Source organism: Serratia symbiotica, from assembly GCF_000821185.2.
Taxonomy (GTDB): Bacteria; Pseudomonadota; Gammaproteobacteria; order Enterobacterales; family Enterobacteriaceae; genus Serratia; species Serratia symbiotica.
Genome location: NZ_CP050855.1, coordinates 3099913 through 3215255, shown reverse-complemented (window position 1 = coordinate 3215255; position 115343 = coordinate 3099913). Strand labels below are relative to the sequence as shown.

General features: G+C 51.2%; 93 protein-coding genes, 2 tRNA genes, 4 rRNA genes, 15 pseudogenes and 1 riboswitch (2 of these 115 only partly in view). Of the genes and pseudogenes, 56 read left to right on the top strand and 58 right to left on the bottom strand.

The genetic code is table 11. From position 1 onward, the window contains the following. A pseudogene (locus SYMBAF_RS15905) lies at positions 1-231 on the top strand (IS3 family transposase); its annotated part reaches 746 nt to the left of the window's first position; the annotation flags it as partial. 38 nt (positions 232-269) lie between these two features. Beyond that, positions 270-467: pseudogene (locus SYMBAF_RS15900) on the top strand (IS481 family transposase); the annotation flags it as partial. 10 nt (positions 468-477) lie between these two features. Here the strand turns inward: SYMBAF_RS15900 and SYMBAF_RS15895 are convergent. From SYMBAF_RS15895 to SYMBAF_RS15810, 19 genes and pseudogenes are all read right to left on the bottom strand, one after another. Next, complete coding sequence (locus tag SYMBAF_RS15895; protein ID WP_040264030.1) at positions 478-1449, bottom strand: YopJ family acetyltransferase; 972 nt, start codon at positions 1447-1449, stop codon at positions 478-480. Between the two features lie 203 nt (positions 1450-1652). Then, positions 1653-1861 (bottom strand): annotated as a pseudogene (locus tag SYMBAF_RS15890) (integrase core domain-containing protein); the annotation flags it as partial. Between the two features lie 51 nt (positions 1862-1912). Next, positions 1913-2050, bottom strand: a pseudogene (gene tnpA / locus SYMBAF_RS18565) (IS66 family insertion sequence element accessory protein TnpA); the annotation flags it as partial. A 205-nt stretch (positions 2051-2255) separates the two neighbouring features. Further along, positions 2256-4085 (bottom strand): glutamine--fructose-6-phosphate transaminase (isomerizing), encoded by a 1830-nt coding sequence (gene glmS, locus SYMBAF_RS15885; protein WP_040264032.1) that lies wholly within the window; start codon positions 4083-4085, stop codon positions 2256-2258. Between the two features lie 336 nt (positions 4086-4421). Continuing rightward, positions 4422-5801 (bottom strand): bifunctional UDP-N-acetylglucosamine diphosphorylase/glucosamine-1-phosphate N-acetyltransferase GlmU, encoded by a 1380-nt coding sequence (gene glmU, locus SYMBAF_RS15880; protein WP_052447649.1) that lies wholly within the window; start codon positions 5799-5801, stop codon positions 4422-4424. Between the two features lie 286 nt (positions 5802-6087). Then, positions 6088-6507: a F0F1 ATP synthase subunit epsilon gene (locus SYMBAF_RS15875; protein ID WP_040264036.1), complete on the bottom strand. Its 420-nt coding sequence runs from the start codon at positions 6505-6507 to the stop codon at positions 6088-6090. A gap of 20 nt (positions 6508-6527) precedes the next feature. Then, positions 6528-7910 (bottom strand): F0F1 ATP synthase subunit beta, encoded by a 1383-nt coding sequence (atpD, locus tag SYMBAF_RS15870; protein WP_040264038.1) that lies wholly within the window; start codon positions 7908-7910, stop codon positions 6528-6530. A gap of 98 nt (positions 7911-8008) precedes the next feature. Then, a complete protein-coding gene (gene atpG / locus SYMBAF_RS15865) occupies positions 8009-8872 on the bottom strand; it encodes a F0F1 ATP synthase subunit gamma (protein WP_040264040.1) in 864 nt (287 codons plus the stop codon). 59 nt (positions 8873-8931) lie between these two features. Then, positions 8932-10473, bottom strand: a complete 1542-nt coding sequence (gene atpA / locus SYMBAF_RS15860; RefSeq protein WP_040264042.1) for a F0F1 ATP synthase subunit alpha — start codon at positions 10471-10473, stop codon at positions 8932-8934. A gap of 12 nt (positions 10474-10485) precedes the next feature. Next, on the bottom strand, positions 10486-11019 hold the full coding sequence (gene atpH / locus SYMBAF_RS15855; RefSeq protein WP_040264044.1) for a F0F1 ATP synthase subunit delta: 534 nt from the start codon (positions 11017-11019) through the stop codon (positions 10486-10488). Positions 11020-11033: 14 nt separating this feature from the next. Beyond that, entirely contained in the window at positions 11034-11504 is a 471-nt protein-coding gene (atpF, locus tag SYMBAF_RS15850) for a F0F1 ATP synthase subunit B (RefSeq protein WP_040264046.1), read from the bottom strand. 53 nt (positions 11505-11557) lie between these two features. Next, complete coding sequence (gene atpE, locus SYMBAF_RS15845) at positions 11558-11800, bottom strand: F0F1 ATP synthase subunit C (RefSeq protein WP_006708948.1); 243 nt, start codon at positions 11798-11800, stop codon at positions 11558-11560. Between the two features lie 49 nt (positions 11801-11849). After that, positions 11850-12629, bottom strand: coding sequence for a F0F1 ATP synthase subunit A (gene atpB / locus SYMBAF_RS15840; RefSeq protein ID WP_040264048.1), 780 nt, complete (start codon positions 12627-12629; stop codon positions 11850-11852). A gap of 22 nt (positions 12630-12651) precedes the next feature. Further along, positions 12652-13035: a F0F1 ATP synthase subunit I gene (gene atpI, locus SYMBAF_RS15835; RefSeq protein WP_040264050.1), complete on the bottom strand. Its 384-nt coding sequence runs from the start codon at positions 13033-13035 to the stop codon at positions 12652-12654. A gap of 620 nt (positions 13036-13655) precedes the next feature. After that, positions 13656-14276, bottom strand: coding sequence for a 16S rRNA (guanine(527)-N(7))-methyltransferase RsmG (gene rsmG / locus SYMBAF_RS15830; RefSeq protein ID WP_040264052.1), 621 nt, complete (start codon positions 14274-14276; stop codon positions 13656-13658). 146 nt (positions 14277-14422) lie between these two features. Continuing rightward, positions 14423-16312, bottom strand: coding sequence for a tRNA uridine-5-carboxymethylaminomethyl(34) synthesis enzyme MnmG (gene mnmG, locus SYMBAF_RS15825; protein WP_040264054.1), 1890 nt, complete (start codon positions 16310-16312; stop codon positions 14423-14425). A gap of 378 nt (positions 16313-16690) precedes the next feature. Continuing rightward, complete coding sequence (mioC, locus tag SYMBAF_RS15820; RefSeq protein ID WP_006708944.1) at positions 16691-17131, bottom strand: FMN-binding protein MioC; 441 nt, start codon at positions 17129-17131, stop codon at positions 16691-16693. 93 nt (positions 17132-17224) lie between these two features. Next, on the bottom strand, positions 17225-17686 hold the full coding sequence (gene asnC, locus SYMBAF_RS15815; RefSeq protein WP_040264056.1) for a transcriptional regulator AsnC: 462 nt from the start codon (positions 17684-17686) through the stop codon (positions 17225-17227). 330 nt (positions 17687-18016) lie between these two features. Next, positions 18017-18184, bottom strand: a complete 168-nt coding sequence (locus SYMBAF_RS15810) for a hypothetical protein (RefSeq protein ID WP_226020395.1) — start codon at positions 18182-18184, stop codon at positions 18017-18019. A gap of 290 nt (positions 18185-18474) precedes the next feature. On the opposite strand from SYMBAF_RS15810, the pseudogene rbsD reads away from it, so the two are divergent. From rbsD to rbsR, 6 genes and pseudogenes are all read left to right on the top strand, one after another. Next, positions 18475-18845, top strand: a pseudogene (gene rbsD / locus SYMBAF_RS15805) (D-ribose pyranase). 7 nt (positions 18846-18852) lie between these two features. Next, positions 18853-20358 carry a ribose ABC transporter ATP-binding protein RbsA gene (gene rbsA / locus SYMBAF_RS15800; RefSeq protein WP_040264058.1) on the top strand — a complete coding sequence of 502 codons (1506 nt, stop codon included), beginning with the start codon at positions 18853-18855 and terminating at the stop codon, positions 20356-20358. A gap of 6 nt (positions 20359-20364) precedes the next feature. Then, positions 20365-21330 carry a ribose ABC transporter permease gene (gene rbsC / locus SYMBAF_RS15795; RefSeq protein ID WP_040264060.1) on the top strand — a complete coding sequence of 322 codons (966 nt, stop codon included), beginning with the start codon at positions 20365-20367 and terminating at the stop codon, positions 21328-21330. Positions 21331-21354: 24 nt separating this feature from the next. After that, positions 21355-22242 carry a ribose ABC transporter substrate-binding protein RbsB gene (gene rbsB, locus SYMBAF_RS15790; RefSeq protein ID WP_040264072.1) on the top strand — a complete coding sequence of 296 codons (888 nt, stop codon included), beginning with the start codon at positions 21355-21357 and terminating at the stop codon, positions 22240-22242. A gap of 73 nt (positions 22243-22315) precedes the next feature. After that, entirely contained in the window at positions 22316-23242 is a 927-nt protein-coding gene (rbsK, locus tag SYMBAF_RS15785; protein ID WP_040264063.1) for a ribokinase, read from the top strand. Positions 23243-23247: 5 nt separating this feature from the next. Further along, positions 23248-24249: a ribose operon transcriptional repressor RbsR gene (gene rbsR, locus SYMBAF_RS15780; protein WP_040264065.1), complete on the top strand. Its 1002-nt coding sequence runs from the start codon at positions 23248-23250 to the stop codon at positions 24247-24249. Here the strand turns inward: rbsR and mdtD are convergent. From mdtD to SYMBAF_RS18555, 3 genes and pseudogenes are all read right to left on the bottom strand, one after another. Further along, positions 24246-25652 (bottom strand): multidrug transporter subunit MdtD, encoded by a 1407-nt coding sequence (gene mdtD / locus SYMBAF_RS15775; protein WP_040264067.1) that lies wholly within the window; start codon positions 25650-25652, stop codon positions 24246-24248. The genes rbsR and mdtD overlap by 4 nt on opposite strands. Further along, positions 25537-25974 (bottom strand): FCD domain-containing protein, encoded by a 438-nt coding sequence (locus SYMBAF_RS18560; RefSeq protein ID WP_404829931.1) that lies wholly within the window; start codon positions 25972-25974, stop codon positions 25537-25539. The genes mdtD and SYMBAF_RS18560 overlap by 116 nt, the downstream gene beginning before the upstream one ends. 136 nt (positions 25975-26110) lie before the next feature. Beyond that, a pseudogene (locus tag SYMBAF_RS18555) lies at positions 26111-26208 on the bottom strand (FadR/GntR family transcriptional regulator); the annotation flags it as partial. 442 nt (positions 26209-26650) lie between these two features. Here SYMBAF_RS18555 and SYMBAF_RS15760 point away from each other — a divergent pair. From SYMBAF_RS15760 to rrf, 4 genes are all read left to right on the top strand, one after another. Then, positions 26651-28192: ribosomal RNA gene (locus SYMBAF_RS15760) — 16S ribosomal RNA — on the top strand. 189 nt (positions 28193-28381) lie between these two features. Continuing rightward, positions 28382-28457 (top strand) — tRNA-Glu (locus tag SYMBAF_RS15755). Positions 28458-28672: 215 nt separating this feature from the next. Further along, a 23S ribosomal RNA gene (locus SYMBAF_RS15750) occupies positions 28673-31584 on the top strand. Between the two features lie 106 nt (positions 31585-31690). Beyond that, positions 31691-31806, top strand: a 5S ribosomal RNA gene (gene rrf / locus SYMBAF_RS15745). Together the 16S, 23S and 5S rRNA genes with 1 tRNA gene alongside form the textbook arrangement of a ribosomal RNA operon. A gap of 74 nt (positions 31807-31880) precedes the next feature. Here the strand turns inward: rrf and mobB are convergent. Together mobB and mobA are read right to left on the bottom strand one after the other, a co-directional pair. Next, a complete protein-coding gene (gene mobB, locus SYMBAF_RS15740; protein ID WP_040263902.1) occupies positions 31881-32399 on the bottom strand; it encodes a molybdopterin-guanine dinucleotide biosynthesis protein MobB in 519 nt (172 codons plus the stop codon). Next, on the bottom strand, positions 32392-32985 hold the full coding sequence (mobA, locus tag SYMBAF_RS15735; RefSeq protein ID WP_040263900.1) for a molybdenum cofactor guanylyltransferase MobA: 594 nt from the start codon (positions 32983-32985) through the stop codon (positions 32392-32394). The genes mobB and mobA overlap by 8 nt, the downstream gene beginning before the upstream one ends. Positions 32986-33134: 149 nt before the next feature. On the opposite strand from mobA, the pseudogene SYMBAF_RS15730 reads away from it, so the two are divergent. The 4 genes and pseudogenes from SYMBAF_RS15730 (at position 33135) to polA (ending at position 38346) form a co-directional block, all read left to right on the top strand. Further along, positions 33135-33375, top strand: a pseudogene (locus tag SYMBAF_RS15730) (DUF1040 family protein). A gap of 39 nt (positions 33376-33414) precedes the next feature. Next, positions 33415-34401: a serine/threonine protein kinase gene (locus tag SYMBAF_RS15725; RefSeq protein WP_040263898.1), complete on the top strand. Its 987-nt coding sequence runs from the start codon at positions 33415-33417 to the stop codon at positions 34399-34401. A 29-nt stretch (positions 34402-34430) separates the two neighbouring features. After that, entirely contained in the window at positions 34431-35054 is a 624-nt protein-coding gene (gene dsbA, locus SYMBAF_RS15720) for a thiol:disulfide interchange protein DsbA (RefSeq protein ID WP_040263896.1), read from the top strand. A 490-nt stretch (positions 35055-35544) separates the two neighbouring features. Continuing rightward, on the top strand, positions 35545-38346 hold the full coding sequence (gene polA / locus SYMBAF_RS15715) for a DNA polymerase I (RefSeq protein ID WP_040263894.1): 2802 nt from the start codon (positions 35545-35547) through the stop codon (positions 38344-38346). A 261-nt stretch (positions 38347-38607) separates the two neighbouring features. Here the strand turns inward: polA and yihA are convergent, their stop codons facing one another. Further along, positions 38608-39276, bottom strand: coding sequence for a ribosome biogenesis GTP-binding protein YihA/YsxC (gene yihA, locus SYMBAF_RS15710; RefSeq protein ID WP_040263893.1), 669 nt, complete (start codon positions 39274-39276; stop codon positions 38608-38610). A 250-nt stretch (positions 39277-39526) separates the two neighbouring features. On the opposite strand from yihA, the gene yihI reads away from it, so the two are divergent. Together yihI and hemN are read left to right on the top strand one after the other, a co-directional pair. After that, positions 39527-40054: a Der GTPase-activating protein YihI gene (yihI, locus tag SYMBAF_RS15705; protein ID WP_040263891.1), complete on the top strand. Its 528-nt coding sequence runs from the start codon at positions 39527-39529 to the stop codon at positions 40052-40054. A gap of 185 nt (positions 40055-40239) precedes the next feature. Further along, complete coding sequence (gene hemN / locus SYMBAF_RS15700) at positions 40240-41613, top strand: oxygen-independent coproporphyrinogen III oxidase (protein ID WP_040263888.1); 1374 nt, start codon at positions 40240-40242, stop codon at positions 41611-41613. 31 nt (positions 41614-41644) lie between these two features. On the opposite strand, the pseudogene SYMBAF_RS15695 reads toward hemN, so the two are convergent. Further along, positions 41645-41764: pseudogene (locus SYMBAF_RS15695) on the bottom strand (IS1 family transposase); the annotation flags it as partial. Positions 41765-41814: 50 nt separating this feature from the next. Between SYMBAF_RS15695 and SYMBAF_RS15690 the strand changes: the two are divergent. Together SYMBAF_RS15690 and SYMBAF_RS15685 are read left to right on the top strand one after the other, a co-directional pair. Continuing rightward, positions 41815-42150 (top strand): annotated as a pseudogene (locus SYMBAF_RS15690) (group II intron reverse transcriptase/maturase); the annotation flags it as partial. An 80-nt stretch (positions 42151-42230) separates the two neighbouring features. Continuing rightward, positions 42231-42688: pseudogene (locus SYMBAF_RS15685) on the top strand (IS3 family transposase); the annotation flags it as partial. Positions 42689-42742: 54 nt separating this feature from the next. On the opposite strand, the gene SYMBAF_RS15680 reads toward SYMBAF_RS15685, so the two are convergent. The 4 genes from SYMBAF_RS15680 to glnA form a co-directional block, all read right to left on the bottom strand. Beyond that, on the bottom strand, positions 42743-42865 hold the full coding sequence (locus tag SYMBAF_RS15680) for a YshB family small membrane protein (RefSeq protein ID WP_152609042.1): 123 nt from the start codon (positions 42863-42865) through the stop codon (positions 42743-42745). Between the two features lie 114 nt (positions 42866-42979). Further along, positions 42980-44392 carry a nitrogen regulation protein NR(I) gene (glnG, locus tag SYMBAF_RS15675; RefSeq protein ID WP_040263886.1) on the bottom strand — a complete coding sequence of 471 codons (1413 nt, stop codon included), beginning with the start codon at positions 44390-44392 and terminating at the stop codon, positions 42980-42982. Between the two features lie 2 nt (positions 44393-44394). Continuing rightward, on the bottom strand, positions 44395-45450 hold the full coding sequence (glnL, locus tag SYMBAF_RS15670) for a nitrogen regulation protein NR(II) (protein WP_040263885.1): 1056 nt from the start codon (positions 45448-45450) through the stop codon (positions 44395-44397). A 171-nt stretch (positions 45451-45621) separates the two neighbouring features. Further along, on the bottom strand, positions 45622-47031 hold the full coding sequence (gene glnA, locus SYMBAF_RS15665; RefSeq protein ID WP_040263883.1) for a glutamate--ammonia ligase: 1410 nt from the start codon (positions 47029-47031) through the stop codon (positions 45622-45624). 366 nt (positions 47032-47397) lie between these two features. On the opposite strand from glnA, the gene typA reads away from it, so the two are divergent. The 7 genes from typA to fabY all read left to right on the top strand — a co-directional run bounded on the left by typA (position 47398) and on the right by fabY (position 56497). Next, positions 47398-49221, top strand: a complete 1824-nt coding sequence (typA, locus tag SYMBAF_RS15660; protein WP_040263881.1) for a ribosome-dependent GTPase TypA — start codon at positions 47398-47400, stop codon at positions 49219-49221. A gap of 869 nt (positions 49222-50090) precedes the next feature. Then, positions 50091-51050: a glycosyltransferase family 2 protein gene (locus tag SYMBAF_RS15655; protein ID WP_040263879.1), complete on the top strand. Its 960-nt coding sequence runs from the start codon at positions 50091-50093 to the stop codon at positions 51048-51050. A 40-nt stretch (positions 51051-51090) separates the two neighbouring features. Then, positions 51091-51729: a class I SAM-dependent methyltransferase gene (locus SYMBAF_RS15650; protein ID WP_082026848.1), complete on the top strand. Its 639-nt coding sequence runs from the start codon at positions 51091-51093 to the stop codon at positions 51727-51729. Then, positions 51693-52613, top strand: coding sequence for a hypothetical protein (locus tag SYMBAF_RS15645; protein ID WP_052447646.1), 921 nt, complete (start codon positions 51693-51695; stop codon positions 52611-52613). The genes SYMBAF_RS15650 and SYMBAF_RS15645 overlap by 37 nt, the downstream gene beginning before the upstream one ends. After that, positions 52606-54900 carry a TBC domain-containing protein gene (locus SYMBAF_RS15640; RefSeq protein WP_040263877.1) on the top strand — a complete coding sequence of 765 codons (2295 nt, stop codon included), beginning with the start codon at positions 52606-52608 and terminating at the stop codon, positions 54898-54900. The genes SYMBAF_RS15645 and SYMBAF_RS15640 overlap by 8 nt, the downstream gene beginning before the upstream one ends. A gap of 203 nt (positions 54901-55103) precedes the next feature. Next, entirely contained in the window at positions 55104-55541 is a 438-nt protein-coding gene (gene dtd, locus SYMBAF_RS15635; RefSeq protein WP_037388436.1) for a D-aminoacyl-tRNA deacylase, read from the top strand. 23 nt (positions 55542-55564) lie between these two features. After that, positions 55565-56497, top strand: a complete 933-nt coding sequence (fabY, locus tag SYMBAF_RS15630) for a fatty acid biosynthesis protein FabY (RefSeq protein ID WP_040263875.1) — start codon at positions 55565-55567, stop codon at positions 56495-56497. On the opposite strand, the gene SYMBAF_RS15625 is transcribed toward fabY, so the two are convergent. The 8 genes from SYMBAF_RS15625 to SYMBAF_RS15590 form a co-directional block, all read right to left on the bottom strand. Further along, positions 56478-58136 carry an AsmA family protein gene (locus SYMBAF_RS15625; protein ID WP_040263873.1) on the bottom strand — a complete coding sequence of 553 codons (1659 nt, stop codon included), beginning with the start codon at positions 58134-58136 and terminating at the stop codon, positions 56478-56480. The two genes, fabY and SYMBAF_RS15625, sit on opposite strands and share 20 nt — an antisense overlap. Before the next feature lie 109 nt (positions 58137-58245). Beyond that, complete coding sequence (locus SYMBAF_RS15620) at positions 58246-59655, bottom strand: nucleobase:cation symporter-2 family protein (protein ID WP_040263870.1); 1410 nt, start codon at positions 59653-59655, stop codon at positions 58246-58248. A gap of 295 nt (positions 59656-59950) precedes the next feature. Next, positions 59951-62032 carry an ATP-dependent DNA helicase RecG gene (gene recG / locus SYMBAF_RS15615; RefSeq protein WP_040263868.1) on the bottom strand — a complete coding sequence of 694 codons (2082 nt, stop codon included), beginning with the start codon at positions 62030-62032 and terminating at the stop codon, positions 59951-59953. Further along, complete coding sequence (trmH, locus tag SYMBAF_RS15610) at positions 62029-62724, bottom strand: tRNA (guanosine(18)-2'-O)-methyltransferase TrmH (protein WP_040263866.1); 696 nt, start codon at positions 62722-62724, stop codon at positions 62029-62031. Before trmH ends, recG begins: the two co-directional genes overlap by 4 nt. Before the next feature lie 5 nt (positions 62725-62729). Then, positions 62730-64844, bottom strand: a complete 2115-nt coding sequence (spoT, locus tag SYMBAF_RS15605) for a bifunctional GTP diphosphokinase/guanosine-3',5'-bis pyrophosphate 3'-pyrophosphohydrolase (protein WP_006708499.1) — start codon at positions 64842-64844, stop codon at positions 62730-62732. A gap of 18 nt (positions 64845-64862) precedes the next feature. Further along, positions 64863-65138 carry a DNA-directed RNA polymerase subunit omega gene (gene rpoZ, locus SYMBAF_RS15600; protein ID WP_004931221.1) on the bottom strand — a complete coding sequence of 92 codons (276 nt, stop codon included), beginning with the start codon at positions 65136-65138 and terminating at the stop codon, positions 64863-64865. Positions 65139-65192: 54 nt separating this feature from the next. After that, on the bottom strand, positions 65193-65816 hold the full coding sequence (gene gmk / locus SYMBAF_RS15595) for a guanylate kinase (protein ID WP_006708498.1): 624 nt from the start codon (positions 65814-65816) through the stop codon (positions 65193-65195). 218 nt (positions 65817-66034) lie between these two features. Beyond that, positions 66035-66652 carry a trimeric intracellular cation channel family protein gene (locus tag SYMBAF_RS15590; RefSeq protein ID WP_040263862.1) on the bottom strand — a complete coding sequence of 206 codons (618 nt, stop codon included), beginning with the start codon at positions 66650-66652 and terminating at the stop codon, positions 66035-66037. Between the two features lie 843 nt (positions 66653-67495). Between SYMBAF_RS15590 and pstS the strand changes: the two genes are divergently transcribed. The 6 genes and pseudogenes from pstS (at position 67496) to SYMBAF_RS15555 (ending at position 73805) form a co-directional block, all read left to right on the top strand. Beyond that, entirely contained in the window at positions 67496-68536 is a 1041-nt protein-coding gene (pstS, locus tag SYMBAF_RS15580) for a phosphate ABC transporter substrate-binding protein PstS (RefSeq protein WP_040263861.1), read from the top strand. A 298-nt stretch (positions 68537-68834) separates the two neighbouring features. Beyond that, positions 68835-69791, top strand: coding sequence for a phosphate ABC transporter permease PstC (gene pstC / locus SYMBAF_RS15575; RefSeq protein ID WP_040263860.1), 957 nt, complete (start codon positions 68835-68837; stop codon positions 69789-69791). A gap of 1 nt (position 69792) precedes the next feature. Further along, the gene (gene pstA, locus SYMBAF_RS15570) at positions 69793-70683 is read left to right on the top strand and encodes a phosphate ABC transporter permease PstA (RefSeq protein WP_040263858.1); all 891 of its coding nucleotides are present in this window, start codon (positions 69793-69795) and stop codon (positions 70681-70683) included. A gap of 57 nt (positions 70684-70740) precedes the next feature. Continuing rightward, entirely contained in the window at positions 70741-71511 is a 771-nt protein-coding gene (gene pstB / locus SYMBAF_RS15565; RefSeq protein ID WP_404829943.1) for a phosphate ABC transporter ATP-binding protein PstB, read from the top strand. 11 nt (positions 71512-71522) lie between these two features. Then, complete coding sequence (phoU, locus tag SYMBAF_RS15560) at positions 71523-72257, top strand: phosphate signaling complex protein PhoU (RefSeq protein ID WP_040263854.1); 735 nt, start codon at positions 71523-71525, stop codon at positions 72255-72257. A 229-nt stretch (positions 72258-72486) separates the two neighbouring features. Beyond that, a pseudogene (locus SYMBAF_RS15555) lies at positions 72487-73805 on the top strand (NCS2 family permease). Positions 73806-73844: 39 nt separating this feature from the next. On the opposite strand, the gene SYMBAF_RS15550 reads toward SYMBAF_RS15555, so the two are convergent. Both SYMBAF_RS15550 and SYMBAF_RS15545 read right to left on the bottom strand, forming a co-directional pair. After that, complete coding sequence (locus tag SYMBAF_RS15550; RefSeq protein WP_006708493.1) at positions 73845-74897, bottom strand: alpha/beta hydrolase; 1053 nt, start codon at positions 74895-74897, stop codon at positions 73845-73847. Positions 74898-74901: 4 nt separating this feature from the next. After that, entirely contained in the window at positions 74902-75057 is a 156-nt protein-coding gene (locus tag SYMBAF_RS15545) for a hypothetical protein (protein WP_160289775.1), read from the bottom strand. An 87-nt stretch (positions 75058-75144) separates the two neighbouring features. Between SYMBAF_RS15545 and SYMBAF_RS15540 the strand changes: the two genes are divergently transcribed. The 3 genes from SYMBAF_RS15540 to cpxA all read left to right on the top strand — a co-directional run bounded on the left by SYMBAF_RS15540 (position 75145) and on the right by cpxA (position 77933). Continuing rightward, positions 75145-75405, top strand: coding sequence for a hypothetical protein (locus SYMBAF_RS15540; RefSeq protein ID WP_152609040.1), 261 nt, complete (start codon positions 75145-75147; stop codon positions 75403-75405). A 468-nt stretch (positions 75406-75873) separates the two neighbouring features. Then, on the top strand, positions 75874-76572 hold the full coding sequence (gene cpxR / locus SYMBAF_RS15535) for an envelope stress response regulator transcription factor CpxR (protein WP_040263937.1): 699 nt from the start codon (positions 75874-75876) through the stop codon (positions 76570-76572). Then, positions 76569-77933 carry an envelope stress sensor histidine kinase CpxA gene (gene cpxA / locus SYMBAF_RS15530; RefSeq protein WP_040263851.1) on the top strand — a complete coding sequence of 455 codons (1365 nt, stop codon included), beginning with the start codon at positions 76569-76571 and terminating at the stop codon, positions 77931-77933. The genes cpxR and cpxA overlap by 4 nt, the downstream gene beginning before the upstream one ends. A gap of 22 nt (positions 77934-77955) precedes the next feature. Here cpxA and SYMBAF_RS15525 read toward each other — a convergent pair whose 3' ends face one another. The 3 genes from SYMBAF_RS15525 to pepA form a co-directional block, all read right to left on the bottom strand. Further along, positions 77956-80847 carry a valine--tRNA ligase gene (locus SYMBAF_RS15525; protein WP_040263849.1) on the bottom strand — a complete coding sequence of 964 codons (2892 nt, stop codon included), beginning with the start codon at positions 80845-80847 and terminating at the stop codon, positions 77956-77958. A 13-nt stretch (positions 80848-80860) separates the two neighbouring features. Next, complete coding sequence (locus SYMBAF_RS15520) at positions 80861-81310, bottom strand: DNA polymerase III subunit chi (RefSeq protein ID WP_037388430.1); 450 nt, start codon at positions 81308-81310, stop codon at positions 80861-80863. A 198-nt stretch (positions 81311-81508) separates the two neighbouring features. Then, positions 81509-83020: a leucyl aminopeptidase gene (gene pepA, locus SYMBAF_RS15515; RefSeq protein WP_040263847.1), complete on the bottom strand. Its 1512-nt coding sequence runs from the start codon at positions 83018-83020 to the stop codon at positions 81509-81511. A 287-nt stretch (positions 83021-83307) separates the two neighbouring features. Here pepA and lptF point away from each other — a divergent pair, with 287 nt between their 5' ends. From lptF to SYMBAF_RS15485, 6 genes are all read left to right on the top strand, one after another. After that, positions 83308-84402: an LPS export ABC transporter permease LptF gene (gene lptF, locus SYMBAF_RS15510; RefSeq protein ID WP_040263845.1), complete on the top strand. Its 1095-nt coding sequence runs from the start codon at positions 83308-83310 to the stop codon at positions 84400-84402. Further along, entirely contained in the window at positions 84402-85472 is a 1071-nt protein-coding gene (lptG, locus tag SYMBAF_RS15505; RefSeq protein WP_040263844.1) for an LPS export ABC transporter permease LptG, read from the top strand. Before lptF ends, lptG begins: the two co-directional genes overlap by 1 nt. 576 nt (positions 85473-86048) lie before the next feature. Beyond that, a tRNA-Leu gene (locus tag SYMBAF_RS15500) sits at positions 86049-86133 on the top strand. 164 nt (positions 86134-86297) lie between these two features. Continuing rightward, positions 86298-87560 carry a tyrosine-type recombinase/integrase gene (locus tag SYMBAF_RS15495; protein WP_040263933.1) on the top strand — a complete coding sequence of 421 codons (1263 nt, stop codon included), beginning with the start codon at positions 86298-86300 and terminating at the stop codon, positions 87558-87560. A 30-nt stretch (positions 87561-87590) separates the two neighbouring features. After that, positions 87591-88229, top strand: coding sequence for a hypothetical protein (locus tag SYMBAF_RS15490; protein WP_040263842.1), 639 nt, complete (start codon positions 87591-87593; stop codon positions 88227-88229). A 369-nt stretch (positions 88230-88598) separates the two neighbouring features. Continuing rightward, on the top strand, positions 88599-88829 hold the full coding sequence (locus SYMBAF_RS15485) for a helix-turn-helix transcriptional regulator (RefSeq protein WP_001670042.1): 231 nt from the start codon (positions 88599-88601) through the stop codon (positions 88827-88829). A 96-nt stretch (positions 88830-88925) separates the two neighbouring features. Here SYMBAF_RS15485 and SYMBAF_RS17970 read toward each other — a convergent pair whose 3' ends face one another. Further along, the gene (locus SYMBAF_RS17970; RefSeq protein ID WP_000190569.1) at positions 88926-89111 is read right to left on the bottom strand and encodes a YlcI/YnfO family protein; all 186 of its coding nucleotides are present in this window, start codon (positions 89109-89111) and stop codon (positions 88926-88928) included. 190 nt (positions 89112-89301) lie between these two features. On the opposite strand from SYMBAF_RS17970, the gene SYMBAF_RS18225 reads away from it, so the two are divergent. From SYMBAF_RS18225 to SYMBAF_RS15455, 7 genes and pseudogenes are all read left to right on the top strand, one after another. After that, positions 89302-89478, top strand: a complete 177-nt coding sequence (locus SYMBAF_RS18225; protein WP_023226410.1) for a host cell division inhibitor Icd-like protein — start codon at positions 89302-89304, stop codon at positions 89476-89478. Further along, entirely contained in the window at positions 89471-89824 is a 354-nt protein-coding gene (locus SYMBAF_RS15475; protein WP_001247001.1) for a hypothetical protein, read from the top strand. The genes SYMBAF_RS18225 and SYMBAF_RS15475 overlap by 8 nt, the downstream gene beginning before the upstream one ends. A gap of 31 nt (positions 89825-89855) precedes the next feature. After that, positions 89856-90140 carry a hypothetical protein gene (locus SYMBAF_RS15470; protein WP_001011721.1) on the top strand — a complete coding sequence of 95 codons (285 nt, stop codon included), beginning with the start codon at positions 89856-89858 and terminating at the stop codon, positions 90138-90140. Then, positions 90137-90250, top strand: a pseudogene (locus tag SYMBAF_RS18125) (DUF5375 family protein); the annotation flags it as partial. The gene SYMBAF_RS15470 and the pseudogene SYMBAF_RS18125, both read left to right, overlap by 4 nt. 74 nt (positions 90251-90324) lie before the next feature. Next, positions 90325-91493 (top strand): IS3 family transposase gene (locus SYMBAF_RS15465; RefSeq protein WP_152609001.1). Its coding sequence is split into 2 segments (ribosomal slippage): positions 90325-90574 and positions 90574-91493, totalling 1170 coding nucleotides; the frame shifts between segments, so codons are not numbered across the junction. Positions 91494-91713: 220 nt separating this feature from the next. After that, positions 91714-92073, top strand: coding sequence for a type II toxin-antitoxin system RelE/ParE family toxin (locus SYMBAF_RS15460; protein ID WP_040263835.1), 360 nt, complete (start codon positions 91714-91716; stop codon positions 92071-92073). After that, a complete protein-coding gene (locus SYMBAF_RS15455) occupies positions 92057-92380 on the top strand; it encodes a helix-turn-helix domain-containing protein (RefSeq protein ID WP_040263833.1) in 324 nt (107 codons plus the stop codon). The genes SYMBAF_RS15460 and SYMBAF_RS15455 overlap by 17 nt, the downstream gene beginning before the upstream one ends. Positions 92381-92581: 201 nt before the next feature. Here SYMBAF_RS15455 and SYMBAF_RS17960 read toward each other — a convergent pair whose 3' ends face one another. The 5 genes and pseudogenes from SYMBAF_RS17960 to SYMBAF_RS15435 form a co-directional block, all read right to left on the bottom strand. Next, complete coding sequence (locus tag SYMBAF_RS17960) at positions 92582-92824, bottom strand: hypothetical protein (protein WP_237162893.1); 243 nt, start codon at positions 92822-92824, stop codon at positions 92582-92584. 22 nt (positions 92825-92846) lie between these two features. Further along, on the bottom strand, positions 92847-93470 hold the full coding sequence (locus SYMBAF_RS15450) for a DUF7281 domain-containing protein (protein ID WP_237162891.1): 624 nt from the start codon (positions 93468-93470) through the stop codon (positions 92847-92849). Then, positions 93467-94705, bottom strand: coding sequence for a hypothetical protein (locus SYMBAF_RS15445; RefSeq protein WP_040263831.1), 1239 nt, complete (start codon positions 94703-94705; stop codon positions 93467-93469). Before SYMBAF_RS15445 ends, SYMBAF_RS15450 begins: the two co-directional genes overlap by 4 nt. Next, complete coding sequence (locus tag SYMBAF_RS15440) at positions 94705-95328, bottom strand: condensin complex protein MksE (protein WP_040263829.1); 624 nt, start codon at positions 95326-95328, stop codon at positions 94705-94707. The genes SYMBAF_RS15445 and SYMBAF_RS15440 overlap by 1 nt, the downstream gene beginning before the upstream one ends. Then, positions 95328-98992: pseudogene (locus SYMBAF_RS15435) on the bottom strand (ATP-binding protein). The gene SYMBAF_RS15440 and the pseudogene SYMBAF_RS15435 overlap by 1 nt, the downstream one beginning before the upstream one ends. Positions 98993-99852: 860 nt before the next feature. On the opposite strand from SYMBAF_RS15435, the pseudogene SYMBAF_RS15430 reads away from it, so the two are divergent. Further along, positions 99853-100589 (top strand): annotated as a pseudogene (locus SYMBAF_RS15430) (helix-turn-helix transcriptional regulator). Here the strand turns inward: SYMBAF_RS15430 and SYMBAF_RS15425 are convergent. The 7 genes and pseudogenes from SYMBAF_RS15425 to thiC all read right to left on the bottom strand — a co-directional run bounded on the left by SYMBAF_RS15425 (position 100561) and on the right by thiC (position 106774). Further along, positions 100561-101134 (bottom strand): annotated as a pseudogene (locus SYMBAF_RS15425) (acyl-homoserine-lactone synthase). The pseudogenes SYMBAF_RS15430 and SYMBAF_RS15425 sit on opposite strands and share 29 nt — an antisense overlap. A gap of 200 nt (positions 101135-101334) precedes the next feature. Next, the gene (gene thiH / locus SYMBAF_RS15420) at positions 101335-102468 is read right to left on the bottom strand and encodes a 2-iminoacetate synthase ThiH (RefSeq protein WP_040263823.1); all 1134 of its coding nucleotides are present in this window, start codon (positions 102466-102468) and stop codon (positions 101335-101337) included. Then, entirely contained in the window at positions 102468-103247 is a 780-nt protein-coding gene (locus SYMBAF_RS15415) for a thiazole synthase (RefSeq protein WP_040263821.1), read from the bottom strand. Before SYMBAF_RS15415 ends, thiH begins: the two co-directional genes overlap by 1 nt. 1 nt (position 103248) lies before the next feature. Next, positions 103249-103449 carry a sulfur carrier protein ThiS gene (thiS, locus tag SYMBAF_RS15410; RefSeq protein ID WP_006708923.1) on the bottom strand — a complete coding sequence of 67 codons (201 nt, stop codon included), beginning with the start codon at positions 103447-103449 and terminating at the stop codon, positions 103249-103251. Then, positions 103446-104195, bottom strand: a complete 750-nt coding sequence (locus SYMBAF_RS15405; protein WP_040263819.1) for a HesA/MoeB/ThiF family protein — start codon at positions 104193-104195, stop codon at positions 103446-103448. The genes thiS and SYMBAF_RS15405 overlap by 4 nt, the downstream gene beginning before the upstream one ends. Beyond that, entirely contained in the window at positions 104188-104838 is a 651-nt protein-coding gene (gene thiE / locus SYMBAF_RS15400) for a thiamine phosphate synthase (RefSeq protein ID WP_040263818.1), read from the bottom strand. The genes SYMBAF_RS15405 and thiE overlap by 8 nt, the downstream gene beginning before the upstream one ends. Then, entirely contained in the window at positions 104831-106774 is a 1944-nt protein-coding gene (gene thiC / locus SYMBAF_RS15395) for a phosphomethylpyrimidine synthase ThiC (protein WP_040263816.1), read from the bottom strand. The genes thiE and thiC overlap by 8 nt, the downstream gene beginning before the upstream one ends. Before the next feature lie 117 nt (positions 106775-106891). Further along, a riboswitch (TPP riboswitch) is annotated at positions 106892-107016 on the bottom strand. A gap of 143 nt (positions 107017-107159) precedes the next feature. On the opposite strand from thiC, the gene hemE reads away from it, so the two are divergent. From hemE to SYMBAF_RS15370, 5 genes are all read left to right on the top strand, one after another. Continuing rightward, a complete protein-coding gene (hemE, locus tag SYMBAF_RS15390) occupies positions 107160-108224 on the top strand; it encodes a uroporphyrinogen decarboxylase (protein WP_040263814.1) in 1065 nt (354 codons plus the stop codon). Positions 108225-108233: 9 nt separating this feature from the next. Continuing rightward, positions 108234-108920 (top strand): deoxyribonuclease V, encoded by a 687-nt coding sequence (gene nfi, locus SYMBAF_RS15385; protein ID WP_040263812.1) that lies wholly within the window; start codon positions 108234-108236, stop codon positions 108918-108920. Between the two features lie 48 nt (positions 108921-108968). Beyond that, a complete protein-coding gene (locus tag SYMBAF_RS15380) occupies positions 108969-109556 on the top strand; it encodes a YjaG family protein (protein WP_040263810.1) in 588 nt (195 codons plus the stop codon). Between the two features lie 195 nt (positions 109557-109751). Beyond that, positions 109752-110024: a nucleoid-associated protein HU-alpha gene (gene hupA / locus SYMBAF_RS15375; protein ID WP_006708930.1), complete on the top strand. Its 273-nt coding sequence runs from the start codon at positions 109752-109754 to the stop codon at positions 110022-110024. A gap of 28 nt (positions 110025-110052) precedes the next feature. Next, entirely contained in the window at positions 110053-110724 is a 672-nt protein-coding gene (locus SYMBAF_RS15370; RefSeq protein WP_040263807.1) for a DUF1481 domain-containing protein, read from the top strand. Between the two features lie 44 nt (positions 110725-110768). Here the strand turns inward: SYMBAF_RS15370 and purD are convergent, their stop codons facing one another. Beyond that, the gene (gene purD / locus SYMBAF_RS15365; RefSeq protein WP_040263805.1) at positions 110769-112052 is read right to left on the bottom strand and encodes a phosphoribosylamine--glycine ligase; all 1284 of its coding nucleotides are present in this window, start codon (positions 112050-112052) and stop codon (positions 110769-110771) included. A gap of 48 nt (positions 112053-112100) precedes the next feature. After that, positions 112101-113690 carry a bifunctional phosphoribosylaminoimidazolecarboxamide formyltransferase/IMP cyclohydrolase gene (gene purH / locus SYMBAF_RS15360; protein ID WP_040263803.1) on the bottom strand — a complete coding sequence of 530 codons (1590 nt, stop codon included), beginning with the start codon at positions 113688-113690 and terminating at the stop codon, positions 112101-112103. Between the two features lie 600 nt (positions 113691-114290). Between purH and SYMBAF_RS15355 the strand changes: the two genes are divergently transcribed. After that, a 16S ribosomal RNA gene (locus tag SYMBAF_RS15355) occupies positions 114291-115343 on the top strand (it continues 489 nt past the right edge of the window).

The following is a 115343-nucleotide window of genomic DNA, read 5'->3' as shown; positions in this document are numbered from 1 at the left end:
GCGTTCGTCATTGATGTATTCGCCGGTTGTATCGTGGGCGGGCGGGTATCGTCCATGATGGAAACGGCGTTCGTGCTGGATGCGTTGGAGCAGGCGTTGTGGGCCAGACGCCCCAGCGGCACAATCCATCACAGCGATAAAGGCTCGCAATATGTGTCGCTGGCGTACACACAGCGGCTAAAGGATGCAAAACTGCTGCCCTCGACTGGCAGCACGGGCGACTCATACGACAGATTTACACTACCCTAGACCTCTCAGCCAACGAGTAATGGCAGCATGACTACCATTGGGAACGTCCTCATAGCGCTCACAACGGTAAAACGTCGATGAAGCGCTACTTCGAACTTGCGGAACAAACGCCATACTCTGATATCGTTCAAGCGAACTATCAGCCCAGTGAAGATCATATACCAGAGCAGAATTATAAGCTTAAACTTGAGCTGAGAAAATTGAAACGATGTCTATGAATTACACACATCATGAATTTCTTTCATTAATCCTATGTAAATAAATTTCACGTTTAACTTCGATGGAATTTGAATATATCAAACCATCTCTCAACTGATAATTCCCTACAATCCTTTGCTGTAAGGTTTCTCCTTTTTTATTAATTTTTTTATCTTTAGCGTTAGTTAGCATAATTCCTGATTTGGATGTGGCATGTTTAAGAAATAATGGATGTAAATCAATACATTGCTTCACACTTTTGGGGTCGATAATGGTATTTTTTGCAGATGAATTATAAAATAGAGTGAACTTTTCCCCTCGATTATTCAATTTAGAGAACATCAACTCTGAAGTTTCAGTATTTTTATACAAATTTTTTGCTGTAGAAACAGAGAAAATAGCACAGTCACTAGGGCTATTTTGAATCCCCATTTCAATTACACCAACTCGTATGTTTTCAGGTTTTATCTTTCCTTTGGTAAATTGATCTTTTAATACGTTTCTGAGGTACTTAACCCCATAATCGGGGCCTGCAGATGCAATACCTTGTAAACAGGCTGACTCATAAACAACTAAATCTATTTTACTGCCTTTTTTAAATACGTCTATGCATGTATAATGCATTCTATTAATGCTATCATTTTTTGCCATTTTTGTAATAGCTTTGAAATTTCCATCACGACTTTTATTTACATATGTAAAAAGAGAATTCAAGCAACTAAAATTAACAATTCTATTACCAATGTTATTGCTTTCTGATTTGCAAATAACAGGCAAGGTTAGAGTATCAAAAATGTTAGAAACTATGTTAGATTGAGTGTTTTCCTTTAATAGCTTTGTGGTATGTAAGAGGGCATATTCCACAGAATGCTCTCCGAGTACCTTACTAATTTTTTCATAGACAGTATGATTTTTTATTTTTTGTAGAGCTGTGCATACCTCATTCATGCCAAAAGCATAATCATATGGCGTAATAGTATTTTTTCCTAATCTTTTTTCCATCGGTTCTACTGAGTTTTTTATACAGGTTATTTTTTTCCTATTTTATCAAGTGTTTTATCAGATATATTTTTATTATTTGCTTTTAGCAAGATAGCTTGGCTTAATGTATGAGAATTACTAATCCGTCTGAACATTATATTACCTCAAAAAATTTATTTTATAACAGTCATTATCCTATTTCTTATAAAAAACGATACGGTGTTCTATTTTAGAATGTAGCACGCCTGCATCGTTAGATTGTTCAAGGATTCATGCGGACGTTCACAGTTATATTCGCTCAGCCATTTCTCTGCAATTTCTCGCACCTCATGCAGCGTTCTGAACAGGTAAAATCCAGTATCTCTGTCCGGTCTGTCCGGTCTGTCCGGTTGAAGCGTTCAATAAACACATTCTGCGTTGGCTTTCCGGGCTTGACCCAGCGTATAGGAATAAAGGCTGCGGGAATAGCCACGGTAGCGTCATCGTGATGATGGTTAAGCCAGTAATAAAAGGCGGCCGGGTACAAATCATGCTGCCGACAATAGTGCTGTTTAGTTAATCCGCTGTGTTGCCAGGCGTCGAGAGGCTGTTGCCGTTCATTGTAAGAATACCGTTTCACCATGCTTCAACTCAGGGTCATTGTATTGAATGAAGGCAGCATGTGGCAGCAGAATTTTGTTAACAATGTGCGTTCGCCGGACGCTTACAGTGATTGCTTTGACTTAGCCATAAAAAATCCGGTATGCTTTTTTAAACAACATAACCGGACTTTTCTAGTTAACGACTATTTTGTCCACCCACAATTATCGCTAATCTGCCTGCTTCAGTTATTCAACCGTCACTGACTTCGCCAAATTACGCGGCTGATCAACATCGGTGCCTTTAATCAGTGCTACATGATAAGACAACAATTGCAACGGCACGGTATAGAAGATTGGTGCTACGATTTCTTCAACGTGCGGCAATGGAATGATGGTCATTCCTTCACTGCTGACAAAGCCAGCATCCTGATCAGCGAATACATACAACCGCCCACCGCGCGTGCGCACTTCTTCAATATTGGATTTCAACTTTTCCAATAGCTCGTTATTCGGTGCCACCACGATCACCGGCATATCAGCATCAATCAAGGCCAACGGCCCATGCTTTAATTCACCTGCTGCATAGGCTTCGGCATGGATATAGGAGATCTCTTTCAGCTTCAATGCCCCCTCCATAGCGATCGGGTACTGATCGCCACGTCCGAGGAATAACGCGTGATGCTTGTCGGAGAAATCTTCCGCCAGCGCTTCGATAATGTTGTCCATCGACAACATTTTCTCGATACGTGCCGGCAGCGCCTGCAAAGCGTGCACGATGTCATGTTCCACGCTTTCCTCCATGCCCTTCAGGCGACCCAAACGCACCACCAGCATCAACAACACCGCAAGCTGAGTGGTGAAAGCCTTGGTGGAGGCTACGCCGATTTCAGTGCCAGCCTTGGTCATCAACGCCAGATCGGATTCACGCACCAAAGAAGAACCAGCCACGTTGCACACCGCCAACGAACCGAGGTAGCCCAGCTCTTTGGACAGGCGCAACGCCGCCAGAGTATCGGCGGTTTCGCCAGACTGTGACAGCGTGATAATCAAGCTACCTGGTCGCACTGCCGATTTGCGGTAGCGGAATTCGGAGGCGATCTCGACATCGCAAGGTACAGTTGCCAGCGCTTCAAACCAGTAACGCGCCACCATGCCAGAGTGATAGGAGGTGCCGCAAGCGATAATCTGCACATGCTGTACCTTTGCCAACAGTTCATCAGCGCGTGAGCCAAGCTCGCTCAGGTTAATTTGGCCTTGGCTGAAACGCCCTTCCAGGGTGTTTTTCAACGCCAGCGGCTGTTCGTAGATCTCTTTCTGCATGTAGTGGCGGTGCGCACCCTTGTCACCGGCGTCATACTGCACCTGGGATTCTATTTCAGGACGTTCAACCGGGTTGCCTTGCTTGTCGAAAATGTTGACGGTGCGGCGAGTCATCTCAACCAGATCGCCTTCTTCCAGAAAGATAAAGCGGCGGGTTACCGGTAATAGCGCCAGTTGATCGGAAGCGATAAAGTTTTCACCGACACCAAGCCCAATCACCAACGGGCTGCCGGAGCGTGCACCCACCAGTACGTTTGGATCGCGGTTATCCATCACGACGGTGCCATAGGCACCGCACAGTTGAGGGATCACTCGCTGAACCACTTCCAGCAGTGTGCCGCCCTGCTTGTGCTCCCAATGCACCAGATGAGCAATCACTTCAGTATCAGTTTCTGAACTGAAGCAGTAGCCACGTTCGATCAGCAACTCACGCAGCGGTTCGTGGTTTTCGATGATACCGTTATGCACCACAGTAATGTAATCAGAAACATGTGGGTGCGCATTCGCTTCAGTCGGTTCACCGTGCGTCGCCCAACGGGTGTGGGCAATACCGGTGCCGCCGTGCAGTTCATGTTGTTCTGCGACTTCAGCCAGTTTTTGCACTTTGCCTACGCGGCGCAGGCGGCTGATGTTGCCTTCAGTATCTACCACCACCAAACCAGCGGAGTCATAACCACGGTACTCAAGACGGCGTAAACCTTCCAACAGGATTTCTGCAATATCTCGTTGCGCTACTGCACCTACAATTCCACACATCAGCTATATTCCTAATTTAAACGCCCTCAGGGACGTACTTTCATGATATCAAACTGATTTCACCATGCATCCCCGCTGCCTTAGACATTGGGGATTTAGTATGTTTTTTATTGGGTTCATTACCGGAACCCAACGCAAAACATGCTACTTATACCCGTCATACTTCAAGTTGCCTGTGCGTGAGCTTTTCTCGCTCACCCCAGTCACTGACGGGTGTCAGCGCCTGGGGATTAATCAACCTCATCCCTGAAGTTCAGCCTGCAACCCAACGCAAGCGCGGTTCAAATCGGTTCCCGACCGATTTTTCGCTGCGTTGCCGCCTTCCTGCAACTCAAATTATTTAGGGCATACTTTTTTAACCGGGCGCGGCCAACCCTGGATATGTTTCTGCTTAATGCGACTCAGCACCAGTTCGTTTTCGTCAATATCACGGGTGACCGTGGTGCCAGCGGCAATAGTGGAACCTTTGCCGACAGAAACCGGTGCCACCAGTTGGCTATCAGAACCGATAAATACGTCGTCACCGATAATGGTTTTATGTTTATTAGCACCATCGTAATTGCAGGTGATGGTGCCTGCACCAATATTTACACCATCGCCAATCTCGGCATCACCTAGATAACTCAGATGACCCGCTTTGGAACCTTTACCCAAGTGCGCCTTTTTCATTTCCACGAAATTGCCAACGTGAGCACCAGCAGCCAGTTTAGTGCCGGGGCGCAGGCGAGCGAAAGGCCCCACGGTGCAATTAGCTTCCAGCACCGTATCTTCCAGTACGCTGTATGGGCTGATCTCGCAATCGTTACCAATCTCGCAGTTTTTTAATACGCAGCCGATACCGATTTTTACCCGATCGCCCAGCTTGACAGTGCCTTCAATAATCACATTAGCATCAATAGATATATCGCGACCATAGACGAGTTCACCGCGTAGATCAAAACGTGCCGGATCCAGCAGCATAACGCCAGCTAGCAGCAGCTTTTCAGATTGTTTTGACTGGAATACCCGCTCTAGTGCCGCTAGCTGCAAGCAGTTGTTAACACCTTCGACTTCGCTTGGGTTCGTTGGATGTACCGCCTCTATTTTTTTGCCGTCCGCATGGGCCAATGCGATGATATCTGTGATGTAATATTCACCCTGCGCATTATCGTTGTTGAGCATATCCAGCCAGCACTTAAGATCGCGCCCATTGGCCACTAGAATGCCGGTATTTATTTCGTTGATCTGGCGTTGCATCTCGCTGGCGTCTTTATGCTCAACAATGCCCACCACCTCGCCATTTTCGCGCACAATACGCCCGTAGCCGCTTGGGTCGTCCAGTCTCACTGTCAGCAGACCTATGCCGCCCTGCGGCTTTGCCGCCAGCAGCCGGGTGAGAGTCTCGACAGAGATCAACGGCACGTCACCGTACAGCATCAGCACGTCTTCATTATCGGAAAAATATGGCGCGGCCTGTTGCATCGCGTGCCCAGTACCTAACTGTTCAACCTGTAGTACCCAGTTCAGCGCGCCATCAGACAAGGTGCTTTTCAACTGATCGCCACCATGGCCGTACACTAGATGGACATTTTGTGCACCCAACTTCATCGCGGCATCAATGACGTGTTGCACCATTGGCTTGCCCGCCAACGGGTGTAACACCTTGGGAAGATCGGAATACATGCGTGTTCCTTTGCCTGCGGCGAGGATCACTACACTCATTGCACTGTTCGACATAAGTAACCTGATAAATCTATTTTGATAGGCAAAAGTAAAACCGTTTAGTGACGAGATTACTACATATTTCTTTACACGAATCGGACACAGGCATTGGCTTATCACAAGCGCTACCCATTTTGCGCGGCGGTGAAATTACTGCCGATCATCGATCATATTCTTACCGATATAAAGGGTCATACACCACAATAATAGCCGGTCTGAAATGGTTATTTTAAAGCAAAAAAAAGCGACCCGAATAGGTCGCTTGCTTTCTTAAGTTTGGGTGCATATTACGCCCCGAAAATTACATTGCTTTTCTGGTTAACTCGATAACACGCAGTTTTGCGATCGCTTTCGCCAGTTCAGCGGATGCCTGAGCATAGTCTACGTCACCGTGAGAGTTGCGAATGTGCTCTTCAGCTTTATACTTAGCCTCTAGCGATCTCGCTTCGTCTAGGTCAGTTCCACGGATAGCCGTGTCAGCTAACACGGTAACCACACGCGGCTGTACCTCAAGTATACCACCTGATAGGTAAATAAACTCTTCTTCACCGTGTTGGTTAACAATATGCACCATGCCAGGTTTGATGGCAGTCAGCAGCGGCGCATGGCCAGGGAAAATACCTAGTTCACCTTCACTGCCTGTCACCTGAATCTTTTGCACCAAGCCGGAAAACATCTGTTTTTCCGCGCTGACGACATCCAGATGGTAAGTCATAGCCATATCACCCTCCTCTCAAGGCGTTACAGTTTCTTGGCTTTTTCCACTGCTTCTTCAATGGTGCCAACCATGTAGAACGCCTGTTCTGGCAGGTGGTCATAATCGCCATCCATAATGCCTTTGAAACCACGGATGGTGTCTTTCAGCGATACGAATTTTCCCGGAGAACCGGTGAAAACCTCTGCCACGAAGAACGGCTGAGACAGGAAACGCTGGATTTTACGTGCACGGGATACCACCAGCTTATCTTCTTCAGACAACTCGTCCATACCCAAGATGGCAATGATATCTTTCAGTTCCTGATAACGTTGCAAAATGGACTGCACGCCACGCGCCACATCGTAGTGCTCCTGACCAACAACCAGCGGATCTAACTGACGGCTGGTGGAGTCCAGTGGGTCAACAGCCGGGTAAATCCCCAGAGAAGCAATGTCACGACTCAGAACCACGGTTGCATCCAAGTGCGCAAAAGTGGTGGCTGGTGATGGGTCAGTTAAATCATCCGCTGGAACGTAAACAGCCTGTACGGAGGTGATAGAACCGGTCTTGGTAGAGGTGATACGCTCTTGCAGAACCCCCATTTCTTCCGCCAACGTTGGCTGATAACCTACCGCAGATGGCATACGGCCCAAAAGTGCGGAAACTTCGGTACCGGCCAGGGTGTAACGGTAAATATTGTCGACGAACAACAGAACGTCGCGGCCTTCGTCACGGAATTTCTCTGCCATGGTCAAACCGGTCAGTGCCACGCGCAGGCGGTTACCCGGAGGCTCATTCATCTGACCGTAAACCAGCGATACTTTGTCCAGTACGTTGGAATCCTTCATTTCGTGGTAGAAGTCGTTGCCCTCACGCGTACGCTCGCCCACGCCCGCGAACACGGAATAACCGGAGTGTTCAATCGCGATGTTACGGATCAGTTCCATCATGTTTACGGTTTTACCCACACCCGCACCGCCGAATAGACCGACTTTACCGCCCTTAGCAAACGGACAAATCAGATCCATGACTTTTATACCGGTTTCCAGTAGCTCCTGAGAGCTGGACAACTCTTCGTAGCTTGGCGCAGGACGGTGAATCGCCCAACGCTCTCCTTCGCCAATCTCGCCTTTCATGTCGATAGGCTCGCCCAATACGTTCATGATACGGCCCAAGGTAGCTTTACCCACCGGCACTTCAATCGGGTGTTCCAGGTTGTTCACTTTCAAGCCGCGACGCAGGCCATCAGAAGTCCCCATTGCGATACAGCGAACCACACCACCACCTAGCTGCTGCTGAACTTCCAGCACCAGTTTGTCGGTATCGTTCTCAACCTCAAGGGCATCGTACACTTTGGGTACGGCATCCTGAGGGAACTCGACGTCCACTACGGCGCCGATTACCTGGATAATCTTTCCAGTAGCCATCTTGAATCCTCTACGTAATTCGTTTACCTGCCATAGTTCAAATTGTCGGCGTGCTGGCTGCTTTCCCGCAATCTGAGCTATCTAGGGTAATAACCTGGTTAAACCGCGGAGGCTCCCGAAACGATCTCGGTGAGTTCCTGAGTGATGCTGGCCTGACGAGCCTTGTTGTATACCAACTGCAGCTCTTTGATCAGGCTGCCGCCGTTATCAGTGGCAGCTTTCATTGCGACCATTCGTGCAGCCTGCTCGCTAGCCAGGTTTTCCACGACGCCCTGATAAACCTGCGATTCCACATAACGGCGCAGCAAGGTGTCAAGCAGCACTTTTGGATCAGGTTCATACAGGTAATCCCAAGGTGTTTTTTTCAGTTCTTCATCATCGGCAGGCGGTAACGGTAACAACTGAACGACTTGCGGCTCTTGGGACATCGTATTAACAAATTTGTTGCTGACAATATACAGCTTGTCCAAACGACCTGCGTCATAGGCTTGTAGCATCACTTTTACCGGCCCAATAAGATCCAACAGGGAAGGTTTATCCCCCATACCGGTGACTTGGGCAACGGTGTTGCCGCCCACGGAACCAAAAAAAGAGGCCGCTTTAGAGCCAATCAGCGCCAAATCGGTTTCAACGCCTTTTTCAGACCAGCCTTTCATCTCCATCAGCAGCTTTTTGAACAGGTTGATGTTCAAGCCGCCACAGAGACCTCGGTCAGTAGACACCACCAAATATCCGACGCGCTTAACGTCACGCTCATTCAGGTATGGGTGCTGGTACTCCAGATTCCCTAATGCAAGGTGACCAATCACTTTGCGTATGGTCTCTGCATAAGGACGGCTGGCCGCCATGCGTTCCTGCGATTTACGCATTTTGGAGGCGGCGACCATTTCCATCGCTTTAGTGATCTTTTGCGTGTTTTTCACGCTCCCGATCTTACTACGTATCTCTTTTGCGCTGGCCATATCTGCTTCTCCTCACTACCAGACGGCCTGCTGTCTTTCAACAGCAAGACCGTTCGACGTTACCAGAACTGGGTTTTCTTGAAGGTATCGAGGATGCCTTTCAGCTTGCCCTCGATCTCATCATTAAAGTTGCCAGTTTGGTTGATGTGCTCCAGCAGTTCAGCGTACTCGCAGTCAGCATAAGCAACCAACGCGGCTTCAAAGCTCACAACCTTCGCGACTTCAACGTCGTTTAGGTAGCCACGTTCTGCGGCAAACAGCACCAGAGACTGTTGTGCAACCGACATCGGCGCATACTGTTTCTGTTTGAGCAGTTCGGTCACTTTCTGGCCGTGGCTCAGTTGTTTGCGAGTTGCATCATCCAGATCGGAAGCAAACTGTGAGAACGCTGCCAATTCACGATACTGTGCCAAAGCAGTACGGATACCCCCGGACAGCTTTTTCATTATCTTGGTCTGTGCTGCGCCACCCACACGGGATACCGATATACCTGGGTTGACTGCTGGACGAATGCCGGAGTTAAATAGGTTGGATTCTAGGAATATCTGACCATCGGTGATCGAAATTACGTTGGTTGGAACAAATGCGGAAACGTCACCCGCCTGAGTTTCGATGATCGGTAAAGCGGTCAGTGAACCGGTTTTGCCTTTGACTGCACCTTTCGTGAAGGCTTCAACATATTCGGCGTTAACGCGTGCAGCACGCTCCAGCAAACGGGAGTGGAGATAGAATACATCGCCTGGGTAAGCTTCACGACCTGGTGGGCGACGAAGCAACAGGGATATCTGACGGTAAGCAACGGCCTGTTTGGACAAATCATCGTATACGATCAGCGCATCTTCACCACGATCACGGAAATATTCACCCATCGCGCAACCAGCATAGGGTGCCAGATATTGCAGTGCAGCAGATTCAGACGCGGTAGCAACCACAACGATAGTGTTGGCCAGTGCGCCGTGATCTTCCAGTTTGCGCACCACGTTAGCGATGGTGGACGCTTTCTGACCGATAGCCACGTAAACACATTTGATACCGGAGTCACGTTGATTGATGATCGTATCGACCACCAATGCAGTTTTACCGGTCTGGCGGTCACCGATCACCAGTTCACGCTGGCCACGGCCAACGGGGATCATGGCATCGACAGATTTGTAGCCAGTCTGAACCGGCTGATCAACGGATTGACGCTCAATAACGCCAGGGGCGATGGCTTCAACCGGTGAAAAGCCGTCGTTTTCAACCGGTCCTTTACCGTCAATAGGTACGCCCAAGGTGTTAACAACGCGGCCCAGCAGGCCACGGCCAACCGGAACCTCCAAAATACGGCCAGTGCATTTTACCTTCATACCTTCGGCCAGATCCGCATACGGTCCCATAACCACGGCACCGACGGAGTCACGCTCCAGGTTCAATGCTATTGCGTAACGGTTACCTGGCAGTGCGATCATTTCGCCCTGCATAACTTCGGCCAGACCCTGTACGCGGATGATCCCGTCGCTGACGGAAACGATAGTACCTTCATTGTGAGCTTCGCTCACTACATTGAACTGAGCAATGCGTTGCTTGATCAGTTCGCTGATTTCGGTGGAATTCAGTTGCATGCTCCAGTCCCCTTAAGACTGCAAGACGTCTGTCAGGCGTTCAAGACGGCCGCGTACGCTACCATCAATCACCATATCTCCAGCACGGACAATAATGCCAGCCAGTACAGACTTATCAATTTTGCAATTCAGCTTAACTTTGCGTGATAGACGTTTTTCCATCGCAGCGACAATTTTAGCCTGCTGTTCGTTGCTCAGTGCACTCGCAGAGAGCACATCCACTTCGACAGTAGATTCTAGCGAGGCGCGCAGTTCGATGAACTGCTGCAACACTGCAGGAAGAACCAGTAAACGTCCATTTTCGGCCATTATATGGATAAAGTTCTGGCCATATTCGTCGAGTTGGTCACCACAAATAGCAATGAACATCTTGGACAGTGTTTCCGGTGCAACCGCGCCAGACAGCAGTTCAGAAATCTGTTCATTACGAGTGACAACCGCCGCAAATGCCAGCATTTCCTGCCAGCGCTCTACGCTTTGGTGCTCAACGGCAAAGTCGAAAGCTGCTTTGGCGTAGGGGCGAGCTACAGTGACAAATTCAGACATCAGCCCCTCCCTCCTTACAGTTCAGCGACCAGTTTATCAACGATGTCGCTATTAGCAGCTTCATCCACGGAACGTTCGATGATCTTCTCGGCACCAGCGATTGCCAGCATTGCGACTTGCTTACGCAACTCTTCACGAGCGCGCTTACATTCGGCTTCAATTTCAGCCTGAGCTTGCGCCACAATTTTGTTACGTTCCTGCTCAGCTTCGGCTTTTGCTTCATCCATGATCTGAGCTTTGCGTTTGTTTGCTTGCTCAATAAGCGCCTGAGCTTCTGCTTTAGCAGTTTTCAGATGATCAGCCGCATTGGCTTGCGCTAAGTCCAGATCTTTTTTCGCACGCTCTGCTGAAGCGAGACCATCAGCAATTTCTTTCTGACGCTTCTCAATGGCGGCCATAATCGGCGGCCACACATACTTCATACAGAACCAAACAAACAGAACAAACGCAATGGCCTGGCCGAGGATTGTTGCGTTAAGATTCACAGCACAATGCCTCTTTAAAAGTTAATAGTGTGGTTTCAGTGTAGATAACGCCTCTACTTCGCGACGGCAAACATCACGTACAGACCCAGACCAACAGCAATCATTGGGATAGCGTCAACCAGACCCATAACGATAAAGAACTGTGTACGCAGTAGAGGTATCAAATCAGGCTGACGAGCCGCACCTTCCAAGAATTTCCCCCCCAGGATGCCGATACCGATCGCAGCACCGATTGCCGCTAACCCCATCATCACAGCGGCAGCCATGTACAGCAGATCCATACTCAGGTTTTCCATGACATTCTCCAGTTTGTTTCAGTTAAAAAAGTGCAAGTGTTTTAAAAAATCAGTGTTCTTCGGATGCCATAGACAGATAGACGATCGTCAGAACCATGAAAATAAAAGCTTGAAGCGTAATGATCAGGATGTGGAATATAGCCCAAGGCAAGCTCAAAGCCCACTGTGACCACCACGGCAACAGACCAGCAATCAGGATGAAGATCAACTCACCCGCATACATGTTGCCGAAGAGTCGCAGCCCCAGTGAAACAGGCTTGGACAGTAGGCTGACACCTTCAAGAATCAAGTTGATCGGAATGAATATAGGGTGGTTGAACGGCTGCATGGTCAACTCTTTAACAAATTTACCAACGCCTTTTATGTTGATGCTATAAAACAGAATTAGGATAAACACGCCCAATGCCATCGATAGAGTCACGTTCACATCAGCAGTAGGCACTACGCGCAGCGCAGGCAAACCGAGATAACGCTCACCAATGGTTGGCAACAGATCGATCGGCAGCAAGTCCATTAGATTCATCAGGAACACCCAGACAAACACGGTCAACGCCAACGGCGCAATAACCTTGCTTTTTCCATGGTACATATCGCGAACGCTGCTATCGACAAATCCGACTACCAATTCCACAGCTGTTTGCAGTTTACCCGGTATACCGCTAGTAGCATTTTTTGCCACTTTGCGGAATATCACCAAGAAGAGAACCCCGAGGACAACGGAGAAAAACATCGAATCGATGTTAATCGACCAGAACCCTGTACCGACCCGAAGTTGCGTCAGGTGGTGACCGATATACTCCTGTGGAGTCAAGACTTCTCCTACAGACATGATGCCTCTTACCCTTGTTTAGTTAAGTTCGGTAACTGTTAATCATGGCAGGTGCCACTATCTGCACCACTAACACCGCTAAATAGGCCAAGCCAAGCGGTATAAACGCCACCTTGAACACCCCAAGCGTCACGATCAAAAAAATGATAGTGCTTGCGACCTTTAGCCCCTCACCGATGGCGAATGACCAAGCAACCCGACCAGACAGCGGCATCTGCACCTGATGGCACAAGGCAAACAGCATAAACATTACGCTCGGTAACCAGGCAGCAAGGCCACCAACCAGTGCCGAAACGCTCCATTCCAGGCTTTTCAGCAAGAAAACAGTACTGATCAGAACAAACGTCATCAACTGAAAAAACAGCAGTTTGAGTGCGATTTTCCCGCTGTAAACGGACACAGACATGAGGTTTGTTCTCTCCGTAGCTAAGTGACGTATACAACTTTTTTTATTGTTCTGAGTCAAGCAGCAAAAAACGTGCAAATTATACGGCGGACACACACGAATTCAATAGATATGTAGAGAAAAAGCGAACAATTATTTACCCTACTGCTATTTCAGGCTATTTTCACAAAAAAATGGGCGGAATAATAGGGTTCATTTGTTTATCTGACCATTCCTACATTGAACTATGAAATGAGAAACCGATCACAATAATGCCATTTTCTGACTTTATATCTGGTGGTTAATTAAACAGATTTTAACGATTTAATCGGTAAAAATAATATAAATCAAAACATTGTAAATTAGCCATTTTAAAAAAACCCTATACTCAATAAAAACATTTTTATTGACAACCAGCAAAATAATATCCCTACAGAAAATTGCCATAATAGCAAGGCGGAATATTTCTCATACAATTACTAGCATGACTATTATCATAGAAATGAGTTTATTATAGCTAATTATTCCCTTTTTAGTGTTAAGAAAAAGTAAAATAACTAAAAAAAGCCTATTATCTGACCTATTTCAGGCTTATTTTGGCCTTTAGATTCTTAATTCCGCTGGTTTGATCAAAAGAAACATCAGTTTGCCTTAAGAATAACTAAATGGCGAACGCCAACCAGTTCAGGTACCTGCAACCGCACTACGGATTCAAGGTTGATGCCGTCCAGCAACTGCGCCAGTTCTGCATCTGGATACACACCTTTCAGTGCGTAGAAACGCCCTCGCCCTTTGACCGGAAGGTGATGGCACCAAGACAGCATGTCTTGAAGCGAGGCGAAAGCACGGCTGATGACGCCGTCGAACGGCGGTTCAGCCATGAATTCCTCAACGCGGCTGTGCACCGGCTCAATATTGTGCAGCCCTAGCTCATGCTGTACCTGACGCAGGAAGCGCACACGCTTACCCAGACTGTCCAGTAACGTGAAATGCGCGTCCGGGCGAACAATCGCCAATGGAATACCCGGAAGGCCAGGGCCAGTGCCTACATCGATAAAGCGTGAACCTTGCAGATGCGCGTTGACAACGATGCTGTCGAGGATATGGCGCACCAGCATTTGCTGCGCATCGCGCACCGAAGTGAGGTTATAGGCTTTGTTCCATTTTTCCAGCATGACAATGTAGCCCAATAACTGCTGTTTTTGCTGTTCGGGCAGTTCAATGCCTGCTGCTGAAAGCAACGAGTCTAACTTTTTTTGCACGACGTTTACCTCTGATTGTCGTTGAACTGCCAGCGACTCTGAGTTTGGCATGACGAAACGACAATGATAATTCTGGCTAGGAATTAGGAATAATGTCAGTGGTCGCTTGCTCGTCTAATAAACAAACGGCCATTCAAATACGAATTTTATGCGCTTCGACGCAGTAACCCTTGTTTCTTTAACCAAATCAGCAAAATTGATATCGCCGCTGGGGTGATCCCAGAGATACGCGAAGCTTGGCCAATGGAGTTCGGTTTGTGATCATTTAGCTTGGCGATCACTTCGTTTGACAGGCCGATCACTTGACAGTAATCGAGATCTAATGGCAGAACAGTATTTTCATTGCGCTGTTGTTTCTCGATCTCTTCCTGCTGACGAGCGATATAGCCTTGGTATTTGACCTGGATCTCAACTTGCTCGGCAGCCTGGGTATCCTCCAGCGCTGGCGAAAAAGCAGCCACACTAGTCAGCAACGAGTAATCCATTTCAGGACGACGCAACAGTTCTTCGCCGTTAGCTTCACGTGATAAGGGTGTCTTCAGCAACAGGTTGACCTGCTCAACATTCTCGGCATGCGGATGCATCCAGATGTCACGCAGACGCTGACGTTCCTGTTCAATGTGTTCCAGCTTCTCGCAGTAGCGTGCCCAGCGCACATCATCCACTAGGCCCAAGTCGCGGCCTTTCTCGGTTAGGCGCAAATCGGCGTTATCTTCGCGCAGCATAAGGCGATATTCGGCGCGTGATGTGAACATGCGGTAGGGTTCTTTGGTACCCAGAGTGCTGAGATCGTCCACCAGTACACCAAGGTAGGACTGATCGCGGCGCGGTGCCCAACCTTCATCTTGATTGGCGTAGCGTCCAGCGTTGAGACCGGCCAACAACCCTTGAGCTGCGGCTTCTTCATAACCAGTAGTGCCGTTGATCTGGCCTGCGAAAAACAGCCCCTGGATAAATTTGCTCTCCAATGTTGGTTTTAGATCACGGGGATCAAAGAAATCGTACTCGATAGCATAGCCTGGGCGAACGATGCGGGCATTCTGCATCCCTTCCATCGAACGGACTATCTGCATCTGCACGTCAAATGGCAGGCTGGTGGAAATACCGTTTGGATAAATCTCATTGCTGGTTAAACCTTCCGGCTCAAGGAAAATCTGGTGTGTGTTACGATCGGCGAAGCGCATCACTTTGTCTTCAATCGACGGGCAGTAACGTGGGCCAATCCCTTCGATAATCCCGGAGTACATCGGGCTGCGATCGAGATTGTTGCGGATCACCTCATGGGTTTTTTCATTGGTATGAGTGATGTAGCACGTCCTCTGCTCTGGATGCTGGCTGGCGTTACCCATAAACGAGAATACCGGCACCGGCGTATCACCCTGCTGTGGCATTAAGACGCTGAAGTTGATAGTACGTGCATCAATACGCGGCGGTGTGCCAGTTTTTAGCCGATTGACACGTAGTGGCAGTTCCCGCAGGCGTTGTGACAACGAGATCGCCGGAGGATCTCCAGCGCGCCCGCCTCTATAATTCTTCAAGCCGATATGGATCTTACCGTCAAGGAAGGTGCCTACAGTCAGCACTACCGCTTTGGCACGGAATTTCAACCCCATCTGGGTCACTGCACCCACAGCATGATCGTTTTCCACGATAAGATCGTCGACCGGTTGTTGGAAGATCATTAAGTTAGGCTGGTTCTCTAACGCAGTGCGTATGGCCTGACGGTACAACACACGATCAGCCTGAGCGCGGGTAGCTCGTACTGCTGGACCTTTACTCGCGTTTAGTATCCTAAACTGAATACCAGCATGATCGATCGCAGTAGCCATCAATCCGCCGAGTGCGTCAATTTCCTTCACCAAATGCCCTTTACCAATACCGCCAATCGCAGGGTTACAGGACATTTGCCCCAGCGTATCGATGTTGTGTGTCAGTAATAGAGTTTGACGTCCCATGCGTGCCGCAGCCATGGCGGCTTCGGTACCTGCATGACCACCACCGATGATGATGACGTCAAATTGATCGGGATAAAACATGTAACTGCACCTCGGTGTATTGCGAAAGATCGTGTTTGCCCTGAGGTGGGAGATTCTACTCAAGTTTAGACGATTGACCAAGTGCCCAGGATCGTCGGTAATTAAAAGAAGATCTTTTTATTTAAAGATCTTTTATTATATTTCTTATTAGGATCGTGATCTTCTGTGGGTAAGTGATTATTCCTTTTTTATATCAGTAAATTAAAAGGGATCATTAACTGTGGATGATCAGTGATCCTGTCAAAGATAAGCTGGGATCTAAATAGCATGTTATGCACAGCCAATTAAGAAATATACGGTTGTTATTGGGATAACTACTGCTTTTACCCTGCTTTTAAGCTTATTTATCCACAATTATTTGCATGCTATTTGAGCAGATTAGAGTAAATTAATCCAGTTTTTTACCCATTCCTCTGCTGGATCTTCTGGGATTTCGTGTTCAGTCACGTCGATCTCAAATCGGCTGCCGATCCTTGTTGCCCCTCTGGCGATCAGAATATTGTCGATCTGTTTGATCGCCCCACAAAAGATATCGTATTCAGAGCTGCCTAAGCCGACTGCGCCAAACTGCATGTTAGAAAGATCCGGCTGCTGGTTAGCGATCTGTTCTAATAGTGGCTGTAAGTTATTCGGCAGTTCCCCGGCACCGTGGGTGGAAGAAACCACCAGCCAGCGGCCAAACAGGGGCAATTCATCTAGCTCTGGGCCGTGCAAGGTCTCAGTAGAAAAACCCGCTTTTTCCAACTTCTCGGCCAAATGTTCAGCAACGTATTCGGCACTGCCAAGCGTACTACCACTGATTAGAGTAATGTCTGCCATGAATGATCCCCCCCTTTTTAAAAGTGGCCGCATTGTACGTTGTGAAATGACTGGGATCTACCTGTGGATAATACGGGTATAATAATTGAGCACTTAGGGTGTAATGGTACGTGTGATGGGGTTCTGCAACGAGATCAGCGTTTCAGTAGACTGGATCTCATCAATGGTCTGGATCTTGTTGATAAGTACCTGTTGAAGTGTGTCTATCGATCGGCACATGACTTTGATGAATACGCTGTAGTGGCCGGTGGTGTAATATGCTTCCACCACTTCCTCCAGGCTTTCGAGCTTTTTCAGTGCCGAAGGATAGTCCTTAGCGCTCTTCAATATAATGCCGATAAAGCAGCAAACGTCGTAACCCAGCCGTTTGGGGTTCACGTCCACTCGTGTGCCGGTGATGATCCCGGCCTGTTTCATCTTCTCCACCCGCACATGAATGGTGCCGGGGCTAACGGCAAAGTTCTTAGCCAGTTCGGCATAGGGCGTGCGCGCATTGTCCATCAGGGCGTTGAGGATACCGCGATCAAGATCATCTATCTGATAAATTTCCGCCATTTGTTTCCCCATTAATTAATGACTACTAAACCATCAACCGACAAAAATGAACGATTGAAAGTGAAATGGCAATATAGATTGATGGATATTGAATTGTGGTGCCGTTCTGTTGCTTAGATCCTATCTCATTTTTGCACCTGGGCTGTGCTCGCCATCCTCACGGATTTCCTGTACGCTCAGGTTGTTGCGTGTTGTCTGTGTCCAAACTACGCCTACTGGGATAGACTCTTAATCGCTGCAACAGAGACAGAATTGTAAGATATACGGCAGTAAAAAAAGTTTATCCAAAAACAACACGCTGGACAATGCCTCCATTTCATCCAGTATCGCCTATGGTCTGGCGGTGGTTTGCTTGCTTGGCAGTGCCAGTAGCGAAGGTTTGTGGCTAACGTCCAACACCGTCAGATGCAGCGGTTCGTCCACCTCCAGATCGATTGCTGGGCAATGCTGATGCCGTTCAGTTTGGTGCGCATGTCGCCGCCTAGTTATCCAGTGCACGGCTTTCGATGCTCAGATGATTGACTTGAATATCATGCAACTGCGGCAGCAGTTCCAGAGTTAACAATGAAGCGTCGTATACGGAACTGTACGTCCGGTGCTGTGAGAGGACGGCGAGAGCGTTCCCGCCTCTTGCTCTATTACATTACGCTTTCCATAGTGCGAGCGAAACGTTTCGATAACGTTCACACTTCTTTATTTTCCCGGTTGCCTTCCCCTGACGTTTTTTTAAACTCTCCGAATAGCGAAACGTTTTGCTGCCGGATTGAGAACATGAAAAAGGCGTATTACTGAATTCTGAAGTGTCTGCCGTGATCGCGCGGCTAGGACATACCGATACCGGCGGTAATGCAGCGTATCGATCTGGCGCTGAGCCAGGGAGTGCCGACGTTTTTGCAGGTACTCGGGGTGGTGATGCAGGAGATGCAGGTAGAGAGAGCCATCTTGGCGGAAGAACTCGTTGAGCAAAATTCGTCGCTCTATCAGGCGTTGCTGGTCCATCTGACACAGCTTGGCCAATTCCAGGGAAATACCATCAGCCTACGCTATATCAGCCATGAGGCGTTTAAAGCGCAGACTGAGCACAGCCGGGCGGTGATCCGTAGCGGGGAATTGTTCACCTCATGCGAACGTGATCCTATACGTCGGCGTAACTTTCTGAGGTATTTATGCAACCTTTACTGCAACTTAAAGGGATTGATAAAGCCTTTCCCGGCGTGAAAGCGCTTTCCGGTGCCGCCCTCAGCGTCTATCCGGGCAAGGTGATGGCGCTGGTGGGGGAAAACGGTGCCGGAAAATCCACCATGATGAAAGTGCTAACCGGTATCTATGAAAAAGACGCCGGCAGCCAGTATTTTCTCGGTAAAGAGGTGGTTTTCAAGGGACTCAAAGATTCTCAGGACGCGGGTATTGGCATTATCCACCAGGAGTTGAACCTGATCCCGCAATTGACTATTGCGGAAAACATCTTCCTCGGCCGCGAGTTCGTCAACGGTTTCGGCTGCATCGATTGGAAACGCATGTACGCAGAGACCGATCGGCTGCTGGACCGTCTCAATTTACGCTACAGCAGCCACCGGTTGGTGGGTGAGCTATCGATCGGCGATCAGCAAATGGTGGAGATCGCCAAGGTGCTGAGTTTCGAATCAAAAGTCATCATTATGGATGAACCGACAGATGCGTTGACCGATACCGAAACCGCTTCCTTGTTTAAGGTGATTGACGAACTGAAGACGGAAGGCTGCGGGATTGTCTATATATCGCACCGCTTGAAAGAGATCTTTGAAATTTGCGATGACGTCACCGTGTTCCGCGACGGTCGGTTTATCGTCGAGTGCCCGGTAAGCGAGTTGCATGAAGATCGGCTTGTCGAAATGATGGTCGGCCGTAAGCTGGAGGCGCAGTATCCGCGCCTTAAGCTGCCGCGCGGTGAAAAATGCCTACAGGTCAAACACCTTTCCGGTCCCGGTGTCAACGATGCCAGCTTTACGTTGTACCGTGGGGAGATCCTCGGCGTAGCCGGGCTTATGGGTGCCGGGCGCCCCGAACTGATGAAAATTATCTATGGCGCGGTGCCGCGTAAAGCCGGCAGCGTGACTCTCGACGGCCATGAGGTGATCGCCCATTCGCCGCAGGATGGCCTGGAGAACGGCATCGTTTATATATCCGAAGACCGCAAGCGCGATGGCCTGGTATTGGGCATGTCGGTGAAGGAAAACATGTCGCTGACCGCACTGCGTTATTTTAGCCGCGCCGGCGGCAGCCTGAAACAAGCTGATGAGCAGCAGGCGGTGAACGATTTCATCCGCCTGTTCAATATCAAGACTCCGTCGATGGAGCAGTCGATAGGCCTGCTCTCCGGCGGTAATCAGCAGAAAGTGGCGATTGCCCGCGGCTTGATGACCCGGCCAAAGGTGCTGATCCTTGATGAACCGACGCGCGGTGTCGACGTCGGCGCTAAAAAAGAGATCTATATGTTAATCAACCAGTTCAAGCAGGAAGGGCTGAGCATCATTTTGGTATCTTCGGAAATGCCGGAGGTGATGGGTATGAGCGATCGCATCCTGGTGATGCACGAAGGTCATCTCAACGGTGAGTTCCCGATTGAACAGGTCACCCAGGAAGCATTGATGGCTGCGGCCATCAGCAAGCGATACGGCGTAAAGCAGGAGTAATCAGATATGAGTTCCCAGACTGTCGTAAAGCGCTGGTTCAGTAAGGAGTGGCTGTTAGAGCAAAAATCCCTGATTGCTCTACTGGTGCTTATTGCCGTGGTCTCTTCCATGAGTCCGAGTTTCTTCACCCTGAACAACTTGTTCAATATTTTGCAGCAAACCTCGGTGAACGTCATTATGGCGGTGGGGATGACGTTGGTGATCCTCACTTCCGGCATCGATTTGTCGGTTGGATCGTTGCTGGCGCTGACCGGTGCGGTGGCAGCCTCGATCGTCGGTTTTGAGGTAAATGCAGTAGTGGCCGTTGCGGCTGCGCTGGCGCTGGGGGCGGTGATTGGTGCCTGCACCGGGGTGATCGTCGCCAAAGGCAAGGTTCAGGCATTTATCGCCACTTTGGTGATGATGCTGTTGCTGCGTGGTGCCACTATGGTTTACACCAACGGCAGCCCAGTGAATACCGGCTTTACCGACGAGGCTGACTCCTTCGGCTGGTTCGGCATTGGCCGGCAACTGGGCGTGCCCACTCCGATCTGGATTATGGCTGTCGTGTTTATCGCCGCCTGGTATATGCTGCACCACACCCGCCTGGGCCGCTATATTTATGCGCTGGGCGGCAATGAAGCGGCGACCCGCCTGTCCGGCATCAGCGTCGATAAAGTGAAAATTATTGTTTATTCGCTGTGCGGCCTGTTGGCGGCGTTGGCCGGGGTGATCGAAGTGGCACGTCTATCTTCGGCGCAGCCAACCGCCGGTACTGGCTACGAACTAGACGCCATTGCTGCCGTGGTGCTAGGCGGCACTAGCCTGGCGGGTGGCAAGGGCCACATCGTCGGTACCTTGATCGGTGCGCTGATACTTGGCTTCCTGAACAACGGCCTGAATTTACTGGGTGTTTCTTCTTACTACCAAATGATCGTGAAAGCAGTGGTGATACTGTTGGCGGTTCTGGTAGATAACAAAAGCAACAAGTAACCTCCCTCTACTGGAATCACGATGATGAAAATGAAAAAACTGGCAATTTTAGCCTCCGCCTTCGCCCTTAGCTCCATGCTGAGCGTTAACGCGCTGGCTAAAGACACCATCGCGCTGGTGGTTTCTACCCTCAACAACCCATTCTTCGTTTCGATGAAGGAAGGCGCGCAGCAGGAAGCCAACAAGCTGGGTTACAACCTGGTGGTGCTGGATTCGCAAAACAACCCGGCGAAAGAACTGGCCAACGTGCAGGATCTGATGGTGCAGGCCCCTAAGCTACTGCTGATCAACCCGACAGACTCCGATGCGGTCGGCAACGCCATCAATATGGCTAACCAGGCCAAGATCCAGGTCATCACCCTGGATCGCGTGGCGAGCAAGGGCAAGGTGGTCAGTCATATCGCCTCAGATAACCGCGTGGGCGGTAAAATGGCTGGCGATTTCATCGCCAAGAAAGTGGGCGCAGATGCGAAAGTGATCCAGATAGAAGGCATCGCTGGCACCTCTGCCGCACGTGAGCGCGGCGAAGGCTTCAAACAGTCGCTGGATCAGAACAAGTTCAAGCTGCTGGCTAGCCAGCCAGCCGACTTTGATCGTACCAAAGGCCTGAATGTGATGCAGAACCTGCTGACCGCTCACCCGGACGTGCAGGCAGTGTTTGCTCAGAACGATGAAATGGCGTTGGGCGCGTTGCGTGCGCTGCAAACCGCCGGAAAATCCGATGTGGTCGTGGTAGGCTTCGACGGCACCGCTGATGGTGTGAAGGCCGTGGAAGGCGGCAAGCTGGCGGCAACCATAGCGCAGCGCCCAGATCGGATCGGCGTAATGGGTGTGGAAACCGCCGATAAAGTGTTAAAAGGCGAGAAAGTGCCGGCCACTATTCCAGTAGATTTGAAACTGATCACCCAATAAAAAGCCTAATGGGATAGATCCTAAATTATACCAGTGCCATTTTATGATGGCGCGTAATTCAGGAATTAATGCGATGGAAACAGGTAAGCTAGTGGTTATAGGCAGCATCAATACCGACCATATCCTCAATATTGAACAGTTCCCTCACCCGGGTGAAACGGTGATCGGGAAACAGTATAAGGTGGCGTTTGGTGGCAAGGGCGCGAATCAGGCGGTAGCGGCCGGGCGCAGCGGGGCGGATATTGCCTTTATCGCCTGCGTTGGCACCGACGATATCGGTGAACGCATCCGCCAACAACTGGTGACCGATCGCATTGATACCCAACCGATTGAGGCCATCGCCGATAGCATCACCGGCGTGGCACTGATCTTTGTTAATGCCGAAGGCGAAAACGTCATTGGCATTGATGATGGTGCCAACGCCGCAGTCACGCCGGATTATCTGGCGCGTTACCAACAGCAGGTGATCGACGCCGATGCCCTGTTGCTGCAGTTGGAATCGCCGCTGGAGACGGTTATCGCCGCCGCCCGCTTGGCGAAGCAGCATCAAACGCAGGTGATCCTCAACCCGGCACCGGCACGTGAGCTGCCGGACGAACTGCTGGCGATGATCGATATTATCACCCCCAACGAAACCGAGGCCCAACGCCTGACCGGCATTGCGGTAGATAGCGACGAAGACGTGGCGCGCGCGGCTCAGGCCCTGCATGGCAAGGGCATCTGCACGGTGATTATCACCCTCGGCAGCCGTGGCGTATGGCTGAGTGAAAACGGCAACGGCAAGCTGATACCGGGCTTCAAGGTGAAAGTGGTGGACACCATCGCCGCCGGTGATATCTTCAACGGCGCGCTGGTCACGGCGTTGCTGGAAGGGAAAACCATGACGGATGCGGTGCGCTTCGCCCATGCGGCGGCGGCGATCGCCGTGACTCTTCCCGGCGCGCAGCCTTCCGTACCCTGGCGCGAAGAGATCGACGCCTTCTTGCAGCAGCAGGAGTAAGCCCTTTGGCCACCATGAAAGATGTTGCCCGAATGGCGGGCGTTTCAACCTCCACCGTTTCGCATGTGATCAACAATAATCGCTTCGTCAGTGACAGCGTGCGCGACAAAGTCATGGCGGCCGTTGAACAGTTGAACTACGCGCCCTCCGCTCTGGCGCGCAGCCTGAAGCTCAACCAGACGCGCACTATCGGCATGCTGGTTACCTCCAGCAATAACCCGTTTTATGCTGAAGTGGTGCACGGCGTTGAACGCAGCTGCTACAAACGCGGCTACAGCCTGATCCTGTGCAATACTGAAGAAGACGCCGCGCGCATGAACCGCAGCATTGAAATATTACTGCAAAAACGCGTCGACGGCTTGTTGCTGATGTGCACCGAGGATCACCGACCATCGCAGGATGTGCTGAGCCGCTACCCTTTTTTACCTGTAGTGATGATGGACTGGGCGCCGTTTGAAGGCACCAACGACATTATTCAGGACAATTCGCTGCTGGGCGGCGAGATGGCGACCAATCATCTGATCGCCTGCGGCTACCGCAAAATAGCCTGCATTGCCGGCCCGCAGAATAAAACCACCGCTCGTCATCGTCTGGAGGGCTATCGCAATGCGATGCGGCGCGCCGGTCTGCCTGTCCCGGTGGGCTATGAAGTGCACTGCGACTTTGAATTTGAAGGCGGGGTTAACGCTATGCGGCAACTGCTGACGCTGGATGAGCCGCCGCATGCGGTGTTTGCCGGTAACGATGCGGTAGCGGTAGGCGTCTATCAGGCGCTGTATCAAGTCGGACTGTCGGTGCCGCAGGACATGGCGGTGATGGGCTACGATGATATTGAGTTGGCCAAATATTTGGCACCTCCGCTGAGTACTATTCACCAGCCGAAGGACTCGCTGGGTGAATTGGCGATCGACGCGCTGATCAATCGCCTGCAAAACCGTGAGCGCGGGACTCAGGTGCTGGTATTGACCCCTAAACTGGTGGAGCGTGCCTCAGTGAGCCAGCTTTAGCTCGCTTCCTTCTTGGATTCCTGGCCGCTGATAAGATTGTGGCCATCCTTTCTTCTCAACAACATAAATACCAGCGACGAAGCCACGGTGACCACCCCCATGGTGATAAAGGTGTAATGGAAGTGTTCGATCATGGTACCGAGTGACAGGGATTGGTAAAAGCGTAGCACTGCCGCGCTGATCGCCACCCCGAAGCTAATGGACAACTGTTGGGTCACTGCCAATACGCTGTTGCCAGAGCTGGTGTTGGCGTCGTTTAAGTCCGCCAAGCTGATGGTGTTCATGGCAGTGAATTGGGTGGACATTGCCATTCCCAGCACGAACAGTGGTAGGATCATCATCCACAGTGGCATGCTAGGGCTTTGCAGGGCGAACTGGGCGATCAGCCCGCCGATGATGACGGTGATGCTGACCAGTGTCTTGCGATAGCCGAACCAGCGTAACACCTGAGTGACGGTAGATTTTGCCATAAGTGAGCCGATCGCTGTTGGTGCCATCATGCAGCCAGCGATAATCGCCGAGTAGCCAAAGCCAACCTGTAGCATTAGTGGCATCAAGAAAGGCACACAACCGGTACCCAATCGCGAAGCAACGTTGCCGGCAATACCTATTGAAAATGTGCGTGTTTTGAATAGATCTAAACCAATTAACGGTTGGGTATGGTGGCGCGCATGGGTGATATAACCGAACAGAACCACAAAGCCGCTAAGCAGAATACCCAGCGAGAGGTAGCTTGCCAGCACCTGTTCACCAAACAGCTCAAGGCCGGTGGAGATCAGCATCAAGCTTAGGCCGAACAGCATAAAGCCAATAAAGTCGAAACGGCGTTTGGGCGTGGTGAAGTCTGGCATATATTTGCGTGCGTAGAAAATGCCAAGCAGGCCAATCGGAATGTTGATCAGGAAAATCCAGTGCCAGGTAGCGTAGGTCACCAGCCAACCACCTAGCAAAGGACCCAGAATTGGCCCGACCAGGCCGGGCATAGTGACGAAGTTCAGTACTGGCAGCAGTTCGCTGCGTGGATAGGCGCGTAGCAGAGCCAACCGCGCCACTGGCATCATCATAGCTCCGCCGATGCCCTGAATAACGCGTGAGGTCACCAGTATGCTCAATGTTGGTGACAACGCGCATAGCAGTGAACCGAGAGTAAATAATGACACCGCAAAGATAAATATGCGGCGGGTGCCGAAACGATCCGCCAACCAGCCGCTGACCGGGATCAACATCGCCACTGTCAACGTATAGCTGATGACAACTGATTGCATCGCCAGTGGTGAACGTTCCAGACTATGAGCGATTGCTGGCAGCGCGGTATTGAGGATGGTAGCGTCCAGTGCCTGCATAAAGAACGCCATTGCGGCGATCCACGGTAGTCCTGCTATACTGCGCGCGGATTTGGTCATGGTTGTATTGTTCCCTCTGATCTTTTTCCATCATATTAAGCAAGGGATGTCTCAAGTATTTTTCTTTAAGCAACACTTGGCAAGTGGCCTGATTATCTGCACTGTCATCGGCGAGTATAGCACTGACGATCGTCTGGTTATGCCGGAGTTTGATCAATTCATTGCCGATAATGGCGCGAAAGTCGCTTTGATACACCGAACTGAACAAATTGGCGAAAGAGGTCAGGAACAGGTTACCGCTGGCCTTATAGATAAGCCGGTGGATTTGGATATCTACCTCGATCCAGCGTTCACACTCAAACTGAGTATGCAGCGCGCGCATTTCCACCATTATCCTGGTTTGCTTGCACTGGCGTAGCTTATCACCAACGCACAGGCATGAGGCTCCAGTGAAATAGGTAATATTAGGAAATGCTGTATCACGCGGGCATTGATGTATGGCTATGCCTTTGGCTGCTAGCATGATAGTCGCCTTGCAGAATGTATTGGCCGAGCTTTCCGCAAGTAGGTAAGAAAGGTCAAGTTGAGCGGCCTGTTGTTGCGCATTGAATTGCATGGCTGTGGCTCCTCATTGACATCGTTACTCTTATTTTACTTTAGGGAATGCCAGCTTTTATCCCTTTTGCTTAAAAAAAACGTGTTTGAAAAGTTTTTTGCGTTTAGGGGTTGCGGGCTGCCGAGAACGCCCTATAATGCGCCCCCACTGGCCCGGTATTTCGGCAGATACGCCGCCGGATCAGCAAGGGAAAAGCCAAAATAATGGCTTGACTCTTCAGAGGGAAAGCGTAGTATACGCCACCTCAAGTTTGCCGCCGTGCTGCGGCTGACTTACCGCTCTTTAACAATTTATCAGACAATCTGTGTGGGCACTCCACAAGACGATATCCCGTCCCTGTTGGGACGAAAAAATATCAAGTCTTGAAGAGTGACTACCTGAAGTAACATTCATGCAGTAAATCTTTGAGCAGCGCTTCACAAGTTGAAGCATATCAAGCTTTGAATTGAAGAGTTTGATCATGGCTCAGATTGAACGCTGGCGGCAGGCCTAACACATGCAAGTCGAGCGGTAGCACAAGAGAGCTTGCTCTCTGGGTGACGAGCGGCGGACGGGTGAGTAATGTCTGGGAAACTGCCTGATGGCGGGGGATAACTAGTGGAAACGGTAGCTAATACCGCATAACGTCGCAAGACCAAAGTGGGGGACCTTCGGGCCTCACGCCATCAGATGTGCCCAGGTGGGATTAGCTGGTAGGTGGGGTAACGGCTCACCTAGGCGACGATCCCTAGCTGGTCTGAGAGGATGACCAGCCACACTGGAACTGAGACACGGTCCAGACTCCTACGGGAGGCAGCAGTGGGGAATATTGCACAATGGGCGCAAGCCTGATGCAGCCATGCCGCGTGTGTGAAGAAGGCCTTCGGGTTGTAAAGCACTTTCAGCGAGGAGGAAGGGTAATGTGTTAATAAGACATTGCATTGACGTTACTCGCAGAAGAAGCACCGGCTAACTCCGTGCCAGCAGCCGCGGTAATACGGAGGGTGCAAGCGTTAATCGGAATTACTGGGCGTAAAGCGCACGCAGGCGGTTTGTTAAGTCAGATGTGAAATCCCCGCGCTCAACGTGGGAACGGCATTTGAGACTGGCAAGCTAGAGTCTTGTAGAGGGGGGTAGAATTCCAGGTGTAGCGGTGAAATGCGTAGAGATCTGGAGGAATACCGGTGGCGAAGGCGGCCCCCTGGACAAAGACTGACGCTCAGGTGCGAAAGCGTGGGGAGCAAACAGGATTAGATACCCTGGTAGTCCACGCTGTAAACGATGTCGATTTGGAGGTTGCGCCCTTGAGGGGTGGCTTCCGTAGCTAACGCGTTAAATCGACCGCCTGGGGAGTACGGCCGCAAGGTTAAAACTCAAATGAATTGACGGGGGCCCGCACAAGCGGTGGAGCATGTGGTTTAATTCGATGCAACGCGAAGAACCTTACCTACTCTTGACATCCAGAGAACTTTCCAGAGATGGAGGGGTGCCTTCGGGAGCTCTGAGACAGGTGCTGCATGGCTGTCGTCAGCTCGTGTTGTGAAATGTTGGGTTAAGTCCCGCAACGAGCGCAACCCTTATCCTTTGTTGCCAGCGATAAAGTCGGGAACTCAAAGGAGACTGCCGGTGATAAACCGGAGGAAGGTGGGGATGACGTCAAGTCATCATGGCCCTTACGAGTAGGGCTACACACGTGCTACAATGGCGTATACAAAGAGAAGCGACCTCGCGAGAGCAAGCGGACCTCACAAAGTACGTCGTAGTCCGGATTGGAGTCTGCAACTCGACTCCATGAAGTCGGAATCGCTAGTAATCGTAGATCAGAATGCTGCGGTGAATACGTTCCCGGGCCTTGTACACACCGCCCGTCACACCATGGGAGTGGGTTGCAAAAGAAGTAGGTAGCTTAACCTTCGGGAGGGCGCTTACCACTTTGTGATTCATGACTGGGGTGAAGTCGTAACAAGGTAACCGTAGGGGAACCTGCGGTTGGATCACCTCCTTACCGAAAGATATTGATTTGTGTGGCGTGCTCACACAGATTGTCTGATGAATGTCGATGAGCAAGAAAACCCTTTCGTTGAAAGGCGCTAGAGGCGACTGAGTGGTTAACACCGTGGTTGCTTGACTTTGCCAGCAGAGTTGCGCCTTTACACGGAAATAGCCAATCAGCGATTTGCCAGGCAATTTCTGTGTCCCCATCGTCTAGAGGCCTAGGACACTGCCCTTTCACGGCTGTAACAGGGGTTCGAATCCCCTTGGGGACGCCATTGTGATAATGAGTGGAAGACATTATCACCGACTATCTCAAAGCTGACTTGCGAGTCGGGTTTGAGATAGTGCTCTTTAACAATCTGGAACAAGCTGAAAATTGAAAAATGGCGGCTGAAGCTTATCCCTGCGTAGAGGTATTGGGGTAAGGGTCAAGCTGTCATGGTGACACTCACCTGTTTGCAATGCGAAGTGAGACACCTTCGGGTTGTAAGGTTAAGTGACTAAGCGTACACGGTGGATGCCTAGGCAGTCAGAGGCGATGAAGGGCGTACTAATCTGCGAAAAGCGCCGGTAAGGTGATATGAACCGTTATAGCCGGCGATACCCGAATGGGGAAACCCAGTGTGATACGTCACACTATCGTTAAGTGAATACATAGCTTGACGAAGCGAACCGGGGGAACTGAAACATCTAAGTACCCCGAGGAAAAGAAATCAACCGAGATCCCCCCAGTAGCGGCGAGCGAACGGGGGCCAGCCCAGAACCTGAATCAGCGGGTGTGTTAGTGGAAGCGTCTGGAAAGTCGCGCAGTAAAGGGTGATAGCCCCGTACACAAAAATGCACTGGCTGTGAGTTCGATGAGTAGGGCGGGACACGTGACATCCTGTCTGAATATGGGGGGACCATCCTCCAAGGCTAAATACTCCTGACTGACCGATAGTGAACCAGTACCGTGAGGGAAAGGCGAAAAGAACCCCGGCGAGGGGAGTGAAAAAGAACCTGAAACCGTGTACGTACAAGCAGTGGGAGCACCGTTGAGGTGTGACTGCGTACCTTTTGTATAATGGGTCAGCGACTTATATTTTGTAGCAAGGTTAACCGCATAGGGGAGCCGTAGGGAAACCGAGTCTTAACTGGGCGAAGAGTTGCAAGGTATAGACCCGAAACCCGGTGATCTAGCCATGGGCAGGTTGAAGGTTGGGTAACACCACCTGGAGGACCGAACCGACTAATGTTGAAAAATTAGCGGATGACCTGTGGCTGGGGGTGAAAGGCCAATCAAACCGGGAGATAGCTGGTTCTCCCCGAAAGCTATTTAGGTAGCGCCTCGTGAATTCATCTTCGGGGGTAGAGCACTGTTTCGGCTAGGGGGCCATCCCGGCTTACCAACCCGATGCAAACTGCGAATACCGAAGCATGTTATCACGGGAGACACACGGCGGGTGCTAACGTCCGTCGTGAAGAGGGAAACAACCCAGACCGCCAGCTAAGGTCCCAAAGTCATGGTTAAGTGGGAAACGATGTGGGAAGGCCCAGACAGCCAGGATGTTGGCTTAGAAGCAGCCATCATTGAAAGAAAGCGTAATAGCTCACTGGTCGAGTCGGCCTGCGCGGAAGATGTAACGGGGCTAAACCATGCACCGAAGCTGCGGCAGCGGCGCTGATGCGTTGTTGGGTAGGGGAGCGTTCTGTAAGCCGTTGAAGGTGTCCTGTGAGGGGTGCTGGAGGTATCAGAAGTGCGAATGCTGACATAAGTAACGATAAAGCGGGTGAAAAACCCGCTCGCCGGAAGACCAAGGGTTCCTGTCCAACGTTAATCGGGGCAGGGTGAGTCGACCCCTAAGGCGAGGCTGAAAAGCGTAGTCGATGGGCAACAGGTTAATATTCCTGTACTGGGTGTGACTGCGAAGGGGGGACGGAGAAGGCTAGGCAGGCCGGGCGACGGTTGTCCCGGTTTAAGCGTGTAGGGGGGCGTTTTGGGTAAATCCGGAACGCCATACAGAAACCCTGAGGCGTGATGACGATGCACCAAGGTGCAGAAGCTGTTGATGCCCTGCTTCCAGGAAAAGCCTCTAAGCATCAGGTCACCTTTAATCGTACCCCAAACCGACACAGGTGGTCAGGTAGAGAATACCGAGGCGCTTGAGAGAACTCGGGTGAAGGAACTAGGCAAAATGGTGCCGTAACTTCGGGAGAAGGCACGCTGGCATGTAGGTGAACTCCGTATCGGAGGGAGCTGAAGCCAGTCGCAGAGACCAGCTGGCTGCAACTGTTTAATAAAAACACAGCACTGTGCCAACACGAAAGTGGACGTATACGGTGTGACGCCTGCCCGGTGCTGGAAGGTTAATTGATGGGGTTAGCCGCAAGGCGAAGCTCTTGATCGAAGCCCCAGTAAACGGCGGCCGTAACTATAACGGTCCTAAGGTAGCGAAATTCCTTGTCGGGTAAGTTCCGACCTGCACGAATGGCGTAATGATGGCCAGGCTGTCTCCACCCGAGACTCAGTGAAATTGAACTCGCTGTGAAGATGCAGTGTACCCGCGGCAAGACGGAAAGACCCCGTGAACCTTTACTATAGCTTGACACTGAACATGGAGCCTTGATGTGTAGGATAGGTGGGAGGCAGTGAATCGTGGACGCCAGTCTGCGAGGAGCCACCCTTGAAATACCACCCTTTAATGTTTGATGTTCTAACTTTGCCCCGTGACCCGGGGTGAGGACAGTGTCTGGTGGGTAGTTTGACTGGGGCGGTCTCCTCCCAAAGAGTAACGGAGGAGCACGAAGGTCAGCTAATCACGGTCGGACATCGTGAGTTTAGTGCAAAGGCATAAGCTGGCTTGACTGCGAGAGTGACGGCTCGAGCAGGTACGAAAGTAGGTCTTAGTGATCCGGTGGTTCTGAATGGAAGGGCCATCGCTCAACGGATAAAAGGTACTCCGGGGATAACAGGCTGATACCGCCCAAGAGTTCATATCGACGGCGGTGTTTGGCACCTCGATGTCGGCTCATCACATCCTGGGGCTGAAGTAGGTCCCAAGGGTATGGCTGTTCGCCATTTAAAGTGGTACGCGAGCTGGGTTTAGAACGTCGTGAGACAGTTCGGTCCCTATCTGCCGTGGGCGTAGGAAGATTGAGAGGGATTGCTCCTAGTACGAGAGGACCGGAGTGAACGCACCGCTGGTGTTCGGGTTGTCATGCCAATGGCATTGCCCGGTAGCTAAGTGCGGAACAGATAAGCGCTGAAAGCATCTAAGCGCGAAACTGGCCTCGAGATGAGTCTTCCCTGGGTCTGAGAGGTCCCTGAAGGCACGTTTAAGACGAAGACGTGGATAGGCTGGGTGTGTAAGAGCAGCGATGCTTTGAGCTAACCAGTACTAATGAGCCGTGAGGCTTAACCTTACAACACCGAAGGTGTGTTATAGGCAGGGGTGGAGTTATTTTCAGCGAGTTCCGAGATTGGTTCTGGTGGTTACGTGAGTAACGGCCGAGAATGAAACAGACTTTGCCTGGCGGCGATAGCGCGGTGGTCCCACCTGATTCCATGCCGAACTCAGCAGTGAAACGCCGTAGCGCCGATGGTAGTGTGGGGTCTCCCCATGTGAGAGTAGGACACTGCCAGGCATCAAATAAAGTAGAAAGCCTCATGCGAAAGCATGGGGCTTTTTCCATCGAATGGAAAAGAAAAAACAGCACAGCTACGTTGTGCCTTTCAGCCATTCCACAATAAAGTTGGCAATACTTTCCGACTGATTGATATCCAATGATCTGATATTTAAAGCGACCTGTTGATCGCTGGCGACGGCGATGACAAATTCATCTAACATTTCCTCAAGCGGCCTGCCTATTTCTTCCCGGTAGAGAATGATTTTACTGACTGGTTCATGTTTAAACCCCTCCACCAGAATCAGATCTACCTTGCTGATATCAAAGCGACTGGCTAGATAGCGCAGATCCAACGGCTGCTGAGCCGGCGTTTCGGTCATCAATGCCCAGCGGCGAACGCTGGCTACCAACGTCTGGTCGGCACCCGCTTTGCGTAATTCGTAGCTGTCTTTGCCCGGAATATCGACATCCACATTGTGATGGGTATGCTTGATTAACCCGACTCTCACCTGTCGCTGCTTAAGCAATGGAATTAATTGTTTAAGTAGAGTTGTTTTCCCTGCTCCACTATAGGCACCAATGGCCAGTATAGGAGGGAGTGAATTATTCATTGTGCAGACCTCGCTCCATCTGCCAGTGCTGGAAATCTTCCGGGGTATTGAGGTTGTGGAAGGCCGACTGTTGTCCTTTGAAAATGACTTGTTGTGCGCCGATGCTTTCCAGGAACAGCATCAGCTTGCACTTACCCTGAGCTAAATAATCGGCCAACTTTGGTGCCAGACTGATATGTAGTAGTGCCAGTGTGGGGTGGTCACGTTCTCCGTCGCTGGCGTAGGTGGCCAAAGAGGTACTTTTTTGCAGCCAGAACTGTTCGATCAGCGTAGTTGGAAAATCGGGTACATCACAGGGTACAAATGCCACCCACTCGCTGGTAGCCTGTTCCAGCCCGGCGAGCATACCGGCTAGCGGGCCGGAGAAATCGGGCGTCAAATCGCCAATCACCGGCAGGCCACTTGTCTGATAGCGTGCCTGGTTGCGGTTAGCGCTGATGGCGATTGAACTCACCTGTGGTCGCAATCGGGCCAGTACATATTGATAAAGGGTGATGCCTCCTATCGGCATTAAGCCTTTATCTTCACCACCCATACGCATGCCCCTACCACCAGCCAGAATTACTCCGCTAATTCCTTGATGCATATTTATCATCCTATTTTGTTAATGTTCTGATTGTAACGCTAAAGTTGATGTAACATCAGTTTTTACCTTTATTGACAAGCTGCTTCTTTCACTGCATTGATAATGCCTGTTACTTTGTGTTTTTATTCAAACCACTGGACGATACTGATATGAAAACGCATGGTGCAAACGAGCTGATCGGGCTATTGCACCCCGCCCGGCAGGATGATTACGATCTCAATCTGATTCAACTTTTGCAAAAGTTGTCCAAGTTGAGTGATGATACCCTTATCTATCATCTTGAAAATGCGTGGTAGTGCTGGCACGGAATAAATTCCTGGCCTGAGAAAAGATTACGAAGAAGATTTTAAAACGACGCTGTTACGTGCTCGTGGGGTTATCAAAGATTAGTTTTTATGCGATGCGAAGAAGCATTACTTGTGGAACGTTATGAATAACTCTACTTTTAATTTTCAAACCCTATCGCCCGATCTGATTATGGATGCGCTCGAAGAGGTTGGGTTGCGTGTTGATTCCGGACTGACGGCGCTGAACAGCTATGAGAACCGCGTCTACCAGTTTATGGGCGAAGACCGTAAACGCTATGTGGTGAAGTTTTATCGCCCGGAGCGCTGGAGTGCTCAGCAAATTGGTGAAGAACATCAATTTGCCCTGGATCTGGTTCAGACGGAGATCCCGGCGGTAGCGCCACGGGTACTACAGGGCAATACGCTGCATAGCTATGGCGGTTTCTTCTTTACCGTATTCCCCAGCGTGGGCGGGCGGCAGTATGAGATCGACAATCTGGATCAATTGGAATGGGTAGGCCGCTTTCTAGGACGCATTCATCAGGTGGGTGGTGAGCGTCTGTTTGCCGAGCGCCTGACGATGGGCATTGAAGAGTATCTCACCGCGCCGCGTCAGGTTTTGGCAAGCTGCGAGCTGTTGCCAAATGTGCAACGCGATGCTTTTTTGCAGGCGTTGGACAGTCTGATCGAGGCGGTCAAGCCTCATTGGCAGTTGGGCTGGCAACCGCGCCGTTTGCACGGTGATTGCCATCCAGGCAATATCTTGTGGCGTGATGGCCCGCTGTTTGTCGATCTTGATGATGCCCGTAACGGCCCGGCGATACAGGATCTGTGGATGCTATTGCACGGCGAGCGCGGTGATCGTTTGATGCAGTTGGATATTTTGCTGGAAGCTTACGCCGAGTTTGCCGAGTTCGATCATCGTGAGCTAGCATTGATCGAACCGTTGCGGGCAATGCGCATGGTGTACTATCTGGCTTGGATCGCTCGCCGTTGGTATGATCCAGCTTTCCCTAAAACTTTTCCGTGGATGGCGGCGTCTGATTTTTGGTTATCTCAGACGGCGGCTTTCACCGAACAGGTTAAGCTGTTGCAGGAGCCTCCTCTACAGCTGACGCCAATGTATTGAAGCTTTAACATAATGGAGAGTTGAGTCTTATGAAGAAAATTTGGTTGGCGCTCGTTGGCATGGCAATGGCATTCAGTGCCATGGCTGCGCAGTTCAGCGATGGTGCTCAGTACGTTACCCTGGACAAGCCAGTGACTGGCGAGCCACAGATACTGGAGTTTTTTTCCTTCTACTGCCCGCACTGCTATCAGTTTGAGCAGATTTATCATGTTTCTGAGAACGTGAAAAAAGCACTACCTGCTGACACCAAAATCGCCAGATACCACGTTGAGTTCCTAGGGTCACTGGGCAAACCGCTAACTCAGGCTTGGGCTGTTGCGATGGCGTTGGGTGTGGAAGACAAGGTCAGCCCGTTGATGTTTGAAGCGGTGCAGAAAACCCAGACCCTAAAGACCTCTGATGATATCCGCAGCGTGTTTGTAAAAGCCGGCGTGAGCGCGGCGGATTACGATGCTGCTTTGAATAGCTTTGTAGTGAAATCTTTGGTGGTTCAACAGGAGAAAGCTGCAGAAGATCTCCAGCTACGTGGCGTTCCAGCCGTATTTGTTAACGGCAAATACATGGTCAAAAATGACGGCCTGGACACCAGCTCAATGGATGCCTACGTGAAGCAGTTTGCCGATGTGGTCAAATTCCTCAGCCAACAAAAATAAGCGCGAATAAAAATGAACTCGCCGGCTCTCAGCCGGCTTTTTTCTGTATGGACGTATTTTAATCGCACATTAAATTATAAATCTGCAAGGGGTCATCGGGATATCAAGCGCCGCTATAATAGGGAACCATCATTTGCTGTTTTTTCATGCAATCTATGTATCTTGTGCTAAGGTAATTGGAGCGCTGAATTTTATTAATAGTGTGATTAACGTTATATCCACAGATCGAGTAAAAGCTGATTATTATCAGTCAGTAAAAAACAATCTATTTAGTTTGTTGATTTAAAATGTTTTTTTTGTTTTCATCACAATTAAAGACGCATCGTTATAATCTGTGATTTTTTCTATACACAAAGTTATCCACAGAAGCGATGTTGTAGTTCTTCTAGTACTATCACATCATTTTCATCTGTAATGCACACTAAAGTTCGTCTCTGGCGGCCAGCTATGGCATGCTTATCGCTATGTCTGATCACTATAAAGAAACACCATGGCCCAGATAGTAGAAAACCCATTAATCCTGGTTGATGGTTCCTCCTACCTTTACCGTGCTTATCACGCTTTCCCACCGCTGACCAACTCGGCGGGCGAGCCGACTGGAGCAATGTATGGCGTGTTGAATATGCTGCGCAGCCTGCTGCTACAGTACCAGCCCAGCCATGTTGCAGTGGTGTTTGATGCTAAAGGAAAAACCTTTCGCGATGAACTGTTCGCCGAGTACAAATCGCATCGCCCACCGATGCCGGACGATCTGCGCACGCAAATCGAACCGCTGCATAAAATGGTCAAGGCTATGGGGCTGCCGCTACTAGTTACGCCAGGTGTTGAGGCGGACGACGTTATCGGCACGTTGGCGCTGGAGGCTGAAATGGCTGGCCATCCAGTGCTGATCAGTACTGGGGATAAAGACATGGCCCAATTAGTCACGCCGAACGTCACTCTGATCAACACCATGAACAACACCGTCCTCGGGCCGCAAGAAGTGTGCGACAAATACGGCATTCCACCTGAGTTGATTATCGACTTCCTGGCGCTGATGGGCGATGCTTCAGATAACATCCCTGGCGTGCCAGGGGTTGGTGAGAAAACCGCACAGGCGCTGTTACAGGGTCTTGGCGGGTTGGATGTGCTGTATGATAACCTGGGCAGCATCGCTACGCTCAGCTTCCGTGGTGCGAAGACTATGGCGGCCAAGCTGGAGCAGAACAAAGAGATAGCCTACCTTTCCTACAAACTGGCGACCATCAAAACCAACGTTGAACTGGAGGTTTCCTACGCCGACCTTAACATGTCTGCGCCGGATATTGACGTGTTGCAGCAGCTATTCAAACGGTATGAATTCAAACGTTGGCTGGCGGATGTAGAAACCGGTGCCTGGCTGGAAAACAAAAAAGGGTCAGGAGTGAAAACCGCTGGTGTGGCGAAGTCGGCAAGTGTAGAGGCAGAAAAACCAAAGGCTGCGGCGGAAGCCATGCTACCGCAGGATGGCTATGTCGCTATTTTGGACGAAGACACTTTCGTTGACTGGCTGCAACGGTTGAAAAAGGCCAACGTGTTCGCCTTTGATACCGAAACCGACGGATTGGATACGCTGAGCGCCAACCTGATTGGCTTGTCGTTCGCCATAGCACCGGGTGAAGCCGCCTACCTGCCGGTGGCGCATGACTATCTGGATGCACCAGCGCAGTTGGATCGTGCCTCTGTGCTGGAAAGGCTTAAGCTGCTATTGGAAGACGAAAAAGTGCTGAAAGTCGGGCAAAATCTGAAGTTCGACATGGGCGTGCTGGCGCGCTACGGCATTAACCTGCGCGGCATCGCCTACGACACCATGCTGGAATCCTACGTGCTGGACAGCGTTGGCGGTCGTCACGATATGGACAACTTGGCCGATCGTTACCTGGGTCATAAGACCATCACCTTTGAAGAGATCGCCGGCAAGGGTAAAAATCAGTTGACGTTCAACCAAATTGCTTTGGCGCAGGCGGCACTCTACGCGGCGGAAGATGCCGACGTTACGCTGCGGTTACATCTGGCGATGTGGCCGCAACTGAAGCAAAGTGCCGAATTGCTGAGGGTGTTCAATGAGATTGACATGCCACTGGTACCGGTGTTGTCACATATCGAACGCACTGGGGTGTTGATCGATCCGGCTATTTTGTCGGTTCATTCTCAGGAACTGACCAAGCGGCTGGGCGAGTTGGAGATTCAGGCGCACGAATTGGCGGGAGAACCGTTTAATCTGGCATCGCCCAAGCAGCTACAGGCTATTCTGTACGAAAAGCAAAAGTTGCCGGTGCTAAAGAAAACCCCAGGCGGTGCGCCATCAACTAATGAAGAAGTCTTGGCCGAGTTGGCGCTGGATTACCCATTGCCGAAGGTGATCCTGGAGTATCGTGGCCTGGCAAAGCTGAAAACCACCTATACCGACAAGTTGCCGCTGATGATTAACCCGGTCAGCGGCCGGGTACATACCTCTTACCATCAGGCGGTGACGGCCACTGGGCGTCTCTCTTCCAGCGATCCGAACCTGCAAAACATTCCGGTGCGCAACGATGAAGGTCGGCGTATTCGCCAGGCGTTTATCGCCCCTGAGGGTTATCGCATCGTCGCTGCGGACTATTCGCAAATCGAACTGCGTATTATGGCTCATTTGTCGCAAGATGCAGGATTGCTGAAAGCTTTTGCCGAGGGTAAAGATATTCACCGCGCCACAGCAGCCGAAGTGTTTGGCGTGCCGTTGGACAAAGTAGCCAGCGAACAGCGCCGCAGTGCCAAGGCGATTAACTTTGGGCTGATTTACGGCATGAGCGCCTTTGGCCTGGCACGCCAGTTGGGGGTTCCGCGCGGCGAAGCCCAGCGCTATATGGATCGCTACTTTGAACGTTATCCGGGGGTGCTGGACTATATGGAACGCACCCGCCAGCAGGCCGCTGAACAGGGCTATGTTACTACCCTGGATGGCCGCCGGTTATATCTGCCGGATGCCCGTTCCAGCAACGGCATGCGCCGCAAAGCGGCCGAGCGTGCGGCGATTAACGCCCCGATGCAGGGTACGGCCGCAGATATTATCAAGCGTGCAATGATTGAGGTTGATGCCTGGATACAGGAACAAGGACAGCCGCTGGTACGTATGATTATGCAGGTGCACGATGAATTAGTATTTGAGGTGCATGAATCAGTGATTGACGCATCCAGCCAGCGCATCCGTGAGTTGATGGAAGGCAGCATGGCGTTGGCGGTACCGCTGAAGGTGGATGTGGGCGTGGGTGCCAACTGGGATGAGGCTCACTGATCTTCGCTGTTCTTGAGCAATAGGTTGTGTCAATGAACGACAAAAATTATTTCCCCTGCGAAAAAGTGATGCGGAATTACCGCCGTAGGGTGTAGAGGTAATGTATTCTATTTTTTAGAATTTTTACTTCACGCAATCAGGTTTTGGCTGAATATCAACCGCCCCAGTCAGCATTAATGAGTGGGGCGCTTTTTGTTGTAAAAACAGCACCAAGCCCTTTGCTCACCCGAATCACTTAGGATTAAATGCATCGGGATGCTTTCAGTTACCGCTTTTAAGGTATTCACTGTTGGTGTCTTCTTCTTTCGGCAGCACTTCCGGCGGGATCTCATTAAACCAGATATTCAGTTTTTGGCTCAATTTGTCAACGCCGATTTTTTTCGTTGCAGAGAAGGCTTCAACTTGAATGTCACCCATAAACGGTAGCACGGCTTCTCGCACCATATTGAGCTGGGCTTTACGTGCGCCAGAGGCCAGCTTGTCGGCCTTGGTTAGCAGCACCAATACCGGCGTGCCGACATCGACTGCCCATTGGATCATCTGCTGGTCAAGATCTTTTAGCGGATGACGGATATCCATCAGCACCACCAGCCCTTTCAGGCAATTGCGCATTTGTAGGTATTCACCTAGCGCACGTTGCCATTTGCGTTTCATTTCTTCCGGCACTTCAGCATAGCCATAACCCGGTAAGTCTACCAAGCGATGACCCTCTTCGACTTCGAACAGGTTGATCAGTTGGGTGCGCCCCGGCGTTTTACTGGTACGTGCCAGGCTTTTCTGGTTCGTCAGGGTATTTAACGCGCTGGATTTACCGGCGTTGGAGCGGCCAGCAAACGCGACTTCAATACCTTCATCCCCCGGCAGATGGCGAATATCGGGCGCACTGGTGACGAAATGGGTCACATGATAGTTGTAATTCTTGCTGGTCAAAGTTTTTCGTCTCCGTGGGGATGGCTAATAGGTTGGCGATTATAACTTTATCAGCGGTAAAATGATGCGTTTCTTTGTTTTTAAGCAACGGGCCAGTAGGGGGTCGCAGTGGTGCGCGTAGCATGAATATCCTTTTCGATAAGGTACGAAAAAGTCCGGCAGCTTTACCTGCTGCCTTTTTTCTTTGTCTGCTTTCTGCTAGATTCCGCTGCGATTCTATACTGAATCTACCTACCTAAGAGCATACGCCATGAATCAGCCATCAAAAACACCTCACATCCCCCGCAACAGCGCGGCGAAGCCAAAAACAAAAAAGAAAAGCCGTGTAGAGCTTGATCAGGAAGCCCGTGAGCGCAAACGTTTGAAAAAAAGCCGTGGTCATGCCGCCGGCTCCCGCACTCAAGTCAGCAACCAGAAAAACAAAGCGGCGGCAGAAGCCAAAGATCCGCGTATCGGCAGTAAAGTGCCAGTGGCGCTGGTGGAAACCAAAGCTAAAGCCAAGCCACAGCCTAAACCCAAGGCTGAGGTCAAACCACGTCTATCACCGGAAGAAGAATTGGCGAAGCTGGAAAATGACGAACGTCTGGATGCATTACTGGATCGCCTTGACGGGCGCGACACGCTAAACACGGAAGAGCAGGCTTACGTTGACCAGATGCTGGATCGCATCGATGTGTTGATGGATCAACTGGGCATCGAGTTGGGTGATGACAAGGAAGAAAAACAGGAAGACATTCTGAAACTGCTAAAAAGCGGTAACCCGAATGACATATTTTAACGCGCCATAGGGCTGTTCCCGACCATAGCCACACTCTTGTTGTGTTATCTGCTGTGGCTATTCAGTACACTATGGTGGCTGTCTAAGCGCAAAGCGCGTTTGCGCAGTGCTTCCGTGGCCAGACAGTGTAGACCATTGCCCCTCTCCGGCCCGGTAGGAAAAAATATCGGAAGGAGTGAGCAAGCATGTCAGAACAGCCGATCGTCTGGGATTTGGCCCTGATCCAGAAATATAATTACTCAGGGCCGCGTTATACCTCATACCCTACGGCACTAGAGTTTAACCAGAGCTACGACCACGCGATGTTTCAACGCGCCGCTGCACGTTACCCCAAACGTCCGCTGTCGCTGTATGTACATATCCCTTTCTGCCACAAACTGTGCTATTTCTGCGGTTGCAACAAACTGGTGACGCGCCAGGCGCACAAAGCTGAGGAATACCTACAGGTGTTGGCGCGTGAAATCGCCCAGCGAGCGCCGTTGTTTGCAGGCCGCCAAGTTGTCCAGATGCACTGGGGTGGGGGTACGCCGACTTACCTGACCCAGGTGCAAATCAGCCGGCTGGTAGCACTGTTACGTCAGCACTATGATTTTCTGCCTGATGCGGAAATGTCGATTGAGATTGATCCGCGCGAGATTGAGCTGGACATGCTCGACCATTTACGCAGCGAAGGCTTTAACCGCCTGAGCATGGGCGTGCAGGATTTCAACAAACAGGTGCAGCAACGGATCAACCGCGAGCAGGATGAAGAATTTATCTTTGCCTTAATCGCCCGTGCCAAAGCATTGGGTTTCCATTCTACCAATATCGATCTGATTTACGGCTTGCCAAAGCAAACGCTGGAAAGCTTCGCCTTCACATTACAGCAAGTGGTAGTGCTAAACCCGGATCGCCTTAGCGTATTCAACTATGCACACTTGCCGAATCTGTTTGCTGCCCAACGCAAGATCAAAGACGCTGACCTGCCCAGTGCACTGCAGAAACTGGATATTTTGCAGCAGAGCATTGAGGCGCTGATCCAGGCCGGCTACCAGTTTATCGGCATGGATCACTTCGCACGGCCAGACGATGAGCTGGCGATCGCCCAACGGCAAGGTAGATTGCATCGTAATTTCCAGGGCTACACCACCCAAGGTGACAGCGATCTGCTAGGGTTGGGGGTTTCCGCCATCAGCATGCTTGGTGACAGTTATGCGCAGAACCAGAAAGCACTCAAGAGCTACTACAGCAGTATAGAGGCGCAGGGCAATGCGCTGTGGCGTGGGCTAACGATGACGGAAGACGATTGTTTGCGGCATGAGGTGATAAAAATGCTGATCTGCAATTTCCAGTTGGAGTATCAGCCGATAGAACGGCAATACGACATCGATTTTTCCGCTTATTTCGCCGAGGATCTGCAACTGCTTGCGCCGTTTGAACACGATGGATTGGTAGAACGCGACCAACAGGGCATCTGTGTGACGCCTCGTGGCCGGTTGCTGATCCGCAATATCTGCATGTGTTTCGATAGCTACCTGCGTCAGCAGGCGCGCAACCAGCAGTATTCTCGCGTAATCTAAAGCATGAAAAAACAGCCGTTTGTGAAGTGAACCCCATGAGCTTATCGTGCATTTCTTCTGACTTCGAGAAACAGATAGTCCTGTGGGCCAGTCGTTTAAGATGGGTTCGCAAATTGAGATTATGCCGCTCTATCCGCTGGGTATATTTTTTGGGTCTTCCACCCAAGTTGCGGAAGACCCATTTTTACATCGGTACTAACATATCAGTTCGTTGATTTTAAGGCCAAAGTGTTCAGTTATATCGATCGCGTGGTGTTTTGGACGCTGGCTCACTGGCTGGCCCGCAAATACCGTATAGGTATTGCATCCCTGATGAAGTGGTGGTGTAAATCACCGAAACCGGGCCAGAGTAAGACGTGAGTTTTATTTGGTAAAACCAATAACGGCAAGCTCAATGGTGAAATATTGTACCGGTTGGTCGGGCAAGGCAAGAAGCTGTTCCGTTGGCGTTTGCCTGAAGGTAATCCTTATCTGAGGACAGAAGTCAGAAACACATCGCGTTTTACTGAAGTGGCAATGGCGTTCGCCAGCATTTAAATGGAGAGCCGGATGCGCTGAAAGGTGCACGTCCGGTTCGGAGAGGAGAGGCAGGGAAATAGTCCGACTACGCCCTGCCTCTTACTCTACTACGTACCTGGTAGGGCCGGCTCTATCTGGCCGTGGTCATCGATCTGTTTGCCCGTAATGTGGTGGGCTAGCCAATGAAACCGACGCTGTCGCGTGAACTTGCACTGGATGCACTGCTGATGGCCGTCTGGCAGCGTAAAACTGCCGAAAGCGTGATGGTGCACAGCGATCAGGGCAGCCAGTATGGTAGTGATGACTGGCTGCGGTTCTGCCGGGGCAATAATCTGACCCCGAGCATGAGCCGCCGTGGCAACTGTTGGGATAATGCTGTGGCAGAATCGTTCTTCAGTTCGCTAAAAAAAGAACGTGTCAGAAAGCGAATATATAAAACCCGGGACATGGCCCAGGCGGATATCTTCGATTACATTGAATGTTCTACAACCGAACCTGGTGCCACAGTCATCTTGGTGGCGTCAGCCCTGAGGCCTTCGAAAAGGCCTCACCGTGAGGACAGAAAATGTCTACCGGAACGGGGGCACTCCAGTTTTGAGCGGCTATTTTGTTAACTGAAGAAGTTAATTAGCGTGGCGCACAGCACCGCAGCGATCGCCACTTGCGGATTATGGCAGGCGGCAGCGCCAAGCTCCGCGCCTTGGGAAATTAATTCGATGAATGAACCCTGCATCGTTAGCCTCCTATCTACGTGTGCGACCCGATCATACCGCGTTGGTACGCGCTGTAAAGCCTGAGTGTGCTGGTTTTTTGTACGTGTTATGGAAAGATTTTATAATCGACATGGCTAATCCATACCCAGTTCTTTCAGCTTGCGGGTCAGGGTGTTTCTCCCCCAACCCAGCAGCCGTGCGGCTTCCTGCTTATGCCCCTGGGTGTGGCGTAGCGCCGTAGCGAGTAGAGTGCGCTCCAATTCGGGCAGCACTTCCGACAGCAGGTCTTGATGACCGGAATGCAGCGCGTGATCGGCCCACTGAGCTAATAGCGTTGCCCAACTACCTGGCGTGTTGTGGTCGCCACTTTCCGGCTTGGTAGTTTCAAACAACTCGCCTGGCAGATCCTGGAGCAGCACCTCCTGTCCGGCGGCCATCACCGTCAGCCAGCGGCAGGTGTTCTCCAACTGGCGCACGTTGCCCGGCCAGGGTAGGCGAGTTAGGGCGGTTTCGGTTTCTGGATGCAGATTCTTCGCTTCTACGCCCAGTTCTTTGGCTGTGATTTGCAGAAAGTAGCGTGCTAGCCGTGGGATATCCTCACAGCGCTCACGCAGCGGCGGCAAATGTACGCGGATAACGTTCAGGCGGTGGAATAGATCCTCACGGAATTTGCCTTCCCGCACCCGCAGTTCCAGATTCTGATGGGTGGCAGCGATGATGCGCACATCGACCTTGACTGGCGCATAGCCGCCGACTCGGTAGAACTGACCGTCCGCCAGTACGCGCAGCAAACGCGTCTGTACATCCAGCGGCATGTCACCGATTTCATCGAGGAACAGCGTACCGCCATCAGCCTGTTCAAAGCGGCCTTGTCGGATCTGATTGGCACCGGTGAAGGCCCCTTTCTCGTGGCCGAACAGCTCGGACTCGATCAAATCTTTGGGGATTGCGGCCATATTCAGGGCAATAAACGGTGATTTGGCGCGTGGGCTATGGCGATGTAGGGCATGAGCGACCAGCTCTTTGCCGGTGCCCGATTCGCCGTTAATCAGCACGCTGATCGACGAGCGCGAAAGGCGACCGATGATACGAAATACGTCCTGCATCGCTGGGGCTTCGCCGATGATGTCCGCCGCAGGATCGTTGGTCGATTGGTTGCGCGTTGGCTGCTGCTGCTCCTGATAATGGCTGATAGCACGTTCAACCAACGCTACTGCTTCGTCGATATCGAAGGGCTTGGGCAGGTAATCGAAAGCTCCTTGTTGATAGGCGCTGACGGCAGCATCCAGATCTGAATGCGCGGTCATTATGATGACCGGAAGCATCGGGTGACGCTGTTTTATCTGCCTGAGCAGCGATAAACCGTCTATCCCCGGCATACGGATATCGGACAGCAACACGTCAGGCGTTTGTGTTGCCAAAGCTTCCAGCACGTCATCGCCGTTGCCGAAGCTGATGCAGTTCACACCTGCACCAGCGAGCGCGCGCTCAAGCACCCAGCGGATGGAGCTATCGTCATCGACGATCCAGACAGTCCCTCGTTGCATAGCTACCTCGACTTATGAATAGGCAGGTAGACCGAGAATTCGGTATGACCGGGCCAACTGTTAAATTCAATTTTTCCGCAATGTTGATCGATAAGATTACGGGCGATGGATAATCCCAGACCGGTACCGCCTTCACGGCCACTGACCATCGGGTAGAACAGGGTATCCTGCAACTGTGCTGGCACGCCGGGGCCGTTATCTCCAATATCGATGCGTGCCGCCAGCCGGTGGCGAGTGCCATGCAGGGAGATCTGGAACGCGGTGCGGGTACGCAGCGTGATGATGCCGCCTGCATCACCCAGCGCCTGCAAGGCATTGCGGGTGATGTTCAATAGCACCTGTTCTATTTGCTCTGGGTCGTGGGTGATGTCAGGCAGGCTCGGGTCGTAATCGCGCACCAGCTTGACGTTATACGGCTTTTCCAATGACACCAACTGGAAAACTCTCTCCACCACCTGATGGATGCTTTGGGTGATGTACAAGCTCGGTCGTTGAGGCCCCAGCAGGCGGTCAACCAGGTTGCGCAGGCGATCAGCCTGTTCAATGATCACTTTAGTGTATTCGGTCAGTGCTGGATCGGGCAGCGCCTTAGCCAATAGCTGGGCTGCACCGCGCAGGCCACCGAGCGGATTTTTGATCTCATGAGCCAGACCACGCACGAGATCACGGGCGGCGATCTGCTGAGCATGTTGCAGTTGTTCCTGGCTTAGGCGGCGCTGGTTGTCCATCGGTGCCAGCTCGATCAAGATATGGCCCTCAGGCAACGCTTGGGCAGTTAGAGAAAGGATATGCGCGCGTCCATCGACCACCAGAGTTACTTCGTTGTCGGTGAAGCCCTGGCCAGCATGCAGGCTCTCACGCATCAGAGCAATATCCAGTGAAAAATAGCCGAGTAAATCGGGCAGCGGCGTGCCGAAAAGTTTACGGAAACTTTGCGCCAGTAGCTGCTGTGCCGCTGGGTTAGCGTAGTGAACCGCAAGCTGATTATCCAACAGCAGGATACTGTTGATGAGAGAATTAAGGATCTGCCCTGCATCGGGCAGTTGGCCAGTGGCCATACGGCAGACTCCTGCACCTTTTTAGTGCGCCTGTTCTACTCCATCCGTGATGGTTGTTGTACGGAATAGTTTTGCAGAAAATACGGTGGAGAAGAGACCTATCCTAAGATGGGCTAAAAGTGTCCACGGCAACATAAAAGTGGGTGCCGCCCGCAGACGGCACGGTATAGCTTAAACGCTGTAGTACAACTCGAACTCAACCGGATGTGGTGTCATGCGAACGCGATCCATCTCTTCCTTACGCAGTTCGATATAAGCATCGATCGCATCGTCGGTGAATACGCCACCACGGGTTAGGAACTCGCGGTCTTCGTTCAGTGCTGTTAGGGCTTCATCCAGAGAACCCGCCACTTTTGGGATCTCAGCCTCTTCCTCCGGCGGTAGGTCATACAGGTTTTTATCCATCGCATCGCCAGGGTGGATCTTGTTGATGATGCCGTCCAAGCCAGCCATCAGTAATGCGGCGAAGCACAGGTATGGGTTGGCCGCTGGGTCTGGGAAACGAGCTTCGATACGGCGTGCTTTGGGGCTGGCGACCACCGGGATACGGATGGAGGCGGAACGGTTCCGAGCTGAGTAAGCCAACATCACTGGCGCTTCGTAGCCTGGCACCAAACGCTTGTAAGAGTTGGTAGTCGGGTTGGTCAGGGCATTGATCGCTTTAGCGTGTTTGATGATGCCGCCGATGTAGAACAAGGCTATTTCAGATAGGCCACCGTATTTGTCGCCAGCGAACAGGTTGTTGCCATTCTTGGACAACGACATGTGGCAGTGCATGCCGGAACCGTTGTCACCGAATATGGGTTTCGGCATGAAGGTTGCAGTTTTGCCAAAGGCGTGTGCCACGTTGTGTACCACGTATTTATAGATCTGAATCTCGTCGGCTTTCTTGGTCATGGTGTTGAAGCGAGTAGCCACTTCATTCTGACCTGCGGTCGCTACCTCGTGGTGGTGTGCTTCAACCACCAGACCCATTTCTTCCATGGTCAGACACATGGTAGAACGGATGTCTTGTGAAGAATCGACCGGGGGAACCGGGAAATAACCGCCTTTCACCGCCGGACGGTGGCCTTTGTTGCCGCCATCGTAAGTGGTGCCGGAGTTCCATGCGCCTTCGATATCGTCGATAGCGACATGGGAACCACGGAGGCTGCTGCCGAAACGAATGTCATCGAACAGGAAGAACTCTGGCTCTGGGCCGAACAGCATGGTGTCGGCAATACCGGAAGAACGCAGGAAGTCTTCTGCACGTTTGGAGATGGAGCGCGGATCGCGATCGTAGCCTTGCATGGTACCCGGTTCGAGAATATCGCAGCGAACGATCAAGGTGGATTCTTCGAAGAATGGATCCAGTACCGCCGTGCTGGCATCGGGCATTAACACCATGTCAGATTCGTTGATGCCCTTCCAACCGCCGATTGAGGAACCATCAAACATTTTACCTTCTTCGAAAAAGTCGGCATTCACCTGATGAGCCGGGATGGTGACATGTTGTTCCTTACCCTTGGTGTCGGTGAAACGCAAGTCTACGAATTTCACTTCATGCTCATGTAGCATCGTCAAAACGTGTTCAGCGGACATACTTACTTCTCCCGGATTTATCATTGTCGTCGTCGTGACGAATCTATGGAACTGGCTTTCTTGCCTTTGAAAAGGGTAAAGCGAAAACTGTGCCAACTTTTCATCAGTACTTTTGCCGATTTGCTGTGCGGGTTTTGCACCCTTCCAGCTTGCACGATCACCCCTGCAAAGCACTGCCATGGTGCGATTTGAGTCAAATATAGCACCATTATGGTGCGGTTGTACGCCGATGGTGCTTTTTGCCCCGTGAAAGGGCTTGCAAACTGACCGCTACGCTATTGTTTATAAGAAGGGTGGTGATCTTGTTCAGTCCCTCGCTTAATACGTGTACAATAGCGCGCTATTTCTAATGCCAGAGGCAAAGCTGTGATCGAAAATTTGCGTAACATTGCCATTATTGCCCACGTTGACCATGGTAAAACCACCTTGGTTGATAAGCTGCTGCAACAATCCGGTACTTTCGGAGAGCGAGTAGAAGCCACCGAACGCGTAATGGACTCCAACGATTTGGAGAAAGAGCGTGGGATTACCATCCTCGCAAAAAACACCGCCATTAATTGGAAGGACTACCGCATCAACATCGTGGATACCCCAGGACACGCCGACTTCGGCGGTGAGGTAGAGCGAGTGATGTCAATGGTTGACTCGGTGCTGCTGGTTGTGGATGCAATGGATGGCCCTATGCCGCAAACCCGCTTTGTGACGAAAAAGGCCTTTGCCAACGGCCTGAAACCGATCGTGGTCATCAACAAGGTTGACCGTCCTGGCGCGCGTCCTGACTGGGTTGTTGATCAGGTGTTCGACTTGTTTGTTAACCTTGATGCGACCGACGAGCAGCTGGATTTCCCAATCATCTATGCATCCGCTCTGATGGGTATCGCTGGGACTGATCATAACGACATGGCGGAAGACATGACCCCGCTGTATCAGGCGATTGTTGATCATGTATCGGCACCGCAGGTTGAGTTGGAAGCGCCGTTCCAGATGCAAATATCTCAACTGGACTACAACAACTACCTAGGCGTGATCGGCATTGGCCGCATCAAGCGCGGTAAAGTGAAGCCAAACCAGCAGGTCACTATCATTGATAGCGAAGGCAAAACTCGCAACGGTAAAGTTGGCAAAGTGCTGGGTCACATGGGTCTAGAGCGTATTGAGTCTACTTTAGCTGAAGCGGGTGACATCATTGCCATCACCGGTCTGGGCGAGTTGAACATCTCCGACACCATCTGTGATACTGCCGCAGTGGAAGCACTGCCAGCATTGTCTGTGGATGAACCGACCGTAAGCATGTTCTTCAACGTCAACACTTCGCCGTTCTGCGGCAAAGAAGGCAAGTTCGTGACATCACGTCAAATCCTTGAGCGTTTGAACAAGGAATTGGTGCACAATGTGGCACTACGCGTTGAAGAAACCGAAGACGCTGATGCGTTCCGCGTATCTGGCCGTGGCGAGCTGCACCTGTCTGTTCTGATTGAAAACATGCGTCGTGAAGGTTTCGAACTGGCGGTTTCCCGTCCGAAAGTCATCTTCCGTGAAATCGATGGTCGCAAGCAAGAGCCGTTCGAAAACGTCACGCTGGATATTGAAGAGCAGCATCAGGGTTCTGTGATGCAGGCGATGGGTGAGCGTAAAGCGGACTTGAAAAACATGGACCCAGACGGCAAAGGCCGTGTGCGTCTCGACTACGTGATCCCAAGCCGTGGTTTGATTGGTTTCCGTAACGAATTCATGACTATGACCTCCGGTACCGGTTTGCTGTACTCCACCTTTAGCCACTACGACGATGTGCGCCCAGGTGATGTAGGGCAGCGCCAGAACGGCGTACTGATCTCTAATGGTCAAGGTAAAGCGGTAGCGTTCGCGCTGTATGGTCTGCAAGATCGCGGTAAACTGTTCTTGGGCCACGGTGCGGAAGTGTATGAAGGCCAGATCATCGGTATTCACTCACGTTCCAACGACTTGACCGTCAACTGCCTGACGGGTAAGAAGCTGACCAATATGCGTGCTTCTGGCACTGACGAAGCGACAACCTTAGTTCCGGCCATCAAAATGACCCTGGAGCAAGCTCTGGAGTTTATCGATGATGATGAACTGGTAGAAGTGACGCCAACCTCGATCCGTATCCGTAAGCGTCATCTGACGGAAAACGATCGCAAGCGTGCCAGCCGTGGCTCTAAAGACGCTTAATCGCTGAATTAGCTATGCTCAGGGCGCGATTCTCGCGCCCTGATTTTTTCTTCCGCAATCCCCCATTTGTGCGACGTTTCTCTCTGCCCCCTAATTAATCTTTTCTCTAACAGTGAAATTTTATCGGCTGATGAGGAGAGGATTATTCCGTATCTATTTGGTTATATACAGATTTTAAACCTGTGCTGGGTGTATGGAGCCATCATGAGCGGCTCGCCACTATCGCTGAACATTTTGATACCGGAAGAATACCGTCTGATAAATAATCAAGCCGAGATCTCAAAAAGTGCATGGAACTAAAGTCGGTGTGCTTGCAGTACTCTCAAACACCGATCGCCTGCACTGTAACAATTACTGACCGCAGCACGACCCTGAAGTCGCTGCCGCTGCAGACCATCTATATCTGCCGTAGGATCTCGGCGTGTGCAAGCTAGACACCAATATCTATCAGCATGTGCTGAACGCGGAAAACACGCCGCCTAATGTTAATAATAATTTGATTATTATCCTGAGAGTATCGCTGCTGCACAAGCGTTGGGGATCAAAGCTGTATGGGTCATCGATCGCAAAATTGTACCTACAGATTTTCATGAGAGTATAAAAAGTTGTGAAAAATCCTATATAACATGAACTTAATGCTTATTGATTTATTTAAAATATATATATATTTCAATACTATACATTAAAATAACATTTTTTGTTTTTTAATTGTTGTAATGAGATCTGTCTGATTGTAACATTTATTGGCATTGGTTTGTCGAGAGTACTCAGAGGTGCAAGGGGCAAGGATGATTCTCATGGCTTATTTGAGCAGGTGTAAAAAACATCAACTTTATTTATGAATAAAATCATTGAGAATTAAAAAAGTAATGAAACTAATAATTCAAATACCTTGTTTCAATGAAGCAGAAACCCTTTCTACGACATTGTCTGATTTACCACGAGTAATGGCTGGGTTTGACTCTGTTGAGTGGCTGATTATAGATGACGGAAGTCAAGATAATACCGCTGAGATTGCAAGATTATGTGGTGTCGATCATGTGGTGCGTCATACGGGAAATCAAGGGCTTGCTAAAGCCTTTATGACCGGACTAGATGCGTGTTTAGAGCTAGGCGCTGATGTTATTGTGAATACTGATGCTGATAATCAGTACAACGCTGATGATATTCCTGCGCTAGTAGAACCTATTCTACAGCATCAAGCAGAAATGGTGATTGGTGCTCGCCCAATATCTACGATAGAACATTTTTCTCCAATAAAAAAATTACTTCAAAAAATAGGCAGTTGGGTTGTTAGAATTGCGAGTAAAACAGATATACCTGATGCGCCAAGTGGTTTTAGAGCGATGACGCGATCCACTGCTCAACGATTGATGGTATTTAATGACTATACCTACACATTAGAGACTATTATTCAGGCTGGGCAGAAAAACATAACAATAACGTCTATTCCTGTTCGTGTAAATGAAGATCTTCGACCTTCTCGTCTAATAAAGAGTATACCTTCTTATATTAAGATAAGCATTATTACTATCGCCAGGATTTTTATTATTTATCGACCATTTCGATTTTTTGGATATATCGGTATTATTTTGTTTAGCATAGGTTTTTTATTAGGGCTACGGTTTCTATATGCATTTATTAGTGGTGAAGGTTCTGGTCATATTCAATCACTTATACTTGCTTCAGTGCTACTGGGAATGGGGTTACAAACAATACTTATTGCTTTTGTCGCGGATCTCTTATCAGCAAATCGTAAAATTTTAGAGGATATTCGTTTACGGGTTTTAAATTTGGCAAAATATGATTGCAACCGAAGTGATGATTAAAATCTAAGTTTGCAGATCAACTAAGGGTTATCTAGTGAGCATGAAGATTTCTGGCGGTGTCGAAGAAAATGGCGTTGTTGTAGGAAATTCTTACGACAAATATGGCTCAAAAAACCCTATTGTTAAGAAGATGATGAAGGGGTTTAAATCTGCCCTATCAGATCTCGTCCTAGAATCATCGCCTTTGTCGATCCATGAAGTAGGGTGTGGGGAAGGATACTGGGTTCTACAATGGAACAAGTTAGGATTCAATGCCAGGGGGTGCGATTTCTCTAGTCACTGTATTGATATTGCGAAAGAAAATGCTATTGCTTGCGAAGTATCCCCGGAAAAATTTAATGTTTGTAGTATTTATGAACTGGATCAAGCACGCGATACAGCGGATTTAATAGTTTGTTGTGAAGTACTTGAACACTTAGAGCATCCAGAGGCTGCTTTGGCCGCTCTTCAACGTGTCGTAGGGCAAAGTTTAATTATCAGTGTGCCAAGAGAGCCTATTTGGTGTGGGCTTAATCTGGCCCGTGGTAAATATCTTTCTCAGTGGGGCAATACCCCTGGGCATCTGCAGCATTGGTCTAAATCAAGCTTTATCCACTTGGTTTCTAAATACTTTGACGTTGTTAAAGTCAGAAGTCCTTTACCATGGACCATGCTTCTTTGTCGGCCCTCTGCTCGATGACTGTAACCCCTGTTTTAAAACGAACTCTGCATTGGATGGGTAATGGATTGGCAATCATAGGTATTTTCTTCGTCATCCTACGATTGTATAGAGATTGGCACGTTCGTGATCTTTCTTACATTAGCCTAAATATTTGGCTCGCTGTTACCTGTCTTGCCATATTCTACTGTTTTGACAGTTTCCTACTGGCTTTTGCCTGGCGCAGGATATTGAAAAGTTTAGGTGTTGATGTTAGTCGTGCTTGGTCTATTAAAATTTATGGCATATCCCAGTTAGCAAAATATGTTCCTGGTAACGTTTTTCATATTGCGGGACGGCAAGCCTTGGGGATGTCTGCCGGTATTTCTGGTGGTATTTTAGCGAAATCAACGGGTTGGGAAATTGGATTGATATCTGTTTCTGGTGCGGTATTTTCGTGGCTAGTATTACCTTTATTAATTCCCTTTGTAACTTTGCCTACAAGTATTGCTTTAATACTGCTAACGATAGTTGGGTTAGGATACATTCTATATAGATTTTTTAGCTTTCACCTATTTTTGGCGTTCATATATCAAATCTCATTTCTTCTTATTTCTGGTGGAATATTCGTTATTCTTCTGGGAGCGCTTGTTCAGAATGAAGGGGGGGAGCATCTACAAGCGTGGATATTTATATGCAGTGCATACGTAGTTGCCTGGTTAGTGGGGTTGGTAACTCCAGGGGCACCTGCAGGTGTCGGTGTACGTGAATTGATTTTACTTTTTTTACTTAAAGGATTGGTCAATGATGAAGATTTACTTATGGCAGTTGTTCTGGGTAGGATATTAACCTTTGCAGGAGACTTATTATTTTTCAGTCTCTCTTCATTTTTTTTAATGATAAAAAAAGAGATAAAAAATGAATAAAAGACAGCAATGGCACTTACAAGATTACATTTTATTAATAACATCTCTCTTTTTTATGCTTTTCTTGAATGGTGCGATACCTTTTGTAACGATACCTACATTGGGGCAGGCAATATGGACTTCTGGATTTGCTCGATCCATTGCAAATGGTTCTTGGTATAACATTTTTGCTCATGATTTTGGTATTCCTCAACCTGCTGCGATCGCATTTGGATTATCAGGAGCCTGGTTAGAAAGCCTCTTTATCCGGTTCGGTATGGCTCCTTTTGATGCTTATTCTTGCATGAGCGCATTTTGGTTGATGGTAGCATTTTTCTCTGCGATTAAAATCAGTGACATGTTTGGTGCACACCGTCGTCTGGCTATTCTTAGTGGCTTACTCTGGATGAGTATGCCCATTATTTGGGCACATGCTGGATATAGCATGCTTTCTCTGGGGATCGCATTATTATCTTTTTATTTCTTAGCGGTATTCAACATTTTAAATATTGAGAGCAATCCCACAAAAAAAAATTTTATTTCAGTGATTCTTTATTTTATTACCGTCGTTATATCCGTGTTCATGGACGGTTATACGTTTATGATGTTTGCAACTGGGGCAAGCATTATTTTTTCTTTTGTATTTATAGCATCATCTAAGCGCCGTCATAGTTTACTGAAAGTTGTGTTACCAGTTCATGTAATTAGCTTTCTTATAGCGTACTTTTTATTCGCAAAATACATTGGAAAATCGAATTTTGAGTCATACAGCATGGATTTTTTTAGAGGTTGGGGACTTGACTTATCATTTATTGTTCAACCAACAAAAACAGTCTTATGGCTACCTGATTTTCTCGGGTTAAGTATAAATAGATCAGATAGTATCTATTTTGGTGATTATTCTGTTTGGGTAACGACATTTTCATTACCAATCATTATTATAGGTTTATTTTCTTGGTATAAGACTAAAAAGAGAAATTATTTGTCAACAGGCATACTATTGGTTGCCACTCTAGGGTTTTACATGGCATTGGGTCCCTCTTTAAAGATAAACTCAATAAAACCTGAGCAAATGCAGATTAACTCACCTCACCAACAAAGTGCACTTATGCCTGCGGAGTTAGCAATATTGCCGACTGGAAATGCTTGGGTTTCAGAATCAATTCCTGGGTTCAATGTGATGAGAGCATCCTATCGTTGGTCTGCTCTTGGGATCTTCGCTTTATGGATGTTAGTCATAGTGTGGGTTTCACAAGTAGAGAAAAAATATCAGGTAATATCAGGAAGTATTTTGTTTTTCTTACTTTTACTTAATATTCCTAACTTAGCCAATCAATGGCAAAGGGGAGTGATTGCTCGTAAAATGTTCCATAAGATTGATGATGAGATCGCATTCCCATTACGTCAAAAAATAAATGGGGCTGAAAAGGTCGCCTTTATCCCTTGGGGAAACGACTTTCTTGTAAATTATTTAGCATCCATCGGGGATTTTAGAACATTTAATATTGGTGGGGATAAAAATCTTGTAGAAGCCCAGAGGTTTTGGCCAACGGGTATGCAGTCGTTTAATGACGGGGTATTAAATGCGGATAAAATCCCGGCGCTAACTAAAATGTTCTTAGATAATTCGGTGGATGTGGTTGTCATCCCCTATGTTCATTTGTTGTGGTCTGCGCATCGATGGCCATGTCGCCAGGATGCTGAGGATCCAATGAAATTATCATCAGACTCCCTATGTCTATCTCAGCGTAAGTCGGAACTAGCCTCGACAATTCATTCCCTGGCTGCATTACCTTACCTGGATGTTGTAGATAACACCCTTTTTGCGATTGTAAAACTTCGCCCCGAATTTACTGGTAGTGAACCGTTGTTAACTTTTTTGCTGAGCCAAATTGACTACCCTATAGAAGTGGGATCTCGTTTCAAAGACAACGTTGTCCTTTTTACTCAAGGTTGGCATAACGTGGAGGAAAATCTAATTTGGTCGCAATCCCACGCAAAGTTAATGCTGCCAGTTCCAGAAGAATGTGTTTCACAGCATTGCTATGCTGTTCTCAAGTTTACTGTTTTTGGTGCATCTCCTGCCAGATCGGTTAGGGTTCATTTTAGTGTTTCTGGCTGGAACCAGAATGTACGCTTTTCCTCTACCGACCTTAATGAGATCGCGATCCCTTTGGGTAACGCTAGTGGACGCCAAGAAATCACCCTCACTGTTCCTGAAGCGATATCACCGGAAAAACTGTTAGGGGCATCGGATAGCCGAGAATTAGGAATAGCACTTCAACGTATTGAGCTTTCTATAAAATAAATCATCAAAATAAAAGGGTCATTTTGTTGGGCGCAGGCGAGCCACCTCGCCCAGGGGTTACTACTACCGCTAGTCATGGTGGTGTTGGTGTTGTTTGCTGGTGTATCGTGTTACTCGGCGCGGAAATCACCGACTCCTGCGAGGAATATCGTGAACCGCAAGAGGCGGAAAAACAGCAGCGGCAACAAGAAGGGCAGGAATATATGATCGCGTTAATTCAGCGGGTGTTAAGCGCCAGCGTGGTGGTTAAGGGTGAGACGGTCGGCAAGATAGGTTCCGGGTTGCTCGTGTTGCTGGGCGTGGAGCAAGGCGATAACGAACAAAAAGCAGACCGCCTGTGCGAACGGGTGTTAGGTTATCGCATTTTCGGCGATGAGAACGACAAGATGAACCTCAACGTGCAGCAGGCGGGGGGTAGCGTGCTGGTGGTGTCGCAGTTTACTCTGGTGGCGGATACCCAGAAAGGCATGAGGCCCAGTTTCTCACGCGGTGCGGTGCCGCTGGAAGCCGCAAGCTTGTATCAGCATTTTGTTGGTCAGTGCCGCGAACACGGTATAGAGATCCAGACCGGCGTGTTCGCCGCCGACATGCAAGTGGCGTTGGTGAACGATGGGCCAGTGACATTCTGGCTACAGGTCTAAGCATTCAGAGAGAGAAAGCGTCTATGTATCACCTACGAGTTCCAGTAACAGAACAAGAACTGAAGGAATATTACCAATTTCGCTGGGAAATGCTGCGCAAACCGCTACACCAGCCGGTGGGGTCGGAAAAAGATGCCTATGACGCCATGGCACATCACCGAATGGTGGTGGACGAGGGCGGGAAAATTGTCGCTATCGGGCGGTTGTCTATCAATGCCGATAACGAAGCGGCGATCCGCTTTCTGGCGGTAAACCCAACAGTGCAAAATAAAGGCCTGGGTACGCTGATGGCGATGACCTTGGAGTCGGTTGCACGTCAGGAAGGCGTAAAGCGGGTGGTGTGTAGCGCCCGCGAGGACGCAGTGGACTTTTTCGCCAAGCTGGGCTTCGTCAATCAGGGTGATATCACCACTTTACAGGCTACCCCGATCCGCCACTTTCTGATGATCAAACCGGTGGCGACGCTGGACGATATACTGCACCGCCCCGACTGGTGCGGCCAGTTGCAGCAGGCTTGGTATGATCACATTCCGTTGAGTGAAAAGATGGGTGTGCGCATCAACCAGTACACCGGCCAGCGCTTTGTTACCACCATGCCGGAGATTGGCAACCAGAACCCACACCATACACTGTTCGCTGGCAGCTTGTTCTCGTTGGCCACTTTGACCGCCTGGGGGCTGATCTGGCTGCTGCTGCGCGAACGCCATCTGGGCGGTACCATTATTCTGGCGGATGCGCATATCCGCTACAGCAAACCAATCACTGGGCGACCACGGGCGGTGGCGGATCTTGGCTGGTTGAGTGGCGATCTGGCTCGCCTGGCGCGCGGCCACCGCGCTCGCGTGCAAGCCGAAGTGCATTTGTTCGGTGACGATGACAAAGGCGCGCTATTTGAAGGTACTTACCTGGTGTCACCGGCGGAGAATCGTTTCTGCGCTACGGCAATGGCTGATTGACCGTTTGGCCGTCGCTGGCGGTGACCATCAGTGTACCTTGCAGTGAGCTTTTAAATGGCTGCTCGCTGTTCAATAACCCTTTCAGCCGCAGTTGCAGGTTGCCGTCACCGGTCAGCGGCACCGGCTGCCATCCCCACTGTTGCAAAATATTCATCGGCACCGAGCGGCCGTTCAGCGATAACTGAAACGGCTTGCCCGGCCGCTGATCTACCGTGGCCTCGGCCTCCAACAATCCTTGCGGCACCATGAAGGCACTAAGCTCGGTGACGTTGATCTGCCCAGTGTCGGCGTTCAACGCCAGCGAAGGGTGACGCACGTCGACTTTGTTGAAGGTGGCCTCGCTACCGTTCAGGTTCAGCGCGCCACCCCAAATGCCCCACTGATGATCGCATGCCAACAGTAAGTGACCGCCGTAGCCATCCAGCGCAGTGATCTGGAATGGGAAATGAGGATTGATATCGATGATCAGGTTGCGGTTGGTGGTCAGCTTGTTGACATAAACCTCCGCCAGCCATGCTGGCAACGGTTGCAGCCACAATTCGCGCCAGTTGATGGGTAAGGTGTATTCCAACGCCGCCATGGTCACTTCATCCAGTTGCAAACGCTTGGTAGCGCGCAGCCAGTGGCCGGAAGTACGTAGCAGGCCCCCTTCCCAGCGGGTGATGAATTGTTGGATAGCGATGCCAGCAGATGACAGCCGCAGAGTCATGATGGGATCGATTAGGTGGAAATCGCCGTTGATCATATCGCTGGCATTGAAGTTCAGCGAACCGTCCTGGCTGCGCCAGTCGCCCTGTCCAAAGCTGATATTTTGTAGCGAAAGGTCGACGTTATTGAACGCCCATTCCTTACCTTCCAAGCGTGCATCGATCAGGTCAACGTGTTTGAGGGTGAATGTTGGCAACGTACTGAAGCGTTGCATCAACTGTTCCAGTGTCAGCGGCGTTTGCATACGCACACCGCTCAACCGCAGACGTTCTACCTGCCAACTGCCGTTGGCGGCGCGGCTGGCGGCTCCGGTCAGGTTGCCCTGTGCCAGATCAGCACCGACGTTGTTTAGCAGGAGCTGGTTGTGCTTCAGTTCACCCTGTATTAACACCTGCGAGGCCGGGATGCCGTTTAGCGTCACCGAGCCAGCGCTAAATTGAAATTGGTTGTTCTCCCCAAATAAATGGTTGGCCTTAGGTTGCCAGGGCGTGATGCCGGCATTGACCTTTTGCGCGTTGAGCTGCCAGTGCTCATCGCTAGAATGCAGCGCCATGTTGCTCAGTTGTAACACATCAGCTTGCAGCGGTAGCGCTGTCGCCTGTGGTTGGATGTTCAGGGTGCCATCGTGTAGCGTGACGTGGTGAAAATAGCGCGGTTCGGTGATCTGGCGCAGGCTGAGGCCAAGATCGATCCGCTTGGCGACCAACGCTTGGTTGCTCCTCGTCAGTTGGACGTCCTCCAGCCTAATTTGATCCGGTTGCTGCCACGAGTACGAAATTTTCCCCACTGAAAAGCGGTATTCATTATTGTCGCTGATCCAACTGCTCAGACAGCCTGCCGCCCAGCGGGTTTGCCCAACCATGAACAGCAGCATGATGGCCAGCAGCGCGAGCAGCAGCAACGTCAACAACAATTTCCTGATAAACTTCATTGCCTATACCCGTAGCGGTCAAAAAGATACCCTGTTTATGCCGCAATTGGTCGGGCAGCTCAAGGGCAATGATCTGATAAAAAATAAGAAAATGGTCGTGAGCGGCCGTTTAATCAAAATCGGGGTTTTTGTGCTCGTGCGGAAACACCAGGTTTAGCACGATGGCGGTAATGCCGCCGGCGGCAATGCCGGAAGACAGCAAAGTTTTCAGCCAGTCCGGCGCGAATTGCAAGATCAACGGTTGCTGGGATACGCCCATGCCAACGGCCAGCGACAGCGCCATGATCATGATGGCACGGCGGTTCAGGCGTTCGCGTGACACAATACGTACACCGGAGGCGGCGATGGTGCCGAACATCACGATGGTAGCACCGCCGAGCACGGGTTCAGGAATATGCTGGACGCAACCCGCTACTGCCGGGAACAGCCCTAATGCCATCAGCATCAGCGCCACCACAAAGCCAACGTAGCGGCTGGCAACGCCGGTCAGTTGGATCACCCCATTGTTCTGGCCGAAACAAGAGTTGGGGAAGGTGTTGAACACCGCCGATAACATAGAATTCAGGCCGTTGGCAAGCACACCGCCTTTTAGACGCTTCATATACAGCGGGCCACTGACTGGCTGTTCGGAGACATCGGAGGTGGCAGTGATGTCGCCGATGGTTTCTAGCGAAGTAACCATAAAGATCAGCATCAGCGGCAGCAGCAAGTTCCAGTCAAAACCCAGGCCATAGTAAAGCGGTGTTGGCAGGGTGATGGTTGCCGTCTGGGACACCCGTTCACTGGCGGGTAGCATGTCCATCGCCCAAGCCAGCAGGTAGCCGACCACCATGGCGATCACCAGCGAGGCAACGCGCAGGTAGGGATTGCGCTGCCTGTTTAGCAAGATAATCACCACCAACACCGCACCGGCCAGCAGCAGGTTTTTCGGCGCGCCGAAACTGTGATTGTTCATTGCGGCATAGCCGCCACCGATGGAGGTCAGCCCTACTTGAATCAACGACAGGCCGATAATCATTACCACGATGCCGGAGACCAATGGAGTAATGATGCGGCGTGCCAGATACAGCACCCTTGACAGTAGGATCTCGGTGCAGGAGGCGACCACCAGCGTGCCGAACAGCGCGGCCATCATGGTCGGCACCTCTGCACCGCCGTTTTTCAACGCCAGGCCACCCATGATCAGCGGCGAAACAAAGTTAAAGCTGGTGCCTTGAATCGATAGCAGACCGGAACCCACCGGCCCCCAGGTTTTGATTTGCAGTATAGACGCCAGACCGGAAGCAAACAGCGACATGCTGATGATGTGCTGAGTATCCTGCGCCGGTAAACCCAGCGCTTGGCAGATCAGCAGAGCCGGGGTGATCACCGCCACAAACATCGCTAACAGATGCTGACCGGCGGCAAACAGCGTTTGCGGCAGTGGTGGGCGATCTTCCAGGCGATAAATCAGTTCACTGGTACGAGGGGGAGCGGCGTCTTTTTGCGCAGCATCAAGCTCGGAAGATGGCAAGGTCATGGTGTAGCGTTTCCTGAACGTCAAAGAGGGTATTTTAATGAACCGCTGTGTAAAAGCAAACGGTTGCGCCTAACAGCCTATCCCAGTCAGCGTACATTGTTGCCGCCCGTTTTCACAGGGACAGTGCGCAACAACCGGCGCGTACAGGGGGTACGTGAGGAGGGTGAGCACTGTCCAGGGCCAAAATGACGAATAAAATAGCCTTATGGGATAGGTTCTAAATATTCTGCAACGCCTTGGGGGTAGAAGTTGCATTTTAATTTCCTTTTTCTTGTCTTGTCTGCTGAGGATCTTTTTATGCGTTAGAATAGCGCACCTTTTCTGGTAGCCAGCGCTCGATTAGCGCACGGGCGAGTTCAGGGTGCTGCTGATGGATATGGCGAGCGATGCGTTGCACTTCCGGGATCATTGCCTGGTCACGCAGCAAATCCGCCACTTTGAATTCGGTGCTGCCGGTCTGACGGGTGCCGAGTAGCTCGCCGGGGCCGCGAATTTCCAGATCACATTGGGCGATCACAAAGCCATCGTTGCTATCGCGCAATACTTGCAAGCGCTTTTGCGCCATTTTACTCAGCGGCGTCTTGTACAGCAGTACGCAGTGTGAGGCCACAGCGCCACGTCCTACACGGCCGCGCAACTGGTGCAACTGCGCCAGCCCCAGCCGTTCCGGGTTCTCAATGATCATCAAGCTGGCGTTCGGCACATCGACGCCGACTTCGATCACTGTGGTAGCGACCAAAAGCTGTAGCTCGCCCTGTTTAAAAGACTGCATCACCGCCTGTTTTTCCTGTGCTTTCATGCGGCCATGCACCAGCGCTACTTTCAGTTCAGGCAGCGCGGCTTTCAACTCTTGCCAAGTGACTTCCGCCGCCTGCGCTTCAAGCAATTCGGATCCTTCGATCAGCGTACAGACCCAATAAGCCTGTCGGCCTTCTTCCATGCAGGCGTTTTTCACCCTCTGGATAATGTCGGCGCGCCGGGTATCGGGAATCGCGACGGTGGTGACCGGCGTCCTGCCCGGTGGCAACTCATTGATGACTGAGGTATCAAGATCGGCATAGGCAGTCATCGCCAGCGTGCGCGGGATCGGCGTGGCGGTCATGATCAACTGGTGGGCGTGGAAGCCTTGATCTTCGCCCTTTTCCCACAGTGCCAGCCGCTGATGCACGCCAAAGCGGTGTTGTTCATCGATGATGATCAGAGCCAGGCCGTTGAACTGCACCTGTTCCTGGAAAATAGCGTGTGTGCCGACCACCATCGACACTTGGCCGCTGGCGATGGCTTCCTGTTGTGCGATGCGTGCTTTGCCTTTCTGTTTGCCAGCCAGCCAGCCGACTTCCAGGCCCAACGGCTCGAACCACTGGCGGAAATTGGTGGCGTGCTGCTCGGCCAGCAACTCGGTCGGTGCCATCAGCGCCACCTGCTTGCCGTGTGCGATGGCGCGCAAGGCTGCCAGCGCCGCCACCAGCGTTTTGCCGGAGCCAACGTCACCTTGCACCAGTCGCATCATCGGAAAGGTCTTTTGCATATCGGCTTCGATATCGGCTACTACCCGTTCCTGCGCGCTGGTCGGTGAGAATGGCAACTGGGCAAGGAAGGGTTTTTTTAATCGGTTATCCGGCAGCAATGGCAACGCCTGATAACTTTGCGCACCGGCACGCACTGTCAGCATGCTGAGATTGTGTGCCAGCAGTTCTTCGAGGATCAGGCGTCTTTGCGCGGGATGCTTGCCCTGTTCCAGATCTGTTAGCTGGATAGCTGGCGGTGGGCGGTGCAGGGTGTGCAGTGCTTGCGGTAAGCTCATTAGCTCACCTCTTACCTCTGGTGGCAGCAGTTCGGTGATGGTACAGGTATCCAGCAGTTCCAGTGCCTGATCGGTCAGCTTGCGCAGCATGGCTTGCCTGATGCCTTCGGTAGTCGGGTAGACTGGGGTCAGTGATGCCTGCAAATCAATTTCGTTGCTTTCTCCCTGAATGCGGTATTCCGGATGGATGCTCTCCGCGCCGTGATTGCCGCGTTTTATCTCACCGTAGGCGGTCACACGGCGGCCGATGGCCAGGCTATTTTTCATCGCCGCGTTGAAATTGAAAAAGCGCAGGGTAAGAATGCCCGTGCCATCACTGATTTGGCAGGTCAGCATGCGCCGACGGCCAAAGCTGGTGTCGCTGCGCAGTATTTCCCCTTCTACCGTGGCGTAGATGCCTGGCAGCAGGTCGTTTATCGGGTAAAGCCGAGTGCGATCTTCGTAGCGCAGCGGCAGGTGAAACAGTAGATCCTGAATGGTTTCCAAGCCGATTTTGGCTAGTTTGCCCGCCTGGCTGGCACCAATCCCAGAAAGCGTGGTGAGCGGTACAGCATTCAGTAGGCGGCCTTTCATTGACGCACCGTTGCTTGCATGGCCGCCCACCATTCGGTCTCAGCAACCACCTGGCCCCGGTCATCAATATGCGGTCTCGGCAACCCTTTGCGTTTGGCTACGTTGGCCAGCACGGGATAGCCGCCTTCAAATAGCAAGCGCTGCTGTTCTTCTTCGTCCAGCATGCTGCGATCGCGGTGGTACAGGCCAGCGTTTTGCCGCTGGCGCTGCGCTTCATACATGATCAAGGCCGAAGCCACGGAAACGTTGAGTGATTGCACCATACCGATCATCGGAATGATAATGTCCTGATCGGCCAGCGCTAGTGCTTCATCGGTCATCCCCGTTTTTTCCTGGCCGAGTAGCACGCAGGTTGGGCGGGTGTAATCCACCTCGCGGAAATCGACCGCGCGGGAAGAAAGGTGGGTTGCCAGCACTTGCATGCCTTGGGTTTTCAGATGGTTCACGGCGTCAGAGATGGTGTGGTGGGTTTTGACGTTGACCCAATTGTTGCTACCAGCGGCGCAGGAAACCAGCGTGCGCATGCGTGTGGTTGACCACACGGCATGCACTTGATGTACGCCAACGGCATCGGCGGTGCGGATAATAGCGGAGACGTTATGTGGCTTGAGTACTTGCTCCAGACAGACCGTCAGATCTGGCTGCCGGGTAGCAAGTATTTCACTAATCCGCGCATAGCGTTCAGGACTCATAAGCGCTAGTTTCGGTTGCGGTTAACTTTGATCACATCTGGCATGATACGGATTTTACGCATAATGTTTGCCAAATGGATGCGATCACGGGTGGTCAAACGGATAAAGATGCTATAAACTCGGCCATCTTTTTCTTCGGTATTCAGGTTCTGTATATTAGACTTGGCCGCGTTGATGACAGCCGTCAGGTTGGCTAGCGCCCCCTGATGGTTAAACATATCCACTTTGATCTCAGCGATGAATTCCTGCTCAATCTCTTTATCCCACTCGACCGCCATGAATTTCTCAGGCTCTTTTTGGTAGCCTCGGATATTACGGCAGGACTCATGGTGGATCACCAGCCCTTTGCCTGGGCTGACGTGGGCGATAATCGGGTCGCCGGGAATGGGGCGGCAGCATTTGGCGAAGGTGATAAGTACACCGTCTGCGCCTTTGATAGCCAGGTTGCGCACGCCGGGGGAGGTGCTGCCCAGACTGGATTGATCGCCTTGTAGGTTTTTGGCCACCACCACGCTCATGGCATTGCCGAGGCCGATTTCCGCTAGTAAGTCGTCCAATGTCGCCAGCTTCATGCGTTCCAGCTCGTGCTGGATATTTTCCTGCGGGATCTCGGCCAGCTTACGGCTGCCGCTCAACGCATGGTTCAGCAGACGACGGCCGAGGCTGACAGAATCGTCGCGTTTGAGGTTTTTTAGCATCTGGCGGATTTTTGCGCGTGCTTTCGAGCTAACGACAAAATTCAGCCAGGCGGCATTTGGCCGTGCGCCCGGAGCGGTGATGATCTCCACCGTCTGCCCGCTGGTCAGCGACTGCGATAACGGGTACGGCTGGCGATCGACGCGTGCGCCAACGCAGGCATGGCCTATATCAGTGTGCACCGCAAAGGCGAAATCAACTGGCGTGGCCCCCGCAGGCAACTCGACGATGCGGCCTTCTGGGGTGAAAACGTAAATCTCATCCGGGAATAGATCGGATTTTACGCTCTCGATAAATTCAAATGAGCTGCCAGCGCTTTGCTGTAGCTCCAGCAGGCTCTGCATCCAGCGCTGTGCGCGGATCTGTGCGGTGGTGCCGGTTTCGCCCTGTTCTTTTTCTTTATAAGCCCAATGCGCGGCGACCCCCATCTCGGCCATCTGATCCATGTCTTCAGTGCGGATCTGTACCTCAACCGGCACGCCATGCGGGCCGATCAGTGATGTATGCAGCGATTGATAGCCGTTGGCCTTGGGAATAGCGATATAGTCCTTGACCCGCCCCGGACGCGGTTTATACAGGTTATGAACTTGGCCGAGCACCCGGTAGCAGGTATCCACTTCTTTCACAATTACCCGAAACGCGTAGATATCCATAATCGAATGGAAACGCTGTTCTTTGAGATGCATCTTGAGGTAGATGGAGTAGAGGTGTTTTTCCCGTCCACTGACGCGGCAGGGAATGTCGGCTTCGGTCAACCGTCCTTCGATCTCGCAGAGAATTTTCTGGATCATCTCCTTACGGTTGCCGCGTGCGGCTTTTACCACTTCCTTGATCACGCGGTAGCGGTTAGGGTATAGCGCCTCAAAGCCTAGCTCTTCCAGCTCGGTTTTTAGGTGGTGAATACCCAAGCGGTGGGCTAACGGGCTGTAGATTTCCAAGGTTTCACGCGCGATGCGCCGCCGTTTGTCGGGACGCAGCGAGCCAAGAGTGCGCATATTGTGCGTGCGGTCAGCCAGCTTGATCAGCACAACGCGGATATCCTCCACCATCGCCATGATCATTTTGCGGAAGTTTTCCGCCTGTGCTTCTTTTTTGTCCTGAAACTTCAGCTTGTCGAGCTTGGATACACCTTCAACCAGTTCGGCGACGCATTTGCCAAACAGCTGTTCCATATCTTGGTAGGTGGCTGGGGTGTCTTCGATGACATCATGCAGCAGGGCGGCCATTAGCGTCTCATGATCAAGACGCATCTCCGCCAGAATACAAGCCACGGCAACCGGGTGGGTAATGTAAGGTTCACCGCTGGAACGTGTCTGCCCCTCGTGAGCATCACGTGCAACGAGGTAGGCCTGTTTGAGGCGCTTAATCTGCTCCTCAGGCAGGTAACGTTGAGTTAGCAGTTTTAGGCTTTCAAACAGATACAAGACAGACTCGCAGTCTAATTAACGACGGCCTTCAGCAATCGCGGTAACCGCCTGAATTTCAGCGGCTTCCTGCTCTTGCTGCTCCTGACGCTCACGCACATCAAGGATCTGGCTGGTGATCAAGCCTTCTTCGATTTCACGCAGCGCGATAACGGTGTACTTATCGTTCTCTTCTGGAACCAATGCATCTTTGCCGCCGGTCTGGATTTGACGCGCCCGACGAGCAGCGACCAACACCAGGTCAAAACGGTTACCAATTTTTTCTACAGCGTCTTGAACAGTTACACGTGCCATATTTGTGCTACTCCACAGGTGACGAAAAGACGGGGCATAATACTGAAACTGCTTTCAGTCTGCCAATAGTTTGCTGATTAAAGCGTCATGCCGCAGTAATTGACGGCTTGAACGCAGACGTTCGGCGCGAATAATGGTTTTCAGATCGGACAGCGCCAGATCAAAATCATCGTTCACGATTAAATAATCGTACTCCGCGTAGTGCATCATTTCGGCCACAGCCTGAGCCATACGTTTGGCGATCACCTCTTCGGCATCCTGCCCCCGGCCGCGCAGGCGGCGGTCCAGTTCTTCCTTTGATGGCGGCAGAATAAAGATGCTGCGTGCCTGTGGCATTTGGGCGCGGATTTGTTGCGCACCCTGCCAATCGATATCTAGAAAGACGTCTACGCCAGTCGATAACACCTGCTTAATGGTGGCGCGCGAGGTACCATAATAGTTGCCGAACACTTCGGCGTACTCAAGAAACGCATCCTGCTCAATCATCTGACGGAATTCATCTTTTGAGACGAAGAAATAATGCTCGCCATGATGTTCACCTGGGCGGCTGGCGCGGGTGGTGTGCGAAACCGAAACTTGTGTGTCGTACAGCGGTTGCGTCTTTAACAAAGCCTGAATCAGACTTGATTTACCTGCGCCACTGGGTGCAGAGACAATATAAAGCGTGCCTTGAGCCATGATGATGTTCGTTGATAGCGGTTGGTATGCCAGTAATAGCGATGCGTATTTTCTCTACGCAGTATACACAGCTAACGTGGCGGATACAGCGCTAGTACGCATTTTGCCCGTGGCTGGAGGGTGAAAAAACATCAGAATGGCGGATTTACGTGGCGAATTAGCAAATTCTTGCGGTTTTTCACCACCAAGCGGCACTTTTTGCGTGCCGCGCCACAGGATCAGTGATCTGGATGTGGGTAGTTGAAGATCGGCAGGCCAAGGCGGAAACGCAGGGCGATCAGGCGTGCGCTTAGCCCGGCGACCAAGGTGATCCCCACCACCAGGTTATGCGGCAGGCTGAGATGTTGCAGGCCGATATACAGCCAGGCAGCAGCGAAGGAGATACCAGCGTAAATTTCCTTTTGGAACACCAGCGGGATGCGGTTACAGAACATATCGCGCAACACGCCGCCGAAAACGCCGGTGATCACGGCGGCAATTGCGGCGATAATCGCGCTGTGCCCCATATCCAGCGAGACTTGCGCGCCGATGATGGAAAACACGACCAGGCCGATGGCATCCAACACCAGGAACAGGCGGCGTAAGTGGCGCATCAGTGGTGCCACCCAAGTGGTGATTATCGCCGCAATGGCGACAATCACCACATATTCTGGATGTTTGACCCAGCCAAGCGGGAAATGTCCGAGTAGCATATCGCGCACCGATCCACCGCCGATCGCTGTGACTGAAGCGATGATAATCACGCCAAACATGTCCATTTGGCGGCGGCCAGCCGCCAGCGCGCCGGTCATGGCTTCAGCAGTAATACCGATAATATAAAGAACGCTAAGAAACATAAGGTTTTCACTGGGTGGCAAAGATAAGCATCATGGCTAGCAGGATAATCTCCCCCGGGGTGCCGCGCCACATGAATTTTTACCAATAGAATTTTCAGATGAGTTCAACCAATTTATCTATGTGTTTTATATCGGTTGTCTGCCTTTTTTAACCTTGCTGTGTGGATGGAAGCATGAACTCATGCCCAGAGGGCTTTGGGTATCTTGGTCAGAACCGGTAGTGGATGGCGTCTTGTAAAAAGTAATCATCGCCCGCCTGGTGAGGGGCTGATTAGCGGATGTACCATTCACTGAGCAAAGTATGTGGTTATTGGGATGATCATCGGCAGTGTAAATGCCATCCACCCAACCGTGGGAACCTGGGCAATTATTGCCCGATATTGCGCCGACACTGCAGCAATGCCGGGAATAGTTGTAACTGGCCTAATATTCGCCCGCGCTGGCTTTATAATCTACTGTGGCATATCTGACAGCGATAGCGCTGGTATTTAGCCTTGCCCAGTCCATGCTTTTTAACCGACTCAATCTGTCCACAAAACGGGCGTTTTACGTCAACTTTGACCATCAGATGCTCTCTGTATAGGAGCAATTTTACAACATGATCAACATATTGAATACATGACCGAATTATTTAGGATATAACTCAGGGTGCCACGGTATTTATTTTGCATGTGAAATAGATTTCTAATCAAAGTGTTAAGTGTACCACTGCCTCGCCGTCACATAATTGTCATATTTAGTACATTTTATTGTCACTAAACTGTCCTAGGTTTCTCCCACTGCAATCACTATGCTGATTAGAACGATGCGATGTCGATTTTAATTATCCTATTAGGAAAATTTATGAAACTAATGCGTACTACTGTCGCCAGTATTGTGGCAGTGATTTGCTCCTTAACCGCTGTGTCCACGTTCGCTGCTGCCAGCCTGACTGGTGCAGGTGCGACATTTCCCGCTCCGGTTTACGCCAAATGGGCCGATTCCTATCAGAAAGAAACAGGCAACAAAGTGAACTATCAGGGGATCGGTTCCTCTGGCGGTATAAAGCAAATCGTTGCTCACACCATCGACTTCGGCGCTTCCGATGGCCCATTGTCTGACGACCAGCTAGCGGCTGACGGACTGTTCCAATTCCCAACAGTGATCGGCGGTGTGGTGCTGGCGGTCAATATCCCAGGCATTAAACCCGGCGAGCTAACTTTGGACGGTAAAACCTTGGGCGATATCTACCTGGGCAACGTCAAAAAATGGAATGACCCGGTGATCACTAAGCTGAACCCAGGTGTGAAGCTGCCTGATCAACATATCGCCGTGGTGCGCCGCGCTGACGGTTCTGGCACTTCTTTCGTCTTCACCCGCTACCTGGCCAAAGCTAACGCACAGTGGAAAGAGAAAATCGGCGATGGCGCTACCGTTAACTGGCCAACCGGCTTGGGTGGCAAAGGCAACGATGGCATTGCTGCCTTCGTACAGCGTCTGCCTGGCTCCATTGGCTACGTGGAATATGCCTACGCCAAGCAAAACAACCTGGCATACACCAAGCTGATCTCTGCTGATGGCAAGCCGGTGAGTCCCACCCAGGAGAGCTTCAGCGCCGCCGCTAAAGGCGTGGATTGGAGCAAGACTTTTGCTCAGGATCTGACTAACCAGAAAGGCGACGATGCGTGGCCAATCACCTCTACTACCTTTATCCTGATGCATAAACAGCAGAAGAACTTTGCTCAGGGTGCCGAAGTACTCAAGTTCTTCGACTGGGCGTATAAAATCGGTGAAAAACAAGCTAACGATCTGGATTATGCCACTTTGCCAAAAGGCGTGGTTGAGCAAGTACGCGCCGCGTGGAAAGACAACATAAAAGACAGTTCCGGTAAACCCCTGTACTAAGCAGTGTCCGGCAATGGCCCGTGAGTGTCGCTGGCGGTCATTTGAACGCGCAGCAAGGGGTGGGCCGCGAGATAGTGGGCCAAATAAACGGCTTGTCACCGAGGGGCGCGTTCAAATAGATCCAATCCTTCGGATCGCGGCCTAAAGGCCGGTCTCCGCGTTGTCGGGTTTGTACACCCTCCGCGCCTCGATTATAGGCTTTTGCGATTGCGACGTTGCCACGGTCAATGCGCGGACACAGCCTAACAATGCCGGTGCGTGTCTCACTTCGTTTTTCAGGGTTCAAAGAGAGTAATCTATGGCTGAGTATAAGCCGACCATTAAAGCACCGAGTAAAAAGGGTGACGTCATCTTCAGCGTGCTGGTTCGACTGGCGGCGCTGATCACCCTATTGTTGCTGAGCGGCATTATTGTTTCGCTGATTTTTGCCTCATTGCCGAGCATGCAGAAATTCGGCTTCGCTTTCCTGTGGAGTAAAGAGTGGGACGCGCCCGCCGAGCGGTTTGGTGCGCTGGTGCCGATCTACGGTACTCTGGTCACCTCGCTGATTGCGCTGATTATTGCGGTGCCAGTGAGTTTTGGCATCGCACTGTTCCTGACCGAACTGGCACCCAACTGGCTGAAACGCCCATTGGGCATCGCCATTGAGCTGCTGGCGGCGATCCCAAGCATCGTGTACGGCATGTGGGGCTTGTTGGTGTTCGCCCCGCTGTTTGCCGAGTACTTCCAGACGCCGTTAGGCGAGGTGTTGTCCGGCATCCCGTTCGTTGGTGAGCTGTTCTCCGGCCCAGCATTTGGCATCGGCATTTTGGCTGCTAGCGTGATACTGGCCATCATGATTATTCCCTACATCGCTGCCGTTATGCGCGATGTATTCGAGCAGACCCCGGTGATGATGAAAGAGTCGGCCTATGGCATTGGCTGCACCACCTGGGAAGTGATTTGGCGCATCGTGCTGCCGTTTACCAAAAACGGCGTGATTGGCGGTGTGATGTTGGGCCTGGGGCGTGCGTTGGGTGAGACCATGGCGGTGACTTTCATCATCGGCAACACCTACCAGCTCGATAGTGCCTCGCTGTATATGCCGGGTAACAGTATTACTTCGGCGTTGGCTAACGAATTCGCCGAAGCTTCTGCCGGTATGCATACCGCCGCGCTGATGGAACTGGGCCTGATTCTGTTTGTGATTACCTTTATTGTCCTGGCGCTGTCGAAGCTGATGATCATGCGTCTGGCCAAGAACGAGGGCCGCTAAGGTGACGACAATGAATATGCAAAACAACTTGGCGCTGGCGGAAAGCCGCCGCAAAATGCAGGCTTTACGCCGCCAAAAGAACCGTCTGGCGCTATTGCTGTCGGTGGCGACCATGGTGTTTGGCCTGTTCTGGTTGGTGTGGATATTGTTCTCCACCTTCTCCAAGGGTGTCGACGGCATGTCGCTGGCGTTGTTCACCGAAATGACGCCGCCACCGAACACTGCGGGCGGTGGCTTGGCTAATGCCATCGCTGGCAGTGGCCTGTTGATCCTGTGGGCGACGATATTTGGCACGCCGCTAGGCATCATGGCTGGCATCTATCTGGCGGAATATGGGCGAAAATCCTGGCTGGCGGAAATCATTCGTTTTATCAACGATATCCTGCTGTCTGCGCCATCGATCGTGGTGGGGTTGTTCGTTTATACCGTTATGGTGGTCAAAATGGAACACTTCTCAGGCTGGGCCGGTATTATCGCGTTGGCGCTGTTACAGGTGCCGATCGTCATCCGCACCACCGAGAACATGCTGAAGCTGGTACCGGATACATTGCGTGAGGCTGCTTATGCACTGGGTACGCCGAAATGGCGCATGATTTCTGCCATTACGCTAAAAGCCTCGGTCTCCGGCATCATCACCGGTGTATTGCTGGCGATTGCGCGCATTGCCGGGGAAACCGCCCCGTTGCTGTTTACCTCGTTGTCGAATCAGTTCTGGAGTACCGACTTGATGCAGCCGATCGCCAACCTGCCGGTGACTATTTTCAAATTCGCCATGAGTCCGTTCGCTGAATGGCAACAACTGGCCTGGGCTGCGGTGCTGTTGATCACCTTATGCGTATTGTTACTGAATATCCTGGCGCGGGTGATTTTTGCCAAGAAAAAGCATTCATGATATTTTTTTAGCGCTGCTCTGGCGGCGCTGATTGACAAGAGAGAAGTCTTGATGAGTATGGTTACTGACGCTTCCAGCAGCAAAATTCAGGTACGCGATCTGAACTTCTACTATGGCAAATTCCAGGCGCTGAAAAATATTACGCTGGATATCGCTAAGAATAAGGTTACGGCGTTTATCGGCCCGTCCGGTTGCGGTAAATCCACTTTGCTGCGTACTTTCAACAAGATGTATCAACTGTATCCTGAGCAGCGTGTGGAAGGTGGTATTCTGCTGGACGGTCAAAACATTCTGACCGATAACCAGGATGTTGCCTTGCTGCGCGCCAAGGTCGGCATGGTGTTCCAAAAACCAACGCCGTTCCCGATGTCGATTTACGACAACATTGCCTTCGGTGTTCGCCTATTTGAAAAGCTTTCGCGCGCCGATATGGACGAGCGCGTGCAGTGGGCGCTGAGCAAAGCAGCGCTATGGGACGAAACCAAGGGTAAGCTACACCAGAGCGGTTACAGCTTGTCTGGCGGCCAGCAGCAGCGCCTGTGCATCGCCCGTGGCATCGCCATCCGGCCAGAGGTCTTATTGCTCGATGAGCCGTGTTCGGCGCTAGACCCGATTTCCACTGGCAAGATTGAAGAGCTGATCAGTGAACTGAAGTCTGACTATACCTTGGTGATCGTGACCCACAACATGCAGCAGGCCGCGCGTTGTTCTGATGCCACCGCATTTATGTATCTGGGTGAACTGATCGAATTCAGTGTTACTGATAACCTGTTCACTGCGCCGCAGAAAAAGCAGACTGAAGATTACATCACTGGCCGTTATGGTTGATAGGAAACATCATGGATAACCTGAATTTAAATAAACATATTTCCGGCCAGTTCAACGCAGAGCTTGAGCATATCCGCACCCAGGTGCTGATCATGGGCGGGCTGGTGGAACAGCAACTCACCGATGGCATTACCGCCATGCACAATCAGGACGGTGAACTGGCCAAGCGCGTGATCGCGGGCGATGCCAGGGTTAATATGATGGAAGTGGCGATCGACGAAGCCTGTGTACGTATCATTGCTAAACGCCAACCCACCGCCAGTGACCTGCGTCTGGTGATGGTAATCATCAAGACCATTTCTGAGCTGGAACGCATTGGTGACGTAGCGGATAAAATCTGTCGCACCGCGCTGGAGACGTTCTCGCACCAGCATCAGCCGCTGTTGGTCAGCTTGGAATCGCTGGGTCAGCACACTGTGCAGATGCTGCATGATGTGCTGGATGCCTTCGCGCGCATGGATCTGGATGAGGCGATCCGTATTTATCGTGAAGATAAAAAGGTCGATCAGCAATATGAAAGCATCGTGCGGCAACTGATGACTTACATGATGGAAGATTCGCGCACCATTCCGAGCGTGTTGACTGCGCTGTTCTGCGCCCGTTCGATCGAGCGTATCGGCGACCGCTGCCAGAATATCTGCGAATTTATCTTCTATTTTGTGAAGGGGCAGGATTTCCGCCATATTGGTGGCGATGCACTGGAAAAGCTGCTACGCACCGGCAGCCAAGGCGAGAAAAAAGAGTAATTCTCCCCCAGGTGCTATTTTCTAAATCGGGGCCGCATAGGGTGGTGCCGTCGTTCACCCATCAGTGGATTTCCTGGAGCAAGAAGCCCTCGCGAACCTACCGTCAAACGGTGTCATCAAGGATCCCTCCATTAAAGACGGCGAAAAAATCTGTGAGCGACGTCAAAAGCCTGACTTTTTGTTATAGGATAACCCGCGACTGTTCATTCCTCTCTGCGGAATTCTGATCATGACCAAACCAGTAGTATCTGGCCTTGACGCTGAGCAAGGTTTGCTTGGGCGCGTGTTTAAACTCAAGCAGCATGGAGCCACGGCGCGTACAGAAATGATTGCTGGTATCACCACCTTACTGACCATGGTGTATATCGTGTTCGTGAACCCCCAAATTCTGGGCGCGGCGGGCATGGATACGCAGGCAGTGTTTGTGACAACCTGCCTGATCGCCGCATTCGGCAGTATCTTTATGGGGCGGGTGGCGAATCTGCCGGTGGCACCGGCGATAGATCTGAATGCCTTCTATCGCTTTCGTGGTAGTCGGGGCGATGGGCATTTCATGGCAGGTGGGGATGGGGGCTATTTTCTGGGATGCCGTCGGTTTGTTGTTGCTGACCTTTTTCCGCGTCCGCTATTGGATGATCGCCAACATCCCGCTCAGCCTGCGGATGGGTATTACCAGTGGCATCGGTTTGTTTATCGGCATGATAGGGCTGAAAAACGCCGGTATTGTGGTAGCAAACCCGGATACGCTAGTGACCATCGGGTAGCCTGACCTCACACAGCGTGCTGTTGGGTACGCTCGGCTTCTTTATCATCATCATCGCCGTACTGTCTGCACACAATTTCCGTGCGGCGGTGCTGGTTTCCATCGTGGTGACCACCCTGATCGGTTGGATGTTGGGCGATGTGAAATACGACGGTGTATTCTCTATGTCACCGAACATTACCTCGGTGGTGGGTCAAACTGATCTGGCTGGTGTGATCTTTTCCTTTATGTTGGTTAACCTGTTCGATTCCTCCGGCACGCTGATCGGTGTGACCGACAAGGCCGGGTTGACCGACCACAAGGGTAAATGCCCGCGCATGAAGCAGGCGCTGTATGTTGATAGCATAAGTTCGGTGATAGGTTCTCTGGCGGGTACCTCTGCCGTTACCGCCTATATCGAAAGCTCGTCGGGGGTTGCTGTTGGTGGCCGTACTGACCTGAGCGCGAAGGTGACAGGGGTTCTGTTCCTGCTGGTGATCTTCCTGTCGCCATTGTCTGGTATGGTGCCAGCCTACGCCGCCGCTGGAGCACTGATTTACGTGGGTGTGCTGATGACCTCCAGCTTGGGACGGGTGAAATGGGATGACCTGACAGAAGCCGTGCCAGCGTTTGTCACCGCAGTGATGAGGCCGTTTAGCTTCTCGATCACCGAGGGCGTGGCACTCGGCTTTATTTCCTACTGTGTGATGAAGTTAGGCACTGGTCGCTGGCGTGAGATCAGCCCATGTGTGATGGTGGTAGCCTTGCTGTTTGTGCTGAAAATTGTCTGGGTAGACAGACATTGATGCGAGCAGGGCCTGACAAATGTCGCCAGTCCTGTTGTCTTATGATCTCGGTTTCGTCTCCGGTGTCTGATTCAATATCCACTGCAACGGTTGCTTGAAACGTGCCTGCCCACTGTGGGTGGCATCTTCGGCCAGAGCGAAATGCAGCGTCTGTACTTGATTTCCTTCACTGAACAGATTGGCGAAGTATAGCGCCAGTGCCTGACTGCTGAAGTGCTGCCGATCGTAATACACCACCACTATTCGCTTATGCGCGGCCAACGAATGTTGCACCGGTTGGATCACGCCTTTGGGGGCAATCAATAGCGCGCCGGCGTAAAACTGTGGGTATTTTGCCATCAGATTGGCGGCGTGCAACGCTCCCTGTCCACTGCCACTGAGGTAAACCTGCTTCACGTTGAGTTTTAATACTGGGGCTAATCGCTGAATTACTCGCTGAATAGCACTCTGCGTGCTTTCATCATTGTAGTTAGACCAGCGAAAGCTGTTTTCCGATAGCATTTGCGTTCCGTTGATCTCAATATAAGCCACGCCCATTTCGCCAAACAGCAACTGTTTCTCTGGGCTAATGGTGGCGGCTTTGCAGTAGGCGTGCAGGAAAATCACCGTTGGCCAACCTTCGGGTGGCGGAGTACCGGTAGGCAGGGTGTAGCTAGCCTTACCTTCAAACTGATGCGCGTGCTGTAGATAACGAGCCTTGGTGGCCGCCAGGATCGACCTATAGGTGGCGCTGTGCTGGATATTGGTGAAGGAGTCGTCTTCCAACAGATTGTAGTAATACCATAGGCCGCGTTTGGCACTTAGTTGCAGATAGCGTTCCGCCAATTCAGTTTGCCCTTTTTCCGCTGAGGAGGCCGCCAGTTTGTAAGGAGCCCAAACGTTGTGGTTGTCTTCACGCATTAACGTCAGGTACAGGGACATGGCCTCAAGTTTTTTATTTTCGTGACTTTGAGCGGGGCGCGGTAACTGGGCGTTCAACAGGTTATGCATCGGCAGCTCGATAGGCTCCTCTCCGGCGGGGTAACGCATCTCGGTGGCGAGTATGGGTTGGGTGATGAGAGTGAGCAATAAAGCTAAAATAAAAAAATGCATAATTTTATAACTTTGATTTTTTAATGAATTTTACCCTACTCTTGGTAATTCGCTTAGTGACCTGACGGATCTGTGTGGTGATAGCCTTAACCATGGCGTTGTAAGAACCTTCGCACAAGCTGCCGAGCAAGGTGACGATTTTTGATGCTTGATCTGGCATGGTGGTGCTTCCTTTAGCCTTCAAAATGAAAGGATTCAGCCCATAACCTAGATAAATATAGGCTAAACGTACAGGTGAGAATAGGCAATGGTTGAATGTTTAGCTGACCTTACGATTTTTAATTTGTCTGGTATACATTGTTTGCAGATTGGTGTTGAAATATTTTCATTTGAACTTTCCTTGGCATGTACTGGTGTACTAGACAAAACGCTGTGCTTGCTCATTCTGCGCATGACCCAAATTTCACCGCCCCTGTTTGCTACTCTTAACGGCTTTTGGGGTGGAAACTTCCCAGTTCCTGCTTATTCGACCAATTTACGTAGACTTTGCGCTCAGTTCTTCCAATGAATGGCCTTCATCCAGATCAACACGCCGTTCCGTTATAGGGATGCCTTGGCGGTGTAGTGAATCATTGATTGATAAAAAAAACCCCTCATCATGAGGGGAAGACAAGGGATGGTGTCTATGGCAAGGAAAAATAGAGTGCGACTTAGAACCTATCTCATCAGGTATTAGTTGTACTCGATAGATATGTATGGCTGTCAGCTACAGTGACATTAGGCAGAACATAACATTAAAGTTGCGCCTGTTCGGTCAGGATGATGCCGTCAAACAGGGGGTAGTAGAACCTATTACCAAAGCTAATGCAGTTATCTTACGTATGCCAACAACCCGTGTTTTTTCACTTGGCGAAGTGAAGTAATGAAGAGCACTGTACTGCTGTACCTGCAAACATGTGTCAGTGCATGTAAAACTACGTAAAGTCATAGAATGCCAACAAGTGATGACGTATTTTGCGTCAGGAGGTAAATCATGATGAACAAGATTTTGTTAGTTGACGATGACCGCGAGTTGACCTTGCTGTTAAAGGAATTGCTTGAAATGGAAGGTTTTAACATCACCGTCGCTCACGATGGCGAACAAGCGTTGTCGTTGCTGGACAGTTCTATCAATCTGTTGCTGCTCGATATTATGATGCCGAAGAAAAACGGTATCGATACGCTAAAAGAGCTGCGTCAACACCATCATACGCCAGTCATTATGCTGACCGCACGCGGCAGCGAATTGGATCGCGTGCTGGGGTTGGAGCTGGGTGCCGATGACTACCTGCCTAAGCCTTTCAATGATCGTGAACTGGTGGCGCGCATTCGCGCCATTTTACGGCGCTCTAACTGGAATGAACAACAGCAGCATGTGGATACCAACGCCCCCACGCTGGATGTTGATGGCCTGCAACTTAATACCGGTCGTCAAGAAGCCAGCTTTGACGGCAAGGTACTCGATCTGACCGGCACCGAATTCACCCTTCTCTACCTGCTGGCGCAGCACCTGGGCCAGGTGGTGTCGCGCGAATTGTTGAGCCAAGAAGTGTTGGGCAAACGCCTGACGCCATTTGACCGCGCCATCGATATGCATATCTCCAACTTGCGGCGCAAACTGCCAAACCGCAAAGATGGACATCCCTGGTTCAAAACCCTGCGCGGGCGCGGCTATTTGATGGTATCTGCAACATGATCAATCGGTTGACGGCACGTATCTTCGCCATTTTCTGGTTCACATTAGCGCTGGTGCTAATGCTGGTATTGATGGTGCCTAAACTCGACTCCCGCCAAATGACCTCACTGCTGAATAGCGAGCAGCGGCAAGGGCTGATGCTAGAGCAACATATCGAGGCCGAGTTGCAAAATGATCCAGCCAACGATCTGATGTGGTGGCGGCGTCTGTTCAGGGCTATCGATAAGTGGGCACCACCTGGGCAACGCTTGATTCTGGTCACCAGTGAAGGGCGGGTGATCGGTGCGCAGCGCAACGAAATGCAAATCGTGCGTAACTTTATTGGCCAATCCGACAACGCCGACCATCCTAAGAAGAAAAAATACGGCCATGTCGAACTACTTGGCCCGTTCTTGATTTGCGATGGTGAAGATAACTACCAGCTTTACTTGATCCGCCCTGCCAACAGCCCGCAATCTGATTTCTTCAATCTGATGTTTGACCGCCCGTTGCTGCTGCTTATCGTCACCATGTTGATCAGTACTCCGCTGCTGCTATGGTTGGCCTGGAGCCTGGCGAAACCAGCGCGTAAGCTGAAAAACGCCGCCGATGATGTGGCACGCGGCAATCTGAAGCAGCACCCGGAACTGGAAGCTGGGCCGCAAGAATTCCGAGCCACTGGTGCTAGCTTCAACCAGATGGTCAGTGCACTAGAACGCATGGTGACAGCACAGCAGCGGTTGATTTCGGATATCTCGCACGAATTGCGCACACCGTTGACCCGCTTACAACTGGCCACCGCACTGATGCGCCGCCGTCACGGTGAGTGCCATGAGTTGGCTCGTATCGAAACCGAAGCGCAGCGGTTGGACTCGATGATCAACGATTTACTGCTGCTGTCACGTGGGCAGCAAAAAAGCGAGCTGGCGCGTGAGCAGTTGAAAGCCAACAAACTGTGGGCCGACATGTTGGATAACGCTAAGTTTGAAGCCGAACAGATGGGTAAACAGTTGGAAGTTACCTCCCCACCAGGCCCCTGGATGCTGACTGGAAACGCCAGTGCGTTGGACAGCGCGCTGGAGAATATCGTGCGCAACGCCTTGCGTTACTCGCACACCCGCATTGCCATCGCTTTTAGCACCGACAATCGAGGTATCACCATCGTCATTGATGACGATGGTCCTGGGGTTAGCGCGGAAGATCGCGAACAGATTTTCCGGCCATTTTACCGCACCGATGAGGCGCGTGACCGTGAGTCTGGCGGCACTGGCTTAGGTTTAGCGATCGTCGAAGCGGCGGTCAATCAGCACTGTGGCTGGGTGAAAGCGCAAGACAGCCCACTCGGCGGCCTGCGGCTGGAGCTGTGGCTGCCGCTGCACTAGCCGCCCGACCCCAGCAAATTAATTACAGCGTGGTGATGGTCGCCTGCTGCTCTTGCAACTTCACTTTGCCTTCTTTGCAGGACGCCAGACGATCGCGCTCTTTAGCAACCACCGCTTCCGGCGCGCGCGCCACGAAACCTGCGTTGGCCAGTTTGCCTTCGATCGAGGTAATTTCCGCATCCAGCTTGCTCATCTCTTTCGCCAGACGCGCGATCTCGGCCTCTTTGTCGATAAAGCCAGCCATTGGGATCAGTAGTTCGGCACCCTCTATCAGCTTGGTGATGGAGAGCGGGCCTTTCTCACCAACTGGCAGCAGCGCGATGGACGCCAGACGCGCCAGACGTGCGATAAAGCTCTGGTTTTGCTGTATGCGGAGTTGGGCGTCGGCATCGGCATTGCGTAGCAGTACCGCTAGCGGTTTGCTCGGCGCGATGTTCATTTCGGCACGGATGTTGCGTACCGCAGTGATCGTCTGTTTGATCCACTCCAGATCGTTCAGCGCCTGCGTATCTTCCAGCGCGGCGTTATACTCTGGGAACGGTTGTAGCATGATGCTTCCGTTTTGATCAGCGCCCGTGGTGGTGCTGGTCAGCGGCTTCACGCGCTGCCAGAGAGTCTCTGTAATGAATGGAATTATCGGATGCGCCAGGCGCAGCAGCGCTTCCAGTACGCTAATCAGTGTGTGGCGGGTGCCGCGCTGTTCCGCTTCGCTGCCGTTACTCACTACCGGTTTGGTTAGCTCCAGGTACCAGTCACAGAACTGGTTCCAGGTGAAGTCGTACAGGATGTTGGCTGCCAGGTCGAAACGATAGGTATCCAGCGCTTCGCGATAGGCTTTCACCGTGCGGTTGAATTCGGCCAGTATCCAGCGATCCGCCAGCGACAGCACTTTCTCACCGCCGTTGAAACCGCAATCATGCTGTTCGGTGTTGATCAGCACAAAACGGCTGGCGTTCCACAGTTTGTTGCAGAAGTTACGGTAGCCTTCCAGGCGCTTCATATCCCAATTGATATCGCGGCCAGTGGAGGCCAGCGCCGCCAGAGTGAAGCGCAGGGCGTCGGTACCATGTGGCTCGATGCCGTTTGGGAATTGCTTCTCGGTGCGCTTGCGGATCTTCTCTGCCAACTGCGGCTGCATCATATTGCCGGTGCGTTTTTCCAGTAGAGCTTCCAGCGAGATGCCATCGACCATGTCCAGCGGATCGATCACGTTGCCCTTGGACTTGGACATCTTTTGGCCTTCGTCGTCACGGATCAGGCCAGTCATATAGACGGTGTTAAATGGCACCTGGGGTTTGCCGTTTTCATCTTTGATGAAGTGCATGGTCAGCATGATCATGCGTGCGATCCAGAAGAAGATAATGTCGAAGCCGCTAACCATCACGCTGGTCGGGTGGAAGGTTTTCAACGCATCAGTCTGCTCTGGCCAGCCCAAGGTGGAGAAAGTCCACAGGCCGGAAGAGAACCAGGTGTCCAGTACGTCTTCGTCCTGAGTCAACACCAGGTCGGCAGCTAGGTTATACTCGCGTCGCACCTCTTCTTCGCTGCGACCTACATAGACTTTTCCGTTCACGTCGTACCACGCTGGGATGCGATGACCCCACCATAGCTGACGTGAGATGCACCAGTCCTGAATGTCACGCATCCAACTGAAGTACATGTTTTCGTACTGTTTCGGCACAAACTGGATTTCGCCTTGTTCGACCGCTTCCACCGCCACTTTCGCCAGCGGGGCGGTGCGCACATACCATTGGTCGGTCAGCATCGGTTCGATCACCACGCCGCTGCGGTCACCGTAAGGTACCGTTAGATCGTGCGGTTTGATCTCATCTAGCAGGCCCAGTTGGTCGAAAGCCGCGACCACTGCTTTACGCGCCGCAAAGCGCTCTATGCCGTGGTATTCGGCCGGGATCGCGTTGCTGTAATCGGTACAAACCTCGCCCAAAGTGTTGAATACTTCCGCTTCTTGACGGATAGCACCGTCGAAAGTCAAGATGTTAATCATTGGCAGGCCGTGACGTTTACCGACTTCATAGTCGTTGAAGTCATGCGCTGGGGTGATCTTCACACAGCCAGTGCCTTTTTCCATATCGGCGTGCTCGTCGCCGACGATGCGGATGCGGCGGCCCACCAGCGGCAGAATGATTTCTTTGCCGATCAAATCTTTGTAGCGCGGATCTTCTGGATTGACAGCCACACCGGTATCACCCAGCAGGGTTTCCGGACGGGTAGTGGCCACCACCAGGTAATCTTTGCCCTCAGCGGTTTTAGCGCCGTTGGCCAGCGGATAGCGCAGGTACCACATGGAGCCTTTGGACTCGCGGTTCTCCACTTCTAGATCGGAGATGGCAGTGCGTAGTTTTGGATCCCAGTTCACCAGGCGTTTGCCTCGGTAGATCAAGTCTTCTTGGTACAAACGCACAAACACTTCGCGCACTGCATTCGACAGGCCATCGTCCATGGTGAAGCGCTCGCGCTCCCAATCTACGGAGTTGCCTAAGCGGCGCATCTGACGGGTGATGGTGCCGCCGGATCCCGCCTTCCACTGCCAGATTTTGTCGATGAAGGCATCGCGGCCATAGTCGTGGCGGGTTTTGCCTTCTTCTGCAGCGATTTTGCGCTCTACCACCATCTGAGTGGCGATGCCGGCATGGTCGGTGCCAGCTTGCCACAAGGTGTTTTTACCCTGCATACGCTGGTAGCGGATCAGGGTATCCATGATGGTCTGCTGGAACGCGTGGCCCATGTGCAGGCTACCGGTGACGTTCGGCGGGGGGATCATGATGCAGAAGCTTTCTTGGCTGGTGTCGCCATTCGGCTTGAAGTAACCCTGATGTTCCCAATGATCGTACAGCTTCTGTTCGATCTCTTTCGGGTCGTATGCGGTGTCGAACTGACTGTTTGTGTTTTCCATTTTATATCGTTGTTCAGTGAGTGGGCGGCATAGCCGTAGTCAAATGGAAGCCGACGCTGCGATAGGCTTTATAACGGTCGCGCGCCAACTGTTTCAGGGTGTCTTCGTAAGGAACGAAGTCTACCACTTGATGGAAAGCAGTAGCAAAATCTGCAAACTGTGGTTGCAAAGCGATCAGTAGATCGCGCGGGGCATTGCCGCGTTTGCCGGGCCAGCACAGCTCCACTGGAGCGCCTGAGTTTGGCCCTTCGCCGGCCAGATTGTGCGGCACGAACGTATGCGGTTCGCGCTGCCATAGCGCTTCGTCCAGCCGCTGGGCCTGTTCTTGGCTCTCACAGGCGATCAACAGCCGTTTGCCGGAACGCCAACGTTCGGCGGCAACGGCGCAGGCCACGGCCTCATGCGCGCTGAGCGTCCCTGTCGGTCGATCATGTTCGAGCAAATAGAACGTCGCCTGTTTCATCATCTGATTCACCGCTACCAATAAAAAATAGGGCACAACATGTTGGTTGCACCCTTCATGGGGCGGGGTGGAGAAGCCCACCCCTGTGCTGCTGAGAAGATTATATACCCGATAGGTTTTAAGTGTCAGCCAGGTGGCAAGTTCCTGGGGTGGACGTACGCAGCCAACAACGCTGCGGCTTGAAAGATGAAGGATATTTTAATCGTCGCCATCTAGCCCCGCTCTGTTCAATAAGAATTGAGACAGTAAGGCCACCGGCCGGCCGGTGGCCCCTTTAGCCTTGCCGGAACGCCAGGCTGTGCCAGCGATATCCAGGTGCGCCCAGGTGTACTTGCGGGTAAAGCGCGACAGGAAGCAGGCTGCGGTGATGGCCCCGCCTGGCCGGCCGCCGATGTTCGCCATATCGGCGAAGTTAGAGTCCAACTGCTCGTAGTATTCGTCGAGCATCGGCAAGCGCCAAGCGCGGTCGCCGGCCTGTTCAGCGGCACCGAGCAACTCGTGCGCCAGTGGGTTGTGGTTAGACATCAGACCAGTGATGTGGTGGCCCAGCGCGATCACGCAGGCACCGGTCAGGGTGGCGATGTCGATCACCAGTTCAGGATCGAAGCGCTCAACGTAGGTCAGGGTGTCACACAGCACCAGACGGCCTTCAGCATCAGTGTTAAGCACCTCGACGGTCTGGCCGGACATGGTAGTTAGCACATCGCCCGGACGATAGGCGCGGGCACCTGGCATGTTTTCACAGCCAGCCAGTACGCCGACTACGTTCAGCGGCAGGTTCAATTCTGCAACGACACGCATTACTCCGTACACGGTGGCAGCACCGCACATGTCGTATTTCATCTCGTCCATGTTTTCGGCGGGTTTGATCGAGATGCCGCCGGAATCGAAGGTCAGCCCTTTGCCAACTAACACGATCGGCTTCGCGTCCGGGGTAGGGTTCCCCCTATATTCCATCACCGACATCAATGATTCGTTCTGCGAACCTGCGCCCACCGCCAGATAGGCATGCATCCCCAGCTCTTTCATCTGCTGTTCGCCAATAACGCGGGTGGTGATATGTGTGCTGAAGGCATCCGCCAGTTGACGCGCCTGTGAGGCCAGGTAACCGGCGTTGCATATGTTCGGCGGCATGTTGCCGAGATCTTTGGCCGCCTTGATGCCCGAGGCCACCGCCAGACCGTGCTGGATGGCGCGTTCGCCGCTGGTGAGTTCACGGCGGGTCGGCACATTGAACACCATCTTGCGGAGTGGGCGGCGTAGCTCCACCTTATTGCTCTTCAACTGATCGAAGGTGTAAAGCGTTTCTTTGGCGGTTTCCACCGCCTGGCGCACATTCCAGTAAGTGTTGCGGCCTTTTACATGCAGCTCAGTCAGGAAGCAGACCGCTTCCATTGAACCGGTATCGTTAAGGGTATTGATGGTTTTCTGAATCACCTGTTTGTACTGGCGTTCATCAAGCTCGCGCTCTTTGCCACAGCCGATTAGCAGGATGCGTTCGGAGAGAATATTAGGCACATGGTGCAGCAGTAATGTCTGCCCGACTTTGCCTTCCAGTTCGCCACGGCGCAACAAAGCGCTGATATAACCATCACTGATTTTGTCGAGTTGTTCCGCGATAGGGGACAAGCGGCGCGGTTCGAAAACGCCGACGATAATACAGGCACTGCGCTGTTTCTCTGGGCTACCGCTTTTTACACTGAACTCCATGTACTCTCCTGAATCTTAAAGACAAAGGCAAAAGCTACGGCTAGAATGACCCGTTCCGTAACAATCTCCCGCCATATTGTGTTAATTACTATGTTAACCTGGACGGTATAAACTGCTCTATTTTGGCGACGACTATAAGTAAGCTTCTATAGGACACCCAAACGGCTTGATGTTGTAATACTATTTTAGCTGTGAAAGGTTGCCATTATGATGAGAATAAATGGCAGATTAACGATGAAGCTATCGATTTTCCTGCAAAAAGACAAGTTTTCACAGGCGTAATAAGCGTGATCATCATAAGATATCTGGTTCGGGAAACGCTAAAGAGCCAAATCGCCATTCTGTTCATCTTGCTTCTGATCTTCTTTTGTCAGAACCTGGTGAGGGTACTAGGCGATGTGGTAGATGGCGATGTTCCAACAAACTTAGTACTTTCTCTGTTGTTATTGGGTGTGCCGAAGATGGCGCAGCTAATTCTTCCCTTAAGTTTGTTTCTTGGCCTGTTGATGACCTTTGGGCGGTTGTATACCGAAAGCGAAATCACCGTTATGCATGCTTGCGGGTTGGGCAAACGTACTTTGATTATCGCCGCGATGATACTGGCGATCCTCACTTCTGCTGTGGCTGCGGTGAACGTGTTCTGGGCCAACCCCATAGCCTCTAGCTACCAAGACGTGGTGGTGAGCGAAGCGAAGGCTAACCCAAGCATTGCCGGGCTGGTAGAAGGACAGTTCAAGCCCTCGCAGGACGGCAATGCGGTGGTATTCATCGGCAACGTGAACGGCAGCACCTTCAACAACGTGTTCCTGGCGCAACTGAGGACGAACGGTACTCAGCGCCCTTCCGTGGTAGTAGCCGAACACGGCAACATCAACCCACAGAAGGATGGGTCGCAGGTGGTGACGCTCGACAAGGGCACCCGCTTCGAGGGCACCGCACTGCTGCGTGATTTCCGCATTACTGATTTCAATAATTACAAGGCAGTGATTGGACATAGGGCGGTAGCGGTGAATAACACCCAGTCTGAACAGATGTCGATGAAAACCCTGTGGCAGTCTGACGATCCGGATGCGCGCGCCGAATTACACTGGCGTCTGACGCTGGTGGTCTCCGTGGTGCTGATGGCGCTGCTGGTAGTACCGCTCAGTGTGGTAAACCCGCGACAGGGCCGTGTACTGAGCATGCTGCCGGCCATCCTGCTGTATTTAATTTTCTTCCTACTGCAAACTGCGCTGCGTTCCAATGCTGGCAAGGGCAAGCTGGACCCGATTATCTGGCTGTGGGGGGTTAACGTTGCCTACTTTGCCATCGCGCTGGCATTGAATTTGTGGGATACCGTGCCGATGCGCAAGCTGCGTGCACGCCTGAGAGGAGCAGCCTGATGTTTGGTGTACTGGATCGATATATCGGTAAAACGATTTTCAACACCATCATCATGACGTTATTCATGCTGGTGTCGCTGTCTGGCATCATCAAATTTGTTGACCAACTGCGCAGAGTAGGGCAAGGCGACTATACGGTACTGGGCGCGGGGATGTTTACCCTGCTCAGCGTGCCGAAAGACATTGAGATTTTCTTCCCAATGGCGGCGCTGCTGGGCGCGCTGCTTGGCCTGGGTCAGTTGGCGACGCGCAGTGAACTGGTGGTGATGCAGGCTTCTGGTTTTACCCGTATGCAGATCGCCGGCTCAGTGATGAAAACCGCTATCCCGCTGGTAGTGCTGACCATGGCGATCGGCGAATGGGTGGCACCGCAGGGCGACCAAATGGCGCACGATTTCCGGGCGCAACAGATGTACGGTGGTTCGTTGCTTTCCACCAAGAGCGGGCTGTGGGCGAAAGATGGTAACGATTTTATCTACATTGAACGCGTTTCCGGCGAGAAAGAGCTTGCTGGCGTGAACATCTACCACTTCAACGACCGGCGCAGGCTGGAAACAGTACGCTACGCGGCTACCGCCAGCTTTGAAGACGGCGTGTGGAAGCTTTCGCAGGTGGATACCTCCGATTTGACCAACGAGGAGCAGGTGACCGGCACTCAGACGCTGACCGGTGAATGGAAAACCAATTTAACCCCAGAGAAACTGGGGGTAGTGGCTCTGGATCCCACCTCGCTCTCCATCAAGGGGCTACACAACTACGTGAAGTACCTGAAGCAGAGCGGCCAGGAAGCCAACCGCTACCAACTGAACATGTGGAACAAAATCTTCTCGCCGCTTTCCGTGGCGGTGATGATGCTGATGGCACTATCGTTCATCTTTGGCCCGCTGCGTAGCGCGCCAATGGGCATCCGCGTGGTGACTGGTATCAGCTTTGGTTTCTTGTTCTATGTGTTGGATCAGATCTTCGGCCAACTTAGCCTAGTGTACAACATGCCGCCGGTGCTGGGCGCACTGCTGCCTAGCATGATGTTCCTACTGATCAGCATGTATATGCTGCTGAAACGCAAGTAGCGGCGCTACAGACGAAGAAGGGGAAGGTGTGTTGGGCTGTGCCTTCTTGTGGTGTTTGCCAGCCCAATTGCGTTGGAGAGATACCCGATTAGCCTGACGGTGGCGAAGGACTAATGAATCGCAAAGGTCTTTTGGTGAGTGGGTGCTTGAAGAAAGTGTGGATCATAACTGTGCCCTGACAAACCGGAACCTAATAGGCATCATCCTCGGTTGGTGACGCCAGCAACTGATCGCAAAGGCTATCCCATCAAGAACTGGGGCTAAATTGGGTAGGGAAAGCGATCGGCCTTACCCTGGGAGTCTGTGCGTTATCTTGCATTTAGGATAAGGTGCGCTGACCGCCATACAGAAAATAGCAAAGGGCATGGTAGGGGACCACGAAAATCGCCTCCCATCACGATTTTGGGCAGTGAATGGGGATAACAGGGTGCCTTTGTCATCGTGTTGCTGACAGCAGAGTGCCAAAGTGAACTTGCCGACGTTTTTTTCAACACTTAACTCATTGAACAACGGATAAGTGTTGCGCCCGGATCGCGGGAAGGTATAATGCACCCGTTTTCCGCATACTACTTCAGTGCCGAAGTGGCGAAATCGGTAGACGCAGTTGATTCAAAATCAACCGTAGAAATACGTGCCGGTTCGAGTCCGGCCTTCGGCACCATTAACACTTCTTTTGACGTTTCCTGAAGTCTACAAATCCAGAAAAAATCCTTAAAAACAAGCAGGTTACCGTATTTCATGGTCTTTGTTGGTCTCTTGTGGTCTACCCTCTTTTGGGGGCATAATCGGGGGCATGTCAATTCGATCAGGATTTGTGCCCCCAAAATGAAACTCAATGCTCGCCAGATAGAGACCGCAAAGCCGAAAGAGAAAGCCTATAAAATGGCTGATGGAGGCGGCTTGTATCTTGAAGTCTCCCCAAAAGGTTCCAAGTATTGGCGCATGAAATATCGCCGCCCATCTGACAAAAAGGAAGATCGGCTCGCTTTTGGTGTATACCCGACGATCACTTTGGCTGAGGCTCGGGGTAAGCGTGATGCAGCAAAGAAATTGTTGTCTCAGGGCATTGACCCCAAAGCTGAGCAAAAGGGGGCACAAGCTGAAATTGAGGGGGCATATTTATTTGAAACTATCACAAGGCAATGGCACGCAAGTAACCTAACTTGGAGCGAAGATCATAGCCGTCGCGTTCTGCTGACGCTTGAGCAGTATATTTTCCCCTCGATAGGTCAAATTGACGCCAGAACGTTGAGAACCAGCCAGCTTCTCAATCCGATCAAAGCTGTTGATGCGGCAGGTAAACATGATGTTGCGCAGCGACTGATGCAGCGCGTAACCGCAATTATGCGTTTCGGTGTGCAGAATGACCTTCTTGAATCAAATCCTGCCAGTGATATGGCTGGAGCGCTTTTAAGCGTTAAGGCAACCCATCACCCAGCACTACCCCCAAAAAGAATCCCTGAGTTTCTTGAAAGACTATCACGCTATAAAGGGCGACTAATGACACGGCTTGCCGTTGAATTAACGCTACTCACATTTATTCGTTCAAGTGAGATGCGTTTTGCTCGCTGGAGTGAGGTTAACTTTGAACGAAGCGAGTGGACGATACCCGGAATTCGTAAACCTATTCCCGGCGTAAAACACTCTGAGCGTGGGATGAAGATGAAAACTGAACATATTGTTCCGCTTAGCAAACAAGCATTTGATATTTTTAAACGTTTACATGCCTTGAGCGGTAAAGGCGAGGTTATATTTCCCAGCGTTCATGATCCTAAAAAAGTAATGAGTGAAAATACTGTAAATAGCGCCTTACGTGTAATGGGATATGATACGAAGACAGAAGTATGTGGGCATGGTTTTAGAACTATGGCGCGTGGTGCGCTAAGTGAGTCGAAACTATGGAATGATGATGCCATTGAAAGACAGCTAAGTCACGTTGAACGAAAAAACGTGAAAGGTTCATATATGCATACTTCTGAATATCTTGAAGAAAGAAGATTAATGCTGCAATGGTGGGCTGATTACATTGATGCTAACAAGAATGGATCTATCACACCATATGATTTTGCGCGTGTGCATGGAAAATAATTACCATTGTGGTACTGAGGAGAGATTCAAATGAATAACACTCAATCTGATAATAATTTGTTTTATTTTAATAGGTTAACGTACATTACGCCGCACGAAGTGGCGCTTGCTATGAATGGTTTTGACTATGATAACGAAAATGATGAATTGACTGATATTCAATTAAAAGAGGTTATTCGGTTAAGAAAGGCAATAACCAGAAATCTACAATTGATTAATGAATATAAAAACATATCCGCCACGCAAAAAGTGGAGGCGAATTTAGTATTAACTGCCGCTTATATCTTTCAGAGGGAAGATATTGTACCTCCTGAAATTAAGGAAAGAATTGAGAACGCATTGCAACAACAAGTAAAAAATAAAGATTGGGGCGATATTTTAATGATGCTAGGAGGAAGTGAATTATATGAAGTTGGTAAAAAGTTAAGGAGTAATGGCAGAGGGCAGTACAGAAAAGATGATGAGGATAATTATAGTTGTAAATTAATTTACTTACTAATTGAGTTGCTTAAGAAACATGGAAAGGGAAATTATAGCGATAATAGTGTTATATATAATGATATTGTTTCTTTTTGTAATGAGAATGAGATTCTATTGAAAGGAGTTAAAAAAGCTACGTTCTATAAGAAAATAAAGCTGGGGAAAGACATTATAAAATACGGAGAGTGAATTTATTATTACTATCTGTATATCTCTCATTAGAAGGGGCTACAAGAGGCTCTAAGGGGCTATAGGGGGTAATACAGTGTAATACTGTGGTAATCCCTGAGTAATATGAATCGATAAAACGCAATAATACCTTCTAACGTATGATTTGTTTGTGCTGCAATGCTATCTATATGAATTTTATTGATTTTATTTTGTTGTGCGTTTTCCTCTTCTCGTGTTCTTTCATATGAACATTATTTCTTTTTTCAGTAGAAACTATCACGTTTCAATAGAATCAGCGTTTGTATTAATAGATTCCATTATCACTAGAATCACTTTTTTTCAGTGTTTAAAGTCACCGTGAACTTAAGTAGAACACGGAGTAACAAGATGGAATATGCAAACAACCTTTCAGATAATCAGACTCTTATTTCAGCAAAAGAGGTGTTAAGACGCGTTCAGCGTAGCAAGGCATGGCTTTACAAACAGCTTTCAAATAATACATTTCCCCGCCCAGTAAAAATAGGAACTCGTGCAATTTCATTTGTTGAAAGCGAAGTCGATCACTGGATTCAAGAGCAAATATATGCCTCTCGTGGTGAACGGCATGAAAATCACTAATAAAAAAGCCCGACATATTGAGTTTGTGGGCTTAAAAATATTGTCGCTTACTGAAATTAGCATGGAGCCTGAGAGAACGTCTGTTAGCTTCTCTATTCAGCCTCCTTGCTCTGGCTTAACTTTCCTGCGCTGGCGGCGTTTGATCTCACTTTGCATGGATGTAATGATGAATTGTGACGTACTTTCGTCCTCTTCTTTCACCATTTCCATCGCTTCAACTACGTCATGTGGCACTCGTGCCTTTAAGGCTTGTGATTTAGCATTCTTTGTACCGGTAGCCATTACTGAATCTCCGTATGTTTGGTGGGCCACAGTATACACGGGAAAAGAACAAAGAAAAGCATTGACGTGGGCCACACCTAATATTTATAGTGGGCCACACCTTGAGTGTTCTAGGGTGAAAAAGGCGAAGCCCGGCAGTGCAGCAACACTAACCGGGCCTCTGACCAATCCGCTGTATGAGGAAACGAAGATGGCTAAAAAGAAGTGTACCTGGTTATTTGCTGCGATCAACCGCAGTCAACGCAATGCCCGTCCTGTGATGTTAAGGATCACCGCAGATAACGAGCGCTCAGCGCGGCGCAGACTGGCCCCGGACTACGTGCTGAGCTTTGCCGGTCGCATTCCCTGCGGAGGTGAACATGCGTAATTATCCGCAACCCGGCGAACGCTGGCAGCATGAACGTGGCTGGACCATCACAATCATCCGATTAATTGAAGCCTCGCCCTCCGTAGCGCTGGTTAATCCTGAATTCAGCTGTGAAGTGCTGATACGTCATGACAGCGACAACCAGCTTTCTTCCTGCCCTCTGGCATGGTTTGAACAGCGGTATACGCGCCTGTTTGATGCGCCGCTCTTTAAACCTTCGCCAGCTCCGAAGGGCGGTAGTGGCTCTCTGACACTACATCCGTCTGTGGTATTTACCCGTTGGCGGGAGCGCAGCATACGGCGTTCTGCTGAACCTGACGACAGTCACTATTCAAAGTTTCTCTGACAAAACACCGCTGAAAACGGAGTAATCCACGATGAATTTTTCAAACGGGCACAACAGTGCTCAGGGCCACACTTTGCCTGAAAAACACAATACCGGTGCTTTTGCCTATGGATTGTCAGAGGACGGTTTCGGAAAGCTGACTCGCGCAAGAAATGCCTGCGACATGCTCCAGCTTCTCTTTTCTGAATACCCGTCTCAGGGCGGAACGCTGGATGCAGGCTGTGCGCCAGGCATTGCCGCGCTGATGGAGTACCTGCGGGCAGATTTGACGGATATTGCACACAGTTGCGAACTGATTGAAGGAGGCACCCAATGAACCAGCCGCAGGTTTCTATTTTTCCGGCAGAAATGACCACCGCGCTGTACCGGAGGGCGATTGCTTCGGCATGGCGGCAGAAAATGCTGACCGAAACCGGCAGCGATCGGTGTGTAGTGGCACACTGAATTTGGCCACCTGAACAGAGGTGATATGCTCACCTCAGGACATTACAGGTGCTTCAATGAAAAAAAGAAATTTCAGTGCAGAGTTCAAACGCGAATCCGCTCAACTGGTCGTTGACCAGAACTACACCGTGGCAGATGCAGCCAGTGCTATGGATGTCGGCCTTTCCACAATGACGCGATGGGTGAAGCAGTTGCGTGATGAGCGGCAGGGAAAAATACCTAAAGCCTCTCCCATTACTCCTGAACAAATTGAAATACGTGAGCTGAGGAAAAAAATACAACGTATTGAAATGGAAAACGAAATATTAAAAAAGGCTACCGCGCTCTTGATGTCAGACTCCCTGAACAGTTCTCGATAATCGGGAAACTCAGAGCGCATTATCCGGTGGTCACACTCTGCCACGTGTTCGGGGTTCATCGCAGCAGCTACAAATACTGGAAAAACCGTCCTGAAAAACCAGATGGCAGACGAGCTGTATTACGCAGCCAGGTACTGGAACTGCATAGCGTCAGCCATGGCTCTGCTGGCGCAAGGAGTATCGCAACTATGGCAACCATGAAGGGCTTCAGGATGGGACGATGGCTCGCCGGCAGGCTCATGAAAGAGCTGGGGCTGGTCAGTTGTCAACAGCCCACTCATCGGTATAAATGCGGTGGCCTTGAACACATCGCTATCCCGAATCACCTTGAGCGGCAGTTCGCAGTGACAGAGCCTAATCAGGTGTGGTGTGGCGATGTGACCTATATCTGGACAGGCAGGCGCTGGGCCTACCTCGCCGTTGTTCTCGACCTGTTCGCGAGAAAACCGGTGGGCTGGGCAATGTCGTTCTCACCGGACAGCAGGCTGACCATCAAAGCGCTGGAGATGGCGTGGGAGGCCCGGGGAAAACCAGCCGGAGTGATGTTCCACAGCGATCAGGGCAGCCATTACACAAGCAGACAGTTCCGGCAGTCACTGTGGAGGTATCGGATCAGACAGAGTATGAGTCGGCGTGGAAACTGCTGGGATAATAGCCCAATGGAGCGCTTCTTCAGGAGTCTGAAGAACGAATGGGTACCGGTGACGGGTTACATAAACTTCAGCGATGCAGCCCACGCAATAACGGACTATATCGTTGGGTATTACAGCGCGCTCAGGCCGCATGAATATAACGGTGGGTTACCACCAAACGAATCGGAAAATCGATACTGGAAAAACTCTAACGCGGTGGCCAGTTTTAGTTGACCACTACAATATGACTTTGGCTCGTGACCACCCGAAGGCGTTTCTCACAGGTCACTCGTATCATCCTGATACTGGAAACATTGGCTGGCTGTCGTTGACAGCGGGTATGCGTGGTTAAAAATACGGCAAAATTATGTCGTCTTCAAGTACTTTGCACTAGTGAGAAAAGAGAGTAACCTAGCACCAGGTGCTATAGTTAAGGTTACAGGATGTTAGCCTGATGCGAGTATTCAAAACTAAATGGTTCAGTAAGGCGGCTAAATCGCACGCAATTAAAGATAGTGAGTTATGCCAGGCTATTGAGGCGGCGATGCAAGGTAAGGCTGACGATCTCGGTGGGGAAGTTTACAAGAAGCGGCTGAACCAGAATCGCGATCGCGCCATTATCCTGGCGAAAGGTGGGGAGCACTGGTTTTACACGTTTCTGTATGCCAAACAGGATATGGCAAACATTGATAATCGCGAACTGGCCGGATTCCGCGAGTTAGCAAAGCATTACGCTGCCCTTGCTGATGAAAAGATTACGGCACTGATTAAGAGTAAAGAATTGGTGGAGATTTGCCATGACTGTAAAAAGTAAATTCAAGAGTCCTGCATTTGAGGCCATCCACAGCGCGGCTGCTGGATTATTCAGCGTCGATGCTATCCCACAGGAAACGATGCGCAACTTTGATAAAGCGTGCCTTAATAATGTGGACAATCTGCAACCTGTTGAGATTAAGGCATTGCGCGAGAAGCTGAACGTCAGCCAGCCGGTTTTTGCCAGCTACCTGAATACCAGTGTGTCAACGGTGCAGAAATGGGAAAGCGGCGTAAAGCGCCCTGGTGGCCTGGCGCTGAAACTGCTTACTGTGGTGCAGAAGCATGGGTTGAAGGTGCTGGTTTGATTTATTGGGCTGGTCAATTTAGAAGATATATTTGAGGTATATTGACGGGCTGTTTAGGGATAGGCTCGCCAGAATCGCTGGTCAGAAACCCATGCCGGACGGGTATGGCGCGATATGGAACGTAATATTTTGCTAGCATTCCCGCCAGAAATTCACATCCATAAAATAACAAGTATCTTAATGAAGTAGTAATAATTCGGATTACAATATGGGAGTTATAGACAATAGAGGTACTGCATGCAGCATATCTCCCCGCATTTTCTGCTGCCTTAGTGCATTATGCTTTTCTAAAATCAACAGATAGCTATGAAAATTAGAATGTACCTTATTTTTTAATAATTCAGGCAAGAACTTTAACTGTAGATCTGGGAACATAGCAGGAGAGGATTTTTTTATCATCACATCTTGTGAAGGTAATAACATAAAGCTATAACCTTCCTTCATCGCAATACTGACCCCCTTCGGGTCAAAATCGCCAAAATAGATCGCTGCTTTCCCCTTTTTTCAACCAGCAACGCTTCAATGCAACAGCCCCCTTGCTATATTTCCGATCGCCACGGTAAATAATCAGGGGAGAGTGGAAATTACATTGTGAATAATTAAAAAGCGCCAGATGGTAGAAACAATCCTGATTCTCCACCACGATAAGAACATCAAACTGCGTCAGCGTAATATTACGCCAATCCGTATCAACAACCTCAACACTCATCCCCAACGTATTGACTAAAGGCTGATTAAGACGGAGCAGTACCCGATGCTGCTGTGGTCGAATTCCCGCCGTTTTAATCTCCTGATCGCTTAACTGCGCACTCTCAATACGATTTTGTGTGCTAATATCGTCACGAAAATTTGCCTGTTTGAGACGCTGCTGAGCCTCTGAAATCTTATTCAGCAACGCCATTGTAAAAATGAAATCAGGCAGCAACAAACTGTTAGCTGGGATCAAATCCAGCGCAGTACACCAACGCAAAACCTGAATCACGATTTTACCGTCGGTATTTTTCTTCTCGCAATTTTTCGCTTTCAGGCGATGATCAAGTTTTTTCAGCCAGACGAGCGCGTTATACGATAACGATTCTGCTTCAGTCATTTTACCCTCACGCCAATACTCACATCCAATATAATACGCAGATCATTTACTGGGCTGGCCTGACGCTCATCACTGCGCAGCCAAAAACGCGGCTTATCCGCTAACGGCAATGATTGATATTCCGTAATAACCTGGTAAAGCCATATCTCACTGTCCCAGTTCAGATGATTTTCCGTCAGATAATGCAGCGCACTCACCGGCCCGGATTGCCCGGCAGCGAAAACATAAAAATCCTCAACGTCCATTTTAAGCGCAACCTGACGAGCAGCGACCTCCTCATCAATGGGAGGTATTACTGAGCCCGCACTTTTTGGCACAGGCGGAGGTATAACCGATGCCCGAGGCAAAGCGAGCAACATCTCCGCCATCATCTGTCGATACACGGGTCTGTCGAGCGAAATGGAGGCTTGTAGTGAAAGTGAAGTCGCAATATTGAATACATCCGGCACTTCCCGGCGTTCCGGGTAGCTGGCGGGTTGATACTGTGGATGCTGACGCAAAAAAGCAGCCATATTTGCCACTAATAATGTGCGTGACTGCTGTTGGCGAAATTTAGCCATTAGATCCACCAGACGCTGCTGAACGGCCAGTAATGAACTATGGTGAAGACTTACACGCAACTGTAACTGACTCACTAATAATTTACGTAGTGAGCTATTATTTTCAGCAAACTCTATCAATTCATGGAAAACGATCAAATCCAGTCCATCAAGCAACCGACGAACCTGGTTTTGCGCCCGCGCATTCTCATTAATTTTTTCATTCAGACTGCTGACGAAACCAAAATCATTATTCAGACGGTGCCAGAGGCTGTCGATGGCCTCTTCAAACTGTCCGCTGAGATCGTGAACGAGCTCAGTCAATCTCTGCATTTGCCGTTCAGCAATACTATAATCACCTTTATAATAAGCATCGCGCCAGGCCTGCACCTTATTGCGGATTTGTTCCAGCTTTTCTGCCACATCTGCATTAATCTGCCGTCGGCTCTCATCAGCAACCATGCTGGCGATGAGTTCGCTCACCAGCGGGCGTAGCATCAGTGGCTGTTGCTCATCAGGACGCCATACAATACGCGCTGCAATCAACTTTTTTAATGTCTGGTCGCTAAAAGCCGTTTCATCAATAAACCCATCGACATAACCCTTCATTAAGGCGTGATGGTGTTTTCCCAACAATGCCAATCGGTCAGCACCGTTTTTAAACAGACTGGATATCGGAGAAATCTCCTGCGACATTACAGAAGTTCCTGCTGAACAGGCGGTGTGTCTTCAACCGGTATATGCTCTTCATCACGGATAAAGCGGATCACGTCAATCAAATAATCAACTTTCCCCGTGGCAATAAATATCTGCTGCTCGGCGTTAGGTTGTCTGACATAGCCGTGCTCTTTCAAACGCCGAAAAATTTGTTTGAGCTGAAGATCAATGGAATCACTTCGACAATTGAAAAAACGAACGCTGGAAAGCTGATTCAGACGCTGCTGCAGGCCCTGATTATCCTCTACACGCGTCATGATTTCCGACAACCTGATATAGTCGCCAGCTGTCAGCGAACTCTCCCGCCCTTGCGTCTCCTGTATGAGTTGTAACCACTCAAGCAGAGGTAGCAGAGAAGAGATGATGTCCTTAAACTGATTCATAAGCTGGCTGCGGGTATCGCGATTCATCTCACAAAAGCCCGCGTAATAGACTGTTTGCGTCTCATTACTGACAATTCTGTAGTTAAGAGGGCGCAAATAGTTATCCATCGCTTGCCGGGTACTATCATCCTGTAAATGACGATAAGCATCCGGGTCGTTGATACGGCAAATAAATTCCCCTGTCAGCAGCCTTTTGATTAAAGGACCATATTCCAGCATTACATTGCCTCCTGTTCCATCTGCGCTAGTCGGGCAGCCAGGCGGCTCACTTTCGGCTGGATCCTTTTCAGCCTGCGCTGAGTTGGCTCAAGCTGATCGGCATCAAGCAAATAACGGTGCTTAAACAGCATTAACACATCAGACTCCGCATTTGGAAAAGCGCCTACAATCACAATATTATTATGGCTACAGGCAATAAATAATTTCTCTACATTGTGGTAGGCCAGCGTGCCGATTTCATCAATAGGCCAGTGAATAACGGCGTCTGATTTGCCTCTTAACAAACACGTGAACGCCAAAAGATACTTGCACAAGATCAGATAGGCCATACCGTGGCTTGACGCTTCCAGTAGTTGGCGATCGTTTTTGATAACAATATTTTCCCCACCTTCATTAAGGTGAAGTTCGAGATTTAATAACGATTCCATAGTGAAACGCTCATCGGCATGAAGCAGTTCAACCACATCCATAAGGGCATTCAAATAGCTTTCGGGAGGTAGTTGCTGACCAGACAAGCGCCAGTCACTATAGTTTTTAGCAAAGCGCTTTAATGGTTTCCAGAATCGTAATTGGTCGATGGTCGATAAAATGCGAACTTCTGATTTATTGATACCTTCCAGTTGCAAATCGTCGGTAACCGCATCGCTCAAGCGCCGACTTTGTTGCGAAATCCGGCGATTGATATCACTGAAAACATCAAAGAATTTTTTCAGATCGCCACCGATATTTTCCCCCATCTCTAGCAATTGCTGCTGTTTATCTTTAAGAAGTTGTAGTAGTTTCTCGAGTATTGGCAACTGCAGCCGGGTCCTTGAAGGATCGGGTAATTTATCTATCTCAGAGTCCAATAATTCAAGGAAAGTAGGGTCAGCATCCTGATTAAAGCGTGACTTAAACTCATTCAGTTTGCTCTCCAGCGTACGGGTCAAGCTGGCGTGTTGCTCCAGCATATCGCTGGTACGCGACATCCGTTCATTAATATCAGCGGCGGAATCAATATAAGCTGGAACAATTTCGGCCAGCGGCAGAGGCAATAATCGGGCCAACAATACCTTTAACTGACTAACAAGCTCACCGGCCTGACGCATCAGCGTATCATAGTGTTTTCTCTCATCATTAAGCCTGTCTTTTTTATTCTGATACTCCGCTTTTAACTGACGTTCAGACTGCAACAGCTCACGCTTCTGCTGAGAGAGTTCTCCTTCCTGCTTCTGTTTCTCAGGCCGCAACTGCTCCCAGTCAAGTTTGATAAAACGCTGCCATTCGGTCAGCTCATCCCGACGCTCTTCAACCGCCTGAATATCTTTTTTAAGCGTTTCAATGCGCTCCCGCAGTATTTTGACTTCGTGGGGATCAATTCCTTTCTTCGCTAAATCAGCGTCCAGAGCCTGCTGGAATATTCTTATCTGTTCTTCTATATCGGCACGTTTTTTGTTTATCTGCCGGGACAGTTCTTCCACCTTCTCATCAATTTGCTGCTGTTCACTTTGAAGGTCGACATTCCATTGCAGCGTTTGCGCATTATGTTCGTCCGTTAACGCGCGGAGATCTTGTTCTTTCTGTTGCGTTAATTCGGTATGCGCTTTTTCTAATGCGCTTAAGCGGGCGCGTTTTTCCTGCCGACGTTCTTGCTCCAGCGCCCCATGCTCTGCGATCAAACGAGTACGAGCATCACGGGCATAGCTGACTTCCTGATTTTGGCGTTGATATTGTCTTTCACACTCGTCCGCTTGCGATTGCAGGTGCTTGACGTTCTGGTGGTGCTCCTGAAAGCTGGCTTCTGCCATTTTCTTCGCTTCTTCAGCATGCGCCCTGATTTGCTCTGCCTTATCAAGACTGTGTCGAATTGAAGCTTCATCCTGCGCAAAATCGGGCATATCCAGTACGCTTAATTCCAGTTGCAGGCCGTACAGTGATTCCGACAGTTCCCTAAGATCAGGCTGCAAGTCCTTACGTTCCAGCAGGTTTTCATTCAGAACCTTGCCCAAATTCTGCTCCCAGCCCTCGTAACGTGAACGCAAGAAGTGGCGTAATGTCCCCTGTTCAGGATCCAACTGGCGATGCAGTTGCAGCAATTGTTCCTCAGCCTGATGCAGGCCGGCGCGGACATCGTGCAGTTGCTTTTCTGCGCTATCTTGCTGTTTACGGGCCTCGGACAGTTTTTCTGCGCATTTTGTCGTCGATCGCCCAGTTGCAATGAACACTCCTGAGCTTGCTCAATGCGCAGCTCTGCAATCTGGCGCTCTTCATGCTCTTCAGCGGTTAACTGGGAATGTTTAAGCTCAATGCTAACAGCTGTTTGATCGCGTGAAATAATCTCCAGTTGTTCACCGTAGTGGTTTTCCTGCTGTTGTTTTCGCTCTTCAAAGCGCTGCCTAAATATCTCTTTCTGGCTGTCAAATTTATCCCTGACTACCTCTTTTTCCCGCTGACAATCCTGAATTTTTTGCTGCGTCAGCCGATCCTGACGGTAAAAACTGTCTTTTAGTTTTGCTTTGTGCTGTTCAAATTCTCGGGAAAGTTCACCGACTTGATCCTGCATAAGCTGGTATTGCTCACTTTGCGCTAAAAGCGCCTCCCGCCACTGGGGCAATTCGTCCATGTACGTCTGCAAAAGGCGGATATCTTTACGTTCATAACGATCGTTCTCTTCCTGAACATGCTCCAACCATGCCTGAACCGTTTTTAATTCACTTTGCGTTTTACTTAATTGATCGTTCAGTTCGCGACTCTGTTGATTAAAGCAATCATCTAATTGGATAAGCTCTCCCCGTCGCTGAATAAGTTGTTGTTCTGCATCCGCCTTTGTCTGCTTCTGAATTTGTTCATCATTTCTTAACAGAGGGTGGAGCGCAGCTAACTGCGCCTCCGTATCATCCAGTTTCATCCCCAGGCGCTGTAAGAGTCCAAACTCCTGCTGCAATTTATCGTAACGCAGCGACTGGCGCATTTTTTGGATCCATTCCCGCGCAAAGCCGCTTTTTACTTTGGTTTGAGGGAGAGTAACGCCATCATCGGCAAAAATCGCCGCCAGCATAGTTTTGAGTGTTTCCATTTTGCCTTCACCGGCATGAACAGCGCTCACTAATTTCTCAATATGTCTGAGCTTATAGTTACCACCCACCAGACTAAACGATGCCGCCAAACGACGTAACCGTATCGTCTCCGTCGAATTAACGCGTAATGACGCTACATCATTCTGAATGATGCTGCGGTACTCCGTAGTTGAACCTATTTTGGCTGAAACTGAGACGTCATCCCGGTTGCGCATCTGGGCAGACCATTCGTTATAACTCAACCCTTTCGCGCCATCTTCCGTATAGCGGAGGAAAAAATCAGGATGATAAGGCGCGCTAACAAAACGATATTCAACGCCTCCCTCATTGTTACCCGTCAAAACAACCTGACAATTGTCACCCGTTTCTCGCTGGTATTCATAAATGATATAGCTATTGCTACAGGGGAGATAAAACTCGTCGAATTTCTTCCGCGTTCTTGGTACGACTTTATTAGGCTGTTCGCCGTAGAAAACAGGAACAAGGCGCTGAAGCGTCGTTTTTCCAGAAGCATTTGTTCCACAAATATTGGTATGTTGATCCAGTTGAATTTCAACAACACCAGGCAAGTGAGTATGTATAAGAATGATACGAAGCAGTTGTGACATGATACCTCCCTGAACATAAAACAACCTCTGAATAGTACACCCAAAAATATTTTTAAACATTGGGTTATTTCACAACTAGATCAAGATATAGGTGGAATGACCTGCTTCTTCTTGATTAATACACGACGAAGCAATATCCATTTCTCTCACTAAGCTGGCTATAAAAGATATAAACCTCTTATGCATTTGTTAGGCCGCTGGCGAGCGGTGCCGCCTGCTGAAAATAACACCTAGCGTTTATTATGTCTCACTCCAGCAGCGTATTGATGTAGCGCCCCCGCATTTGCGTTCAAGTTCGAGTTGGTCGAGGCTGTGCAAGGGGCAGAACATTGAGTTTTCTGATGCGTCGGAATGGTTGTGCTGTCGGGCGTTGGTTGGTCCGGCAATTGAAGCAGGAATGTGGGCGGACTGTGCACGGGTTATTCAGCAAAATATGTGGACATGTCTGCCTGATGTGCCGACAGGAAAATATGCCCAGTGATGGCTGGTGTGTAACAGCGGCATTAGTCCTGATTTTGGTGGGAACTCGCGGTAATATGACGTTTCGCGCAGCGTTACTTCGGAAACGTACTTGGCACCATGGCGAAAGGAAATTGAAAGGGCAAACAAGCGATGTTAGACTCATGGCGTCAGCCAGCAGGATCTTTTTATATATCCTATCTGGCAGACAGTGTTTTCCCTGGTGTTGGCTGAAGTCATTGGCTACCTGACCGTAACGGTCAGGTTTTTTTTTACCTTTAACTTATGACATTATAAACCAAGCCTCGGCTTTGGTAAGCTGTACTTAAAGCTCATACATACCTGTACTAAAGCTTAGGTTTTCTAGCTAAAAGGGAAAGTCAAACCACAACGGAGCTAGTGTGCTTTCTGCCTTCAATGAAAATCCGACCATAACGGAAATGCTCTGGGATCATATCGATAGAAAACTGTCCTCATTCGGTAGGGTGGAATACGCTTACACGATCGCCAGCAAAAAAATCCTTCAGATGTGCTTATTATCTCTAGTAATCCTAGTAAATGGGTAGATCTTTACCGCGCCAACAACTTTCAGCTCATCGATCAGGTGGTATTGACCGCGTTCAAGCGTACATCGCCCTTTGCATGGGACGAAAATATTACCCTTATGTCCGGCAAAATTTTCTCCCTCGCCAAGCGGTACAATATCGTCAACGGCTGCACCTTTGGGTAGCATGACCATATGAACAACCTGGCGTTGTTGTCGATCATCATTACCAGCAACGGACAAGGGGAGCTGGCAGCGCGGCTCTCTTCTGAGCGTGGGAATGTGCAGATGGTGCTGGTCGATATTAAAGAACAGATGTATTGTCTTGCTGGCGCGGCATTACCCGGCGGGCAAAGGCATCATGCGAATACGGACAAACCCATTTTCACCCTGCGGGAGAACGAGATGTTGTATTGGGCCAGTATGGGAAAAACCTATGGAGAGATTGCTGCCATTGCGGGTATTTCCGTGAGTGCGGTGAAGTTTCATATGAGCAATATTGTCGCCAAGCTGGGCGTCAGCAACGTGCGCCAAGCGATCCGGCTGGGCGTGGAGCTGAAGCTGATCACATCGGCAGCGACAGCGGCCAGGTAATCATCAACGATGGCGGGCAGCCGAGTTTGGTGATGAGTTCCGATGCCATTCGAGCCTGATCTTCCGCTGATGTCGGTAAAAACAGCAGATAAATGCGTTCCCGTTCGCTGAAGAAGGCCACTTTTAAGCGTCCTTACCTGCCATCCTGAGCGTTTCAGGATCGTCAGTATCGGCTGGCTTACAATAGTGTGAATACCGTTGTATTTGTTGTCGCGAGCCCAACTGATCATGGCTAGAAACAGAGCCAGACCGACCGGGTAGTGTTCGCCGAGCCGTTGCCGCGACCGGCCTTTGTCGACAAAAAAACGGCTCGATTCTATGCTGGCGAGAGGAAGCGGAACTGCGTCAAAACAGGCACGAAACGTGTGAGTGATCATGTTGGGGCGATCAAGGCCAATAAAACGCACACTGCAGAGTAGTTGACCCTTGCACAGGCCAAGAACATAGCGGGTGTCGGGGTTATCAAATTCCCTGTCGACGTTACACACTACGTCCCATCCCAGCCGTAATGTGCTCAAATCACAGTTATAGAAGTCACGATCCATGGTTATGCTGAGCTGATAACTTTCTGGGGGTGAGACGAGAAATAAGGGCGGGGCCGTCGAGTGGGTGGCGACCCCGACCAGCGCCGGGTTTGGCGGCTGGCAGGGCCACTATAACCAGCGTGATTTGTGGTGCCAGTGGCGCTGCTGGGCTTTGCGCATCCCACCCACGGAAATCTCCACAGTGCTGAAAACCTTGCAGCTTACTGCGCGCCACGCCCCAGATAGCCATCCCAGTCTTTCCATACTGGCTGCAACCCGGCATCACTGATGGCTTGCGCCACTTGTTGCGGTGTGCGGCTATCGTGCGGTTCGAACTGTTCCAACTCTGGTGGCACATCGTCGGCATAGCCGCCAGGTTGGGTTTTGGAGCCAGCGCTGACGCTGTTAATCGCTATTGGGATCATATGATCGCGGAAAAATGCTGATTCGCGCGTTGACAGCGACAGCTCGACATCTGGGGCGAACAGGCGGAAAGCGCAAATCAACTGCACCAACTGCGGTTCACTCAAGATCGACGCCGGTTCGATACCGCCAGCGCAGGGGCGTAGCCGTGGGAATGAAATCGAATAGCGGCTCTGCCAATAGGTTTGCTGTAGATAAAACAAATGTTCCGCTAGCAGATAACAGTCGGTGCGCCAATTGTTAGAAAGACCGATCAGTGCACCCAGGCCAATTTTGTCGATCCCGGCGCGCCCCAGGCGATCCGGCGTCGCCAGCCGCCAGTGAAAGTCTTGCTTCTGGCCGTGCAGATGGTGCTGCAAGTAGGTGGTGGGATGATAGGTTTCTTGGTACACCAGCACACCGTCCAGCCCCAGCGTTTTCAGCTCGGCATATTCTTGCTGCGTCAGCGGCTGCACTTCCATCATCAGTGAACTGAAATGGGCGCGGATCGCCGGGATATACTGGCGGAAATAGTTCATGCCGACTTTGGCCTGATGCTCACCGGTGACCAACAGCAGGTGTTCAAAACCCAGCGCCTTGATGGCCAGGCATTCACGTTCTATTTCTGCCGCGTCCAGCGTTTTGCGCTTCATGCGATTGCTCATCGAAAAGCCACAGTAAGTACAGTCGTTAGCGCACAAATTGGACAGATATAGCGGCACGTAGAAGCTGACTACATGACCAAAGCGCTGTCGCGTCAACTGCTGCGCGCGCTGAGCCAACGGTTCCAGATAAGCGGCGGCGGCGGGAGAAAGCAGCGCCATAAAGTCTTCGCGCGTCAGTTTGTCTGCGCTCAGTGCCTGCTCCACGTCGCATGCAGCTTTGCTGTTGATGCGTAGCGAAAGGTCGTACCAATTCAATTGTTGCCAGTGGTTACGGAAGTCATCGGCCATTACGGTGTTTCCTCAGACTGGCTGAGAAATGCGGTCAGCGGGCTGGAAGCGACAGCGTGACGCTGGCTGCTACCTAGTCCGGCCTGACGCGCCAGTTCACCGGCGTCCAGCGCCAAACGAAACGCCAACGCCATTTGTACCGGATCGCGTGCTACAGCGATGGCAGTATTCACCAGCAGCGCATCGGCCCCCAGCTCCATCGCTGCCAGCGCGTGGCTCGGTGCACCAATACCGGCATCAATGACGATCGGTACTCTAGCCTGTTCGATAATGATCTCAAGGAAGTCACGGGTGCGCAGGCCACGGTTGGAGCCGATAGGCGCGCCAAGTGGCATTACTGCCGCACAGCCCACTTCTTCCAACCGCTTGCACAGCACTGGATCGGCACTGCAGTAAGGCAGCACCACAAAGCCGTCTTTCACCAGGGTTTCTGCCGCTTTCAGCGTCTCGATCGCGTCTGGCAGCAGGTATTTTACATCGGGATGGATCTCAAGTTTTACCCAGTGGGTGCCGAGCGCTTCACGCGCCAGCCGGGCGGCGAATACCGCTTCGGCGGCGGTTTTAGCACCGGAAGTATTGGGCAGCAGATGTACACCCAACTGCTGAAGCGGTGCCAATATGGCGTCATTACCGCCGCGCAGATCGACGCGTTTCATGGCTAGGGTCACCAACTGTGATCCTGAGGCGCGCAGAGCTTCCAGCATGAGCGCTGGGGTAGCGAACTTGCCTGTGCCGGTAAATAGGCGTGAGGTAAAGGTAGTATCGGCGATTTTCAGCATGTCAGCCTCCAGCAATCGCTTGAAACAGCAGGATGTCATCGCCGTCCTGTACCAGATGGTAAGGCCAGTCGGTGCGTGGGATGATGGTTTGATTGATCGCCAAAGCGCTACCCGGCTGGTGGCGTTCCAGTTGCTCAAGTAGGGCGGTAACACTGAGCGGCTGTGTCAGCTCCAGCGGCTGATCATTGAGTATGATCTTCATATCTTGCCTCTGCATATCGGGCAGTCACTGGCTTGGCTGAGTTGTAGAGTACTCCAGTTTTGCTGTTTACCGTCGAACAGGCGCAGCTTGCCGCTGAGCGCTGAAGGCACGCCTGCTAACGTTTTGATGGCTTCCAACGCCTGCAAGGTGCCGATCACCCCGACCACCGGGCCAAGTACGCCCACGGTGCGGCAGCTACGCTGTGGCTCGGTTTGTTCAGGGTACAAGCAGGCGTAGCAGCCATGTTCATAAGGGGGTTCTATCACCAGCAGTTGACCGCCGAACCCCACTGCGCTGCCACTGATCAGCGGTTTGCTGGCCGCTACGCAGGTGGCGTTGACTGCATGGCGGGTTGCCATGTTATCGCAGCAGTCCAGCACCAGGTCAGCGCGGGCAATAGCATCACGCAGCGATTGCCCCTCTAGCCGTTGTGCCAGCGGAATGGATTTTACCAGTGGGTTCAGCGCTTGTAACTGACGTTGCGCCAGTGCGGCTTTGCCTTTAGCGGTGTCAGCACTGTGGTACAGGATCTGGCGTTGCAGGTTAGTGACGTGCAGCTTGTCATCGTCGGCCAACAGCAGCGTACCAACGCCAGCGGCAGCTAGATACAATGATGCCGGGGAACCTAGCCCCCCTAGGCCGACGATCAGTACCGTCGCGCGTTTGAGCTTTTCCTGACCCTCTGGGCCGATGTCCTCCAGTAACAACTGGCGGCTGTAGCGTAGGAATTCTTGATCGTTAAGCATCAGACCACACCTCGCCCTCAATCAGCCGCAACAACTCAGCCGTAGCCGCGCGCCAATCCGGTGCCTTGGTAATGGCACTGACTACCGCCACGCTGCCAACGCCGCATGCCAACACTGCTGGCACGCGGTCGAGGTTGATCCCACCGATCGCTACCGTCGGGTATCCAGGCAGCCTGGTGATGTGGCGTTTTAGCGCGCTCAATCCCTGTGGCGCTGAGGGCATGTTTTTGGTCTGGGTCGCAAAGATGTGCCCTAATGCGATATACGAGGGTTTTAGCGCAATAGCGCGCGCCAGCTCGGTGTCATCATGGGTAGATACCCCCAGCCGCAACCCAGCACGATGAATGGCCAGCAGATCGGCGCTATCCAAATCTTCCTGGCCGAGGTGTACACCATAGGCACGGTGTTTGATCGCCAGTTGCCAGTAATCATTGATGAACAACCGCGCCCCATATTGCTTACCCAAAGCGATGGCAGTGGCGGTATCCTCTTCCACCTGTTCACTCGGCAGATCCTTAATGCGTAGTTGAAGCGTGGTGACGCCAGCATCCAGCAGACGGGCGATCCATTCAACGCTGTTGACCACTGGGTACAATCCCAATTTGTGCGGCGTGTCGGGGAACGGGGTAGTGATATCAGTCATTGCTCATTTCCTCTCGCAGGTTGCTGGTGCGGTGATACAGCTCGCTGCCGTGAGAGCGGAACTCGGCGGACATTTTCTCCATGCCGTTTAACTGTACTTCGATCGGTTGGGCAACCTCCTGAGCGGCGGCATAATCGCGCACCTCCTGCGAGATTTTCATCGAGCAGAACTTCGGGCCGCACATGGAACAGAAATGGGCTACCTTGGCGGATCCCTGTGGCAGGGTTTCATCGTGGTAGGTACGGGCAGTGTCAGGATCAAGCGCCAGGTTGAACTGATCTTCCCAACGGAATTCGAAGCGGGCTTTGGACATGGCGTTGTCGCGGATCTGCGCGCCCGGATGCCCCTTGGCCAGATCGGCGGCGTGGGCGGCGATCTTGTAGGTGATCAACCCTTGTTTTACGTCTTCTTTGTTCGGCAGGCCGAGGTGCTCTTTTGGCGTGACGTAGCACAGCATAGCGCAGCCGAACCAGCCGATCATCGCTGCACCGATGCCGGAGGTGAAGTGGTCATAGCCGGGAGCGATATCGGTGGTCAACGGGCCGAGGGTATAGAATGGCGCTTGGTGGCAGTGCTCTAGCTCTTCGGTCATATTGCGGCGGATCATCTGCATCGGGACATGTCCGGGGCCTTCAATCATCACCTGTACATCATATTCCCAGGCTATTTTGGTCAGTTCGCCCAGGGTGTACAGCTCAGCGAATTGCGCTTCATCGTTGGCGTCCTGAATCGAGCCTGGGCGCAGGCCATCGCCGAGCGATAGCGAAACGTCATAGGCGGCGCAGATCTCACAGATCTCACGGAAATGCTGATACAGGAAATTTTCCTGATGATGTGACAGACACCACTTCGCCATGATCGACCCGCCGCGCGAGACGATGCCGGTCAAACGTTTGGCGGTCATTGGCACATAGCGCAGCAGCACTCCGGCGTGAATGGTGAAGTAATCAACCCCTTGCTCCGCCTGCTCCAGCAGCGTATCGCGGAACATCTCCCAGGTTAGGTTTTCCGCTACGCCGTTGACTTTCTCCAATGCCTGATAGATCGGTACCGTACCAATCGGCACCGGACTGTTACGCAGAACCCATTCGCGAGTTTCGTGGATATAGCGGCCAGTAGACAGATCCATCACGGTATCTGCGCCCCAACGGGTAGACCATACCAGTTTCTCCACTTCTTCTTCGATCGATGAACTCACCGCCGAGTTGCCGATGTTGGCGTTGACCTTCACCAGAAAATTGCGGCCGATGATCATCGGTTCTGATTCCGGGTGGTTGATGTTGGCGGGAATGATGGCGCGGCCAGCGGCTACTTCCTGACGTACGAACTCTGGCGTAATGTTTTCCGGCAAATTTGCCCCCCAACTTTGGCCGGGATGTTGCTGGCACAGCACCTCGCTGTGGATGCGATTACGACCCATATTCTCGCGGATGGCGATAAACTCCATCTCCGGGGTGACGATGCCGGTGCGGGCATAGTGCAATTGGGTCACGCACTTGCCAGCCTGTGCTTTGCGTGGCAGCGGCAGGTGCTCGAAGCGCAGATGATCTAACCCCTCATCCGCCAGACGCTGTTGAGTGAAACCGGAGCTGACCCCGCTCAGGGTGGTGCTATCGCCGCGTTCTTCAATCCAGCCTGCGCGTAGTTTGGGCAGGCCAGCGTGCACGTCAAGCAGTGCTAGCGGGTCACCGTAGGGGCCAGCAGTGTCATACACCGGAATGGCTTCGTTCTGCTGGTACTGCGGGGTATCCGCGTTATTGCCGATCAATGTTGGGCTGAGCTGGATTTCGCGCATTGGCACCTGTACGTCGCTGCGCGAGCCTTGCAGATAGATACGGCGTGAATTGGGAAAAGCCATCCCTTGCAGGGTATCGATAAATTGCTGGGCGGCTTCGCGTTGCGCTTTACGGGGGCGGGGGTTATTAACGTTAGACATAGCAAGTTCCTTCCAGTGTGTTGGGTTGGGAAAGTTGCTTGCCTGGAGCTCGGAAGGAGTAATGATGCTGGCCGGCGCTGCAGGGGCATCCCAAATCGGGAGAAATCCTGCCTGTGGCTATAGATTACTCTTGTTCCCTTCGCGGGTACTAACCCGATCAGGTTCCGCGGATCCCGAATTAACGGTCTCAGCCCGGCCAATTTGTTGAATAAATCAGGCGCTAGGCACTCCGACAAGATGCCCCCAGTATAGGAGGGAGAATAAAAACTACAAGCTTATCCCCAGTATATTGCAAGGCATGAAATCTATCGGCATGCCCAAGCGTGGCACCGCGATGGGCAGAATAATGTACAATGGTGAGTAGATGATTAAGGGAGCCTCATAAATGAATGAGTTGAAGAACGATCGTTACCTGCGTGCGCTGTTGTGTCAGCCGGTGGATGTGACCCCCGTATGGATGATGCGCCAGGCTGGTCGTTATTTGCCGGAGTACAAGGCGACCCGCGCCCAGGCCGGTGATTTTATGTCACTGTGTAAGAACGCGGAGTTGGCCTGTGAGGTAACGCTGCAGCCGCTACGCCGCTATGCGCTGGATGCCGCAATCCTGTTCTCCGATATTCTCACCATTCCCGATGCCATGGGGCTTGGGCTGTATTTCGAAACTGGCGAAGGTCCGCGCTTTTCTTCCACGATTGCCAGCCGCGCCGATGTAGACAAATTGCCGCTATTCGATCCGGAAGTGGAATTAGGTTACGTGATGAATGCGGTGCGTACCATCCGCCGTGAACTGAAGGGCGAAGTGCCATTGATCGGCTTTTCCGGTAGCCCGTGGACGCTGGCGACTTACATGGTAGAAGGCGGTAGCAGCAAGGCGTTTACCAAGCTGAAGAAGATGATGTACGCCGAACCGGCCACGTTGCACCTACTGCTCGACAAGCTGGCGGACAGCGTGATCCTGTATCTCAACGCCCAGATCAAGGCTGGTGCGCAGTCGGTGATGGTGTTTGACACTTGGGGCGGCGTATTGACTGGCCGTGATTACCGTGAGTTCTCACTGCACTATATGCACAAGATCGTCGACGGCCTGCTGCGTGAAAACGATGGCCGCCGAGTGCCGGTCACATTGTTCACCAAGGGTGGCGGCCAGTGGCTGGAAGCAATGGCGTCCACCGGTTGCGATGCGTTGGGCTTGGACTGGGCCACCGATATTGCCGATGCGCGCCGCCGCGTGGGCGATAAAGTGGCGCTACAAGGCAATATGGATCCATCGATGCTCTATGCCACGCCGGAACGCATCGGCCAAGAAGTGGAAACCATTTTGGCTGGCTTCGGCCATGGTGAAGGCCATGTGTTCAACTTGGGCCACGGCATTCATCAGGACGTGCCGCCGGCCAACGCTGGCGCGTTCGTTGAGGCGGTGCATGCTCAGTCGGCGAAATACCATTGTTAAGGATTGGACATGATAGATACCCAAGCGCTACGTGCTGAGCAGCGATGGCGCGCCGCTAAAATCATTCGCGACGATAACTTTTTGGTTGATCCGCCAGCGTTTATCGCTGGTGCCGATGTGGGCTTTGAGCAGGAAGGAGCAGTAACACGCGCAGCTATTGCTATCCTGCGCTATCCGTCGCTGGAGCTGGTGGAATATCAGGTCGCCCGCATTGCCACTACCATGCCCTATATTCCTGGTTTCTTGTCGTTTCGCGAATCCCCCGCATTACTAGCCGCCTGGCAGCAGCTGCGGCAAAAGCCCGATCTGATCTTCGTCGATGGTCACGGCATCTCGCACCCGCGCCGTCTGGGGGTGGCCAGCCATTTCGGCCTGCTGGTCGATGTGCCAACCATAGGCGTGGCTAAAAAGCGGCTGTGCGGCGAGTTTGCCCCGCTGGATGCTGCCGCCGGATCGCTGGCCCCGCTGGAAGATAAAGGGGAACAGTTGGGGTGGGTATGGCGCAGTAAGGCGCGTTGCAATCCGCTATTTATCGCCACTGGCCACCGCATCAGCGCTGACAGCGCATTGACTTGGGTGCAACGCTGCATGGCGGGCTACCGCCTGCCGGAACCCACACGCTGGGCCGATGCCATCGCTTCTCGCCGCCCAGCCTTCCAGCACTGGCTACAGCAGCATCTAGAGGTGCTGCAATGAGCGATTTCGGGTACACTGCGGCGCAATTAACGCGTAAGAGAGTAAATAATGCTACGTAACCCGATTCATCTACGTCTGGAAAGGTTGGAAAGCTGGCAACATTTGACCTTTATGGCTAGTTTATGTGAGCGTATGTATCCAAATTACCAGATGTTCTGTCAGCAAACCGCGTTCGGCGATCCGGCAATTTACCGCCGCATTCTGGATTTGGTCTGGGAGATGTTGGTGGTCAAGGATGCCAAGGTCAACTTTGATAGTCAGTTGGAGAAGTTGGAACAGGCGATACCCTCGGTAGAAGATTACGATCTTTATGGTGTTTACCCAGCGATCGACGCTTGTATCGCATTAGGGGAATTGATCCATTCACGTCTCAGCGGGGAAACGCTGGAGCACGCCATTACCATCAGCGAAACGTCAATTCGTACCGTGGCGATGTTGGAAATGACGCAGGCCGGTAGAGAAATGACCGACGATGAGTTAAAAGTTTTGCCTGCGATAGCAGAAGAATGGGACATCCAATGGGAGATTTTTCGTCTGTTGGCCGATTGTGAAGAGCGTAATTTGGATCTGATCAAAGGGTTGCGATATGACCTCCGAGAAGCCGCAATAAGCAATATTGGGGTAAATTTGGCGTAATAAGGCAAAAAAACGTGATTTAACGTCTGATTTGTCATGTCTTAAAGCTTCACATCCTCACCCAGTCTGGTCTACATTTGGGGAGGGCATTGAAAAAAGTGGCTATCGGTGTGTGTATGCAGGAAAGTGCTGTCAATCAGCATATCCGTCGCACTCGGTGCTTTGCAAACGATAAATACACTGTAAGGATAACTTATGAATAAGACTCAACTGATTGATGTAATCGCGGACAAGGCTGACCTTTCCAAGGCACAAGCTAAGCTGGCTCTGGAATCCACTTTGGTTGCTATTACTGAATCTCTGAAAGAAGGTGATGCAGTACAATTGGTTGGTTTCGGCACTTTCAAAGTAAACCATCGTAGCGAGCGCACTGGCCGCAACCCACAAACTGGGAAAGAAATTAAAATCGCTGCTGCCAACGTGCCTGCGTTCGTTTCTGGCAAGGCACTAAAAGACGCAGTGAAGTAATTTGGTGAAAAGATTTAACAAGGGGGCAATGTTGCCCCTTTTGTTTATCCGTCAGGTGCTCGTGGCTGTTGGCATCGCTGTCTGCCTGAGTGCCTGCAACTCCCATCCCTATATCCCCCGCTTTACTGCCAGCGGCTTCGTGGCCGATCAGGGGGTCATTCGCCTGTGGCGTAAAGATGACGACCAGCATCGCGCACAGGTGCTGCTAAGCGTCTACAGCCCCTACCGCAGGGCTGGCACTGTCACCACGCTGTATGAATACCAAAACGGCGTACTGCGCCAAATCAAACGTAGCGACGCCGATGGTGGTCGGGATTCTACCCAGCTACGCTTTGCCGATGACGGCACAGTGAGCTTTATGCAGCGCCAACTGGCGACCCGACGCGAGCAATTGTCCAGCGACGAAATCGCACTGTATCAGTACCAGGCGCGGCGTCTCCTTGAGGTAAGTGATGCCCTGCGCGCAGGCAAAGTGAAACTGTTGCAAGGGCGTTGGCTGCGGGGTGAGGTACAAACCTGCGATGGGCGGTGGTTGAAACCGGGATTGAGTGCCAATTCCGAAGCCTGGATTGAACAGCGTGCGCGCAACAGCAGCCAACCGGTGAATATCGCCTGGTTAGACGCGCCGAAAGGGCGTGCACTGTTGCTGGTGGCAAACGGCGACTTCTGCCGCTGGGAACCGAAGGAGGATCAACTATAAAAGGCCCCGCAGTGCGGAGCCTGTAAGTGTGTCAGGTATTCAGATCACTTGCCGCGTGCGATCGCCCGATAGCCGATATCCTTGCGACAGAAGCTGCCTGGCCACTGAATGCCTGCCGTCAACTGATAAGCGCGTTGCTGCGCTTGTTCCACCGTTGCGCCTAGTGCAGTCACACAGAGTACTCGGCCACCGCTGGTCACTACCTCATCACCCTGCATGCATGTACCAGCATGGAACACTTTACCGTCAGCATATTCCTGCTGTGACAGCCCCTGAATGACCTCGCCGCTGTGGTAATTGCCCGGATAGCCCCCGGCCGCCATCACCACGCCAAGAGCAGGGCGTTCATCCCAGTCGGAGGTTTTCTCGCCCAGTTTGCCTTCTGCCCCCGCCAGACACAGCTCTACCAAGTCGGAACGCAGGCGTAGCATGATTGGCTGGGTTTCTGGATCGCCGAAGCGACAGTTGAACTCAATCACTTTCGGCTGACCATCGGCAGAGATCATTAGCCCGGCATACAGAAAGCCAACGTAAATATTGCCTTCCGCCGCCATGCCGCGCACCGTTGGCCAGATCACCTGATCCATGGCGCGCTGGTGGATTTCGTCAGTCACTACGGGTGCCGGAGAGTAAGCACCCATGCCACCGGTGTTCGGGCCGGTATCGCCATCGCCGACGCGCTTGTGATCCTGGCTGGTGGCCATCGGCACCACATGTTCACCATCAACCATCACAATAAAGCTGGCTTCTTCACCGGCAAGGAACTCCTCCACCACGATGCGGTGGCCGGCGTCACCGAAAGCGTTGCCGGCCAGCATATCTTGCACTGTGTCTTCCGCCTCCGCCAGCGTCATGGCAACGATCACGCCTTTGCCAGCTGCCAGGCCATCGGCCTTAATGACGATCGGCGCGCCTTTACTGCGCACGTAAGCCAGCGCCGGTTCAACTTCAGTGAAGTGCTGGTATTCAGCGCTGGGAATGTTGTGGCGTGCCAGGAAATCTTTAGTGAAAGCTTTGGAACCTTCCAATTGAGCGGCTGCCTGCGAAGGCCCGAAGATTTTCAGGCCAGCGGCCTGGAAGGCGTCAACCACACCAATCACTAGCGGCGCTTCTGGGCCAACAATGGTCAGGCCGATATCATGGCTCTGAGCGAAGGCGAGCAGTGCCGGGATATCGGTGGCAGAGATCGCCACGTTTTCCAGCTTGGCTTCCAGTGCGGTGCCAGCGTTGCCCGGCGCGACAAAGACTTTATCCGCCAGCGGCGACTGGGCAACTTTCCAGGCTAGCGCATGCTCACGCCCGCCGTTACCGATAATCAAAATATTCATCAAGTGCTCCACGAATAGCGTGCACCGTAGCACACGAAATAAAAGGGATTAATGGCGGAAGTGGCGCATGTCGGTGAAGATCATCGCCATGCCATGCTCATTGGCGGCGGCAATCACTTCGTCGTCTCGGATCGAACCGCCCGGCTGGATCACACAAGTGATGCCGATCGCAGCAGCAGCATCAATGCCATCGCGAAACGGGAAGAAGGCGTCAGACGCCATGGCAGAACCTTTCACTTCCAGACCCTCGTCTGCCGCCTTGATACCGGCGATCTTAGCTGAATACACGCGACTCATCTGGCCGGCACCTATACCAATAGTCATATTGCCGCGCGCATAGACGATAGCATTGGACTTCACGAACTTGGCCACCTTCCAGCAGAACAGCGCATCGCGCAACTCCTGTGCGCTTGGCTGGCGCTCAGACACTACGCGAAGATCGTCTTCATTCACCATGCCCAGATCGCGATCTTGCACCAGCAGACCGCCGTTAACGCGTTTGAAGTCAAGACCGGCAACGCGATGCTGCCACTGACCGCAGGCCAGCACACGCACGTTCTGTTTGGCCACCAGCACTGTGCGAGCTTCTTGGCTGATGTTGGGGGCGATAATCACCTCCACGAATTGGCGGCTGATGATGGCCTGCGCAGTTGCGGCGTTCAGTTCACGGTTAAAGGCGATGATACCGCCGAACGCTGAGGTAGGATCGGTCTGATAAGCACGCTCGTAGGCTGCTAAAATGTCGTCGCCAATTGCCACACCGCAAGGATTGGCATGTTTGACGATCACACAGGCTGGTTCGGCGAACTCTTTTACGCACTCCAGCGCGGCGTCAGTGTCGGCGATATTGTTGTACGACAGCGCCTTACCCTGCAACTGGTCAGCGGTAGCCACGGAAGCTTCTCGCACGTTATCTTCTATATAAAAAGCAGCCTGCTGGTGAGTGTTCTCACCGTAGCGCATATCCTGCTGTTTGATGTAGTTAAGGTTTAGGGTGCGGGGGAAGCGGCCTGAAGGCTGTTTGGCATCACCGTGGTAGGCTGGCACTAACGTGCCAAAGTAGTTGGCGATCATGCTGTCATAGGCAGCGGTATGTTCGAAGGCTTTGATCGCCAGATCGAAACGGGTAGCGTATTGCAGTGAACCGCCGTTGTTATCCATCTCGGTAATGATGGCAGCATAGTCGCTACTCTTTACCACGATGGCGACATCTTGATGGTTCTTGGCAGCGGAACGTATCATGGTTGGGCCGCCGATATCGATGTTTTCGACCGCATCTTCCAGTGAGCAGCCCAAGCGCGCTATGGTTTGGGCGAACGGATACAGATTTACTACCACCATATCGATCGGTTTAATGCCGTGTTGTCTCATGATGGTGTCGTCTTTGCCACGACGACCGAGAATGCTGCCGTGGATTTTAGGGTGCAGGGTCTTGACTCGTCCGTCCATCATCTCCGGGAAACCGGTATAGTCGGAAACTTCGGTAACAGGCAAATTGGCCTCTGCCAGCAGGCGGGCGGTGCCGCCAGTTGAGAGCAGTTCAACGCCCCGGCTTAACAGCGCTTTGGCGAATTCAACAATACCGGCTTTGTCAGACACGCTGAGCAGAGCCCGGCGGATTGGACGAGGTTGTTGCATGGTTTTATCCCTTGGCTTTTGGAGTCGCAATATAAAGAGCGTTACGTGAATTTCCACCTTAATGAGGGGCGGTCAGGCACAAATTAAGGTCACGCTCCCGTAAAGGGGGGAACGTTTTTATCGCGGGGGATTGTAGCGAAAACGTTTGCGTGACGCTCGTAAATTTTCCGTGCAAATGGCGCCTGTGGATAAGTTTGTGCGCAAATGGGTATAAGGTGGGATGTTGCTGTGGAATGCAGCAAACAATCGTTTTTGTTGAAAATACCTGTTGCGGGCTGCCGAGAACGCCCTATAATGCGCCCCCACTGGCCCGGTATTTCGGCAGATACGCTGCCGGATCAGCAAGGGAAAAGTCAAAATAATGGCTTGACTCTTCAGAGGGAACGCGTAGTATACGCCACCTCAAGTTTGCCGCCGTGCTGCGGCTGACTTACCGCTCTTTAACAATTTATCAGACAATCTGTGTGGGCACTCCACAAGACGATATCCCGTCCCTGTTGGGACGAAAAAATATCAAGTCTTGAAGAGTGACTACCTGAAGTAACATTCATGCAGTAAATCTTTGAGCAGCGCTTCACAAGTTGAAGCATATCAAGCTTTGAATTGAAGAGTTTGATCATGGCTCAGATTGAACGCTGGCGGCAGGCCTAACACATGCAAGTCGAGCGGTAGCACAAGAGAGCTTGCTCTCTGGGTGACGAGCGGCGGACGGGTGAGTAATGTCTGGGAAACTGCCTGATGGCGGGGGATAACTAGTGGAAACGGTAGCTAATACCGCATAACGTCGCAAGACCAAAGTGGGGGACCTTCGGGCCTCACGCCATCAGATGTGCCCAGGTGGGATTAGCTGGTAGGTGGGGTAACGGCTCACCTAGGCGACGATCCCTAGCTGGTCTGAGAGGATGACCAGCCACACTGGAACTGAGACACGGTCCAGACTCCTACGGGAGGCAGCAGTGGGGAATATTGCACAATGGGCGCAAGCCTGATGCAGCCATGCCGCGTGTGTGAAGAAGGCCTTCGGGTTGTAAAGCACTTTCAGCGAGGAGGAAGGGTAATGTGTTAATAAGACATTGCATTGACGTTACTCGCAGAAGAAGCACCGGCTAACTCCGTGCCAGCAGCCGCGGTAATACGGAGGGTGCAAGCGTTAATCGGAATTACTGGGCGTAAAGCGCACGCAGGCGGTTTGTTAAGTCAGATGTGAAATCCCCGCGCTCAACGTGGGAACGGCATTTGAGACTGGCAAGCTAGAGTCTTGTAGAGGGGGGTAGAATTCCAGGTGTAGCGGTGAAATGCGTAGAGATCTGGAGGAATACCGGTGGCGAAGGCGGCCCCCTGGACAAAGACTGACGCTCAGGTGCGAAAGCGTGGGGAGCAAACAGGATTAGATACCCTGGTAGTCCACGCTGTAAACGATGTCGATTTGGAGGTTGCGCCCTTGAGGGGTGGCTTCCGTAGCTAACGCGTTAAATCGACCGCCTGGGGAGTACGGCCGCAAGGTTAAAACTCAAATGAATTGACGGGGGCCCGCACAAGCGGTGGAGCATGTGGTTTAATTCGATGCAACGCGAAGAACCTTACCTACTCTTGACATCCAGAGAACTTTCCAGAGATGGAGGGGTGCCTTCGGGAGCTCTGAGACAGGTGCTG

What these genes read in the sequence shown, in the direction of transcription:
- atpG (WP_040264040.1), bottom strand. Translation starts at nt 8,872, where the DNA reads ATGGCCAGCGCAAAAGAGATACGTAGTAAGATCGGGAGCGTGAAAAAC.
- SYMBAF_RS15540 (WP_152609040.1), top strand. Translation starts at nt 75,145, where the DNA reads ATGGTTGAATGTTTAGCTGACCTTACGATTTTTAATTTGTCTGGTATA.
- dsbA (WP_040263896.1), top strand. Translation starts at nt 34,431, where the DNA reads ATGAAGAAAATTTGGTTGGCGCTCGTTGGCATGGCAATGGCATTCAGT.
- SYMBAF_RS15625 (WP_040263873.1), bottom strand. Translation starts at nt 58,136, where the DNA reads ATGAAGTTTATCAGGAAATTGTTGTTGACGTTGCTGCTGCTCGCGCTG.
- lptG (WP_040263844.1), top strand. Translation starts at nt 84,402, where the DNA reads ATGTTTGGTGTACTGGATCGATATATCGGTAAAACGATTTTCAACACC.
- SYMBAF_RS15450 (WP_237162891.1), bottom strand. Translation starts at nt 93,470, where the DNA reads ATGACTGAAGCAGAATCGTTATCGTATAACGCGCTCGTCTGGCTGAAA.
- polA (WP_040263894.1), top strand. Translation starts at nt 35,545, where the DNA reads ATGGCCCAGATAGTAGAAAACCCATTAATCCTGGTTGATGGTTCCTCC.
- SYMBAF_RS15650 (WP_082026848.1), top strand. Translation starts at nt 51,091, where the DNA reads ATGAAGATTTCTGGCGGTGTCGAAGAAAATGGCGTTGTTGTAGGAAAT.
- glnL (WP_040263885.1), bottom strand. Translation starts at nt 45,450, where the DNA reads ATGGCCACTGGCCAACTGCCCGATGCAGGGCAGATCCTTAATTCTCTC.
- glnG (WP_040263886.1), bottom strand. Translation starts at nt 44,392, where the DNA reads ATGCAACGAGGGACTGTCTGGATCGTCGATGACGATAGCTCCATCCGC.
- SYMBAF_RS15725 (WP_040263898.1), top strand. Translation starts at nt 33,415, where the DNA reads ATGAATAACTCTACTTTTAATTTTCAAACCCTATCGCCCGATCTGATT.
- SYMBAF_RS15895 (WP_040264030.1), bottom strand. Translation starts at nt 1,449, where the DNA reads ATGGAAAAAAGATTAGGAAAAAATACTATTACGCCATATGATTATGCT.
- nfi (WP_040263812.1), top strand. Translation starts at nt 108,234, where the DNA reads ATGATAGATACCCAAGCGCTACGTGCTGAGCAGCGATGGCGCGCCGCT.
- SYMBAF_RS15485 (WP_001670042.1), top strand. Translation starts at nt 88,599, where the DNA reads ATGGAATATGCAAACAACCTTTCAGATAATCAGACTCTTATTTCAGCA.
- SYMBAF_RS15455 (WP_040263833.1), top strand. Translation starts at nt 92,057, where the DNA reads ATGACTGTAAAAAGTAAATTCAAGAGTCCTGCATTTGAGGCCATCCAC.
- SYMBAF_RS15490 (WP_040263842.1), top strand. Translation starts at nt 87,591, where the DNA reads ATGAATAACACTCAATCTGATAATAATTTGTTTTATTTTAATAGGTTA.
- mdtD (WP_040264067.1), bottom strand. Translation starts at nt 25,652, where the DNA reads ATGACCAAATCCGCGCGCAGTATAGCAGGACTACCGTGGATCGCCGCA.
- atpI (WP_040264050.1), bottom strand. Translation starts at nt 13,035, where the DNA reads ATGTCTGTGTCCGTTTACAGCGGGAAAATCGCACTCAAACTGCTGTTT.
- SYMBAF_RS15640 (WP_040263877.1), top strand. Translation starts at nt 52,606, where the DNA reads ATGAATAAAAGACAGCAATGGCACTTACAAGATTACATTTTATTAATA.
- thiS (WP_006708923.1), bottom strand. Translation starts at nt 103,449, where the DNA reads ATGAAGATCATACTCAATGATCAGCCGCTGGAGCTGACACAGCCGCTC.
- SYMBAF_RS15550 (WP_006708493.1), bottom strand. Translation starts at nt 74,897, where the DNA reads ATGCATTTTTTTATTTTAGCTTTATTGCTCACTCTCATCACCCAACCC.
- glnA (WP_040263883.1), bottom strand. Translation starts at nt 47,031, where the DNA reads ATGTCCGCTGAACACGTTTTGACGATGCTACATGAGCATGAAGTGAAA.
- SYMBAF_RS15470 (WP_001011721.1), top strand. Translation starts at nt 89,856, where the DNA reads ATGAATTTTTCAAACGGGCACAACAGTGCTCAGGGCCACACTTTGCCT.
- mobA (WP_040263900.1), bottom strand. Translation starts at nt 32,985, where the DNA reads ATGCATCAAGGAATTAGCGGAGTAATTCTGGCTGGTGGTAGGGGCATG.
- purD (WP_040263805.1), bottom strand. Translation starts at nt 112,052, where the DNA reads ATGAATATTTTGATTATCGGTAACGGCGGGCGTGAGCATGCGCTAGCC.
- thiC (WP_040263816.1), bottom strand. Translation starts at nt 106,774, where the DNA reads ATGTCTAACGTTAATAACCCCCGCCCCCGTAAAGCGCAACGCGAAGCC.
- pstB (WP_404829943.1), top strand. Translation starts at nt 70,741, where the DNA reads ATGGTTACTGACGCTTCCAGCAGCAAAATTCAGGTACGCGATCTGAAC.
- SYMBAF_RS15620 (WP_040263870.1), bottom strand. Translation starts at nt 59,655, where the DNA reads ATGACCTTGCCATCTTCCGAGCTTGATGCTGCGCAAAAAGACGCCGCT.
- atpA (WP_040264042.1), bottom strand. Translation starts at nt 10,473, where the DNA reads ATGCAACTGAATTCCACCGAAATCAGCGAACTGATCAAGCAACGCATT.
- SYMBAF_RS15655 (WP_040263879.1), top strand. Translation starts at nt 50,091, where the DNA reads ATGAAACTAATAATTCAAATACCTTGTTTCAATGAAGCAGAAACCCTT.
- SYMBAF_RS15405 (WP_040263819.1), bottom strand. Translation starts at nt 104,195, where the DNA reads ATGCTTAACGATCAAGAATTCCTACGCTACAGCCGCCAGTTGTTACTG.
- dtd (WP_037388436.1), top strand. Translation starts at nt 55,104, where the DNA reads ATGATCGCGTTAATTCAGCGGGTGTTAAGCGCCAGCGTGGTGGTTAAG.
- phoU (WP_040263854.1), top strand. Translation starts at nt 71,523, where the DNA reads ATGGATAACCTGAATTTAAATAAACATATTTCCGGCCAGTTCAACGCA.
- mobB (WP_040263902.1), bottom strand. Translation starts at nt 32,399, where the DNA reads ATGAATAATTCACTCCCTCCTATACTGGCCATTGGTGCCTATAGTGGA.
- SYMBAF_RS18225 (WP_023226410.1), top strand. Translation starts at nt 89,302, where the DNA reads ATGGCTAAAAAGAAGTGTACCTGGTTATTTGCTGCGATCAACCGCAGT.
- SYMBAF_RS15370 (WP_040263807.1), top strand. Translation starts at nt 110,053, where the DNA reads ATGTTGCCCCTTTTGTTTATCCGTCAGGTGCTCGTGGCTGTTGGCATC.
- SYMBAF_RS15445 (WP_040263831.1), bottom strand. Translation starts at nt 94,705, where the DNA reads ATGTCGCAGGAGATTTCTCCGATATCCAGTCTGTTTAAAAACGGTGCT.
- cpxR (WP_040263937.1), top strand. Translation starts at nt 75,874, where the DNA reads ATGAACAAGATTTTGTTAGTTGACGATGACCGCGAGTTGACCTTGCTG.
- recG (WP_040263868.1), bottom strand. Translation starts at nt 62,032, where the DNA reads ATGAAAGGCCGCCTACTGAATGCTGTACCGCTCACCACGCTTTCTGGG.
- rbsA (WP_040264058.1), top strand. Translation starts at nt 18,853, where the DNA reads ATGCAACCTTTACTGCAACTTAAAGGGATTGATAAAGCCTTTCCCGGC.
- thiH (WP_040263823.1), bottom strand. Translation starts at nt 102,468, where the DNA reads ATGGCCGATGACTTCCGTAACCACTGGCAACAATTGAATTGGTACGAC.
- SYMBAF_RS15415 (WP_040263821.1), bottom strand. Translation starts at nt 103,247, where the DNA reads ATGCTGAAAATCGCCGATACTACCTTTACCTCACGCCTATTTACCGGC.
- yihI (WP_040263891.1), top strand. Translation starts at nt 39,527, where the DNA reads ATGAATCAGCCATCAAAAACACCTCACATCCCCCGCAACAGCGCGGCG.
- SYMBAF_RS15460 (WP_040263835.1), top strand. Translation starts at nt 91,714, where the DNA reads ATGCGAGTATTCAAAACTAAATGGTTCAGTAAGGCGGCTAAATCGCAC.
- SYMBAF_RS17970 (WP_000190569.1), bottom strand. Translation starts at nt 89,111, where the DNA reads ATGGCTACCGGTACAAAGAATGCTAAATCACAAGCCTTAAAGGCACGA.
- mioC (WP_006708944.1), bottom strand. Translation starts at nt 17,131, where the DNA reads ATGGCAGACATTACTCTAATCAGTGGTAGTACGCTTGGCAGTGCCGAA.
- pstS (WP_040263861.1), top strand. Translation starts at nt 67,496, where the DNA reads ATGAAACTAATGCGTACTACTGTCGCCAGTATTGTGGCAGTGATTTGC.
- hemE (WP_040263814.1), top strand. Translation starts at nt 107,160, where the DNA reads ATGAATGAGTTGAAGAACGATCGTTACCTGCGTGCGCTGTTGTGTCAG.
- SYMBAF_RS15475 (WP_001247001.1), top strand. Translation starts at nt 89,471, where the DNA reads ATGCGTAATTATCCGCAACCCGGCGAACGCTGGCAGCATGAACGTGGC.
- fabY (WP_040263875.1), top strand. Translation starts at nt 55,565, where the DNA reads ATGTATCACCTACGAGTTCCAGTAACAGAACAAGAACTGAAGGAATAT.
- SYMBAF_RS15590 (WP_040263862.1), bottom strand. Translation starts at nt 66,652, where the DNA reads ATGTTTCTTAGCGTTCTTTATATTATCGGTATTACTGCTGAAGCCATG.
- rpoZ (WP_004931221.1), bottom strand. Translation starts at nt 65,138, where the DNA reads ATGGCACGTGTAACTGTTCAAGACGCTGTAGAAAAAATTGGTAACCGT.
- atpB (WP_040264048.1), bottom strand. Translation starts at nt 12,629, where the DNA reads ATGTCTGTAGGAGAAGTCTTGACTCCACAGGAGTATATCGGTCACCAC.
- SYMBAF_RS15875 (WP_040264036.1), bottom strand. Translation starts at nt 6,507, where the DNA reads ATGGCTATGACTTACCATCTGGATGTCGTCAGCGCGGAAAAACAGATG.
- pepA (WP_040263847.1), bottom strand. Translation starts at nt 83,020, where the DNA reads ATGGAGTTCAGTGTAAAAAGCGGTAGCCCAGAGAAACAGCGCAGTGCC.
- SYMBAF_RS15495 (WP_040263933.1), top strand. Translation starts at nt 86,298, where the DNA reads ATGAAACTCAATGCTCGCCAGATAGAGACCGCAAAGCCGAAAGAGAAA.
- thiE (WP_040263818.1), bottom strand. Translation starts at nt 104,838, where the DNA reads ATGACTGATATCACTACCCCGTTCCCCGACACGCCGCACAAATTGGGA.
- purH (WP_040263803.1), bottom strand. Translation starts at nt 113,690, where the DNA reads ATGCAACAACCTCGTCCAATCCGCCGGGCTCTGCTCAGCGTGTCTGAC.
- SYMBAF_RS15680 (WP_152609042.1), bottom strand. Translation starts at nt 42,865, where the DNA reads ATGCAGGGTTCATTCATCGAATTAATTTCCCAAGGCGCGGAGCTTGGC.
- SYMBAF_RS15440 (WP_040263829.1), bottom strand. Translation starts at nt 95,328, where the DNA reads ATGCTGGAATATGGTCCTTTAATCAAAAGGCTGCTGACAGGGGAATTT.
- rbsC (WP_040264060.1), top strand. Translation starts at nt 20,365, where the DNA reads ATGAGTTCCCAGACTGTCGTAAAGCGCTGGTTCAGTAAGGAGTGGCTG.
- SYMBAF_RS15545 (WP_160289775.1), bottom strand. Translation starts at nt 75,057, where the DNA reads ATGCCAGATCAAGCATCAAAAATCGTCACCTTGCTCGGCAGCTTGTGC.
- atpD (WP_040264038.1), bottom strand. Translation starts at nt 7,910, where the DNA reads ATGGCTACTGGAAAGATTATCCAGGTAATCGGCGCCGTAGTGGACGTC.
- hupA (WP_006708930.1), top strand. Translation starts at nt 109,752, where the DNA reads ATGAATAAGACTCAACTGATTGATGTAATCGCGGACAAGGCTGACCTT.
- cpxA (WP_040263851.1), top strand. Translation starts at nt 76,569, where the DNA reads ATGATCAATCGGTTGACGGCACGTATCTTCGCCATTTTCTGGTTCACA.
- SYMBAF_RS15520 (WP_037388430.1), bottom strand. Translation starts at nt 81,310, where the DNA reads ATGAAACAGGCGACGTTCTATTTGCTCGAACATGATCGACCGACAGGG.
- mnmG (WP_040264054.1), bottom strand. Translation starts at nt 16,312, where the DNA reads ATGTTTTATCCCGATCAATTTGACGTCATCATCATCGGTGGTGGTCAT.
- rbsK (WP_040264063.1), top strand. Translation starts at nt 22,316, where the DNA reads ATGGAAACAGGTAAGCTAGTGGTTATAGGCAGCATCAATACCGACCAT.
- glmU (WP_052447649.1), bottom strand. Translation starts at nt 5,801, where the DNA reads ATGTCGAACAGTGCAATGAGTGTAGTGATCCTCGCCGCAGGCAAAGGA.
- asnC (WP_040264056.1), bottom strand. Translation starts at nt 17,686, where the DNA reads ATGGCGGAAATTTATCAGATAGATGATCTTGATCGCGGTATCCTCAAC.
- trmH (WP_040263866.1), bottom strand. Translation starts at nt 62,724, where the DNA reads ATGAGTCCTGAACGCTATGCGCGGATTAGTGAAATACTTGCTACCCGG.
- hemN (WP_040263888.1), top strand. Translation starts at nt 40,240, where the DNA reads ATGTCAGAACAGCCGATCGTCTGGGATTTGGCCCTGATCCAGAAATAT.
- atpH (WP_040264044.1), bottom strand. Translation starts at nt 11,019, where the DNA reads ATGTCTGAATTTGTCACTGTAGCTCGCCCCTACGCCAAAGCAGCTTTC.
- rbsB (WP_040264072.1), top strand. Translation starts at nt 21,355, where the DNA reads ATGAAAATGAAAAAACTGGCAATTTTAGCCTCCGCCTTCGCCCTTAGC.
- SYMBAF_RS15380 (WP_040263810.1), top strand. Translation starts at nt 108,969, where the DNA reads ATGCTACGTAACCCGATTCATCTACGTCTGGAAAGGTTGGAAAGCTGG.
- atpE (WP_006708948.1), bottom strand. Translation starts at nt 11,800, where the DNA reads ATGGAAAACCTGAGTATGGATCTGCTGTACATGGCTGCCGCTGTGATG.
- SYMBAF_RS18560 (WP_404829931.1), bottom strand. Translation starts at nt 25,974, where the DNA reads ATGCGCGCGCTGCATACTCAGTTTGAGTGTGAACGCTGGATCGAGGTA.
- glmS (WP_040264032.1), bottom strand. Translation starts at nt 4,085, where the DNA reads ATGTGTGGAATTGTAGGTGCAGTAGCGCAACGAGATATTGCAGAAATC.
- SYMBAF_RS15645 (WP_052447646.1), top strand. Translation starts at nt 51,693, where the DNA reads ATGGACCATGCTTCTTTGTCGGCCCTCTGCTCGATGACTGTAACCCCT.
- gmk (WP_006708498.1), bottom strand. Translation starts at nt 65,816, where the DNA reads ATGGCTCAAGGCACGCTTTATATTGTCTCTGCACCCAGTGGCGCAGGT.
- SYMBAF_RS17960 (WP_237162893.1), bottom strand. Translation starts at nt 92,824, where the DNA reads ATGAAGGAAGGTTATAGCTTTATGTTATTACCTTCACAAGATGTGATG.
- pstC (WP_040263860.1), top strand. Translation starts at nt 68,835, where the DNA reads ATGGCTGAGTATAAGCCGACCATTAAAGCACCGAGTAAAAAGGGTGAC.
- SYMBAF_RS15525 (WP_040263849.1), bottom strand. Translation starts at nt 80,847, where the DNA reads ATGGAAAACACAAACAGTCAGTTCGACACCGCATACGACCCGAAAGAG.